The sequence below is a fragment of the Rhodococcus sp. FG69 genome, assembly GCF_057808915.1.
In genome coordinates this window covers 1-114616 of record NZ_JBMDIX010000020.1, presented here as the reverse complement: position 1 = coordinate 114616, position 114616 = coordinate 1, and the positions used below count along the sequence as shown (strand labels likewise).

Below are 114616 nucleotides of genomic sequence, written 5' to 3'. Positions count from 1 at the left end.
TGGCGAGTCGGGCAACCAGAACTCCGTCATCGACGCCATCCAGACCGACGCCGCGATCAACCCGGGCAACTCGGGTGGCGCGTTGGTCAACACCGATGGCCAGCTGATCGGGATCAACACTGCCATCGCCACACTCGGTGGTGGCCAGTCTTCGGGTTCACAGAGCGGTTCCATCGGCCTCGGATTCGCCATCCCTGTCGATCAGGCAAAACGCATTGCCGACGAGTTGATCGAGACCGGCAAAGCGACACAGGCGATGATCGGGGTGCAGGTCCCGTCGCAGGACGAGGCCAACGGTGCAACGGTCGTCGAGGTGACCGAGGGCGGACCGGCGGCGTCCGCAGGCATCCCCAAGGGCGCTGTCATCACGAAGGTCGATGACCGCGTGGTGTCGTCCGGTGACGCGCTGATCGCCGCGGTGCGTTCACACGCTCCCGGTGACTCGGTTCGAATCACCTACACAGACGGTGGAAGCGACAAGACCGTCGACGTCACGCTCGGCACCGCCGAACCGCAGACCGCCGCGGTACAGGCCCCGTCGCAGTCACAGTCGCCGCTGCAGATCCCCGGCTTCCCCGGTGGCCGCTGATGACCGTCGACACCGAGCGTCTTGCGACGGTTGCAACGATTTACGCACAGCGTGAATCCGAACTGGCCCGTACTACTACGGTGGGCAGTATGGAACTCGAGGCACCTCTGGCTGGGCGAGCGTTGGTAGTGATCGTCGACGATCGGACCGCGCACAGTAACGAAAAGGATTCGACCGGCCCGCTGGTGACGGAACTGCTGACCGAAGCGGGGTTCCTGGTCGACGGCGTGGTCGCGGTCACCTCGGACGAGGTCGACGTGCGCAACGCACTCAACACGGCCGTCATCGGGGGAGTCGACCTGGTCGTCTCCATCGGCGGCACCGGCGTTTCCCCGCGTGACGTGACTCCGGACGTGACCGCCGAGGTACTCGATCGCGAGATCCCGGGTATCAGTGAGGCACTGCGTTCGTCCGGGCTGGCTGCGGGCTCGCTGGACGCCGGGCTCTCGCGCGGGCTGGTCGGTGTCTCTGGCAGCACCTTGGTGGTCAATCTGGCCTCGTCACGCGCTGCGATTCGCGATGGGATGGCCACGCTGACGCCGCTGGCGAGCCAGGTCATTTCCGAGCTATCCGGTCTCGACGCCTAACCAGAGGTGATGTCCGACGACGAGACACCGCAGGACGCCGCATCCCAGCTGGACCAACGAGCGAGCCGAGCCCGAGCAGAACGGGCCCGGCTCGCTCGTATTTTCGGCGATGTTCTTCCCGAGGCGACGTCCGATGACCGCGTCGACGACAGCTCTCGTTCGACGGAATGGTTCGAACGCGAGCGCCCGCCGCATCACTTCTAGTGTGATCCACAACACATTTTTACCTGTGAATCACAGTATTGTTAGTAGTTTGTTTACTCGCCGTTAGCGAGCGCAGGTGCGCACTTCGAACCCCCGGGCATCGGATCACTGCGATTCGAAACTCGGTGGCGGGAATCGAGCCCCGGTCCGGGGCGGGCGTCGAAGCGGAGTCTGCGCATTTCAGGGCATGTTTACGTGACGGTGAGGTTTGTAACGGCTCGGACACGGCGGCTGAAAGTGTGATCGGGGTTACCGTTCAGTACTGTGTGAAAGTCGTTCACACGCACGAAACACATCACGATTCGGACATGTACGACGGCCGATCGTAGGGATTGTCACGATCCGGCAACTCCTCTAATGTTCCCCTCAGCTTCCGGCGGTGCGGGTGTGGGCAACACGCTCTAGCTCCTCCGTCGGGACTGACATTACGAACCTGATCCAACGATCTAGTTCTGCTCGGGGATTCTCGGCAAAGTTGCCAGGCGGAACCGAGGGTGTAAGCCACAAGCTTCCCGTGCACTTGCGCTGGGACTGAACATGATGAGGAATAAATGACGGAGATCCAGAAGTCACGGCGTAGCCGCGGACTCAAGTCCATGAGCGCCGCAGTTGTTGCCGGCGCTTCGGTTGTCGGCCTGGTGCTCGGTACGGGTACCGCATCCGCCGCAGTCGACAGCTCCAACTCGGTTGTGGATGCCAACGGCAACCTCATCACCGTGACGCTGTCCGACACGTTCGTCAACAGCGTTCCTCCGCTCGACGGCAACCCGCTCACCCGTGAGTGGTTCGCCAACGGCGTTGCAGGCTGGGAAGTTACCGGACCTGACGCTGACGACTTCGAAGGCACTGTCGCTGTCGGTTACCAGGTCGGCTACCCGGCCAGCCTCGGTGGCAAGATCACCTTCGCGTACCAGACCCCCCAGGCATACATCGAGATCGGCAGCGACGGAGCAGTCTCCGGCGGCGTCGACGACCTCCTGCCGCGCGCCGGCTTCGAGGCCGAAATCGCTCCCGGACCCGGCATCGTCGATGCCACCGCAGCTTCGGGTGAGATCCAGGGCACCAGCGGCGACGCTGAAGGCGCTTCGGGCACCATCCAGATCGCCAACGCTCACGGCACCGCGACCGGCATCCTCGGCAACGTCCGCGTTCGCCCGTACGTCTCGGTCACCAGCTCCACCGGTGATGTTGCAGTCACCTACGGTGTCCCGTGGGTCTTCAACTGATCTGAGATCAGCTGAAACCAGCTTCATCTCGGCGCTGACGCGCTGAACCCGATCGGGCCCGTCCGGATTACTCCGGGCGGGCCCGATCTGTGTTGTCTTAACTCCATCTTCGACAGCGCACAGCGGCCGGCTCATGCGGTCGACCGTGCGAGAAATGGTTGATACTCGATGCGCTTCACACTCATTTCGGCGGTCGCAGTCACCGCGCTGATCACGCTCGTCGGTTGTAGCAGCGACGACGGCGGCGATACTGCGTCCGGTGCCAATGCGGATGTCTGTACCCAGTTCGCGGCTGCTCACGACGAGTTGACCGCACTCACCGCCGCCGGACCCGTGGACGGTGATGTCGACGAGTGGACCGCGGCCAAGGATTCTGCGATTGCCAAGTTCGCGCCACTGGCCGATCAGGCAAGCGGCGACGTCCAGTCAGGCTTGCAGACACTGGTGACCGCGCTTCCTGTCGATTCGCTCGAGCTTGCCGAGCCGGGTAGCGAGAGTGGGCAGGCGTTCGTCGACAATTCGGCAGCGATCGCGTCTTCATGTGAGAGCGACGGCACAACGGTCACGCTCGCGGAGTTCCCGCTCCAGGACTTCTGAGTCGATTGGTCGAGGGACACCCAACCGTCATGTGATATGGGTTACACTTTGCTCGTTCTAGAGCTCTATCCATCTTGGGTCGGGTAGCAGGAGCGGCAATGTTGATCAGGGGTTTGGGCGTTGCATGTCTGACGTGCGGCGTGATTATCGGATTTTCTTCGGCAGCCACCGCGGCGGTGCCGAGGACCCCACCGGCGTCGGTGGTGGGGTTGGCCGAGGATGAGGCAATAGCCGAGTTGATCGACGGGGGATACACGCCCCGTGTGATTTCGCGTCACGGCGGCGGTCCGGAGTGCATCGTGTTCAACCAGGTGGCGGTTACGGATCCCAAGCAGATCATCAAGGATGCCGAAATCTACGAGGACGACGACGAGTACTCCGTATTGCTCGCAGTGAATTGCACATCCTGAATGGTTGTCGAAATCTCGCGCACAAACTCGCAGTATGTTTTAGCAACGAAAGAGCCCGCCATTTCCGGTTCTAGCGGAAGTGGCGGGCTTTTCCGTCGGGGAAGAACTCAGGGCTTGCTGTGCAGCCCGCCGCTGGGGGCGTCGGAATCCCCGATCGCTTCGCCGCTCCCGCCGGTGCTGTCGGACGGCGTCGAGAGTTTCTGGCCGACGTCGGTTCCGCCGGCCAGGATGTCTCGAATTTGTACCAGAACGTCCACGTCGCTCAGCTCTTTGTCGGGCTGACTGACGAAGCGCTTCTTGGCGGTGTTGACCGGCAGGATCAGCACGAAGTAGACCACCGCTGCGATGATGATGAAGTTGATGATTGCAGTGACGACGGCGCCGACATTGATGAAAGTCTCTGGGCTGGAGGTGACTTGGAAACCCCAGCCGTACTCGTTCGAGCCGCCGATTGCGGACACGAGCGGATTGACGACGTTGGTCGTGAAGGCGGTGACGATTGCGGTGAACGCTGCGCCGACCACCACGGCGACGGCGAGGTCGACGACGTTTCCGCGGAGAAGGAAGTCCTTGAATCCCTTGAGCATGTGCCCTCCCTGGTGAACTCGTAACTGATCGAACGGACTCTTCGTGTGGCGCTGAATGGTCAGGCTAGTCGAGATGCGTCCGCATCAGCGGGAGGTGCGAGACAGTTGAAAGTGAATGTATGTGACGGGTACACACAAAAATCATCTCGACTTGTTATAACGACGAAGCCTTTACCTGTGTATCCTTCCCGGAGAATGAGTCTCGGTGGCGATATCGAGGCAGCCTGAATTCAGTGCTTTACGAGGGGAATCATGAACAAGTCTCGCTATTCCGTGATGCGCAGAGTCGGCCGAGTCGCTGTGCTCGGTGCGGTGGCGTCGGTCGCCGTCGGGCTGATGTCCACCGGAGCGGCCAATGCCGAAACGTTCGTACCGCTCGCCAATGGAGAGAAGGTCGCCGGTCCGTACAAGATCGCGCACTTCGACGAGTCGGCCAAGGTCGCCCCTCAGATCGCATTCAATGGGCTCAATCGCAACGCCTGGGCCACCGGCACCGCGATGTCCGAAGTGCCCGAGGGTGCCACCGGAACGCTCAAGACCGGCTACCTCGTCGGATGCCAACTCGATATGGACGACCTGAGCTTCGGCCTCGACCTCGGCGCGGGAATCGAGGGCGGCAACACCAATATCATCACGTTGTTCCCCATCCCGTTCCTCATCGGCGGCGAGGGTGAGACCACCAACAAGATCGAGGGCGGCGTGTCGTTCGACGTCCCGCTGAAGGATCGTGAGGTCGCCGCCGTCGAGATCGATTCGAAGGACGTGAAGGGACCGGTCACGGCCATCCAGTACCAGGACGTCGCGATCTCGGTGACCAACTGCGGTGGATACGCGCAGGCTCGCTCGTACACGACGCTCGAGCTCACCGGTGACTACCGCTACAAGGGCACGTTGTACGGCCAGCCGTTCAGCCTCGGCTGAATCAGCGCCGACCTCACATGACTTCGCAGGACCTTACGAGGGGAACAAGTACGTTGACGAACAACACGACTGCTGCGGCTCGGATCGCCGCGCTCGGCGCGGTAGGTGCCATCGCAATCGGATTCTGGTCGGCAGGAGCGGCAAGCGCAGATACGTTCGTGCCGCTCGCGGACAACGAGATTTCCAAGACGCTCGTCGACGGAACGACCGTGACGGTCAAAGGGTTCGGTCAGAGTGGTCTGATCTCGCCGTCCATGGGCGCAACACCGACGCAGCGCAACGTCTGGGTCACCGGCAACTACACCGTCGAGACCTCCAATCCCGGTGGCGGTTCCATCGAACCTGGCTTCCTCGTCGGCTGCCAGGTCGATTTCTCGGCCGGCATCAGCGGTGGCGTCGAAGGGTCGTTCGGACAGGGCAACACCATCAGCCTTCCGCCCGGGACTCTGGACCTGGAAATCACCCGTACGCAGCCCAACGAATACAACATCGGCGCAGGGGTCAACCTCGATCTCGCGCCCGGGCAGCTGAACGACATCAAGCTCGTCGCCGACGAGACCGACGCAAAGATCGACGACGTCACGGTTGCCACCGAGATTTCGAACGACTTCGACTTCTCGGGCAATGGCGGCGGATTCACCTACGCCGACGAAACGATCGGTGTGTCGGGCTGCGCCGGATTCGCCGAAGCGCGCTCGTACGTGAACGTCACGATCGAGAACGATGCAGTCTCCTCGACCGTCACACTGTGGGGACAGCCCTTCAGTATCGGCTGATCTACCCGCGGGTACGAAAACTTGCTGTGATTCTTCACAGAGTTAGTACTGGGTGAGCTGGCGCGATACTATCGGCTCTATGGGCCGTCACAGAGCAGGGGATGCTGCACCGTCGCGCGACTGGATCGAGAACGCGCTGGGCAAGCGGCACCGCCTGTCGGTATTCCACGACCCGCTGGTCGAGCACGATCGGTCGGTACTCCTGATGCTGTTTCCCACCCAGGCCGACGTGGAGGATTACGCGCATCGCGACGAGGCCTACCGGAATCTCGGTACCTCGGCCGCGCTGCACGTAATCCGCGACGTGTTTGCGGATTACGACTCTTACGTACTCCGTCTGTCCGAACAACGAGTAGTCGAGCATCGTCCGATGCGATCCGACGACGTCTTGCACAGCGATGTGTTCATCGAGTCGCACGTCGACGACGATGACGCGGACATCTTCGGGCTGCGAGTGGTGTTCACCGATTCGATCGGCGCGCTGGTCTTCACCAACTTCGCGACGTTCGTCGGCCGACTGGAAACTCCGGTGATTCAGGTGGAAGACGAGACTCCCACCGAGCAGCACGACACAGGGCTTGCTGCCGGCATCTAGCGGAATGTCACGGTCAGCGCGCTGACCAGAGACGCGGCGGCAACGGCCGTCGCATCCTCGGCTGACATGGCCACCAGAACTACGCGATCGGCGTTCCGTTGCTGTGCACCTTCGGCAGAGACGAGAACCACCACAGCCTTCGTCGCCAGAACACGCGCAACCCGATCGTCGTCACCTTCTCCGACGGTCAGCACGTCGACGGTATCGCCCGACCGGAGGAGTTCCGTCACGCCTGCGTCGCTGAGTCGAACGGGAACGACACGAGCGTCGGGTTCGGAGATCATCGATTCCGCGAGCCGTGAGGACAGTAGCCGTACATCGGTGAGCGGTTCTCCGGCGCGCACCGGCCCAGCGACGGTGTGTGTCAGTACGTTCTCGAACTCGCTCAGCGTCCCGTCCGGAACCGTCGACGGGTCGTAGCTCCGGTACTCCACATCGGCGGTATCGAGTCGAACACCCGGCGTGAGGTCGCGGGCCGCGACGACAATTCGGATGTGGTCTTCGGCGACAGCGTCGCGGGCAAGGACGACGATCCCGACCGCAGCGAGGACACTCGCTCCGATGCGGCGGAGCAGCACTGTTCTGGCCCAACTCGGCCGAGACGTGAATCGATCCAGCAGGGTGGAGTCGAGTCGGGTGTGTCCCCGGCGATCGGATGTCTGCGGCATGGGAGACAAAGCTAGCGGTCCGCCGCCTCACCCAGAGACCGAAACAGGCCCAGGCTGTGGATAACGCCTGGGCCTGTGGACCAACGAAAAATCACTACGAGGATGCTGCGGCCTTCGCCGACGAAGTCGACGAGCTGGAAGAGGAAGACTCGCTGGTCGAGGACGTGGACGTCGTCGTCGACTCCTTCTTTGCCGGCGTCGACTCACTCTTGGAATCGCCCGAGCTCTCGCTGACCGTGCTCGATCCGCTGCGACTGTCGGTCCGGTAGAATCCGGTGCCCTTGAACACGATTCCGACGGAATTGAACAGCTTGCGAAGCTTGCCCGTGCATTGCGGGCACACGGTCAAGGAGTCGTCGCTGAACGACTGCACGATGTCGAACTTGTTGTCGCATTCAGTGCATGCGTACGAATATGTGGGCATCGATGTTCCTCCGCGCTGTTCCACTGTCTCTGACGAGAGAGAGCATTAGCACTCTACAGTCATGACTGCCAACGCAGCCATTCGGCAGGCTATTCCCTGTTCAGTGCGACCAGGCCCCGGTTCGGCGTCAGTGCATGCGAAGACCGTCGGTCGTGCGGTTCCTCGGGAAGTTTCTCGACGAGTTCCTCGTCGCGCACGATTGAAATGATCGGCACGCCCGAATCGACGAGGTCCAGCGTCATGTCGTAGAACCCGGCGCCCCGCCCCAGTCGAATTCCCCGTAAATCCACTGCGAGAGCGGGAACGAACACGAGGGAACACGACTTCACCGACGCGGGGTCCAGTACCGGCCCGGTGGGCTCCGACAATCCGTAGGGAGCGGCCCGCAGCGTCGTGCGGCCTGTGTACTCTGCCCAGTGCAAAGGTCCTGGTTCTCGAGCCACCGGCACCAGGACCACGGGGGATTCACGGCGGAGAGCGTCGAGCAGATCGAGTGAACCGGGCTCGCTCCCGACCGGCACGTATGCCGCCACCCCTGTCGCTCCGCGCGCCGATTCCGCTGCAGCATGACAGAGTTTCTTCGATTCCTCGGTCCGCTGCTCGGCGCCGATGGAACGCCGCCGAGTCAGCACGTGGCGACGCCACTCCTCCTTGGAGATCGGCGTCACGGAATCACTGGGCGTCACGCAAAAGAGCTTAAGCATCATAGGGAATCGTCACTACACGCGGAGTAGATCCGCAGCGAGCATGGATAGGGTGGGCAGCATGACACAAGCCGCGACAGAGCCGACAGACTCCCTGACTGGGCCGACAGAATCCCAGACCGGGCCGACTCGGCACTTTCGGACTGCCATCGTTCCTGCGGCAGGTATGGGAACTCGTTTCCTTCCGGCCACCAAGACTGTGCCGAAAGAACTGCTTCCGGTAGTCGACACGCCAGGGATCGAACTGGTTGCCGGAGAAGCGGCAGACTCCGGTGCGCAGCGTCTCGTTATCGTGACTTCGCCCGGCAAGGACGGCGTGGTCGCGCACTTCGTCGAGGACCTCGTCCTCGAGAGCAAGCTCGAAGCCAGTGGGAAGCTCAAGATGCTCGAGAAGGTCCGGGTCGCTCCCGCGCTTCTCGACGTCCAGTCCGTCGTCCAGCAGGAACCGCTCGGGTTGGGACACGCAGTCGCGTGCGCCGAAGAGGTTCTCGACGACGACGAGAGCTGTGTCGCCGTGCTGCTACCTGACGACCTCGTTCTGCCGCGCGGCGTACTCGATGTGATGTCGAGGGTCCGCGCCAAACGCGGGGGAACAGTGCTGTGCGCGTTCGAGGTTCCTGAGGAAAATGTCTCTGCGTACGGCGTCTTCGAGGTGGAGACGGTCCCCGACGCCGTCAACCCGAACGTCCTCAAGGTCACCGGCATGGTCGAGAAGCCGAAGCGTGAGGACGCGCCGTCATTGTTCGCCGCCGCTGGGCGATACCTCCTCGACCGGTCGATCTTCGATGCGCTGCGACGCACCAAGCCCGGCGCGGGCGGCGAGATTCAGCTCACCGACGCCATTGCCCTCCTCATCTCCGAGGGCCACCCTGTTCACGTCGTCGTACATCGCGGTCCCCGACACGACCTCGGAAATCCCGGGGGATACCTGCGCGCTGCGGTTGACTTTGCACTCGAACGTGATGATTACGGTCCGTCATTGCGTGAGTGGCTGACGGAGCGTCTGAGTGACGACTGGGCGCCGCAGCTCACCACGTACGAGTAGTGAAGATTTTCGAGGAAGGGCCAGATGCGCTCGGTTGAGGATCAGCAGAGCAGGGTGACTGCTGCTGCAGTCGCTCCACGGCCTGTTCGGGTTGCGATCTCGGAAGCGCAGGGTCTGTTGTGCGCCGAGGAGGTCGTCACCGAACGCCCCTTGCCCGGTTTCGACCAGGCGGCGATCGACGGCTACGCGGTACGCAGTGTCGATGTGGCCGATGCAGGCTCGGATCTGCGCAACGAGGACGACGAGCGCATCGAACTGACCTTGCCCGTCGTCGGCGAGGTCAGCGCGGGTTCGCGTCAACCCATTCGGTTGCAGCCGAGGCAGGCCGTGCGGGTGGACACCGGCGCGCCGCTGCCGACCCTCGCCGACGCTGTCCTACCGCTGGAGCGCACCGACGGCGGACGTGCCCGTGTCAAGGTCCACAGTCCGGTCCGGTCCGGCGACTACGTCCGCAAGATCGGTGACGACGTACAACCCGGCGATGTCGCCGTACGCGCAGGAACGATCATCGGAGCCGCTCAGGTGGGCCTACTGGCGGCGGTGGGACGCGACAAGGTGCTGGTGCATCCGCGACCACGGTTGTCGGTCATCTCCGTCGGCGGGGAACTGGTCGACACCGATCGCACACCCGGCCCAGGGCAGGTCTACGACGTCAACTCCTATTCGCTTGCCGCCGCGGCTCGCGACGCAGGTGCGGACGTCAACCGCGTGGGAATTGTCAGCACCGATCCCAAGCGTCTGCGCGAGGTCGTCGAAGGTCAGCTGATCCGTTCGGAGATCGTCGTCATCGCGGGCGCGGTCGGCGGCGGGGCGTCCGACAGTGTGCGCGAAGCACTCTCGGACCTCGGCGAACTCGAAGTCGAGCGCGTCGCCATGCACCCCGGTTCGGTTCAGGGGTTCGGTCAGCTCGGCCGAGACGAAGTGCCTACGTTTCTGCTGCCGGCCAATCCGGTCAGCGCGCTCGTCGTGTTCGAGGTCATGGTTCGTCCGTTGATCCGTATTGCGCTCGGGCGGCGCCAGCCCATGCGCCGAACCGTGACCGCACGAACCGTCGCGCCCATCACCTCGATCGAAGACCGCAAAGGGTTCCTTCGCGGTCAGCTGATGCGCGACGAGGAGACGGGGGAGTACCTCGTCCAAGCTCTCGGAGGAGCGCCTGGATCTTCCTCGCACCTGCTCGCCACGCTGGCCGAGGCCAACTGCCTGGTCGTGATCGATCCGGACGTCACCGAGATCCGTACCGGCGAAGAAGTGGGTGTCTCGTTCCTCGCACAGCGGGGCTGAGGCTGCTCGACTCCCAACGCCGCTGGGCCTCCGGCCCAGTGGCGCGGTCAAGTGCACCAGGGGACGCTTTTTCGTGCCACTGCGCCGGAGGCGCTAATGTCGACAGATGCCGAGTACGTGGTCGAGCCACCCTGGTTGGCCAGCGAAACTGGGACCTTTGACCGTCGCTGCGGGCCACGTGACCGTTCGTCCTGTCCGGCTGCGTGATGGAGCGGCGTGGAGCCGCATCAGGCTCGCTGATCGCGCGCACCTCGAACCGTGGGAACCCACCGGCGAGGGTTCCTGGGCGGCACGTCATCACATCTCCGCATGGCCGGGCCTTCTGTCGGGTCTGAAGTCGGAGGCGCGCAAAGGCCACATGCTGCCGATGGCAATCGAACTCGACGGGGACTTCTGCGGTCAGCTCACCGTCGGCAACATCGTCCGGGGTGCGTTGCGGTCCGCCTGGATCGGCTACTGGGTCGCCAAGGAGGTCAACGGCAGAGGTGTTGCGACGGCAGCGCTGGCGCTCGGGCTCGACCATTGCTTCGGAGGCGTTGGCCTTCACCGCGTCGAAGCGACGGTTCGGCCGGAGAACCTTCCCAGCAAGGCCGTGCTGCGCAATGTCGGATTCCGTGAAGAAGGCCTGCTGAAGAACTACCTCGACGTCGACGGTCGGTGGCGCGATCACGTTCTCGTCGCGATGACGTCGGGGGAAGTGCAGGGATCGGTCGCGGACCGGTTGGTGCGGACGGGCCGAGCCGCCTGGGCATGATGCCCACGTGTCTTGTCGTGCTCGAGACTCATGGGACTAAAGTGACGTGTGTGTAATTCAGGTCGGCGCGTCTACGCGGTTCGGCCGAAGCTTCCGCATAGCCTGATCACGTTACCGATGTAACCGGCCTGCTATTTGTCGAAAGAGAGCGCGAACGATGCCCAACTCGATCATCTGGATCGGTCTGGTCGTCATCTGGCTGTTCGTTCTGCTTCCGATGATGATGAGCAAGCGTCCGCGCATCATGCAGACCTCCGATGTAGCCCTGGCCACCCGCGTTCTACACCGCGGTGGGTCCAAGAGAACCGCTCGCGGTCCTGCCGCCGGACATGCGAGCGACCCAGATTGGCGTCCCGAGTACGACGAGCGTGTTTCGGCACCCGCCCGCGTTGTATTCGGGCGCACAGCACCGAGCACCGACGCGGAGGACCCGATGGACACTCACGCAAGCGCCGAGATCGACACCGATTCGAGGGACGCGGACGACGAACGCGATCGGGACTACGTTCCGAACCGTCGCGGCCGCGGAGGTTTCGACCCCGAGGCCGACGCCATCGCGCGTGCTGCACGGTATTCATTCCGTCAGCGGGCCGTACTCGGACTCGTGTTCGCTGCCATCACGTCGGCTGCGCTCGCGGTCATCGTCACAGGCGTGCTGTGGTGGGTCTGTGGCCTGTCCGTGGTGGCCATGGGTGCATATCTGTACTACCTCCGTCGACAGGTTCAGATCGAGGAGGAGATCCGTCGCCGGCGCATGACGCGGATGGGCCGATCGCGACTCGGCGTCGAATCGCGCACCGACGACGAACTGAAACTCGTCCCGCAACGCCTGCGCCGTCCGGGTGCTGTCGTGCTCGAAATCGACGACGAGGACCCGGAGTTCGATCACCTCGACCACTACGACGAGCCGTTCCAGCAACAGGCTCCCGTGAGCGAGAACATCCGACGAGCATCTGGGGCCTGACGTCCCAGGCGTCGTGCATCCTTTGATAAGGTTGCGCAGCGGTTGCAGCAAGGCCGCAAGAAGGGGCTGTGGCGCAGTTGGTAGCGCGTCTCGTTCGCATCGAGAAGGTCAGGGGTTCGATTCCCCTCAGCTCCACCACACGGGTTTGTTGAACCTGAATTGCGATAGTCAATTCCTCCCAATTGCGACATTCGATTAATTCATATCTATTGCCGATGCCTTGATGTCGAGTCCGTTCTTGCCAGACGCTGTGTCGGGTCGCTTTCCGGGCACGTTATGCCCATGCGGAATATGCGCGCTTTGTCTTGCATGGGAATTGTTTTTCGAGGTTATTGCAAACCGTTCGCCCGTTTAGCGGATTGGTGTTCTCGGCCCTTGCCGTCACGGCGCCGGGCAGTACGGCGTCCTCTGTGTTCGGCGTCACCGCGCCCTACTCGCTCGCAACTTCGGGCCCGCCCCCTGGGTGTGTACGCCGGGGCCGAAGTCGACCGGTAGTCTTGCCGAGCAGTTGCTGAGTCAGAGTTGATGGTCGACGTCTATTTGGGGAAGCGTCATCCCGGCCGCGGACTTCACGTCGCGCCCATGAGGTATGTGGAGTTCTGTATGGGTTTCGAGATTGTCGACCTCGACGAAACGTGGGTTGCTGGTTTGCCAGTCCGTAGCCCCAAGCGGGCGCTGGGACGGTTGAACGATCCGGCACTCGATCTGGCCTGGTCTTCCGTCCTCAAGCAGGACATCGGTGGTTCGTTGGCCTCGATCTACACTGACTTCGCGCCGGGTATCGGCTCGTACAACACGCAGATCGTCGGCTACCAGTGTTCGTCGTTGAGCCAGGTCACGCGGGGGCACCTGATCGCAAAGGTGCCGCGCGCTCGGTACGCGAAGTTTTCGGCGGTCGGCCACTTCCCGGACGTCATGGTGCGGTTGTGGCAGCAGATCGACCATGCAGAAGAGCAACGCGAGATCGCTCGGACGTTCACCGCGGACTACGAGTGCTATCCGCATGCCTACAAGATCGACCTGTACCTCTCGATCGAACAAACAGGGTCGGCGTCGTGACTCATCGTGTGACCGCGAGAAGCGCGGAACTGTTCGGTGGCCTGGTGGCGCCCCGGATCACGCCGGGCGTCGAGGCAAGCACCAGCGAGCTCTTCAGGTTCTTACGTGAACGAATGTGGGACCGTCACCCTGGCCAGGAGTTGGACGTCAGCACCGTGTTCGTGCCGGATGCGGCCGGTGACTACAACGCAGTGGTGGCGGTGCCGTACGTGTCGCCGAGCGAAGTCCCTGTCGGAGACGTCTTCGTGCAGGTACCGAGCGGGGTGTTCGCCGTGTTCGTGCCCGACGGGCTGCTCAAGGATCCTGTCGAGGATGTCTGGACGCAGGTCGACGACGCCACCTCGAATGGTGAGCTGTTTCGCGCATATAAAGAGGACATCGAAGTCGTTACAAATTCCGGCAAAGTGGAACTTTATATATCTATTGTTATCTGATCGAGCAATGTCTCACCCAGTTGTCACTCGAAAATCACAATCGAGACACGTTTGTGGTTAGTATTGTGCTGAACAGCGGACCGTCGACGGGGTTCGTGAATTCGAGACAACGGGTTCGAACAAGCCTTCTGCAGTCCCACGCAAGGCGGCGTCGGTGTCATCGTAGGCAACTGGTCAGGGGTGATCGTTCATGGTTAGGCAATTGAGAGCAGAAGCTACACGTGCAGCCGCGCTGCGCGCGGCAGCAGATCTTTTTCTCGAGGTGGGGCATGCGAATGCAACGCTGAGTCAGGTCTCCGCGCAGTCCGGCGTCACCAAGGGCGCACTGTATTTCCATTTCGCCTCCAAGGAGGAGCTGGCGCGGGCGATCGTCGACGAAGGTCACGAGCGTGTGTCCACCGCCTGCGCCGGTCTGGTCGACAGCAGGTCGCCGGCCCTCGAGTCGGTCATCGGTATCTCGTATTCGGTACTCGAACTGGCAGCATCCGACCCGCTCGTGCGGGTGATGTACCGCCTGCAGATGGAAATCGACGGGTCCGAGACTGCGCGCGGAAGCGTGTTCGGGACGTGGGGCAACATTTTCGAGCATCTGTTCGATCGAGCAATCGAGCACGGAGACGTCGCTGACCATTTGGACTCGGGCAACGCCGCTCTCCTCGTGTGCGAGATGCTTGCCGGAGTCCTGATGGTCTCCGAGGCGCAATCGACCCTCGACAGTGCACCTGCACGCATGGAGAAGGTGTGGAACACAGTCCTGCCGTCGCTGGTACCGCCGAGCAAACTCGGCTACTTCCGCGAATTTGCGGCTCGGAGCCTCTCGAGCTTCGTTCCGTCGGCCGATCTCGTCGCCGGGGCCGTACACGTCTGAGCGAAGGCTTGCGGAGTCTCGGCCCCGGGCGGACACTGTGTGATATGAACCACATCGTCACAGAACACAGGATGTCCGACGCCGAGCTCCGCAAGGCGATCAAGACGCTGCAGAGTCGTGCAGACGACGCGCGCCGTCGGGGTGCTGAGGGCGACGCCACACGGATCGAGCGCACGGTCGCGGACTACCGCGACGAAATGTCGCGGAGACACTAGATCACGCGGTATTGGTCGGTCCGAATCTCTCGGTCTTGATGCGCGGCGGCAGGTGCCCGTCGGCGACCAGCATGTCCGCGGCTGCCTCGACGAAACCGGTCGGCCCACACACGAAACACGCCGGTGCGAAGTCGGCCGGCCACCCGTCGGCGACGAGGTCCTGCGGAATGAGCCTGCCTATCCGTCCTCGGTAGTTGTCCGGTGCCCGACGAGTGAAGCGGTAGCTGACGTCGATCCCACCTGGGAGCTTTCTCAGCTCGGAGGCGTACATCAACTCCTCGGCTGAACGAACGGAGTAGATGAGCCGGAACGGAGTTCGGTGTTCGCTGCGCACGCGGGCGCGAACCATGGCCATCAACGGCACGATGCCCGATCCGCCCGCGAGCAGAAGTACGGGCGCGGGATTTGTGGCATCCCATACGAACCAGCCACCGATCGGTCCGCGGAGCTCGATCTGCTCACCCACCTCGAGAATTTCTGTGAGGTAGGGCGACACTTCACCGTCGTCCACGGTCTGAATCGTCAGGACGACTGTATTGCCGTCATCCGGAGTTGCCATCGAATAGCTACGCTGCGCGCTGTAGCCGTCCTCGGCCGTCAGACGCACGTCGACGTGTTGACCCGGCTTGTGACCGGGCCACCCGTCCACCTCGAAGGTCAGCGTCGACGCCGTCGATGTTTCGGCGCGCTTGTCGGTGAGGGTCGCAACACGCCACTTCAATCTCCCTGATACCTCTGTTCTTGCCATGGATCGCCGTAGTCGTGGTAGCCGTTGCGTTCCCAGAACCCCGGCTCGTCACGGACGAGGAGTGTCAGCCTCTCAACCCACTTGGCCGATTTCCAGAAGTACAGGTTCGGAACCAGCAACCTGGCAGGTCCACCGTGTTCGGGATGCAGTGGCTTTCCATCGAATTGGTATGCCAGCCAGGCTTTTCCGTGAAGCAGTTCGTCGAGTGGCAGATTGGTGGTGTACCCGTCGAAACCGTGTGCCATCACATGCGTGGCTGTCGTGTCGATGTCCCGCAACAACGTGTCGAGTGAGACGCCACGCCATCTCGTGTCCAGTTTGGACCACTTGGTGACGCAATGGATGTCGACCGTCGGATTCTCTGCTGGGAGCGCGAGCATCTCGCTCCAACTCCACCGATGCTTGTCGCCCATTTCAGTGACGATGCTGAATTGCCACCGCTCGGTATGCACCTGGGGAGTGGGACCTGCAGACAGTACCGGGAAGTCGTCGGTCAGATATTGGCCGGGCGGAGTGCGGGACTCGTTGCCGCGGCGCTTGCCGATGAACCCTTTCGACACGATCGCCATCGGTACAGTGTGCTCCGGCGAGACTGCCAGCGACAACTCGACCGACGCGTAAAGTGCGAGGAACGGAAGTTTCTTCGACTGTGGGGGACAACGACGCGAGATGGCTATCAAGGACCTGCGAGGGAAGAGGACGTTCATCACCGGCGCCGGGAGCGGTATCGGACGCGCAACTGCCCTCGCTGCGGCGCGTGCAGGCGCCGAGCTGTACCTGACGGACATCAACGAAGTGGGTCTGAAAGAGACAGTCGCCGCTGCGGGTTCGGCGGTGGTGAAGTCCGCTGCGTTCGATGTGTCCGACTACGACGCTGTCACTGCGTTCGCTGCCGAGGTACACGAATCGGTCGACAGCCTCGACGTCGTCATGAATGTAGCCGGTATCTCTGCGTGGGGCACCGTCGAGAATCTCGAGCATCGCCATTGGAAGTCGATGATCGACGTCAATCTCATGGGACCGATCCACGTGATCGAGAACTTCCTGCCCGCGATGGTGAAAGCCGGTCGCGGTGGCCATCTCGTCAATGTGTCCTCTGCAGCGGGTCTGATTCCACTGCCCTGGCATGCGGCGTACAGCGCGAGCAAGTACGGTCTTCGCGGCGCATCGGAAGTGCTGCGCTACGACCTGAAGCGGCACGGTATCGGCGTCAGCCTCGTCGTACCGGGGGGAGTGAAGACGGGATTGGTGAACACCCTCGAAATCGCGGGCGTCGATCGCGATGATCCGCGAGTGCAGAAGCTGCAGCACCGCTTCGAGCAACGCGCCGTCGAACCCGAGACCGTCGCCGACGCCATCCTCGTCGGGATACAGAAGAACCGCTACCTCGTGTATTCGTCCAACGACATTCGGTTCGCGTACTGGTGGGCACGAAAGTTCGCCCCGCCGTACGAGTTCGTCCTGCAGAAGGCCAACGACCAGTTCAGCAGGCTGTTGAAGAAGCCGTCATAGATCGACGTCCAGTCTGCGAGCGCCCGGGCCCGCGTCGGCGAGTTCGTCACCCGGATTGGCCAGTGCGCAACTGGACAGTGACAGGCACCCACAGCCGATGCACCCGGTCAGGTCGTCGCGGAGGCGGACAAGTTGGGCAATGCGATGGTCGAGGTCGGCGTGCCAGTGCTGAGACAGTTTGGCCCAGTCGCGTTTCGTCGGCGTTCGCTCTTCCGGCAAATCGGCCAAAGCGTCGCGGATTCGGGCAAGAGGTATGCCGACCTTCTGCGAGATGCGAATGAACGCGACTCGCCGCAGCGTGTCACGGTGATACCGACGTTGGTTCCCCGACGTGCGTCTACTCGTGATGAGGCCCTGCTTCTCGTAGAAGTGCAAAGCGGACACGGCAACTCCGCTGCGTTCGGAAAGCTGCGCGGGAGTGAGTTCGCGGACTTTCCAGTCGGGCATCGGCATAGCTCGACGTTACTCGAGCTTGTCCCGGTGAGTGAAGGGGTATGGCCCGCAGTAACCACGCGCACACCGGGCGCTGAGCGCCTACGGTTAGGCGATGACTGCAGAACTTGGTGCCGACTCGGAGGTCGGAACCCTGCGTACGGTGATGCTTCACCGGCCTGGCGACGAGCTGCGGCGCCTCACGCCGCGCAACAACGATCAGCTGCTGTTCGACGGCGTGCCGTGGGTCGACCGGGCGCAGCAGGAGCACGACGCGTTCGCCGAACTCCTGCGCAGCCGCGGCGTCGAGGTGCTTCTACTGGCCGACCTGCTCACCGAGGCGATGACGGTCAGCGGGGCGGCGCGTATGCAGGGTATCTCCGCGGCGGTGAACGAGCGACGCCTCGGCCGTGCGCTGGCCCGTGATCTGGCCGCGCACCTGCGCGGTGTGCCCGCGCCGGAGCTGGCATCGATACTGATGGCCGGAATGACCTTCGACGAGCTCCTCGCTGCGGAGTCCGGTGAGCCGGAACTACCTGGCGCGTCCCTGGTTCGGCGAATGCATCATGGTGGCGACTTCGTCATCGATCCCTTGCCGAATCTGCTGTTCACTCGCGACTCGTCGTTCTGGATCGGCAATCGCGTGGCGATCACGTCGCTGGCGTTGCCCGCGAGGCTGAGGGAGACGACGTTGACCGATCTGATCTATGCGTTTCATCCGCGTTTCCTCGGAGTTCGGCGTGCGTACGAATCGCGCACGGCGCCGGTCGAGGGCGGGGACGTGTTGTTGCTTGCTTCCGGTGTCGTGGCGGTCGGTGTCGGTGAACGTACGACGCCCGCAGGCGCGGAAGCTCTGGCTCGCAGCCTGTTCGAGGACGGACTCGCACACACCGTGCTGGTCGTTCCCATCGCGCAGGAGCGGGCGTCGATGCACCTGGACACCGTATGCACGATGGTCGACGTCGATGCGGTCGTGATGTATCCGGCAATTCAGGATACGTTGTCCGCGTTCACTATCCGCAAGGAAGAGGCCGGGGTGACCATCCGTGGCGCCGACCCGTTCCTCGAGGCGGCCGCGGACGCGATGGGCATCGGCAAGCTCCGCGTCATCGACACGGGTCTCGACACCGTCACCGCAGAACGCGAGCAATGGGACGACGGGAACAACACCCTCGCACTCGCCCCGGGTGTCGTCGTCGCCTATGAGCGCAACGTCGAGACGAACGCACGGCTCGAGGCGTCGGGAATCGAAGTGCTGCGGATCAGCGGATCGGAACTCGGCTCGGGGCGAGGTGGTCCCAGGTGCATGTCGTGTCCGGTGGCCCGGGACAGTGCGGGGGCGCCGCCTGTGCGTTCGTGATGGTGACCGCGCACCGGGTGTCAGAGGACCTCGCGCACCTTGTCAGCGGGCCGCGCGAGAACGGTTCCCTTGTCCGTCACCACGATCGGCCGCTCGATGAGGATTGGATTGTCGACCATTGCTGCGATCAGGTCGTCCTCGGAAGCGTCCTTCAGGCCCAGCTCCTTGTACACGGCCTCTCTCTTCCGAATGGCCTGCGACGCAGTCATACCCGCATCGTCGAGCAGTTTCCGAAGTCCGTCCTTGGTGGGCGGCGTCTCGAGATATTTGACGACCGTGGGCTCGATCCCGGCTTCCTGAATCAGTTTCAGCGCAGTTCGGGACGTGTTGCACCTCGGGTTGTGGTAGATCGTCGCAGTCGAAGTCATGGTCGTAGATAGTGCCATTGTTTGTGGACCGTGGGTGCCGGGTAGGCGAAAGCAATGACTGGTCGACGAGTAGTGATTGCCGGAGGGCACGGAAAGATTGCCCAGCACCTGATCCAGGTACTGACCGCGCAGGGAGATCGCGCCGTTGCGCTGATTCGAAACCCAGAGCACACCAACGCCGTTACCGCCCTCGGTGCGCTGCCGGAGGTCGTGGATCTGGAGAACGCGTCAGTGGACGAGGTCGCGGCGCTTCTGCACGACGCCGATGCCGCGGTCTTCGCGGCAGGCGCAGGTCCGTCCGGTGGAATCGAACGCAAGGACACCGTCGACCGCGCAGCTGCGGTGCTGCTGGCCGACGCGGCAGAGAAGGCGGGTGTGACCAGGTTCGTCCAGATCAGCTCGTTCGGTGCTGGTGAAGCTGTCGACGATGACGCCGAGGACACCTGGAAGGCGTATATCTCGGCGAAGACCGCAGCGGAGGAGGACCTGAAGAGCCGTCCCTCGCTCGCATGGACCATTCTGCGGCCCGGCGGTCTCACCGACGACGAACCGACCGGCCACGTCACGCTGTCCGCGCCGCCCCTCGACCGGGGTACGGTGCCTCGCGCCGACGTCGCTGCGGTGCTAGCTGCGTTGATCGAGACGCCGTCGACGGCTGGGAAGACGCTGATGCTGACGTCAGGCACGACACGTATCGAGGACGCTGTCACCGGCGTCTGATAGACACTGCGGATGCGTGTTCACATCGATGCAGCGTCGAAGGTTCCTTTGTTCGAGCAGGTACGTGTCGGGATCCTCGATCAGGTTCGCAGCGGTGAGCTGATTGCGGAAACGAAGATCCCGACCGTACGAGGGTTGGCGGCGGAGCTGGGTATCGCCCCGCACACGGTTGCAAAGGCGTACAAGGAACTCGAAACGCAGGGCGTCATCGAAGCTCGTGGACGGCTCGGCACGTTCATCGCCTCGGGTGGCGACCCTACGGAGGACAACGCCGCGCGTGCCGCGATGGCGTACGTCGCAGAGCTCCGGGCGCTCGGGCTCACGGACGACAAAGCTCGGGCCTTGCTGGAGACGGCGCTACGCAGCTAGGTTGACGCTTCAACCGAACTGTGTCAGGGTTGTGCCGTCCTGTTGCCGTGCCCGAAGGATCCCACATGAACTCGTCCATCTTCCGCGACATCGCAACCCTGGTGGCCCGTGTCGGCCTCGGGATCGTATTCATCGCCCATGGCTGGCAGAAGCTGAACACCAACGGACTCGACGCGACCAAGGCCGGCTTCGAAGGCATGGGCGTCCCGCTGCCGATGGTGTCCGCGTATTTCGCAACGTTCGTCGAACTGGTCGGTGGTGTGGCCCTCGTCGTGGGCATCTTCACCCCGATCGTCGGCATCCTACTGTTTCTGGACATGCTCGGCGCATTCTTGTTCGTGCACTACGACCTGGGCGTATTCGTCTCCGAAGGCGGCTACGAACTGGTTGTCGCACTGGGCGTCGGCGCACTTCTCCTCGCCGCGACCGGCGCGGGCCGATTCAGCCTGGACGGCGTGTTCGGCGGCAAGACCAGTTTCGTGAAGGCGCGCGCGTAAGAAGTTTGCGCAGGTAAACCCTGGGGTCCTCGCATTTCGCTGCCGTAAAGATCTACGCGTTACCAGGTGAACGCCCACCTGAAAGTGCTTAGGTGATTCAATGGCAACGAATACCGAGCGACCTCAGGGTTCAGCCGGGTCCGACCCGAACCTCCTCCCAGGCAGTCGACCTCGTACCGACTTCCTGGTCTTCGGTATCTCCGCAGTCATCACCGCCGCGATCCTGATCTGGGGGCTGGTGGCTGCCGATTCACTCGAATCGACCACGACGTCGATTCTCGGATGGCTCGTCACCAACATCGGCTGGCTCTTCATTCTCGCCGCGTCGGGATTCGTCGTGTTCTCGATCTACTTGGCGGTCAGCAAGTTCGGCAAGATCCCGCTCGGCAACGACGGTGAGAAACCGGAATTCAACACCGTCAGCTGGATTGCCATGATGTTCAGTGCAGGCATGGGCATCGGGTTGATGTTCTTCGGTGTCGCAGAACCGTTGGCGCACTTCGTCAGTCCACCTCCTGGATCCGACGGGACGATCGGAGCCGCGATGGCGACGACGATGTTCCACTGGAGTCTGCATCCGTGGTCGATCTACGCCGTCGTCGGTCTCGCTGTCGCGTACGGGACTTTTCGTCGCGGCAGGAAACAACTCATCAGCTCGGCGTTCATTCCGATTCTCGGGCGCCGCGCGGAAGGTCCTATCGGCAAGGTCATCGATATTCTGGCGATCTTCGCGACCATGTTCGGTACGGCGGCATCACTCGGTCTCGGCGCATTGCAGATCGGTTCGGGTTTCGAAGTTCTCGGATGGCTCGGTGAATCCGGAACGTTGCTTCTCGTCGCGATCGTCGCACTGCTGACGCTCGCGTTCGTTGCCTCGGCGGTCTCCGGCGTAGCCAAGGGAATTCAATGGCTGTCCAACATCAACATGGTCCTGGCGCTCGTGCTGGCCGTGTTCGTGTTCGTCCTCGGCCCGACGGTGTTGATTCTCAACCTGATTCCGACGACCATCGGCGACTACGCCAGCCAGCTCGTACACATGTCCGCGCGATCCGCCGCATCGGGCGACGGCGGCGAAACAGCGAGCTGGTTGTCGTCGTGGACCATCTTCTACTGGGCGTGGTGGGTGTCCTGGACCCCATTCGTCGGCATGTTCCTGGCACGGATCAGTCGCGGTCGAACTATTCGCGAGTTCGTCATCGGCGTCATTCTCGTCCCGAGCACGGTGAGCCTGGTGTGGTTCTCCGTCTTCGGCGGCGCAGGCATAGCCCAGCAACAGGACGGGATCGACCTGGCCGGTCGGGACAGCAGCGAGTCGCAGCTGTTCGGCATGCTCGAAAATCTGCCGATAGCAGGCATTTCCAGTGTCCTGGTCATGATCCTGGTAGCCATCTTCTTCGTCTCCGGTGCCGACGCGGCATCGATGGTGATGGGCACACTCAGCCAACACGGCAGCATGGAACCGAGCAAATGGGTGGTCGTCTTCTGGGGAGTTCTCACCGGCGGGATCGCCGCGCTGATGCTGTGGACCGGTGGCGCGGACGCGCTGAACGGTTTGCAGACCATGACGATCATCGCTGCTGCCCCGTTCGTGCTGGTCATGATCGGGTTGTGCATCTCGTTGTACAAGGATCTGTCGCAGGATCCGATGGTCAAGCGTGTCCCCAGTGGCACGGTTGAGCGCACGTGAGTGCACTCAACCGTGCCACTGCGGCGGAGCCGTTCGAGCTACTGCGGCGGAGCCGCTAGCGCCAGCTGGGTAGCCACAGCTGCTGCTGCCACAGCTCGGGCGTGATCGGCATGCCCGTCAGAATCGGCCACAGCCAGATGAAGTTTGCGATCACGAGGCCGAGGTAGAGGCACACGAGCATCAATCCGGTGCCCCTACGTTCGGCCGACGCTCGGGCTCGGCCGATGACTTGGCCGAGGACGAGCGCGATTCCCATGACCATGAACGGCGCGAGAGCGACGGCGTAGAAGTAGTACATCTGCCGGTCGAGCGTCGCGAACCAGGGGAGGTAGGCCGCGCCGTAGCCGGTCAGAACCACTGCGAATCGCCAGTCTCGGCGCACCAGCATCATCCACAGCGACCACAGCAGCATGGGGACCGCGAGCCACCACATCGCCGGCGTTCCGATGAGCATGATCGCCTTGACACACGAAGTCGCCGAGCAGCCCTGAACGGCGTCACCCTCGGCGAAGTAGTAGAGCATCGGCCGCAGGCCCATCGGCCAACTCCACGGCTTCGATTCCCACGGATGGATGTTGCCTGCCGAATTGGTCAGGCCCTCGTGGAAGGAGAGAACGTTGCCGCTGTAGTACCAGAGCGAACGCAACGCCCCCGGCACGAACGAGAACGGCCCGTCGGTGCCGATCTGATTGCCGACGGCGTGGCGGTCGACGCTGGTCTCGCTCGCGAACCACCCTGCGTACGTGCACAGGTAGACGATCACGGGGATGACGACCAGCGCGTAGAGCGCGGGCCCGATGTCCCGGACGGCGGTGCCGATCCACGGACGCTGCACGCCGTTCGCGCGGCGGGCTGCGACATCGAAGGCGACGGAAAGCAGGCCGAAGAACGCGATGAAGTAGAGGCCGGACCATTTGGTTCCGCACGCGAGGCCGAGCAAGATGCCAGCGCCGAACCGCCACCAGCGCACGCCCATTCGAGGTCCGAACCGGCTTGCGTGCATTCGGCCTTCGCTGCGGACCGTGGCCATTCGTCGGCGGACGTCGTCACGGTCGACCACGAGGCAACCGAGAGCGGCGGTGACGAAGAACGCGAGGAAGATGTCGAGCATCCCCATCCGCGACGAGACGAACGTGACTCCGTCGGCGATCAACAGGATTCCCGCGATGGCCCCGACGAGCGTCGATCTGGCCAAGCGCCTGACGATGCGAATCACGATCAGCACCAGCATGGTTCCGGCGAGCGCCGCGGAAAATCGCCAGCCCCACCCGTTGTAGCCGAAGATGGCTTCGCCGACTGCGATGAGTTGCTTGCCGACCGGCGGATGGACGACCAGACCGTAGCCCGGATTGTCCTCGATCCCGCCCCCGGTCCACACCTGCCATCCCTGCGGGGCGTAGTGCTTCTCGTCGAACACCGGGGTGCCCGCATCCGTCGGGTACCGCAGCATCGTGAACCGGGTGATCGCCGCGATCGTCGTGATGACGAGCGTCACGATCCAGCCCCGTCGACGATCGGTGTCGCGATAGAAGTCGGCCGCGGGTGCGCTCGGGCCGGGACTGACGACGAACCGCTCGGTCAACAAGGCCACGTACCGATCGTAGGGGGCGGCGGGATGTGCGAGAGACTGGGAGGATGCTGATCCTTGCCGCTACCCCGATGGGCGACGTGGGTGACGCGTCCCAGCGACTACGCGACGCGCTGGCCACAGCCGACGTCGTCGCAGCTGAAGACACCCGCCGGACCAAACACCTGGCGTCGGGACTCGGGGTGACGATCACCGGAAAGGTGGTCAGCTTCTACGACCAGGTCGAGACAGCGCGCCTTCCCGGTCTGGTCGACGCCGTTCGAGACGGCAAGTCGGTCCTGCTGGTCACGGATGCGGGCATGCCGTCGGTGAGTGATCCTGGATATCGCTTGGTCGCCGCCTGCGTCGACGCCGACCTCCCGGTGACGTGTCTGCCCGGTCCGTCGGCGGTGACGACGGCGCTGGCGTTGTCAGGCCTGCCTGTCGAGCGCTTCTGCTTCGACGGGTTCCCGCCGCGCAAACAGGGCCAGCGAAGCAAGTTCTTCGAGTCGCTGAAGTCCGAGAAGCGCGCATGCGTCTTCTTCGAAGCCCCCCATCGCCTCGCTGCGTGCCTCGCCGACGCCGTCGCGGTTCTCGGTCCGGATCGCCGGGCCGCTGTCTGCAGGGAGCTCACCAAGACCTACGAGGAGGTCAAGCGTGGAACCCTCGGCGAACTCGCCACGTGGGCCGAAGACGGCGTGCGCGGCGAGATCACCGTTGTTCTCGCCGGTGCCGTGGCGGTGGCGTCGGAACCGGAAGACCTCATCGACGACGTCGAACAGCTCGTGGCGTCGGGCATGCGGTTGAAGGATGCGTGCGCGCAGCTGGCTGTCGACGGCGTCAGCAAGAGGGAGTTGTACGAGGCGGTGCTCGCCTCCCGGGTGGCGGGAGTGTAGCGAGGTCTCAGCCGAGGACTTGCTGCCGAAGTCCTTCGGTTGCGGCCTCCAGAATCGTCTTGGTGCCCTTCTTCACGAGGAACCCTGGGAGGGGGATCTTCGGGTCGACGGTCAACGAAAACTTCACGTGCGTGCCTTTGGCAGACGGGGTGAGTGTGTACTCGCCGTGCTGAGCCTTCTGCTGGGTGCTCTCGACCAGATCCCAGATCACCTTGTTGTCCGACCACGTGTACTCGACGGTCTGCTCGTCGTTGATTCCGAGGATCGAGACCTCCATCTTCACATGATGGGGCTTACCGTCGTCGAACCGGTCGACGACCTCCACCTTCTTGTGGACGGGTGACCACGACGGAATCCCTTCCACATCTGCGAGTACTTCGAGCACTGCTGCCGCATCGGCTTCGATGTCGACCTCTTTGTCTGCTGTGACTGCCATGGGGACAACGTAACTCAGGCGGAGTCCTGCGCAAACCGAATCGCGCTACGCGAGCGAACGAACTGGCCGATCGTGCGTAGAGCGTGCTGCGCTTCGGGGAGAAAGTCGGCCGCCTGGAACACGTGAACCTGGTCTTGCCACACCTGCAGTTCGCAGTCGACGCCGGCGGCCACCAGACGGTCGGCCATGAGTTCGGCGTCGGCGAGCACGATTTCGGTCGACCCCGCCTGAATGAGAACCGGGGGAAGGCCCGTCAGATCGGCGTCGACCGGCGACACACGTGGGCCGCGGGTGCCCTCGACGACGATGCGGGCGTCGACGCGGTCGGCCAACACCGTGAGCGCGGGGACTGCACCTGCGGGGAACACCGCGCATCGAGATGCGTTGTCGTGCTCGAGCTTGCCCGTCGGATCCATGTCGGTCAGCGGGGACATCGTGACGATTCCCGCAGGCGTCGGAAGGTCGAGATCGCGCAGCATCAGAGCGACCATGAAGGCCAGGTAGCCGCCCGCTGAATCGCCTGCGATGAAGATCTGGTCCGGCCGGTACCCGGAATCGAGGAGGTAGCGGTAGCCGTCGACTCCGTCTTCCACCGCGTGCGAGATCGGGTTGCGCGGCATCATGCGGTAGTCGACCGACAGAACGGGCGCATCGACGCTCTGGGAGACGCGAGAGGTGAGCCGTCGGTGCGTGTTCAGGCCGCAGCAGACGAACGCGCCGCCGTGCAGGTACAACACGACCCGGTCGTTCCCGACGCCCTCGGCGCGGATCCATTCCGCCTCGCACTCGGCCAACATCACCGACCGATATTCCGTGCCCTTCAACGGCGGGACCAGCATTCCCGCGTAGTCGACCAGTCCCATCGGCCAGGGGAGGCCGGGCGCCTTCGACCAGACTGTCAGGAAGGGGCGGACCGTGAGCTGCAGGTAGACCGCGAGAGCACGTGAGCTCACGCTTCGGCCACGGACATCGACCCTGTTGGAGGTACCCTTCGGCGACGATTTAGGTTGTTTCAGTGCGGAGAGCACGGTGTTCATCGTCCTCGCCTCCTCTCGTACAACTTTCTTGGGACCCTCTGTAACAGACATTATCCTGTGATCTAGGTTGCATTAACGTGAGATCGTGTTCGATGTCACACCGTGATCGAAACTAGGCGCAAAGGTGATCGCACATGGCGCTCATGCCCGTAACCGAATCCGTGTTCCTGATCGCCGAGTCCAGAGAACACCCGATGCATGTCGGCGGGCTGCAGTTATTCGTACCTGCTGGGGAACCTCACGACCTTGCGGACTTGATCCACACACAGTTCACAAAGGGTGAGGTGCACGAGCTGTTTCGTAAGCGCCCCGGCAGGCCGGTCAACGTCATGGGCGCGCTCGCCTGGTCACGCGAGGACGATATAGATTTCGAATATCATGTTCGACGCGTGGTCCTGCCTGCGCCCGGACGCATCCGCGAGCTGTTTCAGTTCATCTCCCTCAATCACGGCACCCCGCTCGACCGCTATCGTCCGATGTGGGAACTGCACATCATCGAGGGACTCGCGGACGGGCGAATCGCTTTGTACACCAAAGTGCACCACTCGCTCGTCGACGGTGTCTCGGCATTGAAGCTCATGATGAACACGCTGACGACCGATCCCGACGACCGGAGCGGCGTCGCAACGTGGGATCCGTCGCTGTTCCACTCGAAGCCGGCACCCAAGCCGTCGACGGCACTCGAGACGGTAGCGGGCGGCCTGTCGTTGGGGCGCAAGATCGTCGGCGATTTGGCGGACTTCGTACCGGCCGCCGCGCGACTGGGTGTGCGCGCGTTGAAGAACGAGGGCGCCCAGCTGCCGCTTCGGGCGCCGCGAACGATGTTCAACGTGCCGATCGGCGGAGCCCGACGGTTCGCCGCCGAAAGTTGGTCGATCACGCGAATGACCAAGGTGGCCAGGGCATTGGACGTGACGTTGAACGACATCGTCCTCGCCATGTGCGCCGGTGCCCTGCGCGGCTATCTCATCGACGAGGAGGCGCTTCCCGATTCGCCTTTGATCGCAATGGTTCCCGTGTCTCTACGCAAGCCCGGAGAGGACCGCAGCCAGGGTAACTCGGTGTCGACCATCCTGTGCAATCTCGGTACGCACGAATCGGATCCGCTCGAACGGCTGGCGTGTATCACCGACTCCACCGTCAAGGGCAAGGACATGATGCGGGAGTTCAACACTCTCGAGTCCCTGGCGTTCGGGGCCGCGACGATGTTGCCGCTACTGTTCGGGGCGGTCCCGGGATTCGTCAACAACACTCCACCGCCGTTCAACGTCATCATCTCCAACGTGCCCGGTGCGAAGGACGAGTTGTATTGGAACGGAGCACGTCTCGACGGGGTCTACCCGGCCTCCATCGTGGCCGACGGCATGGCGCTCAACATCACCGTCGCCAGTAGCGCAGATTCGCTGAATTTCGGGCTCATCGGGTGTCGACGAAGCGTCCCGCACCTGCAGCGGATCCTGACGCACCTGGAGAATTCGCTCGTTGAGCTGGAAAAGGTGGTCACCACACCCGCTTGAATGGACCCTGCTAGCTATCTGATCGTATGGATGGTCCATTCAAGCGATGGTCCCGTTCGCTTGAATGGACCCTGCTAGCCATTTGATCGTATGGATGGACCATTCAAGCGGTCTTGACCTCGTACTTCGGAAACACCGGTGACGGCGCGGGCAGCGCCTCGCCCGGCACCATTCGTGTTGCGATGTCGACGAACTCGTGAGCTGGATCGCCGAGCAGCTCGAGGATCCGTGCCGCCGAACCGGGCATGACGGGCTGCACGAGAATGCCGACGATGCGCAGAACCTCGAGCGTCACGTAGAGCACCGTGGCCATCCGGTCCGGATCGGTCTTGCGCAGGACCCACGGCTCCTGCTGAGAGAAGTAGCGGTTCGTTTCGCCGAGCACCGACCAGATCGCTTCGAGCGCAGTGTGCAGAGCCTGCACGTCGAATTCCCTGCGGCAGATGTCGAGCAGCGCGTCGGCGCGCGCGAGCAGAGCCTCGTCGTCGGACGTGAACGGGCCTGGCGTCGGGACCTTCCCGTCGAGGTTCTTGGCAACCATCGTCAGTGAGCGTTGCGCGAGGTTGCCGAGCTCGTTGGACAGGTCGGCGTTCATGCGCGTCACGATTGCCTCGGCGCTGTAGCTGCCGTCCTGGCCGTAGGAGACCTCTCGCAGCAGGAAGAAGCGGAGCGGATCGAGACCGAACTCGTCGACGAGTGCGAAGGGGTCGACGACGTTGCCGAGCGACTTGGACATCTTCTCGCCCTTGTTGTTCAGGAATCCATGCACGAACACGCGCTTCGGCAGTTCGATGCCGGCCGACATCAGGAATGCCGGCCAGAAGACCGTGTGGAATCGGGTGATGTCCTTGCCGATGATGTGCAGGCTTGCAGGCCAGTACTTCTGGAACTTCTCCGAGTCGGTGTCCGGGTAGCCGACGCCGGTGAGGTAGTTGGTCAACGCGTCGACCCAGACGTACATGACGTGGTCGGCATCGTTCGGAACCTGGACACCCCAGTCGAATGTCGTCCGCGAGATCGACAGGTCCCGCAGACCGCTCTTGACGAAATTGACGATCTCGTTGCGACGGGTGTTCGGTGCGATGAAGTCTGGGTTGCTGTCGTACAGCTCCAGCAGCTTGTCCTGATAAGCGGACAACCTGAAGAAGTACGACGCCTCCTCGGTCCACTCGACGGGCGTACTGGTCTCGGTCGCGATGCGGGTGCCGTCCTCGGTCAGCGTCGTTTCTGCTTCGGTGTAGAACGCCTCGTCACGAACCGAGTACCAACCTGCGAACGCGTCGAGGTAGATGTCGCCGCGCTCGACCATCTTGGCCCAGATGGCCTTGCTGGCCTCGTGGTGATCGGCGTCGGTGGTGCGAATGAACCGGTCGTAGGAGATCCCGAGAGTCTCGTCGAGCTTCTTGAACACGTCCGAGTTGCGGGCGGCGAGGTCTCGGACGTCGATGTCTTCCTTGACGGCCGTCTGCTGCATCTTCAGTCCGTGCTCGTCGGTCCCGGTCAGGAACATGACGTCATAGCCGTCGAGTCGTTTGAATCGGGCGATCACATCCGTGGAGATGTACTCGTACGCGTGTCCGATGTGCGGCACGCCGTTCGGGTACGCGATCGCGGTCGTGACATAGAAAGGGGGCCGTGAGGCATCAGCTGGCGCAGTCATGGTGCGCCTACTCTAACGACGTGACCAAAGATCGTCCTGCACCACCGTTGCCCGAACCTCTCGACAGCCTCGTCGACGCCCACACCCATCTCGACGCTTGTGGTGCTTCCGACGCCGCGAGTGTCGCTGCAATCCTCGATCGAGCCGAGTCCGTCGGTGTCGGGAGAGTCGTCACCGTCGCCGACGACCTGGGGGCTGCACGTTTCGCCGTGGACGCCGCGCACTGGGACTCCCGCGTTTGGGCAGCCACCGCAATTCACCCGACGCGCGCCAACGTGCTCACCGACGAGGTCAAGGTCGAGATCGAGAAGCTGTCGTCGGATCCACGAGTGGTCGCAGTCGGGGAGACCGGGCTCGATTATTACTGGCCAGGGAAGCTCGACGGGTGCGCGAGCGTGCCCGAGCAGCACGACGGCTTTCGCTGGCACATCGACCTGGCCAAGCGGCTACAGAAGCCGCTGATGATCCACAACCGCGAGGCCGACGACGATCTGTTGACGGTGCTTCGTGCAGAAGGCGCGCCGGAGACCGTCATCTTCCATTGCTTTTCGTCCGGTCCGGAGATGGCGCGTGCGTGTATCGACGCCGGGTACGTGCTCAGCCTGTCGGGGACAGTCAGCTTCAAGAATGCTCATGCGCTCCGCGAAGCCGCCGCCTTGATTCCCGACGACCAGTTGCTGGTGGAGACCGATGCGCCGTTCCTGACGCCGCATCCTTTCCGTGGCGCGCCGAACGAGCCCTACTGCTTGCCGTACACCGCGCGTGCACTCGCGGCGATCCGTGATCAGGATCCGCACGAGTTGGCGGCGAAGGTAACGGCGAATGCGGAGAGGGTGTACGCGCTTACCGCTCGTGCGTGAATCGTTACTTTCGGCTGTTCACACAAGCACACGGCAGGTCACAGGCAGTCAGGGGAGGCCGTGATCGCTTGTATATCGGGCGCGGAGTTGCGGGATGTCCACCGATTCGTTACCGTATCGTGATCCAGCCGGCAGGCGTTCCTCGTAAAGGTAACGCCGACGATCTCAGGAATCACTTGTGTCTAGTATCGCCCGCCTCAACTCCACCAGGTCTCTCACGTTGTACCTGGTGGTGGCCGCGCTGCTGCTCACGCTGATTGTCGGGGGTGCCACCGCAGTCGCTCGTCACAAAACCGTGACGATCGACGTCGATGGCGAAATGATCACGCTCAGCACGATGACTTCGGACGTCGACGGCGCACTCGAAGCGGCCGGATACGAAGCAAGTGACAAGGATCTCGTAGCGCCCTCTGGCGAAGAGCCGCTGTCGGATGGTGAGACGGTCGTCTACCGTCGCGCTCGCGAGTTGAACGTGACGGTGGACGGCCAGCCTCAACAGATCTGGACGACGGCATTGACCGTCGACGAGGCACTGCAGCAGATGAACCTCGCCGAGGACGTACACGTGTCGGCCTCGCGTGGCGAGCGGCTTCCGCTCGAAGGCACCGAACTCGATGTCGCGCTCCCCAAGCAGGTCTCGCTGGTCGACGGTGCCGCTCCGGCAACCCCGGTGACGCTGGCTGCCCCAACCGTCCGGGAATTCCTCGAAGAAGCGGGCATGCCGCTCGAGCAGGCCGACACGGTCACGCCGGGCCCTGACGCGAAGGTTGCGGACGGCGTCGAAATCGTCGTCACCCGCGACCGCACCGAAACGAAGACCGAGACCACCGATGTCCTCCCGCCGGAGCAGCGCATCGAGGATCCGACGATGAACATGAGCCGAACCGTCGTCGAGAACCCCGGTGCCCCGGGCATCTCCGACATCACCTGGCAGATCAACACCGTCAACGGCGCCGAGGTCGGCCGCGAGAAGGTCGACGAGGACATCAAGGTTCCCGCGCAACCGAAGGTCGTCCGCGTCGGTGCGAAGCCGGGGACCGAGGTCCCGCCCGTCGAGAACAGTGCGACGTGGGATGCGCTCGCACAGTGCGAGGCAACTGGAAACTGGGCGATCAACACCGGAAACGGCTTCTACGGTGGCGTGCAGTTCGATCAGAACACCTGGGAGCGTCAAGGCGGTCTCAAGTACGCACCGCGTGCCGACCTTGCCACCCGCGAGGAGCAGATCGCCATCGCGTCGGTGACACAGAAGTCGCAGGGCTGGGGCGCATGGCCTGCATGCACCGCTCGCCTCGGCTACCGGTGACCAGTACCTCCGCAGGCCGCGCTCCTGCGGTAGGTGCGTAGAGTTTTCACAGTGCTTGAACATGTGAGGGAACCTGCGGCGCTGCTCGGACCTGCAGAAGTACGATCTCTCGCCGCCGAGTTGGATGTACGGCCCACCAAATCGCTCGGCCAGAACTTCGTACACGACGCCAACACCGTGCGCCGCATCGTCGCCTCGGCGGGCGTCGGGGGATCGGACACCGTACTCGAGGTCGGCCCGGGGCTCGGATCGCTGACGCTTGCGCTTCTCGACGTCGCCGACGCCGTCATCGCCGTCGAGATCGATCCCAAGCTCGCGGGGCGTCTCCCTCAGACCGTAGCCGAGCGTGCCCCGTCGCATACCGAGCAACTCACGGTCGTCGAGTTCGATGCGCTCCGAGTGACCGCGTCGGACATTCCGGGTGAGCCGACGGCGCTGGTGGCGAACCTGCCGTACAACGTTGCCGTCCCAGTTCTGCTTCACCTCTTCTCCGAACTGCCTTCCCTGCGCACAGCCATGGTGATGGTTCAGGCCGAGGTAGCCGACCGATTGGCCGCCGATCCGGGCAGCAAGATCTACGGCATCCCCAGCGTCAAGGCGAACTTCTTCGGAACCGTCAAACGCGCAGGTTCGGTCGGCCGTTCGGTGTTCTGGCCGGTGCCGAAGGTGGAGTCCGGGCTCGTACGGATCGATCGGTACGCCGAGCCACCGTGGTCGATGGACGACGCCCATCGCCGGAAGGTCTTCACCGTCATCGACGCTGCCTTCGCGCAGCGCCGCAAGACACTGCGTGCCGCGCTCGCAGGCTGGGCCGGATCGCCCGTCGAGGCGGAGCGGCGCCTGCGGGAGGCAGACATCGACCCCTCGGCACGCGGCGAGACAATCGACGCCGCAGCGTTCGTCAGGTTGGCGGGGACGAGGCCCTGATCGCTGGCGGCGCCCCTGATCGCTGGGCCGCCGCCGTGATCGCTTGGAAACTGCCCAAATAGCTTCTACGGTCCATTCAAGCGGGCAGCCGCGGGCAACTCGAGCGCGCGGCTGTACCGCTGGCTGAGCAGCGCGTGCCGTTCCGCCATCCGGGCGCATTCGTCACGCAACTCCGGCGGATCGATCACGGTGAAGTCGGTGTCGAATGCTGACAACCACCGCGCGATCGACGGCAGGGAATCCCCGGACAGGATGATGATGCATGCGTCGTCGCCGCTCGATTCGAGGGTTCCCCACTCCTCGTCGACCATCGGCGCGATGGTCTGGATCGAGGCGTGCAGCTTTATCCTCGCCTGCACCTGGCTGAATGCGCGGTCGATTCCGGCGGCGACGAATGCCGCGGCGCCGCCGGCCGGAAGCTCCCGCGGAGAAAAGCGTGGGCCCGTCGGGATCTTCGGTTGCAGTCGGTCGACGCGGAAGGATCGCCAGTCCTCTCGCATGAGATCCCACCCGAGCAGGTACCAGCGCGCACCCGCTCGGACGAGGCTGTACGGCTCCACCTCGCGGCGGGCCTCGGTCCCGTCGTGCGTTCGGTAGTCGAATCGCAGCCGTTCGCGGTTGTGGCACACACCGGCGACCACGGACAGGATCGACGCGTCGACCGCCGATCGTGGAGGGCGTTCGACGACATCGATACGTAGGGCGTCGAGCCGGTGCCGGATGCGCGACGGCATGACCTGACGAAGCTTCGTCAGCGCCCGCAAGGAGGCCTCGCCGATTCCTGCGACCGAGTCGGTTGCCGCGGACTGCAGCCCGAACGCCACCGCGAGGGCCTCGTCGTCGTCGAGCAGTAGCGGCGGCATCTCGGCGCCTGCACCGAGTTGATACCCGCCTCCGACGCCTGCGGTCGCGTTGACCGGATAGCCGATCTCGCGCAGCTTGTCCACGTCGCGTCGCACCGTCCGAGGCGTCACGGCCAGCCGCTCGGCCAGCTCAGCTCCTGCCCAGTCTCGACGTGTCTGGAGCAGAGACAGCAACTTGAGCAATCGTGCCGATGTTTCCCGCATGTGTAGATACTGGCATCTATTGCGGACCGTTACTGTCCTCGATGCTGGTTCTTGCCGACCCTGTTTCTCCGATACTGTTGACTACCGTGCTATCAGTCGTCCACAGCCCCGTCATCGTCCGGGCTCCATCGAAGGTGAACCTGCACCTGTCGGTAGGTGACCTGCGGGACGACGGCTACCACGAACTCACGACGGTGTTCCAGGCCCTGTCGCTGTCCGACGAGATCTCGGTGGTGCCGTCGCAGGGTCTGCGCGTGAACGTCAAGGGTGCCGACGCCAAGAAGGTCCCGACGGACGAGCGAAATCTCGTGTGGAAGGCCGCCGTGCTGTTGGCCGACGCGGTCGGCCGTGAACCGCTCGTCGAGATCACCATCGACAAGGGCATCCCGGTTGCGGGCGGTATGGCCGGCGGTAGCTCCGATGCGGCGGCGACGCTCGTCGCACTCGACGCGATGTGGAAGTTGGAGTTGTCCCGTGGCGAACTCACCGACCTTGCCGCGAAGCTGGGAAGCGACGTCCCATTCGTTCTGCACGGCGGCACCGCGGTCGGAACCGGACGCGGCGAGAAACTGCTCCCGGTGTTGTCCCGCAACACGTTCCACTGGGTTCTTGCGCTGGCCAAGGGTGGATTGCAGACTCCGGCGGTGTTCGCCGAGTTGGACGAACTCAGAGCCAAGGGGAGCCCGCCTCGCCTCGGCGCGCCCGACGCGCTGATGCAAGCACTCGCCAGCGGTGATGCGCATGCCCTTGCGCCATTGCTGGGCAACGATCTCCAGGCCGCGGCGACGTCGTTGCTTCCGCAACTACGCCGAACGCTGCGGGCGGGCGTGACCGCGGGGGCTCTGGCCGGAATCGTGTCCGGCTCCGGTCCCACCTGTGCATTCCTGTGCGCCGACGCCGACACCGCGGTGTCGGTCAGCGCTGAACTGTCCGGTGCGGGTGTCTGCCGCACGGTGCGTGTCGCGAGCGGTCCAGTTCCCGGTGCTCGCGTTGTTACTAGTGAATCGATTGGTTTCCCCTGATGGTCAATCTCGTCAATCTCGAAAACGTTTCCAAGTCCTTCGGTGTGAAGCCGCTGCTCGACGGCGTGTCCCTCGGCGTCCAGGAGGGCGAACGCATCGGCATGGTCGGCCTCAACGGCGGCGGCAAGACGACGACACTCGAGGTGCTCGCGGGCATCGAGCCACCCGATTCCGGTCGCGTCAGCCGCGTGGGCGGACTCCGCATGGCGGTCGTGACGCAGCGCGGGGTATTGCCGCCCGGATCGACCGTCGGGCAGGTAGTTCTCGACCCGCTCGGCATGGCCGAGCACGAGTGGGCCGGTGACTCACGGGTCCGAAACATCTTGACGGGCATCGGAATCGCTGACCTCGGACCGGCAGGCAGCTCGGGTCTCGACGCCCCGATCGACAACCTGTCCGGCGGCGAGCGTCGCCGTGTCGCGCTGGCGGCCGCGCTGGTTCAAGATCTCGATCTGCTCGTCCTCGACGAGCCGACCAACCACCTCGACGTGGAGGGTGTGCAATGGCTTGCCGCGCACCTGGTGTCGCGTCGCAGCGCGCTCGTCGTCGTCACTCACGATCGTTGGTTCCTCGATACCGTGGCCAACCAGACGTGGGAAGTCGTGGGCGGTGGCATCGAAACCTACGAGGGCGGATACAACGACTGGGTCTTCGCCCGCGCCGAGCGCTCACGTCAGGCCGATGCGTCCGAGGAGCGTCGCCGAAACCTCGCCCGCAAGGAACTCGCATGGTTGCGCCGAGGCGCACCGGCTCGGACGTCGAAGCCCAAGTACCGCATCGAGGCCGCAGAGGCATTGATCGCCGACGTGCCGGCCCCGCGTGACTCCGTGGCGCTCGCGTCGTTTGCGCAACGCAGGCTCGGACGCGTGGTCATCGAACTCGAGGACGCACGGCTCGAAACTCCCGACGGCCGTGAATTGGTCAAGGACTTCACATGGCGTCTGGCGCCCGGTGAGCGTGTCGGTCTGGTCGGTGTCAACGGATCCGGCAAGACGACGTTGCTCCGCACGCTCGCCGGGGAGCTGAAACCGGCTGCAGGCAAGCGCATCGAGGGGCAGACCGTCAAGATCGGTTGGCTGAAGCAGGAACTGGACGACCTGCCGAAGAAGCTCCGCGTTCTCGACGCCGTCAAAGAGGTCGCCGAGCGAATCACGCTGGGCGACAAGGAGGTGTCGGCAGGTCAGCTCGCTGAGCGGTTGGGCTTCACACCTGCTCGCCAGCGCACGCCTGTCGGAGATCTGTCCGGTGGCGAACGCCGCAGACTGCAGCTGACGCGGGTACTCATGGCCGAGCCGAACGTGCTGCTGCTCGACGAGCCCACCAACGACCTGGACATCGACACCCTGCAACAACTCGAAGACTTGCTGGACAGCTGGGCGGGAACACTCGTGGTCATCAGTCACGACCGGTACCTGATCGAGCGTATCTGCGACTCGACATGGGCCTTGTTCGGCGACGGCAAGCTGACCAACCTGCCCGGCGGCATCGAGGAGTATCTGCGTCGGCGTGCCGTCATCGCGGCCGATGCCACCCCCGATTCCCTCACCACGGGTGGGACCGCGAAAAAGGCCGTGCGAGACGCTGCGTCGGAGCGGGCGGCACGCAAGGAGCTGAGCAAGCTCGAGAAGCTCGTCGTCCGGCTGTCCGATCGCGAGATCGCGTTGCACGCCGAACTGGTGACGGCTGCGTCGGACTCGGGCAAGCTACTCGAACTCGATACCGAGCTCAAGAAGGTGCTCGCCGACAAGGACGTGGCGGAAGAACGCTGGATGGAATTGGCTGCTGAGCTGGACTAGCGCCGCCGACCGCGATCGATACGTACGGTGTGAGGATGGGAACTGGATCGCACACGAGCGCAAGCTCCGTCGTCAGGACAGCGCTCGGCTCCGATTTCGAGAAGTTGCACCCGAAGGTTCAGTGGCGCTTCGGTGTGTCCTCTGCGGACAACAGATGCCAGCTGGGCGTCGGGGTCATGGAAGAGATGCGGCATTCTGCGCTGGTCCCGCCCCCGGTTCTGTGGCTCGGTGGTCGGCGCGGCCTGTTCCCGGCAGGAAAAGCGAGCGACGTTCCATTCACGATCGCGAATTACGCCTACGTCGACGACATCGGCCGGGAGACGCTCGCGTTCGTACGCAGATTTGCCTTCGCCGGCAAGCCACAGGGAATGAACTCGATCATGGTGACGCCGGCGCGTACCGCGTCGCCTGACTTCGCGCTCGACTACCTCGGGTACTCCTCGGACATGATCGTCCACACCAGGTGCAGCGTCGACAGCGACGGCGGTCTGGTGCTCGACAGTGACGCGCCGCGAGTCCTCGGTGTTCGTATCCCGCAACTCGCTTCGGCGCTGACGTCGGCTCGCGAATGGTGGGACGAGGGCGAGCAGCGCCACCGCATCCAGATCGACGTGACGAGCCGAGTGCTCGGGACGTTGTTCCACTATCACGGGTGGTTCACTGCGGAAGAGCGCCCGTGCGCCGCGTCGGAGATCCCCGAAGATGCGGTGCCGTCCAGGCTCGTCGAACGAGAATGATTCGGGCACAGCAAGGAACCCTCTGGCACTGGAAATAGCCCAGCCAGAGGCGTTCCGACGCCAGGTCTTACAGGATCAGCGGTAGCCCTTGGCTGGGTTGAGCAGATCGAGGACGATGGTCTGACCGTTGGACCGGACGTGGATCTCCGGGTTCTGAAGTCCACCGGAGACGAGGTACTCACCCAGAAGCTGGAGCAGCTCGTCGGGTCCGACGGAGGTGTCGGGGGTGCGGATGTCGCCGGTGCGGCTACCCAGCTCGTTCTGCGTGAGGCGTCCGGCGATACGCACCGATGCAACGCCCATGGCGGTGCGGCGGTCCGGAGCGCCGCTACGGCCGACGCCCGTGGAGGTCGAGCCCGCGCCGGCGCTGGACGAATGAGTGGAGCGGCCGTTGGTGGGCAGGCCGTGCTCGGAGATCTGATCGCTAGTAGTCACTTCAACCTCGTTCGATTCCTTGGAGGGCTGCTTTGGCGTCGTACTGGGGTCGTGCTTCGTCACGGTCTTCGATGCGTTCTGCTCGTCGGTCTTGGCCTGAGCTTTGGGTGGGGTTGCGGTCGCCTCGTCGGTCGGTTCGGCGGCCTCCGCCTTCTCCTCAGGTGCGTCCGACGTGGACGGTGACACTCCGACGGCCAGCTTCGGCGTGGGCGTGCTCAGACGATGAGCCGGTGCCTGACCGATCTTGATTCCCGCCAGCGGATAGCTGGATCCCTGCGTCATAGCGAACCCTGTGTCATTGCCAACCCCACATCGGTAATTTGAAGCTCTTCGGATACGTGGAACTCCGCGACTGCCAAGAAACATACTCGAAGTCCGTTCGGACCACCGAAGAATAACACTTCACCGGTTTATGGGGCGATCTTGGGATTCATGTGTCCGTTCTGCACACGTAACCCAGGCCACGACCTGCGCGCTACTCGCCTGCGGCGACGAGCGGCTCCAACGTCAGCTCGGGCATCTCCTTCTCCAGGTATTGCAGTCGCCACTTGTCGCTGACGAGCGCGAGCAACGCCCCGTCGGTGCGCGTGAAGACTTCCACTCCGCGTTGACGGCCGAGCTCGACGGCCGAGTCTGCGTCGGTGCGCCTGGCCACCGAGTAGCCGAGGGGTTCGAGCCGGGCGTCGACGCCGAACTCGGTTTTCATTCTGGCTGTGACGACCTCGAACTGCATCGGTCCGACGGCGGCGAGCACAGGGGAGGCGTCGCCGCGAATGTCGTTGCGCAATACCTGGACTACGCCTTCGGAGTCCATCTGTTCCACTGCGCGTCGGAACTTCTTGTACTTGTCCGCGCTGTCGACGCGCAACGCGGCGAAGTGTTCGGGGGCGAAGGACGGAATCGGCGGGTACTCGACCTTCTTCTCGCTGAACAACGTATGTCCGGGAGCGAGTGCCGTCGCGTTGACGAGGCCGACGACATCTCCCGGGTATGCGTTCTCGACGGTGGTGCGCTCGCGGCCGAAGACCGTGAGTGCATATTTCGTCGTGAACGGCTTTCCGGTCTGGGCGTGGGTGACGACCATGCCGCGTTCGAACACGCCGGATACGACGCGCATGAAGGCCAGTCGGTCACGATGCGCGGTGTCCATACCGGCCTGGACCTTGAACACGACTGCACTGAACGGATCGGTGACCTCGCGGACGCCGCCCGTGACGTCCTCGCGAGGTCCCGGAGCGGGCGCCAATGCGACGAGGGTGTCGAGGATCTGTCTGACGCCGAAGTTCAGCATCGCGGACCCGAAGATAACCGGAGATGTCTGGCCTGCGAGGAACATTTCCTGGTCGTGTCCCTGACCGCTGGAGACGAGAAGCTCGCTCTCCTCGAGCGCCGTGTCCCAGTCCGAGCCCTCGCGCGCGGCAGCGGCGTCGGCGTCCATGAGTTCCTCGGGGGCGATGGTCGCGCCGCCTGCGGTACGGGTGAAGCGAATGTAGTTGCCTTCCCGAACGTCGAGCAGTCCACGGAAGTCACCCGCGATGCCGACCGGCCAGTACAGCGGCGTCGGCGTCAATCCGATGCGTGTCTCGATCTCGTCGAGAAGCTCCAGCGGCGACTGGCCCGGGCGATCCCACTTGTTGATGACAGTGATGACCGGAATGCCGAACTGGCGGCACACCTGGAACAGCTTGAGGGTTTGCGGTTCGAGGCCCTTGGCTGCGTCGATGAGCATCACCGCGGCGTCGACGGCCGTCAGTACTCGGTACGTGTCTTCCGAGAAGTCGGCGTGGCCAGGGGTGTCGACGAGGTTGATGACGTTGATGTCGTCGACCGTCGGGTCGACCTGGTAGTTGAACTGCAACGCCGTGGAGCTCACCGAGATGCCGCGAGCCTTTTCCATCTCCATCCAGTCCGAGACGGTGGAGCGTCGGCCGGCTTTGCCGTGGATGGCACCGGCCTCGGAAATGACGCGAGCGTGCAGCGCGAGCGCCTCGGTCAGCGTGGACTTACCGGCGTCGGGATGCGAGATGACGGCGAAGGTGCGGCGACGTTCGACCTCGCCCGCTAGCTCTTTGTGAACGCTTTTCGGGGCCGACTCGGTGGGGGTGGTGCCGGTGTCTACCGAATCGGGCGTGCTCAAGCGAACCTCTTCTACTTCAATGTGGGCGTGTTGCCGGTACCAGGGTACTCGGACGTATTCGTCGGTAACGGTTCCCGTCCGGGTGCGGATTCAATAGCGTGGAGGGGGTCGGGATTTTTCTCACAGGAGATGAGCATTGAGCAAGTTCACCGAAGAGATGTTCGCGACGGCTCGCACCAGCAAGCGTGGGCTGGTCACCGGCGAGCCCGATGAGGCGCTGCGCCAGTCCTGGGGAGAAATCCACCGGGTGGCCAGATCGATGGCCGGGGCGCTCGCAGACGCGGGAATCGATCGAGGCGATGCTATCGGCATCCTGGCGGGTCAGCCCGTCGACATCGCGCCGGCGTGCCAGGCGACCTGGATGCGCGGCGGTTCGGTGACGATGTTGCACCAGCCGACGCCGCGGACCGATCTGGCTGTGTGGGGCACCGACACCGAGACTGTCGTGCGGATGATCGAGGCCAAGGCCGTCATTCTGGGTGCACCGTTCGATATCGCCGCTCCGATTCTCGAAGAACGCGGCATCACTGTGCTGAAGATCGAGGACATGCGGGCCGGACGGGACCTCGATCCCGTCGACACCGACGAATCCGACATCGCGTTGCAGCAGTTGACGTCCGGTTCCACCGGGTCGCCGAAGGCCGTGCGGATCACGCACGAGAACTTCTACGTCAACGCCTACGCGATGATCGACCGAATCAAGTTCGACGTCGATTCGGACGTGATGGTGTCGTGGCTGCCGCTGTTCCACGACATGGGAATGGTGGGCTTCCTGACCGTTCCGATGCAGGTCGGCGCCGAGGTCGTCAGCATCACCCCGCTCGACTTCCTTCGGTCACCGTTGCTGTGGGCCAAGCTCATCCACAAGTATCGTGGAACCGTCACGGCAGCACCGAATTTCGCGTACTCACTGCTGGCGCGGCGGTTGTCGCAAGCCGAGGACGATCTCGATCTCGACTTGAGCTCGCTGCGGTACGCCTGGAACGGCGCCGAGCCGGTCGACCCCGACACGATGATGTCGCTTGCCGAGGCCGGGAAGCCGTACAAATTGGATCCGTTGGCGCTCGCCCCGGTGTACGGCATGGCGGAAACGACACTCGCCGTGTCCATTCCGGACCCGCTTCAAGGTCAGGTGCTCGATGTCGTCGACGCCGATCTGCTCGAAGCGATGGGACGCGCGGTGCCCGCGACGAAGGGCAATCTTCGCAGGCTCGCGACACTGGGCAAGATGGTGCCCAATCTCGAAGGGCGCGTCGTCGACAAGGAAGGCCAGGTCCTGACGGCCCGTGGCGTCGGGATCATCGAGGTGCGAGGTAGAGCGGTGACGCCGGGTTACATCACCGTCGAAGGACCGGTCGCCACACAGAACGCCGACGGCTGGCTCGACACCGGCGACGTCGGCTACTTCACCGAGGAAGGTCTCGTGGTCGTCTGCGGGCGCATCAAGGACGTCATCATCATGGGTGGCCGCAACATCTATCCAACGGATATCGAACGCGCCGCGGGATCGGTACGTGGAGTACGCCCGGGCAACGCCGTCGCCATCCGGCTCGATGCGGGCGACAAGCGCGAGAGCTTCGCAGTTGCCGTGGAGACCAACGACTTCCAGAATCCCGATGAGGTCAAACGCATCGAGCACGAGGTGGTGCATGCGGTGCACTCCGAGGTCGGCGTCCGACCGCGAACCGTCGCCGTCCTCGGGCCAGGCTCGATCCCCAAGACGTCGTCGGGGAAGCTGCGCCGGTCGAACTCGGCTTCGCTGCTGGGCTAGCGGGGGTGCACCTGATTCTGCGCGGCCTCCAGGCCGACACGCAGGACCAGCTCGGCGGCATCGGCAGCTTCCTCGCAGATCACTCCGAGGTCCTTGTGCTCAGCCGACGAAAACGGCTTGAGCACATACGAGGCCGGATCCATCCGCCCCGGCGGCCGTCCCACGCCGACCCGGACCCGCAGATAGTCCTTGGTTCCGAGATGCTGTGTGATGGAACGCAATCCGTTGTGTCCGCCCTCGCCGCCGCCGAGTTTCAGGCGGATCGCGCCGAAGTCGATGTCGAGTTCGTCGTGTACGACCACGATGTCCGCCGGTTCCACGGAGTAGAAGCGTGCCAGTGCTGCAACCGGTTGACCGGAGAGATTCATGAACGTGCGGGGCTTCGCGACGATCACCGATCGGTCGCCGAGCCGGGCGGTCACGATGTCGGAGTTCGACTTCTTGTGCGAGGAGAACTTCGCACCGATCCGATCTGCGAGCACGTCGGCGACCATGAATCCAGCGTTGTGGCGAGTGGTCTCGTACTGTGACCCCGGGTTACCGAGGCCGACGATCAGCGCTGTCTTCGCAGTCACAGTGTTCGTGCTCCCATTCGAGTGAGACGCCTTCGGCGCGCCGCTCCCTGGGAGGGGAACGGCGCGCCGAAGGGGAGTGATGAGGTGAGACTAGCTCTCGTCGGAGCTGCTCTCGTCCGACGCGGCCTCTTCCTGAGTTTCCGCTTCCCCGGTCTCGGAGACAGGCTCGGTGCCCTCGCCCTCGGCCTCGAGGTCTTCCTCGGACGGAGCCTCGACGACGTTGACGAGCAGCAGCTCGGGATCGGAGATCAGCGTGACGCCCTCCGGCAATGCCAGCGCGCCTGCCAGGATCTGGGTGCCGATCTCGGCGCCCTCGATCGAGACCTCGATCTGCTCCGGGATCGACAGTGCGTCGGCCTCGATCTCGACGGAGGTCGAGTCGGTGTAGACGAGCGATCCGGCGGCAGCGTCACCTTCGACGATGACGTTGACCTCGACGGTGACGCGCTCACCCTTCTTGAGGACGAGGAGGTCGGCATGCTCGATGCTGCGCTTGATCGGGTGAACGACGACGGACTTGGTCAGTGCGACCTGCTCCGAACCGTCGATGTCGAGCGTCAGAACGGCGTTGGTGCCGTGGTTACGCAGAACCGCCGCGAACGCGCGAGAATCGAGCGCGAGGTGCTGGGGATCGGTGCCGTGTCCGTAGAGAACGGCAGGAACCTGGCCGTCGCGACGTGTGCGGCGAGCAGCGCCCTTGCCGAATTCGGTGCGGACGATCGCCTTGAGATTGTTTACTTCGTTTGCCATGTGACTTTCAGCTCCTGGATCGATCGTGGACAAGACTCGTCGGGGCGGACACGTACGAGCAGGGCCAGGGGCCGAGCCGCGTCGATCACGGTAGATCCTGGTCGGATCTACCCTCGCCGAGACAACCTGCAGTATGCTACCGGACGGCTTCGATCGAGGGAAATCAGCGTCCAAAGAAGCGCAGGCAGGGCCGAAAGACCCTACGCGCTCGGTCCGGCACCGGAGCAGAGTTTTCGTCATGGGACGGCGAAGTTCGGGTAGTGCTGCGGCGGGAACGGCACGGGTGTTCCGGGACCGGAAAGAAGCCGGTCGAGTGTTGGCTGGGCTGCTCGAAGCGCATCGTGGCGACGCCGACGTGATCGTTCTCGGACTCGCCAGAGGCGGCATTCCGGTTGCCTGGGAGGTCGCGTCGGCGCTCGGTGCGCCTCTCGATGCGTTCGTGGTGCGCAAGATCGGTGCCCCACATCACGAGGAGTTCGCTGTCGGCGCGCTCGCGAGCGGCGGGCGCCTCGTGATCAACGACGACGTGGTCCGCGACCTGAGAATCTCGGCCGAGCAACTGCGTGCGGTGGTCGACCGCGAAGGTCGGGAGCTCATTCGGCGCGAGGCGGTGTACCGACAAGGAAGGCCGCCTGTGGATGTGAGCGGGCGAACGGTCATCGTCGTGGACGACGGTCTTGCGACGGGCTCGAGCATGTTCGCCGCGATCGACACGTTGCGGGCGCAGGATCCGGCGAAAATCATCGTCGCTGTTCCGGCAGCGCCGGAATCGACGTGTCGGGAGCTGGCCTCCATGGTGGACGAGATGGTGTGCGCGACCATGCCGTCCCCGTTTCTCTCTGTGGGAGAGTCGTTCTGGGACTTCACCCAAGTCACCGACCGTGAGGTTCGAGACCTCCTGTCGACGCCGACGACGACCCTGGGGGTAGTCGAGCGTGGTGCGGCGACGGGGAGCGGATCTGCCGTGGACGCGATTCGAGCAATCGCTGTCGAGGCTCCACGCGGTGTGCCGTCGACCGCGGCGATACTCGATCTGGTCGGTGACGCGAACGTGGTTCTCATCGGCGAGAGCTCGCACGGAACTCACGAGTTCTATTCTGCACGAGCTGAAATCACCAAGCGATTGATAGAGGAAGCCGGCTTCGATGCCGTGGCCGCCGAGGCGGACTGGCCCGACGCTTACCGCGTCGACCGGTATGTGCGCGGGGGCGGGACGGATACGTCGGCCGAGATGTCGCTGCGCGGATTCGAACGGTTTCCAGGGTGGATGTGGCGCAACACCGTCATGGAAGAATTCACGCAGTGGCTGCGCGATCGCAACGACGGGATCGCCGATCCGCGGTTGCATACCGGCTTCTACGGACTCGACCTGTACAGCTTGCATCGATCGATGAACCAGGTGATCGAGTACCTCGACGCCGTCGACCCAGATGCAGCCGCGCGAGCCCGGGAGCGGTACGGATGCTTCGACCTGGTCACGGGTGAAGATGGCCAATCGTACGGCTACGCCGCGGCATTCGGTGCAGGAGAGACGTGCGAAGCCCAAGTGGTCGACCAACTGGTCGAATTGAGGGCAAGCGCGGAGGCGTATGCGCACCGCGACGGGCAGATAGCCGCCGACGAGTTGTTCCACGCCGAACGCAATGCCGCGAGCGTGCGTGACGCGGAGGCGTACTACCGAACGATGTTCGGTGGACGGGTATCGTCGTGGAACCTGCGCGACCGGCACATGGCCGACACTCTCGATGCGTTGATCGTCCATCTCGGACACCGAACAGGTGATCCCGCAAAGGTTGTCGTCTGGGCGCACAATTCACACGTCGGAGATGCACGTGCTACCGAATTGGGTGTGCAGGGCGAACTGACCGTCGGACAGTTGGTGCGAGAACGCTACGGGGACAGCTGCAGGCTCATCGGTATGACGACGCACGAGGGAACGGTCACGGCGTCGAGTACTTGGGGCGGTGACGCGGAATGCAAGGTGGTGCGTCCTTCTCTGAGCACCAGTATCGAGGCGCTTCTGCACGAGTCCATCGGTGACACAGACGCATTCATGATTCCTACGACGGTTCACGGTCGAGCAGTCGAGGTTGCATCGTCGACGCGTCTCGAGCGGGCAATCGGAGTGATCTACCGGCCGGATACCGAAAGGCAGAGCCACTACTTCCACGCCCGAGCAGGAGATCAATTCGATGCGATCATCCATATCGATCGGACCACCGCGCTCGAACCCCTGGAGCGGACGAGTCTGTGGGTGACCGGACAGATTCCGGAGACCTACCCGTCCGCTCTGTAGGGCTTCGAACACAGTAGCGGACCCGGTCCTCGGCGTGATCGCGTGGCCTTCGTCGGGTCGACGTTCCGAATTACCGTGAAACGTCACCCATTCCGTCGAGAGATCGCGCGATCGACCTGGCCACGTCGATGGCGTCGTCGCGGGCTCCGGCCGTACTCATGACCACGGCGCCCTCGTGTACCAACGAGAGTTGAGTGCCGAGCGTTTCGGGGTTCGGAAAGCCGCCCTCGGTGGCGAGTCGAACGAACAGTGACCTGGTCCAGTCCTTCTCGGCTCGGATCACTTCGAGCGCCGGATGGTCGGTACCGCCGAACTCTGCGAACGCGTTGACGAATCCGCACCCGCGACGGTTCGCGCGCATCCAGGTCTCGAGGGCGTCGAAGACGCCGAGGATTCGTTCGGTCCCAGGCTCGAAGGCGCTGATGTGGTCGAGTACGAACTCGCACCACATCTGGTATCGACGTTGCAGATAGCGCAGTACGAGTCCGTCCTTGGATCCGAACCTGTCGTACAGCGTCTTCTTCGTCGTTCCGGCTTCATCGGCGATGAGGTCGACGCCGACGGCGCGGATTCCGCGGTCGTAGAACAGCGCGCTCGCCACGGTGAGTATGCGTTCGCCCGCGGGGGTCAGCGGTTTCGCGGTGATGCTCATATGTGTCTCCGATCACAGGTCCACTGCAAGTATACAGACCTGTATGGTTACCTCAATCGCATGACCCGAGTAGACAACCTTGCAGCTGTATCCCTGGTAATTCTGTGGAGCTCGGGATTCATCGGTGCGGACCTCGGCACCGCTCAGGCTCCCGCGCACACCCTGCTCGCCTGGCGATACGTCGTCGCGGTCGCGATTCTGGCCGCGTGGTGCTGGTATCGCGGACTGCGACCCACATGGCGCGGTGTCAGGCGTCAGACAGTGCTCGGGTTCTTCTGCCAGTTCCTCTACCTCGGCTGCCTCGTCACCGGCGTCGGTCTCGGAGTTCCGGCCGGAACAGCCGCACTGATCGCAGCCCTGCAGCCGCTCGTCGTCGCGGCCCTGTCGAGTCGATTCCTCGGCGAGGAGTTCCCGGCGAGTCGACGGATCGGGCTCGCGGTCGGCTTCACCGGAGTCGTGCTCGTCGTCGCAGGAGACCTCGGCGGTGGCGCGGCAGCGTGGCCGGTATATCTACTCCCGCTGGGCGGAACGCTGGCGCTGTCCGCAGGCACGGTCCTCGAACGCAGGCTCGGGACGACCGAACCCATTCCGCTGGCGCTGTGCATCCAAGCTGCCGTGTCCGCGGTGCTGTTCATGGCATGGAGCCTGATCGCGGGCGACGCGACACCTCCGCTCACGACGGGATTCTGGGCGGCGGTCGCATGGGTGGTGGTGTTCTCCACGTTCGGCGCATACGGGACCTACCTGTTCGTCCTGCGCCGCAGCGGCGCCACCCGGGTCAGCGCGCTGCTGTATCTGACCCCGGCGACCACGATGCTGTGGGCATGGATGATGTTCGACGACCGCATCACCTGGCTGGCGGTGGTGGGCCTCGCGGTCACCCTCGCCGGGGTGTGTGGCTCGGCCGCGGTCGGGTGGCTGGGCGGCTCCGCCGCAGTGGCATGGCTGGGCGGCTCCGCCGCAGTGGCATGGTCGAGTGCACTCTGGGACGCTTTTTCGTGCCACTGGCGCGGAGCGCCTACAGCGAACGAAGCGCCGCGACCATCTCGTCGAGCTGCCCGAACGTCACGAAGTAATGCGGAGACGCCCGGATCACCGCGTCCAGTCCCCGTTGGTTCATATCGACGAGAGTCGAGCGACGGTGACTCACGGTGACGGTGATGCCCCGCGCGGCCAAGGCGTCGCGCACGTCGGTGGGGATCTTGCCGTCCACGGTGAAGGACACGATGCCGCTCTTGCGCTCGCCCAGATCGTGCACGGTCACTCCGTCGACACCCCGCAGCTGCGCGCGCAGGTACGTCGCCCGTTCCCGGACCGCGTCCTCGGCGGTGTCGATTCCGATGTCCAGCAGGTAGTCGACAGCCGTGCCGAGCGCGAGACGAGCAGCGACGTCGCACTCCCAGAACTCGAACCGCGTGACGTCGGCAGCAAGTTGGAACTCCGTCTTGTTTACCCACTGCGCGCTGTGCAGATCGAGCGCGGGCGGTTCCAGCGACGCCGCCAATTCCGGACGCAGATAGAGGAAGCCGGTTCCACGTGGCCCGCGCAACCACTTGCGGCCCGTCGCGCTGAGAGCATCGACGCCGAGTTCGCCGACGTCCACGCGCACCTGTCCGATCGACTGGCAGGCGTCGAGCAGGACCAACGCGCCGTGGCGGTGCGCGAGTTCCGCGACCTCTCGTGCCGGATTGATCAGGCCACCGTTGGTGGGGGCGTGCACAAGTGAGACTATTCGGACACGATCGTCGAGCATTCGTTCCAACGCATTCAAGTCGATCTGCCCCGACGGATCACTCGGCACGAACTCCACGACGGCGCCGACCGTGGCAGCTCGCTGCAGCGCCGCGATCGCATTGGAGGCGTACTCGACCTCGCACAGCAGAATCCGATCGCCCTCGGCCAAGGGGATCGAGTAGAAGAAGTCGCTCCACGATCGAGTTGCGCTGTCGCTCAACGCGATGTCCGACGCCTGTGCACCGATCAACTTCGCGATCGAACTCTTGACGGCCGCGAGATCGGCCATTCGCTCGTTCGCGGCCCGGTAGCCACCGACAACCGCTTCCCGACGAAGATGCGCGATGGCGGTCTCGACGACGGGATCCGGTGGGAGCGAGGATCCGGCGCTGTCCAGAAATACCGCACTAGCGGCAGCGGGAGTATCACGACGGATCCGGTCGAGGTCGAACATGCGGGCGCCTTCCTGGACGAAGAATTGTCGGTGCGCTGTGGTGGACTCGTGGCTACTGTCGAAGCAAGGCTGTCACAAGCGCGGCGTTTCGGCGCGAATCGGTCAGGGTAGATGTGCTCGGAACATGAGGAGGCGGATGTGTCGTCCAACGAGAAGTCCCTGGGTCTGAGCTCGCGGCCAGCTGCCGAGGCATACGTGTCGAAGGTGTGTTTCAAGCTCGGACCACCGCAACTCATCGGCGCCGAACTCGAATGGTTGACCTACACCGAGAACGGCGACAGGCCTTCGCTCGACCAGATTGCCACTGCGCTGGGGGAGTACGCACCGCGCAGCATCGCACCGAATTCACCCGCCCTGACGTTGCCGGGCGGTAGTGCCGTCACCATCGAACCTGGTGGCCAGATCGAACTGTCAAGCTCACCGCACGCGTCCGTGCAGGAACTTCAGAGAGCACTGAACGCCGACGCCGACATTCTGGCGCAGCTGATGGACGCCGGCCACCTCTCTATGGTGTCGGCTCCCGCCGACCCCGACAGGGACCCCCATCGCCTGCTCGTTCTACCGCGATACTGCGCGATGGAGAACCGGTTCACCACCATCGGTCCGTTCGGCAAGCTCATGATGTGCAATACCGCGGCAGCGCAGGTCAGTGTCGACGCCGGGGCGGATCGCGCCGACATCGCACGGCGGTGGACCATGCTCGACACCATCGGACCGGCACTTATTGCTGCGTTCGCGTGCTCACCGACGCTTCGCGGTGCTCCCGCCGGACACTGGGCATCGCAACGCATGCGCACCTGGCTCGAATTGGACGACAGCAGAACCGAAGTCCCCGCCACCGATGATCCCGTGTCCGACTACGCGAGCTGGGCCTTGGACGTGCCGCTGCTGTGCATCCGCAGTGACGGCGAGAGCTGGGACGCTCCGGTGGGAACGACGTTCGCGCAGTGGCTCGAGGACGAGAAACTCGTCGGCCGTTCCCCGACCGTTGCCGATCTCGACTACCACTTGACGACCCTGTTTCCCCACGTGCGGGCCTGTGGTCATCTCGAGGTCAGATACCTCGACGCGCAACCCGACGGTCAGTGGGTCGTCCCCACCGCCGTTCTCGACGCGCTGCTGTCCGATCCGGCGATCACCACGCACGCCACCGACCTCGCGCGGAGATCCGCGGGCCGCTGGATCGACGCAGCCAGGGACGGACTGGCCGATCATGGCCTGCGGTCGACAGCCGAGGACCTGCTGCACCTGGCTGCAGCCAACTCCGCCGTGTACGGCGACGTCGTGGCACAGGCCGCCGAACGATGTCGCGCCGGTGAGCCGCCGACGCTCAGCAACGACACGGCGACGCGAAAGGAGTCGGTGTGACCAGCATCGAAGATCTCAGGAGCAAGGTCGAGACCGTTCTCACGCGCAGCCGGGCACGCAGCGCTGCGCTCACCGAGTGCGTCGACGACACCGACCTCACCGCGCAACATTCTCCGCTGATGAGCCCTCTCGTCTGGGATCTGGCGCACATCGGAAACCAAGAAGAACTCTGGCTCGTGCGTGACGTCGGCGGCCGAGAGCCAGTGCGCCAGGACATCGACGAGCTGTACGACGCGTTCAAACATTCCCGGTCCAGCAGGCGCGCGCTGCCCTTGCTGTCTCCCGACGAGGCACGCGCCTACGTGTCGACTGTTCGCGACAAGGTGTGGGACGTCCTCGGTGCGAGCCCGCTCGACGGCCGTAGGCTCGAACGGGACGGCTTCGCCTTCGGGATGGTCGCGCAGCACGAACAGCAGCACGACGAGACGATGCTCGCGACTCACCAACTCCGTACCGGCCCTGCTGTTCTCCATGCCCCGCAGCCGCCGAAGGCGCGTGTCAGCGCAGCCGGTGAAGCGATCATCGAGGGCGGTGTATTCACCATGGGCACCACCCTCGACCCGTGGGCGCTCGACAACGAGCGCCCCGCGCATGCAACGTACGTCCCGACGTTTGCGATCGACGTCGCACCCGTCACCAACGGTCAGTACGGGGAGTTCATCGCAGACGACGGGTACGGCCGGCCCGAACTGTGGAGCGAGCGAGGTTGGGCCCACCGCACCACCGAAGGTCTCCGCGCACCCCAGTTCTGGGAGCGCGATGCCGACGGCAGCTGGTGGCGTCGGGTATTCGGGGTGACGGAACCTGTGAAGCCGAACCAGCCCGTGGTGCACGTGTGTTTCTTCGAGGCCGAGGCATACGCCAACTGGGCAGGCAAACGTCTTCCGACGGAAGCGGAATGGGAGAAGGCGGCGCGGTTCGATCCGTCGACCGGGACTGTTCGCAGGTATCCGTGGGGCGACGCCGAGCCGACCGAGCTGCACGCCAACCTGGGCCAACGCCACCTCGAACCCGCCGAGGTCGGCGCGTACCCGGCAGGCGCGTCACCGCACGGCGTGCAGCACTTGATCGGCGACGTGTGGGAGTGGACGTCCTCGGAGTTCGGGCCGTACCCGGGTTTCGCTCCGTTCCCGTATGCGGAGTATTCCGAGGTTTTTCTGCGCGGTGACTACCGGGTGTTGCGCGGCGGATCCTTCGGCACCGATGAGGTTGCGTGCCGGGGGACCTTCCGTAACTGGGATCACCCGATTCGGAGGCAGATCTTCGCCGGCTTCAGGTGCGCACGAGATGTGTAGACATCTGGGTTATCTCGGTCCGGCACGCAGCGTGGGTGAGGTATTGACGCAGGGGGCCAACTCGCTTCGCGTGCAGTCCTGGGCGCCGAAGGACATGCGCGGCGGCGGGACCATCAATGCGGACGGCTTCGGTGCGGCGTGGTGGACCGGCGGAACGCACAAACTGTCGAGCTATCGCAATCCGATGCCGATATGGACGGACCCGGCCGTGGACGATGTACTCTCCGGACTCTCGTCGACTGCCGTCGTCGCCGCCGTCCGTTCGGCCACGGTCGGGATGCCGGTGGAGCGGAGTGCATGCGCGCCGTTCACCGACGACACCTGGGCCTTCAGTCACAACGGTGTCGTGTTCGGGTGGCCCGACGCCTTGGTGGATCTGATGTCGGAGGTGCCCACGAAAGACCTCCTGACCCTCCCGGCGCCGACGGATTCCGCGGCGCTATGGGTGGTGCTCCGGCACCTGTTGGTCGAACACGAGCCGGAGAAGGCGCTGCGGATGCTCGTCGCACGCGTCGAGCAGTCTTCTCCTGGGCCGCGTCTGAACCTACTTCTCGGTGACGGCTCCACGATGTACGCCACGACGCGGCACCATGCGTTGTCCGTTCTGCGGACCGAGGACTCGGTCACCGTCGCATCCGAACCTCTCGACGACAACCCCGGTTGGGAGGCGATCGGCGACCGCAAGTTCGTCGTCGCTCGCCCCGGACACGTCGACATCACCGACCTCGATTGAAGGAGACACCGTGTCGGACATCGCGCTCGATGTGCACATTTCACCGGAGAGGCTCCTGGAGGACCTCCGCACCGACGTGCGGCAAGGCTTGACGGCGTCACCGAAGTGGCTCTCGCCCAAATGGTTCTACGACGCAACCGGCAGCGCGCTGTTCGAACAGATCACCGAGCTGCCCGAGTACTACCCGACGCGGACCGAGCGGGCGCTGATCGAGGCTCATGCCTACGACATCGCCGAACGGACCGACGCCGCTATCCTCGTCGAACTCGGTTCGGGATCCTCGGAGAAGACACGGTTGTTGATCGCAGCCGGGACGAAGCACGGTGCGCTGCGCAAGTATGTGCCGCAGGATGTGTCACCGTCGGCATTGGAGGGGGCGATCAGCCAGCTCGCACAAGAGTTTCCGTCGCTCGAAGTGCAGGGAATCGTCAGCGATTTCACCGACACACTCCAGAACCTGCCCGCCGACGGGAGCCGTACCATCGCCTTTCTGGGTGGCACTCTCGGCAATCTCATTCCTGAAGAGCGAGCCACTTTTCTGGCCGACGTTGCCCAGGCTCTCGTTGCGGGGGAGTTCCTGCTGCTCGGTGTCGGACTCGTCATCGACGAGGATGTCGTGGTTCCCGCGTACGACGACGCCGCAGGGGTCACCGCGCAATTCAACGCGAACGTGCTGTCCGTGCTCAACGATCGACTCGGAGCCGACTTCGACACCGGGTGCTTCGAGCACGTCGTGTTGTGGAACGCCGAGGCGGAGTGGATCGAGATGCGGTTGCGCGCCACGCAGACTCAGCAGGTTCGTATCGAGGACCTCGATCTCGACGTCACCTTCGACGAGGGTGAAGAACTCCGCACCGAGATCTCGGCCAAGTTCCGGCGCGACGGGATCCAACGAGAACTCGTCGACGCGGGATTCCGCATCGACGAGTTCTGGACGGATCCGCAGGAACGGTTCGCCCTCATCCTGGCGCGGCGTGGCGACAGCCAGTGAGCGCCCTGAACGTCACCTCGCTCACGCGTCGGCGAGCGCAACCACCGGCGATATGGAATTCGCTCGACGCGACGGAATCAGCGACGCGCCGAGTGCCAGAAGCGCGGCGCACAGAACGGTTCCAGCGATGACGGCCCACGGTAGCGTCGGCAACTGGATGCCCGACTTGGCAATCGATCCCAGCAACGACTGGGCGGCAGCCCAGCCGTAGACGATGCCGAGGAACAGTCCGAATCCCATTGCCGCGATCACCATCTGAGCGCTCTCGGACACGATCATTCCTCGAATCTGTGTGCGGGTGAACCCGAGTGCGCGTAGCAATCCCAGCTCGCGGGTGCGCTGCATGATGCTCAGCGAGAGGTTGTTGACCATTCCGACCGCGGCGATGACGCCCGAGAAGCCGATGAGTCCGGTCATGATGCCGACGGTGACGGTCAATACCTGATCGACATGGTCCGCGTTGAACTCGTTTTGGATCATCGCACGGTAGGTGTACATCGCCACCGCGAAGGTCACGACGAGGGTGACGCCGATCAGCAGACCGAGCGCCGTCCTGGTGCTGCGTTCCGGGTACCTCGTTGCGTTGGCGGCGGCCAAGCGTGCGGCGGGTGCGTTGCCGAACAAGCGTCCGACATGGCGGAGGATCCACGGAACGATCCGGTGGGCGCCCACCATGATTCCGGTGAACGATGCTGCGCCGCCCACGAAAGCAACCAGCACACCTGCGGGCGTCATGGTTCCGACGATGACTCCGAGTCCGAGCAGCATCGCCCCGCCTGCGATCAGGATGATGGCGAACGTCGTTCGTGCTCTGCGCCGACGAGAACCGCCGTCGTGAGTTTCGACGATCGCGCCGGTGGCCTGAATGGGCGTCACGTCGAGTACTCGCTTGGCTCCCACGTACGACGCTGCCCACGTGGTCCCGACGACGATGACGACCGGCAACGTAACCAGCGGCTGAACCGTCGTGTAGGCCACGTCGGGGAGTTTGCCGGCGGAGACTGCGACAGCTCGCGCGAGGTGGCTCAGCGCGACGCCGACCACCAACCCGACCGTAGCGCCGAACAACCCCACCGACAGACCTTCGCGGGAGACCGAGCGTCGCAGTTCGCGACCGGAGGCACCGAGAAGTCGCAGCAGCGCAATCGTTTTCGTTCGGCCCGCGACGATGGTGGAGAACGTGTTGGCAGTGACGACCGACGCTACGTAGAGCGCCAGCAGAATGAATACCATCGCCACGCAGTACAGGGCGACGGCGACGGCGCCTTGACCGTCCTCGCCGAAGATGTCGAGCAGGAACGCAGTCGCCTGGATCAGCACCACACCGAAGAACGACGCCAATGCCGTCACCAGGATGCTCGAACCGTGGTCGTTGCGGGCGGTCGAACCGGTCGCGGCCCTCACGCGACCTTCTCCATCGCGAGCATGTAGCCGGAGATCTGCTCTGGAGTCGACCGGCGCCGCTCGTCGACGATACGTCCGTCGGCGAGGAAGACGATGCGATCGGCGTAGCTGGCGGCGATCGGGTCGTGGGTGACCATGACGATCGACTGCCCGTATTCCTCGGCTGCAGCGGCCAAGAGCGCGAGAACCTCACGGCCGGTGCGGGAATCGAGGTTGCCCGTCGGTTCGTCGGCGAAGATCAGGTGCGGTGTGGAACCGAGAGCTCGGGCGATGGCAACACGTTGCTGTTGCCCGCCGGACAGTTGGTGCGGTAGATGACCGGTCCGCTCACTCAGGCCGAGTGTCGTGATGAGCTGTGCCACCCATGCCGATTCCGATTCGGTAGGTGCATGTCCGTCGAGCTCGAACGGAAGCATGATGTTGGCGCGGACATCGAGCGTCGGAACCAGATTGAAGGCCTGGAAGATGAAGCCGATCTGGCGTCGTCGAAGTTCGGTGAGGGCGTCGTCGCCGAGGCGGGTGATGTCGGTGTCCGCGAGCACGACTTGGCCGGAGGTGACGGAATCCAGACCGGCCATGATGTGCATGAGCGTGGATTTGCCGGAGCCGGACGGGCCCATGATGGCGGTGAATTCGCCTCGATGCACGTCCAAGGACACGTCGTCGAGTGCGTGCACGATGTTCGTGGTGTCGCCGTAGCTCTTGCGTACCCGGTGCACGCGAGCGACGGGGGAAGTTGTGTTCGTCATGGTTACGAAGTTATGAGCGCTGGCTCGGCAAAGAATCAGGCTGGAGTATTCGGTTCGTACATCCCGAGGATGACCTGTCCGCGCGCGAAATGATGACATGAGGGCGTTGTCGTCACGCACGAGCAGGTCAGGGCCTCAGGCGACCGCAGTCCCCTCGAGTTCGACCATCTGACCGGCTAGTGCGAGCCGCGTCACTCCGAGCATCGTGGTCGCCGGTGCCGCGCCGGCAGCACCCAATCTCGCTGCGAGGACGCCGTAGTGCTGAAACAGCTGATCGACGTCTGTGGTGTAGACGTTCAGCCGGACCAGATGCGCGAGGGTCATTCCGGCTTCGGCGAGTACGGCTTCGACGTTGTCCAGAGTCAGCGCGAGCTGGGCCGCCATGTCCCCGTCGTGCTGGGGTGCGCCGTCGGTGTCGGTCGCGGTCTGACCGGAGCAGAACAGAGTTCTGGTGTGCCCGGATACCAACTCTGCTTGGTTGAATCCCATGTCCACCGACCACGTCACCGGGTTGATCGCTGTTCGTTCCATCGAAAGTGTGCTCCATTCTTCTCGCGTGCAATTCGAGTACGTACGACAGCCTCGCAACAATTCACGACATCCTTGGTCGTGTATTTCGGTATCGTTCGCGGTATGCGCGCCGACCGGTTGGTCTCGCTGGTACTGCTGTTGCGCCAGCGCGGGCGGATGACGGCGGATGCCCTTGCCCGCGAACTGGAAGTGTCGACCCGCACAGTTCTCCGGGACGTCGAGGCGCTCTCCGTGGCAGGTGTTCCGGTGTATGCCGAGCGCGGTCGCCACGGCGGGTTCGCGCTGTTGCCCGGTTTCCGCACCGAACTGACCGGCCTCAACCACGACGAGGCGCTTGCGCTGCTTGCGGCTGCAGGGTCGGGTAGCGGTCAGCAGGTCTTCGGCCTCGGATCGGCGCTCGCGTCGGCGTTGCGCAAGGTGATGGACGCGCTGCCCGACGGGAATCGAAACACCGCGAGCGATGCGGCTGATCGCTTCCTGATCGAGCCGGAGTTCGATCTACTGTCGCGTCGATCGGACATCGAGCTCGTACCTGCCGCCGTCATGGTGGAGGTTCGGCGAGCAGTGCTCGCCGGACACAAGTTGCGCATCCACTATGCGCCGGAGGGGAAAGACGCACAGTGGCGCACGGTGGATCCCATCGGGCTGGTCACTGTTCGCGACCGCGGCTACCTCCTGGCCACGAGAGATGGGGCGGACCGTACCTACCGGTTGTCGAGGCTGCTGGATGCCGAGGCGCTGTCCGAACCCGCACAGCGCCCGGATCGGATCCATCTCGAACGACTGTGGCGGGAACGCAGCACTCGGTTTCGGAGCGAGGGCACAGGAGTCAGCGCAGTCGTTCGAGTGAATCCGAGGCGACGGGACGAGTTGGTCAACACTGCGTTGGCTGTCCTCGCCGAGGAATTCGACGCAGACGGTTGGCTGCGGCTGGAAGTCACCTTCCAAGATGCACGCCATGCCGAATGGGCACTGTGGCAACTCGCCACCGATGCGCACGTACTCGAACCGCAGTCGCTTCGGGCTGCACTGTACGACCGTGCCGCCGCGATCACCGCATGCTACGAATCGAACCTCGTTCCCTGACCGACGTCAGCGAACCAGGCCGTGCTCGAAGGCGAACACCACCAACTGCACCCGGTCGCGGAGGTCGAGCTTGGTGAAGATCCGGCTCAGATGTGTCTTCACTGTTGCCTCGCTGAGGTATTCGCTCGCCGCGATCTCTGCGTTGCTCATACCGGTCGCGGCGAGCCGAAAGATCTCCTGCTCACGAACCGTCAGGCGAGTGAACCGCTCCGGGATCACCGGCTCGGCGGGAGCATCGGTGTAGTGACCGAGCAGCGCAGTCGTCGCCGACGCGGCGATGACCGAATTGCCCGCGTGGACGGTTCGGATCGCGGCCAACAGGAACTCGGGATCGGCGTCCTTGAGTACGAACCCGCTGGCGCCGGCCTTGATCGCGCGGGCCGCGCTCTCGTCGAGATCGAACGTCGTCAGCACGAGGATTCTGGGTGGGTTCGCCATGGTCGCCACGATTTCGGTCGTCGCCGAGATGCCGTCGAGCACCGGCATTCGAATGTCCATCAGCACGACGTCCGGCGACGTGGCCGCCGCCAACTCGACCCCGTCACGGCCGTTGCCTGCCTCGCCGACGAATTCGAGATCGGCCTGCGAGGACACCAACATTCTGATTCCGGCTCGGAACAGCTGCTGATCGTCGACGAGTGCCACCCGGATGGGGGAGTCGTTCACTCACGTTCCCTTCGTTGTGGGAATCCATGCCCGGACTGTCCATCGTCCATCGGCGCCGCCTGCGGTACACACTCCGCCGGACAGGGCTGCCCGCTCGCGCATCCCGACGACCCCATGGCCGTGGTGGCTCGCCGTCTGGCTCGACAAGGCAAGTGCGTTGGCTACGACGAGTTCCGCACCGGCCGCGTCACTGACGAGTGTGACGGTGACGGCCTGGGAGGTGTCGCCGTGGCGTAGTGCGTTGGTCAACGATTCCTGCGCGATGCGATACAGAGCAAGCCCGGCAGCGGCACCGACGGCCGCGGGTGGATCGGCGAGCGTGGCATCGATGCGCAGCCCTGCGGCCCGCATCCGTTCGATCAGGCGCCCGATGTCGGTGACTGCGGGGGTGGGTAGATCGTCCTCGCTGTGCCGCAGTTGAGCCAGGAGAACTCTGACGTCCCCGAGCGCGTCGCGGGCCGTCGCGGAAATTGTCGTCAACGCCGAGTCGACGGCGTCCGGGTCGACGGCGCGAACGTACCGCGCGCCATCGGCCTGCGCGATGACGACGGCCAACGAGTGCGCGACGATGTCGTGCATATCGCGGGCAATTCTGTTGCGCTCCTGCTCGATTGCGATGTCGTTCTGTGCGCGGGCCTGTTGGAGCTCGGCAAGTTCCTGAGCATGTGCGGCCTTGATCGCGCTGCGTCGGGCATAGGACAGTCGGCCGAGTGCCCACGACAATCCGAGTACTGCCCACATGGCCGCGAGAATGACGAAGAACTGCTGCGCACTGCGGACGGATTCGTTTCCGCTGGCAAACGGGTCTTCGCTGACGTAGGTGAGATACCACGCGGCGATGATGCCGCCCACGACTGCAGATCCGAGCCCGACCTGCCGAAGCAGCTTGCTCCCGTACGCCGCGGAGCAGTAGAGGATGCCGAAGATCGCGACGTTGCTGGCCAGAACGAGCACGGAACCGGCCATCTGCGCCAGCGCCAGAGCCCAGGCGAGCGCCAGCGACCATCGGGGTGATCGTCGACGGATGGCGAGGGCAACGCCGAATCCGAGGAGAACGAAGAGTCCCGCTGTGCCGGACACCCCTCGAACGGCGGCCTGGAACAGAACCAACACGAAGACGACCGCGTAGACGATGTCGACCGCCTGAGGTGAGGTCAGTCGCTTGCGCAGCACCCAATCAGAGTACGGACATACCGTGAATGTGGGCGTGAAGCCACAGTTGCGCGAAAATCAGGCGGGATCCCAGCTCCGTGGAGCGCAACTGTGGCTTCACGCCCACCGACCTTCGGTCAGGCCCGGCGACGCGCCTTCTCCAGAGCAGCCAGGGTGCTGAGCACGGTGGTGCGCTGCCTGTCCAGATCCTTCATGCGGGCGCGGGCGGGCAAGCCCTGCTGGCCGTCGAGAGCCGAAATCTGCTCGTCGACGCTCTGAAGCTGGTCGAGTAGTTTGCGGACCCGAGACTCCAGTTCGATCATGTCGATCCCGGTGACACCGGCTTGGGACTTCTTCGGCGCGGCCTTCGCTGGAGTCGCACCTGTTCCGGGACGGGCGGCCGGGGGAGCAGCTACAGCCGCAGCAGCCCTCGGGCGCAACGCTTTGCGGACGGCCGCCGGGTCGGGCAGCTTTTCGAGGCGGATGCGGTTGAGAACTTCACGTGCATCACGGGCGCTGACGCGGAACTCGCGCTCTTCCTCGTCCTCGGACGCGAGAGTGCCGCCAAGCGGACGTAGGCCGTACATTCCGATGAAGTGCTTCGCATCGTCGATGATGGATTCTTTTTCGCGGCAGAGGCCGCAGCGCGGTTCGTTGCGATAAGTCTCGATCGAGTCGGTGCTGCCGCACCAGACGCACCCACCCGGGGTCCAACGTGCGATACGGACGGTAGAAGTTGCTGCAGGACTGTCCAATGTTTGCGCGTCGATCACGACGAGTCATCTTAGGGTACAACGCAACCCGCTCCGCACACCCCCTCCCCGGCGAACTGCGGTTATCGGCCGTGGTAGTGACCAAGTTCATTGCAGCGGGGAGAAAGTGGCGGAGCGGGTGTAAAGAAACCGAACAGCCTGTTGGTGTTATGCAGAACCGTTGAACAGGCTTGTCACGGAGCCGTTTTCGAATACCTCGCGGATGGTGCGGGCGAGGAGCGGTGCGATGGACAGCTCTGTGAGCGTCTCGAAGCGCTTCTCGTCGGTGATGGGGAGGGTGTTGGTGACGACGACTTCCTTGGCTCCGCAGTTGGCGAGGCGATCGGCAGCGGGGTCGGACAGCACGCCGTGGGTGGCGGCGATGACGACGTCTCCTGCGCCTGCTTGCTTGAGGACCTTGACCGCTCCGGCGATGGTGCCGCCGGTGTCGATCATGTCGTCGATCAGGATGCAGGTGCGGCCTTCGACGTCACCGACGACGCGGTTCGACTTGACCTGGTTGGGCACCAGGGGATCACGTGTCTTGTGGATGAAGGCAAGCGGTGCGCCACCGAAGCTGTCGGCCCACTTCTCGGCGACGCGTACGCGGCCCGAGTCGGGGGAGACGACGGTGATGTGTTCGAGGCTGTACTTGCTGCGGATGTGATCGGCCAACTGGCTGTGCGCGTGCATGTGATCGACCGGTCCGTCGAAGAAGCCCTGGATCTGGTCGGTGTGCAGGTCGACGGTGATGATGCGGTCCGCGCCTGCAGTCTTGAGCAGGTCTGCGACGAGGCGAGCCGAGATCGGCTCACGGCCGCGGTGCTTCTTGTCCTGGCGGGCGTAGGGGTAGAACGGCAGGATCGCGGTGATCCGCTTGGCAGATCCGCGCTTGAGCGCGTCGATCATGATGAGCTGTTCCATCAGCCAGGTGTTCAGTGGGAACGGGTGGCTCTGCAGGACGAAGGCATCGGAGCCTCGAACCGATTCCTCGAAGCGAACGAAGATTTCTCCGTTGGCGAAGTCGCGCGCGGTCTGTGGGGTTACCTCGATTCCCAGTTCCTTCGCCACCTGCTTGGCGAGTTCGGGATGTGCTCGACCCGAGAAGAGCATGAGGTTCTTCTGGTTGTCGATCCAATTCGGGGTGCTCACTACTGTTCGCCGTCCTTTGATTCGTGCGCTTGTGCCGACTCGGCTGCCAGAGCACGCGCGGCAGCCTTCGCTGCTGCGGTGCCTGGACGCTTTTTCTCGACCCAGCCGTCGATGTTGCGCTGGGACCCAGCGGAGACTGCGAGCGTCCCCGGTGGTACGTCGTTGCGGAGCACGGTTCCGGCTCCGGTGTAGGCGCCGTCGCCCACTCGTACGGGGGCCACGAACATGTTGTCCGATCCCGTCCGTACGTGCGAGCCGACGACGGTCCGGCTCTTGTTCACGCCGTCGTAGTTGACGAAGACGCTGGAGGCTCCGATGTTCGAATGCTCGCCGATCGTCGCGTCGCCGACGTACGTCAGATGCGGGACCTTGGAGTGATCGCCGATCGTGGAGTTCTTCGTCTCCACGAACGTGCCGATCTTGGCGCTGACGCCGATCTGGGATCCGGGGCGCAGATATGCGAACGGTCCGACGGTAGCGCCGGGCCCGACGGTGGCTTTGTCTGCCTGGGTGCGCACGACGGACGCGCGATCACCGACGACGACGTCGCGCAGCGTCGTTTCCGGTCCGACGACGGCGTCCTCTCCGATGTGGGTGCTTCCGAGCAGCTGGACTCCGGGTTCGAGACGAACGTCGGATCCGAGGGTCACGTCGATGTCGATCCAGGTGGTCGCCGGGTCCACGACCGTCACGCCGGCCCGCATGTGCCTCTCGACGATGTGGCGGTTGAGCACCTTCGTCACGTGGGCGAGCTGCACACGGTCGTTGACGCCCATGACCAGGTCTGGGTCAGCGAGCTGTGTGCCATAGACGGGAAGACCGTCCACTCTGCTGATTTTGACCACATCGGTGAGGTAGAGCTCGTGCTGGGCGTTGGCAGTGCTCAGCTTGCCGAGCGCCGAGCGGAGTGCTGCGGCGTCGAAGGCGTAGACACCGGAGTTGACTTCGTCGATGAGAATCTGCGCCGGGGTGGCGTCAGCGTGCTCGACGATTTCGGCCACCTGATCGTCCGACGTCCGAACGATGCGGCCGTACCCGTTGGCGTCGCCGGGGACGAAGGTGAGGACCGTCGCGGCCGCAGGCAGTGGGGCGCTGAGGTGCTCGTCGAGCAGAGCTTTCAGGGTGTGTCCGTCGAGCAACGGGACGTCGGCCGCTGTGACGAGGATCGTGCCCTCGAAGTCGTCCGGCAACGCGCTGAGGCCGCACTGCACCGCGTGGCCGGTGCCGAGCTGTTGGTCCTGAACGGCGGTGGAGATCTCTCGACCGAGTTCGGCGCTCAGTTCGGCGACCGATTCGGTGACCCGCTCGCGATCATGGCCGACGACGGTGACGAGATGGTCGGGTCCCAGGTCGGCAGCGGCATGCAGGGCGTGAGCGAGCATCGTGCGTCCGGCCAGAGAATGCAGAACCTTCGGGGTCTTCGAGCGCATCCGGGTGCCTGCACCAGCTGCGAGAACGACCACGGCGGTGTGCAATGGCAACTGAGCTCCTCGGCGACATTTCGCTTGACTACTACGTGTAGGGCAGATGTTTCTCGCTCCGCCGCCAGGACTCGAACCTGAACTATCTGAACCAAAATCAGAGGTGCTGCCATTACACCACGGCGGATCATGGACCAGCGGTTTCGCCGATGGCCGGTGCCTGCAACGAACAGACTACGGCCACGGGTCTCCCGCCGAGCGCAACGAGTCTCGCATGAGATGTGGTCGCAGGTCGAACCGCTCCCTCCGATCGTGTCATTCGTCCCATTAGGCTCGGGTGGTGAGACCGTTCGTCTCCGGTCGGCTGAGGACCCGAGGAGAACGGCCCAGATAGTTGGAGGTAATCGATGTCCGAACCCGAGCGGGCGCCGCGCGTTCGCATGACGGGTACGCAGCGCCGTGAGCAATTGATCGAGATCGGCAGGTCTCTGTTCGCGGAACGGGGATACGAGGCGACGTCGGTGGAGGAGATCGCCGGCCGCGCGAATGTGTCGAAACCCGTCGTCTACGAGCACTTCGGCGGCAAGGAGGGCCTGTACGCGGTCATCGTCGACCGCGAGATGTCCACCCTGTTGCAGATGATCACGTCCTCGCTGTCGCAGAACAGATCCAGGATCCGGGTCGAACGCGTCGCCCTCGCGTTGCTGACCTATGTGGAAGACCGTACCGACGGGTTTCGAATCCTCGTGCGGGACTCGCCCGTCGCCGCGCCCGACGGCAAGTACTCGTCGCTGCTGAACGACGCGGTCGGTCAGGTCGGGCACATACTGGCGAGCGATTTCACTCGACGAGGTTTCGATGCCGGGTTCGCGCCGCTGTACGCGCAAGCGCTCGTCGGAATGGTGTCCATGACGGCGCAATGGTGGCTTGACGTGCGAGAGCCGTCGAAAGAGGTGGTAGCCGCTCATGTTGTCAACCTGTGCTGGAACGGATTGACCAATCTGGAGGCGGAGCCGCAATTAGGTCGCGAATGAGCCGACGATTTCCACACCTGTTGGGGAAAGAGCGGGTAGCGTTTGATTTGGACGTTGGGAGCAACTTCACAGGGTCCGCGTAGAACCAGTTCGGACCATAAGCACGTTGACCGAGGTAAGAATGCCACTGGGTGGTACCGTTCGCTCGTAATTTGCGCAGTGGCAGTCCAGTAGTGCGAAGGCGGATCCAATGGTCAGACAGGCACGCGCCGAAATCACGCGCGACACGGTGCTGTCGGGTGCCGCGAATGTTTTCCTGCGCCTTGGCTACGCGAACGCGAGCCTCAGTGAAATCATTTCCCAGTCACAGGTCACCAAGGGTGCTCTGTACTTCCACTTCGGCTCGAAGGAAGAGCTGGCGCGGGCGGTCATCGACGAGGGTAATGCCAGGCTCACGTCTGCGTGCCAGCAGTTCAACGACGGTCGTATTCCGGCCCTCGAAGCTGCTATAGGTATTTCGTACATCGTTGTCGACATGTCGGTCAGCGACCCCATGGTCTCGGCCATGCTGCGCTTGAGCCACCAGATCGGCGACTACCGCGGAACCCAGGGCAACGTCATGGCGGGGTGGAGCGATTCGTTCAACGCACTTGCGGCCAAGGCAATCAAGCAGGGTGACCTCGCCGCCGACGCAGATCCCAAGACCATCGGAGCGTTGGTCCTCGAAATCCTGACCGGCGTGCACATGGTGGCCGTCGCCACCGGCACCACCGAGGAGTTGCCGTCTCGGATGGAACGGCTCTGGTACTACCTGCTTCCTTCTCTCGTCACGGCGGGCAAGGTCGAGTACTTCCGTGAGTTCGCGGCCCGGCGCGTCATCCGGCACTAGCGTCGTCCGGCACCAGCCTGTAGGCGACGGCCCGATAGGATCGAGCCAACCGCCGGTTCTTGCCCAGCATGTCTTGGGTAGCCGGATATCAGTCGTGCCGATTTCTTTCAGGAGCCTCGCTGTTGACTTCCGATCCCACGCTTGCACTATCGGGCCTTGCGCGTGTTGCACTGTCGGACTCCGCGCTGACGGCCGTAAGCGAGGCTGTCGGTGCACCCGAGCGCATTCTGGTTGCACCGAACTCCTCGCGGCCGTTCGTTGCAGCCGCCATCGCGCAGCGCGCGCAGGTACTCGTCGTCACGGCCACCGGGCGTGAAGCCGACGACCTGACGACCGAGCTGCAACAGATCCTCGGAGACGCCGTCGTCCAGTTCCCATCATGGGAGACGCTGCCGCACGAGCGCCTCTCGCCCAGCGCGGACACGGTGGGCCGGCGGCTCGAGGTCTTACGCAGGCTGGCTCGCCCGGACGACAAGGACTACGGCCCGACGCTGCAGGTCATCGTCACCACCGTCCGTTCGTTGGTTCAGCCCATGGCGCCCGGCCTCGGGGAGATCGAACCGATCGGTTTGAAGGTGGGCGTCGAAATCGACTTCGACGGGTTGATCCACCGTCTGGTCGAACTCGCGTACACACGGGTCGACATGGTCGGCAAGCGCGGTGAGTTCGCGGTCCGGGGCGGCATCCTCGACATCTTCTCCCCGACGGCCGACCATCCGGTTCGCGTCGAATTCTGGGGCGACGAGGTCACCGAGCTGCGTGCGTTCTCGGTCTCCGATCAGCGTTCGATCCCCGACATCGAGATCGCGTCCGTCATCGCGCCGCCGTGCCGCGAGCTGATTCTCACGCAGACGGTCCGCGATCGTGCTGCTGTCCTCGCCGCCGACAATCAAGCCGACGCCGCTCTCGTCGAGATGCTGGACAAGCTGTCCGCGGGCATCCCGGTCGAGGGTATGGAGGCGTTGCTTCCCCTGCTGCAGCCGGGGGAGTTGCAGCTACTCGCCGATGTTCTCCCGGACGGATCACACGTCTTGCTGTGTGATCCGGAGCGAATCCGCACGCGCGCAACAGATTTGGTTCGAACTGGACAGGAGTTCCTGGAGGCGTCGTGGACGGCGGCGTCGGTCGGAGGCGCCGCACCGCTCGACACGTCGACGGTCAACACGGACAGTCTGGGCGGAGTGAGCCTCGACCTCGGTGCGTCGGCGTACCGGTCGTTGCGCCAGATCCGCGAATCGGCCCAATCGCTCGGGCGGCCGTGGTGGACCATCAGCCCGCTGTCGTCCGGCAGCGACGAGGAAGTGGAACTGGCCGTCGAGTCGGTTCCCGAAGTCCGCGGCTCCGAGGAACTTCTGACGGGCGTATTCGCGATGCTGCGGGCGCACGTCTCCACCGGCGGTCGCGCTGTGATCGCGGTGGCGGGTGCCGGCACGGCGACGAGGATCATCGAACGACTCGGCGAAGCCGAAGTGCCTGCAGTGCATATCGAATCGGGAGCAGAGCCGTCTCCCGACGTCGTCAGTGTTCTGTGCGGTTCGTTGCACGAAGGATTGATCCTTCCCGACGCCAAACTGGTGGTCGTCACCGAGAGCGACCTCACCGGCAACCGTGTCGCGGCGACCGAAGGCCGAAAGATGCCCGCCAAGAGGCGGAACCAGGTCGATCCGCTCGCTCTGGTCGCCGGCGACAGCGTCGTGCACGATCAACATGGCATCGGCAGGTTCGTCGAGATGATCGAACGGACGGTCGGAGGTGCTCGTCGTGAATACCTGGTCATCGAGTACGCGCCGAGCAAACGCGGACAACCGGGTGACCGATTGTTCGTACCGATGGACTCGCTCGACCAGCTGTCCCGTTACGTGGGAGGCGAGCTCCCCTCGCTCAGCAAGCTCGGGGGATCGGACTGGGCGAACACCAAACGTAAAGCACGCAAGGCAGTTCGAGAGATTGCCGGCGAGCTGGTGCAGCTGTATGCGGCCCGACAGGCAGCGCCTGGTCATGCTTTCGGCCCCGATACACCGTGGCAGCGCGAGATGGAAGACGCGTTCGGATTCACCGAGACGATGGACCAGATGACCGCGATCACCGAGGTCAAAGCTGACATGGAGAAGCCGGTCCCGATGGACCGCGTCATTCTCGGGGACGTCGGCTACGGCAAGACCGAGATCGCTGTTCGGGCAGCATTCAAAGCTGTCCAGGACGGAAAGCAGGTCGCCGTGTTGGTGCCGACAACCCTTCTGGCGCAGCAACATCTACAGACATTCACTGCACGGATGGCCGCGTTCCCGGTCACGGTGAGAGGGCTCTCGCGCTTCACGCACGGGGCCGACTCGAAGGCAGTCATGGCAGGCCTCGCCGACGGTACCGTCGACATCGTCATCGGTACTCACCGGTTGCTGCAGACGGGGGTCACCTGGAAGGACCTCGGGTTGGTCATCGTCGACGAGGAGCAGCGCTTCGGCGTCGAGCACAAGGAGCACATCAAGTCGCTTCGAACTCACGTCGATGTCCTGACGATGTCGGCGACGCCTATTCCTCGTACGTTGGAGATGAGCCTCGCCGGCATCCGTGAGTTGTCGACCATTCTCACTCCGCCGGAAGAGCGGCACCCGGTTCTGACCTATGTGGGTGCCTACAACGACAAGCAGGTCGCCGCTGCCATTCGTCGTGAGTTGCTTCGTGACGGTCAGGTCTTCTTCGTGCACAACCGAGTCAGCTCGATCGACAAGGCTGCCAAGAAGATTCGTGATCTGGTGCCCGAGGCGCGTGTCGCCACCGCGCACGGTCAGATGAACGAGGAAACGCTCGAGCGGACGGTGCAAGGATTCTGGCAGCGTGAGACCGACGTTCTGGTGTGTACGACCATCATCGAAACGGGCCTCGACATTTCGAATGCGAACACGTTGATCGTCGAGCGAAGTGATTCCCTCGGACTGTCGCAGCTGCATCAGTTGCGCGGCCGCGTCGGGCGTAGCCGCGAACGTGGGTACGCATACTTCCTGTATCCGACCGAGAAGCCGCTCACCGAAACGGCCTACGACAGGCTGGCGACCATCTCGCAGAACTCCGACCTCGGTGCGGGCATGGCCGTCGCGATGAAAGACCTCGAAATCCGCGGCGCTGGAAACGTTCTCGGTGCCGAGCAGTCCGGTCACGTCGCGGGCGTCGGATTCGATCTGTACGTCAGGCTCGTCGGCGAAGCAGTCGAGGCGTATCGGGCAGTAATGGATGGAAAGCCGATCACGACGGACGAGGCGCCGAAGGAAGTGCGCATCGATCTTCCGGTCGACGCCCACATCCCTCCCGACTACGTCACCAGTGATCGGCTTCGTCTCGAGGCATACCGGAAGCTAGCTGCTGCAGCCGATTCCGAGGGTATCGCTGCTGTCATCGACGAGATGGTGGATCGTTACGGCCCTCTGCCGGAAGAAGTGGGACGTCTCGTGTCGGTGGCGAAACTGCGGCTCATCGCCAAGGAGTACGGGCTCACCGACGTCAACGTCTCCGGTACTCAGATCAAGCTCGCGCCGATGGAGCTGCCGGATTCGAAGCAGATTCGTCTCAAGCGTCTGTACCCGAACGCCGCCTACCGTGCAACGACCGGCGTTGTGCAACTACCGCTTCCGCGTGTCGAAGGTGGGGGTGTCGGTGCGGCACGAGTTCGCGACGTCGAACTGATCCAGTACATCGCCGATCTCATGCTCTCGCTCGATGGTAAGCCGTCGCGTTCGGTGTTGCTGGAGCAGACTGTGGGGGTGTGATGACGGTCGTTCTGCTCGATCCCGTCCGGCCGACGATGGTCCCGGCCGAAGCGATCGAATTCCTCAGCGGTGTCGTGCAGTTCACCGAAGAAGTACCGGTGCGCACACGGTGGTTGTTCTCGGGGACCGCGCACGGGAACAGTTCGGCCGAGGTTCTGGTCAGTACCGATCCGTCCAATCCCGATGTGCAGGAACGTGTCCGGCGCGGAGAGCGCGTCATCGCGTCGCCGAAGTTGCCGGGCGACGATCTCATCGCGGCCGTTGTCCTGATGGATCGGCTGCGGACGATCGGCGGCTGGGAAGCGCAGCAGACGCACGCATCCTTGAGTGGCTATCTCTTGGAGGAGACGTACGAGCTCCTCGATGCCATTCACAGTGGCAACCTCGTCGACCTGAGGGAAGAGCTCGGCGACATCCTGTTGCAGGTGCTGTTCCACTCGCGGATCGCTCAGGATGCCGCGGAGAATTCGTTCGACGTCGACGACGTGGCAGCGGGCCTCGTCGCGAAGCTGACCCATCGTACCCCGCACCTGACGGACGGCTCCACCGGCCCGATCGACGTTGCAGCACAAGAGAAGGCATGGGAAGAGAAGAAGGCGTCGGAGAAGGCGCGAGGCTCCTGCCTCGACGGAATCGCGCTCGCCCAGCCCGCCCTCGCACTGACGCAGAAGGTCGTCTCCCGCGCGAAGAAGGCAGGTCTGCCCGACGAACTCGTCCCCGAAGAGTTGCGCGTCGTACACATCGGCGACGACCACAGTCACGGCGGCGAGAGTGCGGAAGACCTGCTGCGGCGCAACGTGTTGGACTTCGCCCAGCGCGTCCGTGGTGCCGAAACGTCCGCCCAGGTCCACGGCGCGCAGCCGGGCAAGCTCACGGCTATCGAGTGGATAGAGAACTGGGGTCGGCGGTAGTTTGCTGTTTGTCCGCCCCCCTTTCGCTTGAATGGACCTTCGGCGCTATCTGATCGTATGGATGGACCATCCGAGCGGTGTTGGGTCGCTCCCAGGGTGACTGAATGAGACATTCGGTGCCCGGTGGGTGACCGAATGAGACATTCGGTCACCCACACTTGGTACACGACTCCGAGGGGTTTGCTACTTCCGCCAGAAGAGGTGGTGCGAAATGCCGCTCGAGCTGGGGACGACCTCGTGTTCGAAACGGTCCTCGAGTTCGTCGGGAGATTCCCACAGCTTCAGACCGGATCCGACTTCGACGGGTGCGACCGCGATGTGCATGGTGTCGACGAGGTCGGCGTCGAGGAATTCCCGGATTGTGGTGACGCCGCCGCCGAGTCGGACGTCCTTCCCGAGTGCGGCTTGTTTCGCTTCGTTCAAGACCTCGGCGGGACTGCTGTCGATGAAGTGAAAGGTGGTGTCGCTGAGCGTGATCGATGGTCTCACGTGGTGGGTGAGCACGAAGACCGGCGTATGGAACGGTGGCTCGTCGCCCCACCAGCCTTGCCATTCGTGATCGGCCCAGGGTCCGCGCTGAAATCCGAATTTGTTTCGGCCCATGATCTCGGCGCCGATGTTGTGGGTGAAGTCGCGGGTGAAGTAGTCGTCCAGTCCACGGGTACCGCCGGGTTCGGTGCGGTTCGGCCAGCTTGCGGTGGCGCCAGCCCACGTGACCAGGTCACGATGGTCGAGCCCGAACGGATTCTCGAAGCTCTGGTCTACACCTGCCGCGACTCCGTCGCTGGCGATGCAGAAATTCTGAACTCGTAGTAGCTGTGCCATGTGTGCTCCCGCCGTCGTCGATATCGTACGGGGTGTAGACCTGGCCGAGCTCGGAAACTCATCGCGTGGTCAATACGGGCCCAGTTCACCGCTTGGATGTCGCACCCACGCTATCTGACCGTATGGATGGACCATTCAAGCGATGAGGGGCAGGGGAAACTCACGCTCAACCGAACAACGTCGAACCCCAATAGTCCGTCACACCCAACCCCGGGGGACAGGCGAAGACCGCCGACCCCACGTGCTGGATGTACTCGTTCAGCAGATCCTTGCGAGCGAGGGCGAGCTGCATGGGCACGAACTGTTTCAGCGGATCACGGCAGTACGCGATGAAGAACAGTCCGGCGTCGAGGTGGCCGAAGCCGTCGGAGCCGTCGGTGAAGTTGTACCCCCGCCGGAGGATTTGGATACCGCCGAGTTCTTCCTTGGACGCCAATCGCACGTGGGCTGCTTCGTCGATCAGCAATCCCTTGGGCCCCTTCGAGTCCAGGTCGAGTGGATCGAATTCGTCCTTCAGTCCCATCGGTGCGCCGGAGCCCTTGCTGCGCCCGATGACTCGTTCCTGTTCGTTGAGCACGGTGCGATCCCAGGACTCGATCAGCATACGGATTCGCCGGGCGACGAGGTAGGAGCCGCCGCCCATCCATTCCTGGTCGTCGGTCGATGAGACCCATACGTGCTCGTCGAGCATCGCCGGGTCCTCGGCCTTCAGGTTGGCCGTTCCGTCCTTGAATCCGAACAGGTTTCGCGGTGTCGCCTGGGTGGTCGACGTCGACGACGTACGTCCGAAGCCGAGCTGCGACCACTTGACGGACACTGTTCCGAAGCCGACGCGTGCCAGATTGCGGATCGCGTGGACAGCGACCTGAGGGTCGTTGGCGCACGCCTGGATGCACAGATCGCCGCCGGAGCGACGAGCGTCGAGGTTGTCTGCCGGGAAGTGCTGTAGATCGGCCAACGATGCCGGACGGAACTCCGACAGGCCGAAGCGGTCGAACAGGCCCGGCCCGAATCCGATCGTCAGCGTCAGCGACGATGCCGACAGGCCCAGTGCCTCACCGGTATCGGAGGGTGGCTTGTATTCACCAGCCCCGATGGCACCGTCGACGAACGTCTCTTCACCGCGGACCATGCGCTCCGCCATCTCGGTCCACTCCCGAAGCATCGCGACGAAGTCGTCCCGCGAATCCGTGGTGATGTCGAACGCGACGAAGTGCATGCGGTCCTGAGCAGGTGTGACGATGCCGGCTTGGTGGTCGCCGCGGAAGTCCACGACGTCCGATGCCGCATCGGAGGACGAAGAACCAGCGGCGTATCCACCGACGGCACCCGCGCCGACGAGGGCAGCTCCGGCCCCGACGGCACCGAAGAGGCGCCGTCGGGAAAAGCCCGACTTCTGTGGGAGATTACTGTCCTGCAACGACACCCTGCACCTGGCTCACTTCGGCAGACAGCGCGTCGATCTTGTTCGAAAGTTCCTGGCGCTGTTGTTCGGTCACGGTGTCGTAGAACACGAAGCCGTCGCCGCTACGGTACTTCGCCAGTTCGGCGTCGAGCTCGGCGAACCGGGCGTCGATCGCGGTGCCGAGTTCGGCGTCGTTCTGATCGATGATCGGACGGACTGCTGCGACGGCAGCTTGAGAGCCGTCGACGTTGGCCTGGAAGTCCCACAGGTCGGTGTGCGAGAAGAAGTCTTCCTCACCACTGATCTTGGTCTTCGCGACCTCGTCGAGCAGTCCCTGGGCGCCGCCGGCGACCTGGATCGGGTCGATGGTGAAGTCGTCGGCCTTGACCTTCTCGGCCAGTTCGGCGATGTCGGCCTGCAGCTGATCAGCCATTGCATTGGTGTCGGGCTGAAGTCCCTGTGTCCACAGGTCCTTCTCGATGCGGTGGAAACCGGTCCACTCGGCGCCGGGCTCGACGTCGGGCTCACGCAGGTCGATGCGCGGGTCGAGATCGTCGGGGAAGCTTTCGGCGACGGGCTCGATGCGCTCGTAGTAGCTACGGGTGATGGGGAATTGGGCCTTGGCGGATTCGATGTCGCCGCTCTTGACGGCGGCGACGAACGACGCGGTGGTCTCCTGCAGCGCGTCGACCTGGCTGACGACGTAGCGCTTGTAGCCCGTCGCGGCTTCAGCGAGCAGTCCGTCCTCGTCGGCCTGACGTACCGCGTCGCCGGTGACGACGAAGTCCGCGCGGATACCGTCGCCGACCATTCCTGCTTTGCAGGCGGTTTGGTAGGTGCCGGGGTCGGGGAGCGCGACGATGAGCTGACGCGTCAGGCCGGGGCCGATGTTCTCGACCTCGCCCATGACGCGGTCTCCTTCGCCATAGACGTAGAACTCGGTGACCTTGCTGCCGTTGTTGGTGATCTGGAACGTGGAGTTTCCGGTGGTTCCCTCGGCGCTCCCGACCTCACACGTGGTGTCGGTGGCCGTCACGGCGATGTCTTCGGAGCCGGCCTCGGACGAGGACTTCTCCGTGCAGCCGGCCAGAGCCAAGGGTAGAACCGCGACTGCGGCCAAAGCGAAAGTGGTACGACGCATCGAGACGACGCCTTTCATGAGGTGAGTGCAGGCTCGGGAACGCGAACCGGCCGGAGAAACAGGAACAGAACGATGACGAGGTAGAGCAGCCAACCGACGGCCTGAAGGACGGTCGGTTCGGGTCGGAAGTTGAAGATGCCGGCGAGTACGGTCCCGTACCAGCTCGAGGCGTCGTAATGGGCGGTGATGTCGAACGCGATGGAGCTGCCGCCTGGAAGTAGCCCGCCGATCTGGAGCGCCCGAATTCCGTACGCCAGAATTCCTGCGGCGACGACGATGAGAAAGATGCCCGTGTATCTGAAGAACACGGCGAAGTCGATCCGAATGGCGCCGAAGTACAGAAACACGGTGAGCACAGCGGCGACGACGATGCCGAAGAGCAATCCGAGCAGCGGCCAGAGACTTCCGTTCGTGTTCTCCGCGTAGCCGACCATCAGCAGCGCGGTTTCGACGCCTTCGCGACCCACGGCGAAGAAGGACAACGACAGAACAGCGATCGGCCCGACGGTGAGTGCCCGCTCCATCCCGGAGCGCAGCTCACCTGACATGTCCTTGGCGGCAGTGCGCATCCACAGCACCATCGCCGTGACGATGGCCACGGCCACGAGGGATGCGAGCCCGGCGATGATCTCGGCGGTGAGGCCGGTGACCGTCGAGGTGCCGTAGTGGATGACGAAGAAGATCAGGGCAACCATCGCGACGGCGATTCCGACGCCCAACCACACCCACTTCAGGGCGTCGCGGCGGTCGGATTTCACGAGAAACGCCACCAGGATCATCACGACGATGCCTGTCTCGAGGCCTTCGCGAAGCCCGATCAAACCACTGCCGAACATCTGCGTGGCGATCGAAGGTGCCGAACCGGCGGCGAGTACGGACACGAGAAATGCTCCTGTGCGATGGAAACAAGGGTAGGCGACCCTCATGTGGATGACAGAAACATACACCCTTCGCGAAGGGGCGCTACCGCGTTGACCTGCGCATATGTCGCGCTTTAGGTTTTTATTACTTTTGATGTGCAGGATGGGAGGAGTGAAGAGTCGTCTGGGCTGGGTGCTCACCGTGCTGTCCGCGGTTCTGGTTGTGGCGGCCTGCGGCTCGACGGAACCGCCGCGCGACATTCCCGAGGGCATTCCACCCGGGGTAGGCACACCCGTCCCGGAAATCGACTTCAACGCCCAAGGCCGAACTGCCGATCTGCTGCTCGCCTGGGCAGATCCGCAGGCAGACGCGTTGAACATCTCGGCACCGGCACTTGCCGCGTACGCCCACGCGGCGGCGATCATGTCCGATACCTCGCCAGGATGCGGCATCGCCTGGACAACTCTCGCCGGCATCGGCTACATCGAGAGCCGACACGGCACCTATCAGGGTTCGACCGTCGCGCCCGACGGCACCGTGTTCCCCGTGATCCGCGGAATCCCACTCGACGGCGGTCCGGGAATCGCCGAAATTCCGGACACGGACGGTGGGGTGCTCGACGGCGACACCGTCCACGACCGCGCGATGGGACCGATGCAGTTCATCCCCGAGACCTGGAAGAAGTGGGGCGTCGACGCCAACGGTGACGCAATTGCCGACCCGGACAACCTCGACGACGCCGCCCTCACCGCCGCTCGATACCTGTGCGCTCGCGGCGGCGATCTGCGCACCGCCGAGGGCTGGGAACGAGCGCTGATGGCCTACAACCAATCCGGCGTCTACCTCCGGGATGTTCGCGACGCTGCCTCCGCCTACTCCGTCGGAACCAGCGCCTAACGTCGGTGAAGTATGCGGAGACATCCTCGGAGCGGCTAGTCTGACACCCGGCACAATCCGCCCGTCCCCGTTACTAGGAGAAGCATTCGTGGCCATCATTGAGCAGGTCGGAGCTCGCGAGATCCTCGACTCCCGTGGCAACCCCACGGTCGAGGTCGAGGTCGCATTGGACGACGGAACCCTGACCCGTGCGGCAGTCCCCTCCGGCGCATCCACCGGAGAGCACGAGGCCGTCGAGCTTCGTGACGGCGGCGAGCGCTACGGCGGCAAGGGCGTCGAGAAGGCAGTCAACGCAGTTCTCGACGAGATCGCACCGGCCGTCATCGGCCTCGACGCCATCGAGCAGCGCGCTGTCGACCAGGTTCTGCTCGATCTCGACGGCACCCCGAGCAAGTCCCGCCTCGGCGCGAACTCCCTGTTGGGCGTGTCGCTCGCTGTCGCCAAGGCTGCAGCCGAGTCCGCAGGCCTCGAGCTCTTCCGCTACCTCGGTGGCCCGAACGCACACATCCTGCCGGTCCCGATGATGAACATCATCAACGGTGGCGCGCACGCAGACAGTGGCGTCGACGTGCAGGAATTCATGATCGCGCCCATCGGTGCGCCGACCTTCAAGGAGTCCCTGCGCTGGGGCGCCGAGGTGTACCACTCGCTGAAGGGCGTCCTCAAGGCGAAGGGCCTGTCGACGGGTCTCGGCGACGAGGGCGGCTTCGCACCCGACCTGGCAGGCACCAAGGCTGCGCTCGACCTCATCCTCGAAGCGATCGAGAAGACCGGTCTCAAGCCCGGTCAGGACATCGCGCTTGCGCTCGACGTCGCGGCCACCGAGTTCTACACCGCAGGTACCGGCTACGCCTTCGAGCGTGAGACCAAGTCGGCCGAGGAGATGTCGGCGTTCTACGGCGAACTCGTCGACGCCTACCCGCTTGTCTCCATCGAGGATCCGCTCGACGAGAACGACTGGGACGGCTGGGTCGCACTGACCGAGGCAATCGGTGACAAGGTGCAGCTCGTCGGCGACGACCTCTTCGTCACCAACCCGGAGCGCCTCGAAGACGGCATCGTCAAGGGTGCGGCCAACGCGCTGCTGGTGAAGGTCAACCAGATCGGCACGCTCACCGAGACCCTCGACGCGGTCGAGCTCGCGCATCGCAACGGCTACAAGACGATGATGAGCCACCGTTCCGGCGAGACCGAGGACACGACCATCGCTGACCTGGCAGTTGCCGTCGGCAGCGGCCAGATCAAGACCGGTGCCCCGGCTCGTAGCGAGCGCGTCGCCAAGTACAACCAGTTGCTGAGAATCGAAGAAGCTCTCGGCGACGCGGCGCGTTACTCGGGCGAGCTGGCTTTCCCCCGGTTCAATTACGAGGGATAGTTTCGAGCTCTTTCTGTGAAGGTGGGACATGGCGGCACGACGAGGACGACCTGGGACAAGTCCGAACGGACGTGATCCCGGGCCTCGTGGCCGCAAGTCATCTCGCAGTCGGTCGACGGGAGCTGCGTCGGGAGACCAACGCAGCTCCGGTCAGCCGGCGCCGGAACCGTCGGACCAGGCGCGCGACGCGGTCGTAGCAGGACGCGCCGCGCCCCGGCGGATCGGCGCTCGCGCCTCCTCGGGCGGCGGCGAGCGGACGTTCTTCGGATTGTCGACGGCACGAGCCGTCATCCTCGCTGTCGTGGTGTGCGCGCTGGCGTTGACGCTTGCGATGCCGCTGCGGACGTATTTCTCGCAGCGTGCCGAGCTCGAACAGGTGGCCGCGGAGCATGACGACCTCCAAGAAGAGGTCGCCGCTCTCGAACTCGAGAAGACCCAACTCAACGATCCGACGCGCATCGCAGCCGAGGCGCGTACTCGTCTGCGATGGGTTATGCCAGGTGAGACGCCGTACACGGTGCAACTCCCCGGAGACGTCGGGCCCACAGACGAGGAAATAGAAGCAGCCAAGAAGTCAGAGGGTCCCTGGTATCGGGATCTCTGGGAATCAGCAGTACAACCGCAGGAGAGTGCTACGGAGGAGGCGGTACCCCCGCCTGCCATCGTTCCGGCTCCTGCGCCAGCAATAGAAGGAGGACCGGTCGGGTGAGCTCGCCTGTCTCGCAAGAAGACCTCGATGCAGTGGCGGCCCAGCTCGGACGGGAACCCCGTGGCGTGCTCGAGATTGCATATCGATCCCCGGACGGTCGCCCCGGCGTCGTGAAAACCGCCCCCAAGCTGCCGGACGGCACTCCGTTCCCGACACTGTTCTATCTGACGGATCCCCGGCTGACGGCCGAGGCGAGCCGTCAGGAATCCGCCGGTGTCATGCGTGAGATGACCGAGCGTCTTGGTACCGATTCGGAGTTGGCTGCCGGCTATCGCCGCGCCCACGAGTCCTACCTCGCCGAACGCAACGAAATCGAGTCCCTCGACACCGATTTCACCGGTGGCGGGATGCCTGATCGCGTCAAGTGCCTGCATGTTCTCATCGCGCATTCACTCGCCAAGGGACCTGGTCTCAACCCGCTCGGTGACGAGTCGGTGGCGCTCGCCGCTGAAACATCGTTGCGCGGCACTGCAATTCCGGCCGACTGGCCCACCATTGCTGAACTACGCGGAGAGACTTCATGACTCGGGTAGCTGCCATCGATTGCGGTACCAACTCGATCAGGCTGTTGATCGCCGATATCAAGGACGGTGTGCTCACCGACGTCGTTCGCGAGATGCGGGTGGTACGTCTCGGACAGGGTGTGGATGCGACGGGTTCCTTTGCGCCCGAGGCGATCGAGCGCACGCGCGTGGCACTCGACGAATACGCCGGCATGATCCGCGAGAGTGGTGCATCGGCGCTGCGGATGGTCGCGACGTCCGCCACGCGGGATGCGTCGAACCGTGAGGATTTCTTCGCGATGACGCGCGCCATCCTCGATCCCATCGTGCCCGGTTCGGTGGCTGAGGTCATCACCGGCGACGAGGAAGCACGGTTGTCGTTCGCGGGTGCCGTCGGCGAACTCGATGCTGCTGGTGCGCCTTTCGTGGTCGTCGACCTCGGTGGCGGTTCTACCGAGCTGGTGCTCGGTGATGCGAAGGGTGTTCGTGCCGCATTCTCGGCGAACATCGGCTGCGTCCGGTTGACCGAACGATTCCTGCACAGTGATCCGCCCACCGCCGACGAGATCGCCGGAGCGAGAGCGTACGCGCGGGAAAAGCTGTACGAGGCGTTCGAGGATGTGCCGATCGGCGATGCGTCGAGCTGGGTCGGGGTTGCCGGAACCATGACGACGATTGCCGCGATCGCGTCGGGTCTGCAGGAGTACGACGCCGAGAAAGTGCACCTGACGCGTGTGCCGTTCAGTGAGCTGTTCGAGGTCTGCGACAGGCTCGTCCATATGACGCGCGAACAACGAGCGGCGTTGGGCCCCATGCATCCTGGACGGGTCGACGTCATCGGTGGCGGATCGATCGTGTGCAGTGTGCTCGCAGAGGAGTTCGAGCGTCGCGGTGCTGTGAGCACGCTGGTGGTCAGCGAGCACGACATTCTCGACGGGATTGCCCTGTCGGTGAAGTAGCCGTATCCGAATGGCCTGCAGATCTGCAGGCCGTGCCTGCGGTGATGCGCCTTGCATCACGGCGTCTATCGGTGAAGCCTTGACGATTGTGGCTGGCATCACAGCACTCTCGCCGAGGTAAGGATCTCCGATGACGACACGTGATACGCAGGCACCACCGGAAAAGGGACTCGCGCGTGCTGCGCAAGCCCTGGCCCGAGCGACCGAGAAGTGGTTTCCCGACGCCTATATCTTCGCGCTGGTAGGCGTCATCGTCGTGGCGGTCGCCGCGTTCGCGAACGGATCGTCGCCGCAGAACGTGGTGGACGCCTTCGGCAACGGCTTCTGGGATCTGACGGCGTTCACGCTGCAGATGGCGATGGTGGTGTTGACCGGGTACGTGGTCGCGACGTCGCCGCCCGTCGCTCGGCTGATCACCCGCTTGGCTCTGATACCCAAGAACCCCAGCAGTGCCGTGAGTTTCGTAGCGCTGCTGTCGTGTTCGGTGTCCTTTCTCAACTGGGGACTGAGCCTCGTCTTCAGCGGTCTGCTCGCTCGTGCGATTGCGCGTCGCGACGATCTTCGGGTCGACTACCGCGCGCTGGGTGCGGCCGCGTTCATGGGTCTCGGTGCGGTGTGGGCGCTCGGAATGTCCTCGTCCGCAGCGCAGTTGCAGGCGACTGCCGCGTCGTTGCCTCCGACCTTGCTGTCGGTCACCGGGGTACTCGATTTCGGCAAGACCATCTTTACGTGGCAGTCGTTGGTGACGTGCCTGATCATCACCGTGATCACCGTCGTCATCGCGCACCTGTCGGCGCCCAAGGGTGCAGCGATCAAGACCGCGGAAAGTATGGAGGTCGATCTCGACGACACCATCAAGGCGCCGGCTCCTCGTACGAGGCCAGGCGAGTGGTTGGAGTACAGCCGAATCCTGCCGCTGATCGTCGGTGCGATGACGCTGGGTTGGCTTGTCTCGCAACTGTTGACGCTGCCGGTACTGTCCGTGGTCAGTTCCTTGAACGGCTACCTGTTGGTGTTCCTCATGCTCGGTCTGGTGCTGCACGGTACGCCGAGGCGATTCCTGGATGCGGTTGCCAGGGCTGTTCCGGCGACCGCGGGCATTCTGGTGCAGTTTCCGTTGTATGCGTCGATGGCCGCCATCCTGACCAAGGCGGAAGGTAGGGGAGGCGTCACGATCTCCGAGCATCTGGCGAACTTCTTCACCGACATCGGCAGCGGCGGGGGATTCGCCGTGGTCATCGCCGTCTACACCGTGATTCTGGGGCTGTTCGTGCCCTCCGGTGGCGGCAAATGGCTGGTCGAGGCGCCGTACGTCATGCAGTCGGCGACGGATGTGCAGATGAACCTCGGCTGGACCGTCCAGATCTACAACGTCGCCGAGGCCCTGCCGAACCTGATCAACCCGTTCTTCATGCTTCCCCTGCTGGCGGTGCTGGGTCTGCGAGCCCGTGATCTCATCGGATTCACGTTCCTGCAGTTCATCTTCCACTTCCCGGTGGTTCTGCTGCTCGTCTGGCTGCTCGGCATGACCTTCGAGTTCGTGCCGCCGGTGATCCCGGGGCAGTAGGAGACCGATATGATCGTCACCGCCGGAGCCCAGCTCCAGCGGTGGCCCCTATAGCCCAATTGGCAGAGGCAGCGGACTTAAAATCCGCACAGTGTCGGTTCGAGTCCGACTGGGGGCACTGCAGTTCTACGGAGTCGATGAACCAGTGCGGTGACAGTCGGTAGGTGTCGTGGACTTACGCGAACCGTGGGGGTCTCGAATGGACCTGTGGCTCAGCGGATTCGATATGGCCTGTGCCGCCCGCGTCATCGGATCAGTGCAACCTGCGCAATTCGGGACCATAACTGTCCGCAATAGGCCGCAGGATCACCCTATGACAATCACCGCGCCTCCCATCCCGTTCGTAGTCGACGTCCCGCAGTCCGAGCTCGACGACCTGACCCGTCGTGTTCGCGATGCGCGTCTGCCCGAACCCATCGGTGTCGACGACTGGACTACCGGAGTCCCGATCTCCGTCCTGCGGTCGATGGCGACCACCTGGGTCGACGACTTCAGCTGGCGGGAGGTGGAGAAGCGGCTCGCGTCGTTCCCTCAATACACGGTGGAAATCGACGGGCAGCGCATCCACTACCTGCACGTGCGGTCGTCGCGCGCTGACTCGACTCCCGTGCTCCTGTGCCACGGGTGGCCGGGGTCGTTCCTCGAGTTCCTCGACCTCATTCCACTGCTCACCGAGCCGAACGACGCCGACGTCCAGGCCTTCGACGTGATCGTGCCATCCGTCCCCGGATTCGCATTCTCCACACCGTTGTCCGGCGACGGGTGGAGTACCGATCGCGTCGCGCAGGCGTTCGTCGAGTTGATGAGTGTTCTCGGGTATGGCTCCTATGTGGTGCAGGGCGGTGATTACGGTGCCGGACTTGCACCGGCGATGGGTCGTCTCGATCCGGAGCACTGCATGGCCATTCATGTCAACGGGTCCATCGGTGCGCCGTTCCGGGAACCCGACGAGGCGGAGCAAAAGCGTTGCACCGAAACCGAATTGGACCGCTACCGGCGGGTGGGCGAGTTCCTGGAGTCGGAGTTCGGGTACATCTCCATCCAGTCGACGCGTCCGCAGTTGATCGGTGCTGCCCTGACCGACAGTCCGATCGGTCAGTTGTCATGGATGCTGGACAAATTTCGCGCGTGGACCTACCCGTTCGACGAGGAACCGGATGGCACCCTCGGCCGTAATCGGATACTCGCCCACGTCACCCTGTACTGGTTGACGCGGAGCGCCGGGAGTGCCGCCTACACCGTGTACGCGGCGGAGGGTGGGGCGTGGGCCGGTCCGCAGGCAAAGCCGTCGCAACCGGTCGGTGCCATCATGTTCGCGCACGACATCGGCATCAGGCACCTTGCGGAACAGCAGTTCGACATCGTGCACTGGACCGAGGTTCCGGATCACGGTGGTCACTTTGCGGCGATGGAGGAGCCGGTGCATCTTGCCGCGGATCTGCGCTCGTTTCTGTCCGCGTTACCGTCGGCTGGTTGACCGACCTCTCGGGCCGCTGGAGGTGGGGCTCACTCGCTGTGGCTTCTGCCGTCGGGTATCAATCGATCCGGCCTGCGAACGCGCGTCCGGTGGAAGCAGCGAGTCCGAGCAATCCGCGCAACCCCGGCAATGATCCCGCCAGTGACCACACGGTGTTCGTCGAAGATTCGTCGGTCGGCTTGCCCGCGAAGCGATCGGAGAGCCAATCCAGAGTGACGGGGGCTGCGATCGGGTGCAGCGACAGGTGTTCGCTGAGACGATCACGGATGTACGTGACGTTCGCTCCCGCAGCGCGATACCGGCGTACTTGCCCGTCCACGTCGTCCACGTCGATCATCGGATCATGCACCGCCTGCACCACGAGAAGCGGAAACTTGGGTGCCGACTTGCCGGGCTGAATATCCTGAAAAATCTGCGCTATCTCGGGTGTCGCCAGGAGGTCTGCCATCGGGATGTCGAGGTGCCGCTCCAGATCGTGCATCATCATGGACACGACTGCGTGCACTGTCGTCTTGCGGTGCAGGGATGAGAGGTTCTCGAGCCCCGCAGCAGCAACGTGTTCGCGAACGAGGCGGTCGAGCACGGGGTAGGTGCGACGTAAGCCCTCCACCACCATCGCGGGCAGCGCCGCGAAGATCGTGCCGTTGAGGCGGGAAAATGCGGACCCGGGATCGCCGACGGGCGATCCGAGTGCAGCACCGACGATGTCGAGTTCAGGAGCGTAGTCGGCCGCAGCCTCGGCGGCCCATGACGTCGCCAACCCGCCGCCCGAGTACCCCCACAACGCGACAGGGGTGGTAGCGGCGAGGTCGAGCGGCTCGAAAGACAGTGCCGCACGGGCGCCGTCGAGTATGCAGTAGCCAGGTTCGATGGGTGCTCCCCACTGCCCGTTCATGCCCTCGTGATCGGGAAGGGACAGAACCCATCCGCGGCGCAGTGCGTACAGGATGATCATGAACTCGAACTGCGGCACGGAGCCGACGGCTCGAGCGCCCGCACGCAGGACATAAGACGGGAAGCACCGATCCGACACGGCGTCGATCGCGCACTGATAGGACAGCAGAGCGCGATGCGGTCGCTGTCGGCCCCCGGCCGGAAGAATCACCGTCGTGACCGCGACACGCGCTGCCCCGTCGAGGCCGGTGGTCCGGTACAGAAGTTGCCACGCAGACACCTTCTGTCGAATGACGCCGAACAACGCGAGGGTCACCTCGCGGGACCGCAACACGGTCCCCGGCTCCGCGCTCTCGAAATCGGCCGGGGCCCGATAGAACGGGTCCATGCTCGGAATCGTGATGCTCGACTCCGAGTCGGCGTGGTCGGCCGTGACTCGCGGACGACCGGTCGACGCGGCAACGGGTTCGATACTCATGGTGAATCTCTTCCTGGTGCGGGTGCGATGGCTTCGACGAGTTGCTCGATTACTGCTCGGGAGACTGCATGTGACGCCGCGTGAGTCAGCAATCCCTCGACGACGAACGTACCGATGCGGAGCATGGCATCGGCCGCCTCCCCGGACAGGCCTGCAGCTTCGATATCGGCGGCGAACAGCGATTCCGCGAAGGCATGAAACCCGTTGTGCCATTGATCGATGGCCTCGGACTCGGTCACCCGATCGTGAACGGTGGAGACCAATGGACCGACTCTTCGTAGCCGCTCTACCAGCCAGAACAGCCGGTCGGCCAGTGGTAGATCGACGACGTCGAGGTAGTCCGTTGCGTCCTCGGCGGCGATGGCCGTCAGAACAGCGACCAGGATGTCGTCTTTGTCGCCGAAGTACCAGTACAGCGTGTTCGCGGTGACGCCTGCTGCTTTCGCAAGACGGCTGATCGAGGTGCGATCGAAGCCGTCGGACACGAACATCTCGCGCGCGGCGACCACGATGTCCTCTCGCTTGCTCTCCCGGTCGTGGAGTCCGCGATTCCTGGGCATACGACGAACTATATCTTGAATGGTCTTCAAGAGCCTGATACCGTCCTTGGATACCGTTCAAGAGGGGGGCCCGTCGATGTCGAAGACTGAAAGAACTGCGCTGATCACCGGAGCATCAGCGGGCATAGGGGCGGCATTTGCTCGACACCTCGCGGCCGAGGGGCACAACCTCGTTCTCGTCGCGCGGCGCGAGGACCGACTCACCGCACTGGCGGACGAGTTGTCGTCCCAGCACGATGTGCGATGCGACGTCTTGCCTGCGGATCTCTCCGATCGCTCAGCGCCCCGGGCCATCGTCGAAGAAACGAAATCCCGCGGCGTCGACGTCGATATCCTGGTCAACAACGCGGGCATGTCGGGGAACTCCACGTTCGCAGATGCGCCGTTCGACGCACTCGCCGCGGAGATACAGGTGATGGTCACTGCCGTCACCGAACTCACTCATCTCACGGTGCCCGGCATGAAAGAACGCGGATACGGCCGGGTCGTGAATCTGTCGTCGTTGGCGGCGTTGCTTCCACCTGGTGCAAGTCTGCTGTACACCGGAATCAAGTCCTATGTGCTCGACATGTCGCAAGCACTCGACATGGAGTTGCGGCCGCACGGCGTCCACGTGACTGCGCTTTGCCCTGGGTTCACCCACAGTGAGTTCCACGACGTCATGGGAACCCGAGATGCAGCGACCTCCAAACTGCCCTCTCTCCTGTGGCAGACCCCCGAGGACGTCGTCCGAGAAGGATGGCGGGCAGTGAACAACGGCACGCCGGTGTGCGTGCCCGGGATGGTCAACAAAGTAACTGCTGCTGCAGCGAAGCCGATTCCGACTCGCATCGGCTACTACCTCGGCAAGACCCTCAACCCTTTCAAACTGTGAGATCCGATCGCCACCTGCTGCAGAACAGAGAGACAAACGCATGACCACCGACGACCACACCGGCTTCACCCGAACCGAAACATCGTTCATGTCGGACGGAGTTCGTTGCGCGGCTACGGTCTTTCGTCCTGGTATGTCCGCAGCCAGTGCGCAACCGGCAATCGTGATGGCGCACGGATTCGGCTCTCCTCGGGCGATGCGCCTGTACGCGTACGCCGAGCGTTTCGTCGAGGCCGGTTACGTGGTCTGCGTCTTCGACTATCGGTTCTTCGGGGACAGTGACGGCGAACCGCGCCAGCTGTTGGACGTGAGTTCGCAGCTTGCCGATTGGCGCAACGCAGTCGACTTCGCTCGCTCGCTCGACGGCGTCAACGAGAACCGAATCGTCGGGTGGGGCACGTCCTTCGCCGGCGGGCACGTACTCACGTTGGCGGGCAACGGCGTTCGATTTGCAGCGGTCATAGCCCAGGTGCCCCACATCGACGGCATTGCCGCCGTTCGCGCGACCGGGTTCAGACAGGCGTTGCGGCTGGCACCGGCCGCCATCACCGACAGCGTCCGCGCCGTCCTCGGGCGATCGCCGCACTACGTCGACAGTGTCGGGCTGCCTGGCGCACGCGCTGTGATGGTCTCACCCGACGCGATGAAAGGGCGTGACCGCTTGGTCCTCGAGTCGGGCCTGACCGACGGCGACTACCCCGAGACTGTGGCGGCGCGGATACTGCTGAAGATCTGGCGGTACTCTCCGGGCCGTACGATGTCCGCGATCGACTGCCCCACGCTGGTGCAGATCGCGTCCGACGATTCCGTCACCCCGGCGTCCGTCGCGCAACGCGCCGCGGCAAAAGTTCGCAAAGCCACGGTACGTACCTACTCAGGCGGTCATTTCGACCCGTACATCGAGCCACTGTTCTCCTCGGTGATACGAGATCAACTGATGTTTCTGGCCGACAACGTGCCCTTGAAACTACGGACGGTTCCCTCCGCCTGATCGTGCGGTTCGCTGCACCCTATCGTTCTCGGATTGGATCATCATGCCCAACGGCTCGAGCAGTTCCGAACTCTGGTTGCTGCGAACGTACTTCGGCGGTGGCGACGCCGTGTGGAATGCCCTGACGGAGCAAGCCCGCAGCGCACGATCCGCAGTATCGGGCGCGGCACTGGTTCTGTCTTCGGACCAGACGCAGTGTCATCAGCGCATCCAGCGGGTCCTCACCCGACTGGCCACACGCGCGGAGGCGAACGACGGACTGTACGTGGCGATCGCAGACAAGCAGACGTTCGTACGCCACGATCGAATGCTGCTCACCATCGACTGTTCAGCAGTTCCACGTGACGCCGAGCGGATACCGATGACCCGCATGGCCCCATCCCGAGCTTTCCGTTTGGGCCTCGATCGACAGACGGACACCGGGCACGTGGGCGAACCGAATCGGTTGTCGATGCTGCACACTGCACCCGCACTTCGCAATTTCGAGCGGACCGACCTCGACGAGGCCGGCGATCTCGCAACAAACGTAAGCGACGCGATTCGAGCTAGCCTGGGTTGGAGGACGGCGATGACGCGAGACGGAACCTATGGGTAGACACCGGGAGTCCTCGGCGACCTCCGGGTCCGCCCACAGACCCGGCGACCCTCGCTCGCCCACCGACACACCCGACCACCAGCTGCGCATCGGAGTCGTCGTACTGACTCTGTTGTTCGGCCTCGTCGGTATCGGTACCACATTCACACAGGACGGCCCCACCGATGGTCTCGGCGCAGCGTTGACCTACACCGTCTGCATCAGCACGATCCCCGTTGCACTAGCAATGAGCAAGGCCGAGTTCAGTATCGACTGGTGGTCCCGCCGAGCAGCCGTCAACAACTGGTTCGTTGTCTACTGTGAACTCGGAGTCACCTCCGTCACAGCGACTTTCGCAGATCCCACAACGTCGATGCAGGGTGCGATGCTGCTCGCGTTGGTCGGTGCATATGCCGCCCACTTCGCTCGAGCGAAGGTCATCTGGTTCCACGTCGTGTGGAGCACCGCTTACGTGCTTGCGCTCGGAGCCATGGCGCTGGCAACGGACACTGCCGACACCGTATCGATCGTGCTGCGAGTGGTGGTGGCCGTCATCGTGATCAACGGCTCTGTCACGCTTCTGTCGGCGTTTTCGAGTGCGGTGTTGACGTCTTCTCGGGTACACCTGTCCGATGCGATGACGGACCCGTTGACCGGAGTGCTGAACCGGCGGGGCCTCGAGGCCAGAGCAATCGGCACCAGAGACGGCGCTGTCTACCCCGCAATCCTGCTGATCGACATCGACCACTTCAAAGCAATCAACGACCACCACGGCCATTCAGCGGGTGATGTGGCACTGAGACTGACAGCGATGCGCCTGACCATGTCTGCCGGCCGGCACGCCGTCGTCGCGAGACTGGGTGGCGACGAATTCGTCGTACTTGTTCCGGATCCGACGCCGACCCTCGGCGAGTTCGCAGACAGGTTGCGTCGTGCTGTACACAACGTCGACGACGACATCGCGATCACGGTCAGCATCGGCGCTTCGTTGCCTCAAATGGAACGCAGCACCTCCCGGGAAGTATTCGACGGGACACTGGCCGCCGCCGACGATGCTCTCTTCACTGCAAAACGTAACGGTCGCAACCGTATTGCTCTGGCTCGCCCACGCATCGCGGAGAGTCCGAATTGAGAGTATTGCTGCCAGGAATGTGCGATGAGGCATCCGCGGCACACTGTCGACATATGGACGTCGGTGGTCTCCCACGGATCTGAGTGGACCACCGAGACAGCGGATTCGAGATCCGCGTCGGACGGTATGTTCTCCGACGGCGTATGTTCACATTTGTGCAGCTCAGGTCGGTTTTCGTGTTGAATGGTCGACTCCGAGCGTGGCTCGGTGCCACGAGGCTGTCACAACTCGGTCTGGGTGAGCTGTCTGACCTCGTCGATAGCCGTGACCTTTCGTGTCCACTCATGGAAGAGTTTTTGTATAACAGGTTTCCTGCGTAGGCTTTCGATACGGACTTTCGACCAGGCCGAGCACAGCAGATTGGCGGCGCGAGCGACGCGGCGGCGGCCGCGGTCGTCCCCGACATCCCTCCGGCGGTTTCCGCTAGCATCGCCGGGCACGGTCGAATCATCCCGCTCGGAGGGGGCCGGCGCACCTACGCGACCGCGGTCGCTTCACTGCCTGGCGCGACCGCAACGGGCATGCCGCGTTGATGCGTCGCCGCAACCATTAGCACGCGAATCGCCGCGATCAACCACAAGCACCGCACCACCGGCATGTCTCCGTCCGCCCACGATCTCGTCGCTGCAACTCTGCCCGCGAACCTGCGAGTACGCCGTGGCGGAGAACCGACCCGGAACCGCCGACGTCTGACGGGCCAAGAAATCAGTTGAACGCGGGCATCTCCGCGTTCTAGGACTTCGCTCCGGACGGCCGACTCGTGCCGAGATCAAGGTTGCGCACCGAATTCCTGCACGCGACCGCCGGTGCGTGACTTCGCAAGTCCGCGTGCGACGGCGTCGTCGAGTACGAGTTGAACCGTATCGGTTGAGTACCCGATACCTTCGGCAACCCCTTCGGCTTGTGCGATCCCTTGGATCCGAACGGCGTGCAGCGTCTCGAAATCTTGAGACTTGACGGACAACGAGATGAACAGAGCCGACGCGATCAAGATATCGCCGAACACCGTGAAGACGGCCTTGTCGGGCACTGTGCGTGTGGACCAAGTCGACCATGCCACCGACACTCCGCCGAACGCGAGGCCCCAGAGAATGACCAGAGATATGTACAAGCCGTGGATTCGGGTAGTAGGGCAAGACCGAGGGCCGCTATCCGCGTGATCCGCGATTGGAGGGGGCTATCTCAGCGATCCACCGGCGTACACCTCCGGAGCTGCATTCAGACGGGCTTACAAGCGAATTACCGGACAATCGCCGGGTCGACGCAGAACCATCGCGCAAGCGCAGTCCGTTGTGGGCAGACTTGCTTGACGTTTCGATGCGATCGTCACGACCAGCCCACGACAAGCCGCGCCGATTGCTCGGGAATCGTTGGATCCACACCGGTGATCTTGGCGAACCGATGGAGGCGATTCGACACAGTGTTGCGATGGCAGAACAGTTCGTCCGCGGTCCGCCCGATGCTTCCTGTCTTCAGATAACTGCGAACACATTCCTCGAGTCGGATGCGCTCCGAATCGCCGCAGGACGCCAGAGCATCCTCGACATCGATGAGTAGTCCTTTTCTGCGCTCCTCCAAACCGGCCCTCGCAAGCCGCGCCCACCCGCGACTCCAGGTGACGGCGGCAGTGTCCGCGCGTGTGATCGTTCTGGCGAGGTCGCGCGCGATGTTGGCGGCCGCTCGAAGACCGCGCAGGCCATCGTCGGACGCGACCAGCCCGACGCGAAGTGCAAGGATGCCGGGGTCGAGCTCGGTGGCATGAGACCCCTCGAGATCCGCTCTGCGCATGAAGGCAATCAATGCATCGCCGAGGTAGTGCGTGTACACGGGTGTTCCGGAGCGTTCTGTTTCGGATATGTACACCCGCAACGGCGGAATATCGTCGCCGGCTGCTCCGATGACCAGAAGGGGCGCACGCGGAGGGATTCCGAGCTCGGCCGCAATCGCATCCACCCGATCCGTGTCCGTGGATCGGGGATCCTGAAACAAATTTGCGATACGGCCTTGCAGCGCGGAGGATTCCTCTCTCAGCATCCGGTCTCGCTCGGCCATATATGCCCGTTGGGTCTGGGCGGCGTATTCGTCGACGGTTCGAAGCACAATCCACGTGTGCCGGACCAATAGTTCGGCGTCGCTCGGGAAAGACGCCGAGGTGAGTGCCTCCCACAACACGTTGTAATCCAACCGAATTGCACTCATCAACGAGGTGATCGGTATTCCCGCTCGAGCCCGCGAGGTGCCGACGTCGTTTGCAACGGGGACGAAATTGGGTAGACCGCCTGCGCGGAGCCCCTGGAGCATGGCGGTGAAGGCCATCCGGCCAGTGCGTTCGATCTCGGAAGTCGGCAGAGGTGACGAGTCGTACCCGGCGATGGAGGCGACACGCTCGATGAAGGTATCAGTCAGCTCGATGACGTCGAGACCGTCGAGCAACTCCTGCCATCTACGCGAGTCGCGAGGGTTGGGTTCGTCACCGAGCCGTTGAGGTTCCACGCGATTCACCGGTCCAGGATAGTGCAAATGCACAAGAATAGGCACTCATTCGGCGGGGAATGCCTAGGGACAGTGAGGAAATTACCTGCAATGCTTGCACCAGGCCGAAATCCCCCGGGGATGAAAGCAGACCGAATCCCTCCTCCCTGATGGAGAGTTATGACGTACACACAATCGACGTCGATCGAGTTCGGCGCCGTACATGAACTCGACAGGAAGAGCGCGAACAAAGTCGCCTTCGGCGCTCTGGTCGGCTCTGTTCTGGAGTACTACGACTTCTTTCTGTTCAGCGCCGCAGCCGCTCTGGTCTTCAACGTCCAGTACTTCACCACCGGCAATGCGACGGTGGCTGCTCTGGCCTCGTTCGCGACCTTCGGCGTGGGCGTAGCCGCCAGGCCGATCGGCGGCATCGTTTTCGGCGCGATGGGCGATCGGATCGGTCGCCGAAAGACACTGATGATCACGATCGTCGGTATCGGATTCATCACGGCCCTGATCGGGATCCTGCCCACCTACGCGGCGATAGGAATCACCGCGCCCGTCCTGCTCGTGTTGCTGAGAATTGTGCAGGGATTGTTCGTCGGAGGTGAATGGTCCGGCGCCTTGACCTTGGTCGTGGAGAATGCTCCACTGCATCTTCGAGCGCGATACGCCGTCATTCCTCTCATCGGATCCCCAATCGGGACGATTCTGTCGTCTGGAGGGTTCTTCCTTGTCACCATTTCGATTTCGCAGCAGAACTTCGATTCCTGGGGTTGGCGCATTCCATTCCTCCTGTCGTTGCCGCTGCTTCTTCTCGCCGTCTACATTCGACGCAAGCTCGAAGAATCTCCAGTCTTCCGTCAGCTCGAGGAAGCTGGAGAGCTATCGAGCAATCCAGTGAGCACGGCGTTCAGACAGAGCTGGCGTCAAATTGTGATCGGTATGGCCGCGTCACTGCTCGGAATGGGCGGCTTTTACCTCGTCACCACTTTCTGTGTGTGGTACGGAGTGAACGTACTCGGATACAGCCGAACATTGATGCTTCTCGGGACCATTGTCGCGGCTGTAGTCGAAGTCTTCGTCATCCTTCTCAGTGGTCGGTTGGGCGCGCGATACGGTTCGAGCCGGGTTATTTTCTGGGGTGGGATCGCCTCTGCTGTAGTGGCTTTGCCCGCATTTCTACTGCTGAACTCCGGCGTTCCCGTCCTTGTCGTGTTGTCGATGACACTGGCTGTGGCGACGTTGTCGTTTCCCTACGCCGGTACCGGTGCCGTCCTGACTGGACTGTTCCCCGCGGCCACTCGCTTCACAGGTGTGGCCGTCGCGAACAACACGGCCGCCATGGTTGCGGGGTTCGTTCCACTTCTGGTAACCAGTCTCGTCGCTGCCGCACAGGATCACTGTGGCCGGCCGCCCTTGTCCTTGCATTGATATCGCTGATCACCGCATCGGCAGGTGCGATCGCGCCAAGGTTCAGTGTGGACCTTCCGGGCTTCAAGCACTGATCACGGACGGGACATACTCATGAAACTCGACCTCTGCGTGCGGGCGCGAGAAATCATCACCATGGATCGCGCCCGGCCAGCCGCCACGGCTGTCGGGGTGATCGGTGGCCGAATCGTCGGATTCGACGACGAAATTGCCGGTATCGAGGCGACCCGAACACTGGACTTCGGAGACGCGTGTATGACACCTGGTCTGATCGACGCCCACTGTCACACTGTCTGGTGGGGCCTTGGACTGTCGGCTGTCGATCTGAGCCGCGCCACCTGTTTGAACGATCTCTACGGACTGATCGAGTCGGAGGTCGAGCGCATCGGTGACGATACCGGTGCCTGGGTGCACGGCACCGGCTTCAACCAGGGCCACTACAATGGCCAGCTTCCTGAGATAGATCGACTCGACAACCTGACCGGCGATCGACCGTTGTACTTGCGGCACACCTCGGGCCACGCCGCAATCGCGAACACCGCCACCTTACGGCTCATCGGTGCTTTCGACGACGGCTTCGAAGTGCCCGCCGGCGGCATGATGGGTAGGGATGGCGACGGGCATTTCACCGGTCTGGTCGAAGAGTCGGCGCAGGGTTTGGTCCAATCGTTGCTCCTGCCCTACTCCACCGAGCAACTTGTGGAGGCGATCGACGAAGCAACCACAAGGTTTGCTGCACAAGGCATAACAAGCTTCACCGAAGCCGGTGTCGGTGGGGGATGGATAGGACACAGCTCCATCGAGATTGCGGCTTACCAACTGGCATCGGAGCGCAATCATCTCCACGCCCGCGCCCAGCTGATGCCCACGATCGACGCGCTTCGGCCACTTGCCGCACACTCTGCGGACTTTCACGGCGAGGCGACCGGTTTTGGGCTGGATCTCGGGATTCGGTATGGCTTCGGTGACGACCACCTTCGATTGGGCCACGTCAAAGTTTTCCTCGACGGCTCGTTGCTGGGGGCGACGGCGGCAGTGACCGAAGACTTTTGCGGACACGATCACAACCGAGGCTATCTCCTGGACACGCCCGAAGAGTATCGAAAGCGAGTACTCGCTGCGTATCGGTCCGGCTGGCCACTTGCACTGCACGCCATCGGGGACGCGGCGATAGACCTAGCACTCGATCTGATCGAAGAAGCCCAGAAGAGTTATGGCCGACATGCGGCGCCGTGCCGAATCGAGCATTTCGGTATTGCCAGACCGGATCAGGTTCTCCGTGCCGGCGAGCTCGCGATTGCAGTGACTCCACAAGCCGGCTTCATCGGGCCCCTAGGTGATCAGATCGCCGACCTGGTGGGGAGCAACCGGGAGTCCTGGCTTTACCGAGGAAGGACCGTCATCGACGCGGGTGTTGTCCTCGCAGGTTCCTCCGACCTTCCGGTCGCCGACAACAACCTACGCAGGGGCATGCAGGCTGCAATAGACCGTCGTACCGAGTCCGGATACGAGTTGGCGCCTAAAGAAGCGATCACGCCGGAGGAGGCGCTTCGCACGCACACTGAATGGGCGGCGCGTGCAACCGGTCAGATCGATGACAAGGGGACGCTCGAACGAGGCAAGCTTGCCGACTTCGCTGTGTTCACGGAGTCACCGCTCACTGCCTCCAAAGTGACCGACATCGACGTCGTCGCAACGATTGTCGGGGGAAAACTCACGTACGACAGCCGACCAGGTTCGGCGAAACCTCAGGTGATCGTGTGAAGGAGAATGTTATGAAGGCGGTACGAAAGCCGGCCGACAGCCTCGCGATAGATCTCGACTACGCCGAAGCCGGCCAAGTCCACTTCGACCGAACTGTCTGCGAGCTCGGAGATGACCGACTGCGGGGATCCTCGCTGCTTCCTGGCTGGACTCGCGCTCACGTGATCGCGCATGTCGGGTTCAACGCCCGAGCGCTCACCCGTCTTGTCGATTGGGCGAGAACGGATATCGAGCATGCGATGTACGAATCCGCCGATGCACGAAACCGGGAAATAGACTGTGGAGCGCCGATGTCGTCTGCCGAACTTCGGCGGCTGAACCACGTTGAGGCGCACGCGCTCACGGCGGCCTGGAGGGCGATGCCCGACGATCGCTGGGCATACGAGGTGAGCAACGCGCAGGGTGCACGCATACCAGTTCGCGACACAGTGTGGATGCGAGCTCGCGAACTGTGGTTACATGCTGTGGACCTCGATCATGTCTCGAGTGATTCGGACGTCCCGGCCGCAGTGCAGCGACGGATAGTCCAGAACGTCTTGGACACCTGGGCGACCCGGGATGGTCATCGCGTACATGCCTCGGTCTCAGGCACTGGTGAGCTGCTCGAGCCGCTGCCGAGCCCCACGGCCGAGCCCGCCACCGCCGATCCGCGAGCGACAGTGTCCGGATCGTTGCCGAACTTGATGCTGTGGGCGACCGGCCGCAGGCACGCAGGAGTGTCCGCGCTCGATTCGTCGGGCCGTGAGATCGGCGAAGCTCCGACAGCACTCCGCTGGCTTTGAACTCCACTATCGGACCCTGAACGACAAGGGAAAAATTGTCAGTCTCCTCCATTCTCGGTGGCCCATTGGTTCCACAGCGTCGAGAACTCGTAACCGAAATTCCCGGGCCGGAATCACAGAAACTCATGCAGCGGAGAGCATCTGCTGTTGCTGCGGGCGTCGGCTATGTCGTGCCCGTGTCGATCGTCGCGGCCGGCGGCGGAATCTTGATCGATGCCGACGGTAATTCGCTGATCGATCTTGGGTCCGGCATCGCTGTGACCGGCGTCGGCAACTCTGCTCCTGCTGTGGTCGAGGCTGTGATCCACCAGGTGCAGCTGTTCACCCATGCGTGCTTCACAGTGACCCCGTACGACGGCTATGTCGCTGTCGCCGAGAAGCTCAACTCGATCACCCCGGGCGACCACGAGAAACGCACAGCACTGTTCAACACGGGTTCGGAAGCCGTCGAGAACGCAATCAAGATCGCTCGGTCCTTCACAGGCAAACACGCGGTGGTGGTCTTCGATCACGCGTTCCACGGCAGGACCAACCTCACGATGAGCATGACGGCGAAGAGCATGCCGTACAAAGACGGTTTCGGACCGTTCGCGCCCGAGATCTACCGCGTCCCGACCTCGTATCCGTTCCGCGACGGTTTGACTGGCGAAGAGGCCGCACGATATTCGCTCTTGCAGATAGACAAACAAGTCGGCGCATCCAACCTTGCGGCGATAGTGATCGAGCCAATTCAGGGTGAGGGCGGATTCATCGAACCGGCTCCAGGTTTTCTTCCTGCGTTACAGGATTGGGCAACCGCGAACGGTGTGGTGTTCATTCTCGACGAAGTCCAGACGGGGTTTTCTCGCACAGGCGATCTGTTCGCGTCGAATCACGAAACCCTTGTACCGGATATCATCACGACCGGAAAAGGCATTGCGGGCGGGCTTCCTTTGGCCGCGGTGACGGGTCGAGCGGAGATCATGGATTCGCCCCAGCCCGGCGGTCTTGGGGGTACCTATGCCGGGAATCCGATTGCCTGTGCCGCAGCACTCGCCACTATCGAAACGTACGAGAAGCACAACCTTGCCGTCCGTGCGCGCCAGATCGGGGCAGTCATCGACGAGGTCTTCTTCGAACTGGCCAACTCGGACGACCGCATCGGAGACGTTCGAGGCCGCGGAGCGATGAAGGCCGTCGAGGTAGTGCTCCCCGGTAGCGGTGACCCGGACCCGTCACTTACGGCATCCGTCGCGCGCTTCGCCGCGGACCACGGCGTAGTCGTACTCACCTGCGGCACCTATGGAAACGTCATCAGATTTCTCCCACCACTCACTATTTCGGACGAGTTGCTGCGCGACGGTCTCCGCGTCGTCGTCGACGGATTCCGCGCGCATGCACCGACTACACACGTAAAGGAAAACAGGCCATGACCCTCGAAATGCATGAACAGGACCTACTCCACAAGGTCCAGGCCGGGATCGGCATCGGTGGAACATGGGGACCATCGAGTTCTGGCGCCACTTTTACCGTCGAAGACCCCGCAACCGGAGACGTCATCAAGTCCGTCGCCGACGCAACTGTCGAGGATGCTGTTCGCGCGCTCGACTCAGCCGTTGCAGCACAACAGGAGTGGGCGGAAACCCCGAGCCGCCTACGCTCGGACATCCTGCGTCGAGCCTTCGACCTCCTGATAGAGCGTAAGGAAGAGTTCGCACTCTTGATCGCCGTGGAAATGGGCAAACCCATTTCCGAGGCTCGCGGGGAGGTCGTCTACGGAGGCGAGTTTCTACGGTGGTTCTCCGAGGAAGCTGTGCGCGTTCAGGGGGACTATCGACGGAACCCGGAGGGAACCGGCAGCATCACCGTGTCACATCTGCCCGTCGGACCGTGCTATTTCATCACGCCATGGAACTTTCCACTCGCGATGGCGACCAGAAAGATAGCCCCGGCACTCGCCGCGGGATGTACGGCTGTCATCAAGCCGGCGGAACTGACGCCCCTCACCACGATTTACCTTGTGCAGCTGCTGGAAGAGGCAGGGCTTCCGCCGGGGGTGGTAAACGTCGTGCCCACCTCGAACCCGGGCGCGCAATCCAGTGTGCTGCTGGCAGATCCGCGACTCCGTAAACTGAGCTTCACGGGCTCGACGGCCGTCGGTGTCAAGCTTCTCGAGGCTGCCGCACCGAACGTCTTGCGGACGTCGATGGAACTCGGCGGCAACGCGCCCTTCCTGGTGTTCGACGACGCAGATCTCGACCGAGCGGTGGAGGGCGTTCTGCTCGCCAAGTTCCGTAACATCGGCCAGGCTTGCACAGCCGCGAACCGTATATTGGTACACGATTCTATCGCCGACGAGTTCGTCGGTCGTGTGAGTGAACAAGTTGCGGCGATGAAGATCGGTCGTGGTGCCGACGAAGGCAGCGATATCGGTGCACTGGTCGACAGAAGAGCGGTCGCAAAAACGGTGGCTCTGGTCGCCGACGCAGTGGAAACGGGCGCGGAGATAGTCACCGGCGGCGACACCGTCGCAGGACCGGGTAACTTCTTTCAGCCCACTGTGATCGACAAGGTCGGTCCCGACGCTCGGTTGGTCAACGAAGAGATCTTCGGTCCCGTGTTGGCCATCATCCGTTTCGCATCGGAAGTCGAAGCCGTGCAGATCGCCAACGACACGGAGTACGGCCTGGTCAGCTACGTGTACACCGAGAACCTCGGCCGAAGTCAGAGGATGATAGAAAAACTTCAGACCGGCATGATGGGACTCAACACCGGTCTCGTCTCGAATGCAGCAGCACCGTTCGGCGGAATCAAGCACTCGGGGATCGGGCGTGAAGGGGGCTTCGAGGGAATCCGAGAGTTTCTGTCCACCAAATACACGCTGACACCGCGATAGCAACAAAGACGAACACAAAAGAGGGTGGGTACGTGCCGCGAGACAGACAGGGCGATTCTGTCAACTTTCACGTCGTCGCCGAGTACTGGCTGCGCACTGAAACTTCAGACGAAGTTCTCGGGCATCTCGCTCGACTCGCCGCAGCAAGCCGGAATGAGCCAGCGAATCTCGGCTACGAGTACTTCCGCAACGTCCGAAATAGCCTGCATGTAACGATACTCGAGACGTACCTCGACGAAGCGGGCTTCGACGCGCACCGGGTGTCGTCCCATTTCGAGGAGATCGGGAAAGGCAAAATTCTCCCCCTTCTTACGGAACGTGTCGTACGCACGTACACCCACGAAGCCACGACCTAGTGGGTGAGCCACTTTCGCTGAAGGCCCATGGACCATGACGAACCAAGAGACGACTGGCAGCGCTTCTCCTGTCGCGATCGGCCACTCGATTCGTTGACAGACGACCATTCCCGGGGCGCCTGCCGGCGGCTGACCATTGTGGGGTGAATCTCATTGCGGACGCCATCATCGTCGGGGCCGGTGTCATCGGCTCGTCGACGGCACTAGAGCTCGCTCGCGCCGGCCTGCGGGTCGTCGTCGTCGACCGTTTACACGGACCCGGCCAGGGCTCGACCAGCGCTTCGAGCGCCGTGGTCCGGTTCAACTACTCGATCTTCCCCAGCGTCGCTGCGGCGTGGGAGTCCAAGCATTGCTGGGTGGACTGGGCTGACCACCTCGGCATGGTCGACCCCGCGGGAATGGCCGGCTTCCGCCGCACCGGAATGGTGTTCCTCGATGTCGATGTGGCCCCGACCGAAAAGGTGATGCCCCTGTTCGACCGGGCCGGCGTGCCATACGAGCTGTGGGACGCAGCCACGCTCGCCGCCAGCGTTCCCGGCATCGACCCGGGCCGTTTCTGGCCTCCCAAGCGGCTTGACGACGAGGCATTCTGGGGCGACCCAGTGGGCCGACTCGGTGCCCTGTGGACTCCCGACGGTGGCTACGTGGACGACCCGATGCTGGCCGCCGTCAACCTGGCCACCGCAGCGCGGAAGGCTGGCGCACAGTTTCTGTTCCGAAGCCAGGTCACGGCCGTGAGACGGTCCGACAGCCGCGTCGCCGGTGTCGACCTCACGGACGGGACACGTGTGAGCGCACCCGTCGTCGTCAACGTTGCCGGCCCCTGGTCGCCGATGTTGAACGACATGGCCGGTGTGGGGGAAGACTTCACGATCGAGACCCGTCCGATGCGACAGGAGGTGCACCACGTAACGGCGCCTCCGGGCTTCAACGACGGGGACCGCATCGGCCCGGTCATCGCGGACCTCGACCTTGGTACATACATGCGTGGCACACCCGGCGACGGGTTCTACATCGGCGGCACTGAGCCCGAGTGCGATCCGCTGCCGTGGATCAACGACCCGGATGCCGCTGACCTCGACCCGACCCCCACCGCGTTCGAGGCACAGGTGATCCGCGCAGCGCGTCGCTTCAGTGAGCTGGGCGTACCCTCGCGGCCGCGGGGCATCGCCGGGGTCTACGACGTGTCCTCGGACTGGACGCCCATCTATGACCGCACGGGCCTCGACGGCTTCTACGTCGCGATCGGCACGAGCGGCAACCAATTCAAGAACGCTCCGGTCGCTGGCCAATTCATGCGGGACATCATCCTCGCCGTCGAGGCCGGGCACGACCACGACGGCGACCCGGTCCAGTACCGCGGGGAACGGACCGGGCTCACAGTCGACCTCGGGTCCTACTCCCGCCGGCGCCCGGTCAACACCGAGTCCAGCGGAACGGTGATGGGGTAACGGACCGGCCGGACAGAAAGTGACAGCGCTTCCACGACATTCCCGGCCTGCTCATGCTCGATTCGTCACGGCGGCCGGGATCGTGGTTGCGCTGCGGTGGCTGCATCGTCTGGGACCACGGTCATATTCCGGATTTCGTGCTGCGGGTGTGGAGGGCTGACGCATCGTCAGTTGTGGGAGTGCAGCGGTCTGTTGGCCAGTGCGAGTGCGGCCTCGCCGAGGGACTCGTTCTGCGTGGGATGCGCGTGGATGAAGGCAGCGACGTCCTCGGGGTAGGCCTCCCAGTTGACGATCAGCGAAGCCTCGCCAACCTGCTCACCGAATCGGCTGCCAATCATATGGACCCCGACGATCGGGCCGTCCTTCTCACGAACGAGCTTGACGATGCCCGCGGTCTGGAGGATTTGTGACTTGCCATTGCCCCCGAGGTTGTACTCGACGATGTCGACGTTGTCCTCGCCGTACCTCTCCACGGCCTGGGGTTCGGTGATGCCTACGCTGGCAAGCTCGGGCTCGCAGTACGTAACGCGCGGGACGTTGACGTCGATGATCGGCTGCGGGTCGAGGCCGGCAATCTCCTCGGCCACGAAAATTCCGTGCGCGAAGCTGCGGTGGGCCAGCTGTAGGCCGGGCACCAGGTCGCCGACCGCGAAGACACCCTCGACGTTGGTACGCAAACGCTCGTCGGTGGGCACCCAACCACGGTCCACCGTGACCCCAGCTTCCTCGAACCCGAAGCCCTCGCTACGTGGGCCGCGGCCCACGGCGACGAGCACCACATCGGTGTCGATCGTGTCGCCGTTCTCCAGCGAGACAATGGCACCGCTGTCGGTCTGTTCGACGCTCGTGAACTTGACGCCGGTCCTGAAGGCGATCTTGCGCTTGCGAAACGCGCGCTCGAGCTGCTTGCTCAGCGATGGGTCCTCCAGTGGGACAAGCGTCTTCATTGCCTCGATGATTGTGACGTCGGCGCCGAACGACTTCCAGATGCTCGCGAACTCGACACCGATCACGGAGCCGCCGATGATAACGACGCGCTCGGGGACCTCGCTCATCTCCAGGGCCTCGTCGGAGGTGACGATGCGTCCGCCGATGTCGAGCCCCAGGGTTCGGGGGGCCGAGCCGGTCGCAAGGATCACGTTCCTGCCGGTGTACTTCTCACCGTTCACTTCGACGGTGCCGCCACCGTTCTCGTCGGTGGAGACGAGTTTGCCCTCCCCCTCGATGATCGTGAGGCTCTCGGAGGACGCGAGTAGTCCTTGCAGGCCCTTGTAGAGGCGCTCGACGACGCCGGCTTTGAAGGCGTTGACGCCCTTCATGTCGATGCCCTCGAACGAGGCCTTCACGCCGAAGGACTCGGACTCGCGAGCCGCGTCGGCGACCTCGGCGGAGTGGAGCAGCGCCTTGGTGGGGATACAACCGTTGTGCAGGCACGTGCCACCGAGCTTGCCCTTCTCGACAATGGCCACCGAAAGGCCCAGTTGGTCGGCGCGGAGTGCCGCGGCGTAACCGCCGCTCCCGCCGCCGAGGATCACGATGTCGTACACATTCGGCATGTCAGTGGTTCTCTCTGCTCGTTCGGGCTTCGGTGGCCTGCTGGTAGAGGCAGCCGGCGCGGTGCGGTGAGGAGCGGACGGAGGGGTAGGACATGACGCCGACCAAGCCGATGGCGGTGGTCTCGACCAGCTCGACGAAACTCCTCTAGCTCGGCTTGATGCTCCACGGGGTGATGAGACCTGCTCACCGCGGCGTACCGGGCCCGGCCATTCACGACAGCACGAAGGCCTCGCTGGGGTCCCCCAGCAGGCGCCCCAGCGTCGCCAGCACATTCGACCCAAGTTCGCCGTCGACCAGTCTGTGATCGAACGACAACGCAAGCTGCGTGACTTTGCGGATACGGATCTCCCCGTCGACGATCCACGGGGTGTCCCGCACGTTGCCGAAGGCCAAGATTGCCGCTTCACCGGGGTTCAAGATGGGCGTGCCGGCATCAACGCCGAGCGCACCGATGTTGGTGATGGTGATGGTCCCCTGCGTCATTTCCGCGGGCGAAGTCTTGCCAGCACGCGCAGTGGCCACCAGCTCGGCCATGGCATCCGCGAGGCCGCGCAGGTCGAGATCCTGCGCCTCCTTGATGTTCGGGACGATCAGACCCCGCGGGGTCGCCGCCGCCACCCCGAGATTGACGAAGTGCGGTTCCACGATCTCCTGTGCGGCCTCGTCCCAGCGTGCATTGATGCCGGGGTGGCGACGGATGGCCATGAGAAGGGCACGAGCCACGAGGACCAGCGGAGTGAGACGTACGCCCGACCAGTGCCGGTCGGCCTTGAGCCTGGCGAGCAGTTCCATCGTCCGCGTCACATCCACCGTGAGGAAGAGCGTCACGTGCGGCGCGGAGAAGGCCGAGCTCGTCATGGCCGCGGCGATCGCCTTGCGCACCCCCTTGATGGGCGTCCTCGTTTCGCGGTCTCCAGACTCCGCAGCCATCCGTGGTGGCGACTGGATGAATCGGGCCCCCGCGCCGGCCGCGGCCTCGACATCCCGACGGGAGATGACCTCACCATTCGACGCGACGACCGAAGTCAGGTCCACGCCGAGCTGCTTGGCCAGGAGACGGACCGGAGGCTTGGCGCGGGTCGCGCCCCGGCTCGGCTTGGCGACGGCCTCACCGCGTAGGGGCGCCACGGCATTCTGCTCTGGAACGGCGACGCTCCTGCGTGCCAGTCGGCGGGTCCGAGGAACAGCGGCGGTCGGGCCGGGTCCGACGAGCACCGATGGCTTCTCCTCGACCACCTCCTCCGTCGCGGGCCCACCGACGGAGGAGGCCGCGATTACACCGGTCCCAGCCGAGGACTCGATCCCGTCCTCGATCGAGACGATGACGGCTCCGACCGGGACGGTCTGCCCGGGCTCGACGTGCAGGACCGTGACGGTGCCGGCGACTGGAGACGGGAGCTCGACGGCGGATTTGGCCGTCTCGATCTCGAGGAGGATCTGGTTGACCTCCACGGTGTCGCCCGCGGCAACCTGCCACTCGAGGATGTCGGCCTCGGTGAGACCTTCGCCAACGTCGGGAAGCTTGAACTCGAACACAGGGTCTCCTAGAAGTTCAGGCTGGCGTCGACGGTCGCGAGGATCCGGTCGACGTCGGGAAGAAAGCGGTCCTCCATATGAGCGGGCGGGTAGGGAAGGTTGTAGGCACCGACTCGCAGGACGGGCGCCTCCAGGTCGTAGAAGCATTCCTGCGTGATGGTGGCGGCAACCTCCGCGCCGATGCCGAGGAAGGTCGAAGCTTCATGGACCACCACGACGCGATGGGACTCGGCCGTCACTTTGCGCAGTGTCGGAACGTCGAGCGGGGAGATCGTGCGCAGGTCGACCACGCCGACCGAGAAACCGTCCTCCTGCGCAGCGGCTGCCGCCGCCAGAGCTGTGGCCACAGTCGGCCCGTGAGCGACCAGGGTGCAATCGGCGCCTTCGCGCAGGATTGCCGCCTCGTGCAGGGATCGGGTGGGTTCTACCGACACCTCCGCCTTGTCCCAGTAGCGCCGCTTGGGTTCGTAGAATATGACCGGATCGTCGGATTCGATGGCCTGCTGGATCATGTGAAACGCGTCGTCGGGGGTGGAGCACGACACGACCCGCAGCCCGGCCGTGTGGGCGAAGTAAGCCTCGTTGGACTCCGAATGGTGTTCGACCGCACCGATGCCGCCGCCGACGGGGATGCGGATGACAATCGGCAGGGAGAGGTGTCCCCGCGAGCGGGCTCGCATCTTGGCGAGCTGGCTGACGATCTGGTCGAAGGCGGGGTAGACGAAGCCGTCGAACTGGATCTCACAGACGGGCCGGTACCCGCGCAACGCCAAACCGATTGCGCTGCCGACGATGCCGGACTCGGCAAGCGGGGTGTCGACGACGCGCTCGGCGCCGAACTCCGCTGCCAGTCCGTCGGTCACGCGGAAGACGCCACCGAGGGTGGCGATGTCCTCACCCATCATGAGGACCTTCTCGTCACGAGCCATCGCGGCGCGCAGGCCCGCGTTGATCGCGGCGCCGAGGGCGTATCGGGTGCTCACGTCAGGCCACCGTCCGGCCGTGGTGGGCGAGGTGCTGCGCGAGTTCGGACTGCATGACCGGGTGCGGTTCGGAGTAGGTGTGCTCGAAGACGACGGCGAGGTCGTCGCCGTGCACAGACTTGCACTGCTCGCGGACCTCGGCCGCGAAGACATCGGCGCGGACTTCCAGGTCACTGAAGTGGCGCTCGCTGACGCCGACGTTGCGTAGGAGTCGCTCAAGCCGGGCGACGGGGTCTTTCGCCTTCCAACCGGCGAGCTCATCGTCGGTGCGGTAGCGCGTGGGGTCGTCCGAGCTCGAGTGTCCGGCGAGGCGGTAGGTCTGGGCCTCGATCAGTGCCGGTCCCTCCCCGGCTCGGACCCGCGCGGCCGCGTGCTGGGTGACGGCGTGTACGGCGAGCGCGTCGTTGCCGTCCACGTGGTAGCCCGCGACCCCGAATCCGGCGGCGCGGACGTGGAGTGGAGTACGCATCTGCGTGACCGTGGGGGTCGAGATCGCCCACTGATTGTTCTGGCAGAAGAACACGACCGGGAGGGTGCCCGCGGCCGCCCAGTTCAGCGCCTCGTTGACGTCACCTTGGCTGGCCGCGCCATCCCCGAAGTAGGTCATGACGACCTCGTCGGAACGGTCGAGCCGGACACCTGCGGCGTAACCCGTGGCGTGGAGGGTCTGGGTACCGAGGACGAGCGAGTTGATGTGCACGTGCGACACCGCAGGGTTCCAGCCCGAGTGGGCTGCCCCACGCCATTGCCGCAGGAGGTCGGCAGGCGAGATGCCCCGGCACAGCAGCGCCGCGTGCTCGCGGTAGCTAGGGAAGACGTGGTCGGTGTCCCGGAGTGCGCGTATCGACCCGACCTGGGCTGCCTCCTGTCCCCAGGCCATGAGCCACAGGTGCAGCTCCCCCTGCCGCTGGAGGGCCAGCGCCTCGTGGTCCAGTCGACGGGCCAGCACCATGTCAGTGTGGAGGTTCTTCGCCAGCTCGAGGTCCACACCGAGGCATTGACCGGCGGGAGTGAGCTCACCCCTCTCGTCGACGAGCTGAAACGGAGCCGTCGATGCCGGATCGTCCTGACGGGCGGCGACGAGAAGCGCCCCGACCACGTCGGGCGTGGTCGCGATCGTGGTCGTGCTCACGGGCAGAGTCCTTTCGGAAGTGACAGCGAGGGTCGTCGGGTGCGTGGACACGTCAGCTCTCCCGTCCGGCGGTAAGCCGCTGTTGCACGATGCTGCGCGCGGCCTGCGACGTCGTGACGTCGGTGTCGAGCGCCGAACGGATCACCTCGCCTACCGTGTGCTCGATACGCCTCACGCGAGCAAGAACGTCGGCCCGGCGCTCGTTCGTGAGCTCGCCGCTGACCTGGATCAGCCCGCCGGCATTGGCTAGATAGTCCGGGACCCAGAGGATCGACCTGTCCGTGAGCGCCCGGGCCACACTCCCGTCGGCGAGTTGGTTGTTTGCCGCGCCACAAACGACTCTTGCGCTCAGCCGAGCCACACTGGCCGCCGTCAGGCTCGCGCCGAATGCACACGGTGCGTAGACGTCCAGCTCCTCGGTCAGCACCGAATCCGCGACCTGGACCTGCGAATCGTGCCCGTCGAGCTCGCTCAGCGCGGCGGGTAACGGGTCGGAGACCACGACGCGGGCTCCTACGGACTGGAGGAAGGTCACGAGGTGCCGCCCGACCTTTCCAATTCCCTCGACCCCGACGACCTTGTCCGCCAGACCGTTCCCGCCCCAGGTCGCCGTTGCCGCGGCGTGCATCGCCGAGAAGACACCGAGGGCCGTTGCGTAACCGCTGTCGCCGGAGCCGCCGGCGGCCGTGGTCCGTCCTACGACGTGGGTGCTGGTCCGCCCGATGACGTCGAGGTCCTCGGACGTGGTGCCCACGTCTGCGGCCGTGTAGTACCGGCCGCCAAGTGACTCGACGAATCTGCCGTAGGACTCGAGAAGCCTCTCGGTCCGCTGGGCTACCGGGTCGCCGATGATGACGGCCTTCGCGCCGCCGAGGGGCACGCCGGCGCCGGCCGCCTTGTACGTCATTCCCTCGGACAGCCGCAGCACATCGGTCAGCGCGAGCGACTCGTTCGCGTAGGGGTGGAACCGCGTACCGCCGAGGCCTGGACCGAGCGTGGTGTCGTGGATCGCAATGATCGCCCGGAGACCCGTCCGATCGTCTCGGCAGAACACGACCTGCTCGTGATTGGCGTCCCGCAGTTCGTCGGCTCGGTCGAAGACGGCGAGGGGGATGGAGGGTTGGTCGAGGACGCTCGTGCTCATGGCGGCGCAACTTTCGTCGACTGACCTTCCGGGCGCGTTGCTCGTCCGGTCAGGGGATGACTGTCCCGTGGATCACACCGGACATTTCGTTGACTCAATAATGAGAAACTCGGATCTCAGCGTCTACAGACGACTGTCGCGGTCGTCGGCGACTTTCCGCGACACGTTGCCCCGTCGCGGACTGCCCGCATGCATCGCGGCGGCGTGGGAGTCCAAGCACAGCTGGGGGGACTGGGACGGACACCTCGGGGGCCTACGTCCGCCGACGCGAGGTCAACGCCACGTCCAGCGGAACGGTGATGTGGTAGCGGATCGGCCGGACTCGTCCTGAGTGCCTGACGCGTACACACTCACACGGAGGCGGGCGGTGAATCAGCCTTCGGCGAGGACCGGTGCAGGGTGGCTGATCCACGATCGGTTCCGCTTTCGAACTGCCGACGCCCGGCAGCGGCAATGACCTTGCCGGGGTTGAGGATATCGTGCGGGTCCAGCGCGGTCTTGATCGCGCGGTGCAGGTTCATGACCGCCGGCGGCAGCTCCCGGACGAGGCCGTCCATCTTGAGCAGACCGACACCGTGCTCTCCAGTGACAGTGCCACCGAGGGCGAGCGCTTCCTCGATGATCTCGTGGAAGGCGTGCTGCGCCCGTTCCCTGGCCGCGTCGTTGCCACGAGGCGTCACCAGCAGGGGGTGCAGGTTTCCGTCTCCGGCGTGGGCGATGTTGGCGATCAGGGTGTCGTGCTTCTTGCCGATCGCCTCGATACGGGCGAGCATCTCCGGTACCGCTGCCTTCGGCACACAGACGTCTTCGGTGAGCACGGGGCCGAGACGCTCGAGGGCCGGGTAGGCCAGGCGTCGTGCCTCGAACAGGGCGTCCGCTTCGAGCTGGTCGGTCGAACGGGCCGCCCAGGTAGCGCCCGCGCGCTCGAAGCAGTCACGGATCGCGTCCGCTTCTGCATCGCCTGCTGCGCCAGGTACGTCGCAGCGCGCCAGCAGAACGGCGTCGGCCGCTACGGCGAGGTCCATCTTCTTCCACCGGTCGACGGCCTCGAGACAGTGCCGGTCGATGAGCTCGAGAGCGGAGGGGACGATGCCCGCCGCTCCAACGGCTGTGACTGCGCGCCCGGCATCGACGATCGACGAGAAGAACCCGGCGACGGTACGCTCCGGCTCTCGTTGCGGACGGAGCCTGACCGTGACTTCGGTGATGACACCCAGTGTTCCTTCGGAGCCGACGAGCAGGCGCGCGAGGTCGTACCCCGCAACGCCCTTCGCCGTGCGTCGACCGAGCCGGACCAACTCGCCCGTGCCGGTGACAACCTGCAGCTCGAGCACGTAGTCGGCGGTGACGCCATACTTCACGCAACAGAGGCCGCCCGCGTTCGTCGCGACGTTGCCGCCGATGGTCGACCACGGCGACGAGGCGGGGTCCGGGGGGTACCAGAGACCATGCTCGGCGACCGCGGCGCGCAGGTGATCATTGACGACGCCCGGTTGCACGACGGCCAACCGCTCGACGGTATTGATCTCGGTGACGGCTGTCATCGCCTCAGTCGATAGGAGGACGCACCCGTCGACAGCGTTCGCCCCGCCAGACAGGCCGGTGCCCGCCCCACGGGGCACCACGGGAACGCCGAACTCGATGCAGGCGCGCACGACCTCCTGGACCTCCTCGGCAGTGTGCGGCCTGACGAGGACGAGCGGCGCCCCGTGGGGTGCCCACTCGGCCTCGTCGTGCGCGTAACCCGCCATCACCTCGGGACCTAGCTGCAGACGGTCAGCGTGGAGGCGCTCTTGAAGGCGTTCGATCAGCATTGGCAAGCTCCGCGGTGAGTGGTGACCGAACTCATGCAGGACTCGACCAGCAGGTGCGCATGAAGCTCAGGAACGAGGGTTGCAGACCGGTGAGGTGAGTCTCACCCAGCACTCGTGTAGTCAGCGCGAGTCCTGAGTCGGTCGTGCGCAGGGACTCGACGAGCAGAGTGAATCCGCGTCCGAGCATGCGATAGATCGGTAGCTCTCCCGTCATCTCCGGCCCGTTGATCGTGAGGTGGAGCCGCTTGCCTGTGAGGTCGGGCAGCTTCTCGGCGAGCGTGAGAGGCTTGCTCTCCAACGAGGCGAGGCCTGGACTGCCCGAGCCGTAGGCGGCGAACAAGGGACAGCCCGTGAACAGGGCGTATAGCGTGAAGAGTCCGCCGTATGAGTAGCCGAACAACCCGTGACCCTCCGGGGCGACCCGATAGCGACGGGTGATCTCCGGGTGGAGCTCGTCGGTGATGAAGGAGAGGAATGCGTCGGCACGCGTGTTCGCGAGCTGGTGGAGATAGGCGTCGGCTTCCTCCTGCGTCATCAGCTGGTGCTCGATCGCCGTCTCCAGCGAGGACAGCATCGCCGGTGGGATCGGTTCGCCAGGTGGCACGAGATCCCGGTTGCGCACGCGGGTCCAGTCCTGAGCGTCGACTCCGGCGTAGCCCACGGTCACCTGAATGTAAGGCGCAATGGGAAGTGCCAGGTCGCTCTGCATTACGGCGAGCGGGGCCGTCTGACCCAGACTGTAGTTGCCGTCCGTGACATAGAGGACGGGGTAATCCTGCTCATCCTGGCCGTACGTGGGGGAGACGGTCACCCACACCGCGAACCGGGCGCCGACCGACGGCGACTCCATCTCGAAGTACTCTGTCGAGCCGAACACCTGGTCCACCGTCATTGCGGGCGCGGTCACGCCGTCGTTCTGACTGCGTTTCGTTGCTTCGTCACTCATGTGGGCTCCTTCAGTTGAGGCGGTTCTTGACGACCTCACCGCTACGCATGATGAGGTCCAGGTGGCGGCCCTCCGCGGCGAGGAGGCCGATGTCGGTGAGTGGGTCGCCGTCGACGACGATGAGGTCGGCGTGGGCGTCCGGCTGGATGCAGCCCAGCTTTTCCGTCTGCATCAGGATCTCCGCGCCCACCGAGGTGGCCTGGCGAAGGAGCTCGAGAGGGGTGAAGACCTCGCGACGGAGCTCGAACTCGCGCGTCTGCTGGGGGTAGAAACCGGCGAGCAGGTCGGTGCCGAAGGCGAGCTTGACGCCGGCGCTGCGCATCACGTCCAGCCCGGCCATCGAGTCCTCGTAGATGGTGCGAAGCTTGTCCATGCGGTCGCCTGGCAACCCCATCTCCAGGCCCTGTTCGACGAGCGAGTAGAGACAGACCATCGTGGGTACGACGTACGCGCCCTGCTCCGCGACGAATCCCGCCGTCTCGGCGTCGATCAGGGCCGCGTGTTCGATACAGCGGACGCCGAAGTCGACCGCTCTGCGCGTCGACTCGCTCGTCAGGCAGTGCGCGGCGACGTAGGTGCGGCGCTCGGCGCACTCCTGGACGATCGCGCGAATCTCGTCCTCGCGGAACTGGTTCATCCAAATCGGGTCGCTCGGGGACATCACGCCACCGGACGCGACGATCTTGATGCAGTGGGCGCCGCGGCGCAGCTCCTCGCGGGTGGCCTTGATGCACTCGTCGACACCGTCGGCGATCACGCCGGCCCAGTTCATCGCCTCGCACGAGCAGTACCCATGCGTGTGGTGTTTCTCGTTGGGTGTGCGGTAGTCGACGTGGCCGCCGGTCATCGACAAAATCTTGCCCGCGTAGTAGAAGCGCGGCGCCCGGATCAGTCCGTCGGTAATGGCGGCGGACAGGGGGTAGTCGCCCCCGCCGATGTCACGCACCGTTGTGAACCCACTGTCAAGCGCATGGCCGAGCTTTTTTATCGCATACGCAGTCCGGTAGGGCGCGTCGCGGTCGTTGAGAACGCGCGGATCGAGGTCCGAGAAGTACGAGTGCACGTGCATGTCGATCAGACCCGGCATGAGGGTCTTGCCCGCGACGTCGATCCGAAGCGCATCGTCCGAGCGGATCGGACGGTCCGAGACATCGCAGATGCGACCGTCCGCAACGAGCACCGCCATCCCGTCGGCGCACTCCTCGGACACACCGTCGAAGATCCGGGCGTTCTCCAAGATGATCTGTGTCATCGTCGAGCCTCCTCCACTCCTGGGGTTGAGACTCGATCATCCTTCGGCTCGCGGTACCAGACCAGCACCACGGTGATGGCCAGGACCGCCGTCGATGCGACGAAGAGCGGGAAGGCCAAGGTGGAGCCCGTAGCCTGGGTGAGCCACACCGCGATGAAGGGCATGAACCCGCCGACGATGACCGTCAGGTTGTAGGCGACAGCGCCGGCGGTGACACGGACCTTGGTTGGGAACAACTCAACGACGTTGATGACGGCCGGAGTGATGAACACAGACAGTGGGATGACAAAGATCAGGGCGCCCAGCAGTCCGAGCGCGAACGTTCCGGTGGAGCCGAGCAGGAAGGTCGGCACGACGGCCACGGCCATGGCACTGGCGCCACTGATCAGGATTGGCTTGCGTCCGATCCGGTCGGCCAGACCGCCCGAGAGCAGGATGCCCACGATGATCACGAGGCCGGAAAGGGTGTTGATCGTCAGCGCCGACCTCTCGGAGAAGCCGTTGGCGAGCATAAACGCCAGGTAGGCGGCAACGCTGACGTAGATGGCGATCGAGTAGAACGAACCGAATCCCAGGTACAGGAAGATGGCACGCCTGTTCTCCCTCATGGTCAGCCAGAAGCCCTCCGGGCTCGGGCTGGGCTCGGTCACATCGGCGGCGCGCTTCTCGTGCAGCTGCCTGAACTCGGGCGTCTCCTCCAGGGAACGCCGGATGTAGAGACCGACGAATCCGAGAGGAAGAGCCGTGGCGAAGACCACGCGCCAGCCCCACGACTGCATCGCGTCGGCCGGCAACGCCACGGTGAGTACCGTTCCCAGCGAAGAACCCAGGACCATGGCGCAGAACGTGCTCACGCCGAGGAAGCTGATCGTGCGCGCCCGACGGTCCGCCGGCGAATGCTCGTACAGGAAGGCCGCAGCACCGGCCAGCTCACCGCCGGCGGCGATGCCCTGGCAAATGCGGGCGCAGATCAGCAGGATCGGAGCGGCAATCCCGATGGTCGCGTACGTCGGAATCAGCGCTATGGAGAACGTCGCGACCGACATCATCGTGATCGTCACGTAGAGGATGTGTCGTCGCCCGTAGCGGTCACCGACGCGCGCCAGGATCACCCCGCCGACCGGGCGCACGAGGAACGCGATTCCATAGGCCGCCCACGTATTCAGCATGGCTGCCGTGGGGTCGTCGGCCGGGAACATGGCGACGGAGATGAACGCGGCAACCACGCCATAAACCGCGAACTCGTACCACTCGACGAAGTTGCCGATCGATGCCGCAACCACGGTGCGTCGCAAGCTGGGTTCTTTCGCCGTTCTCCGAGGCGCGTCCATGTTCTCATTACTCACGAGGCATCCCTTCGCTACGCCACCCGCTGTGGCCCGTCTGATGTCACCGGTTCTGCTTGTTGCAGTGGTCGAACTAGCATCACCTGAGGCGATAGTCGAGGCAGTAGTCATTTGTCGTGACTTCAGCCGGGACCGCTTGACCGATGTCGCGGGCCACCGCAGGAGGTGACAGTTCAGGAAGCTGCGGCAGTGCTGGTCTCGAACCTCGTGCCCACCACCACTGCGGCGACTACACAGGGTTTACTGCTCCGGTTGACCCACCGGTGCACGTTGCCGACCTGCACGATCACGTCGCCCGTGTGGAGGTCTTTGACCTGCGAGTCGCTGAGCTCCAGAGTGATGGGACCGTCCACGACCACGACCAGGTCGACTGTCTCCGAGGTATGCATGCCCTCCGTGCCGGGTTCGACAGTTGTCAGGAGGCCGGGGAAGGCCTCTTCCAGCTCCTCCAGCTGGCTCTCTGTCGGGGCGTCGATCGGGGCAGCGGCCTGCCCTGGTTGCAGAGTGAGGAGCACAAAACGCCAGCCGTCGGCCGGCGGGAAGTGGCTGTGCCACGACGGCTGCGAGCCATCTCGTGGCAGAACGCGTCCGTCGGCACCCCAGATGTGGTGCATGGCCACACCGGGCAGCGCCTCGGCCGATCGAGCCTCGATCATGGAATCCTCGGTGAAGACCGGATTGCCGTTTTCGTCGTTCGCTGAGATCACTCGTCGGAGCATGGTCGTTCCTTTCGTCTGTTCATGGATCGGCGGCCAGTCTCGGGCAACGAGAGCCACTATTTCTGATCGGTTCTCGTCCACCGCCTCCCTGCATCCTGATCAAGACAACGGCGCCCGGCCACGGAGGACTGTCACCACATTGGCCAAGATTCCTCGACAGGTGTCGGGATCAGTGGAGGAGACCTCGCACCGCCACGTAGCGCACCACCGCGAGGCGGTGGGGTTCACAAGCTGCCGCTGTCCTCCCGAAGCATCGCCCCGGCGTGGTGGACCAAGCGCCGTCCGTCGCGACTTCGGGCCCATCGACGCGACACCTGTCGGATGCCGGGACTGTCCGAGTTCGGTAGCGTAGGTCAACCCGCCCAGGTCGCCTGCCGAGGGGCGCACGACGGCGTGACGGGTACTCGAGTCAAGGAGCGGTACGGTGAGACCTCGCACCGAAGAGGACCTCTTCAGGCCCGATCGACGTCATGGGTCGGCGGCGGTGACGACCACGGACTTCGACACCGTGCAGGCCATCGTGGACGACCTTGCCGACCGTCTCCAAAGATCGGTCGCTGTGGACGACACATCCATTCGGCTCATGGCGTCGAGTCGGCACTTCGGCGAGGAGGACGAGCTGCGATCCAGCTCGATCCTCAATCGTGAGGTGCCTGGTTCGATCGTCGACCGCATCTTGGACATGGGCATCGCGGACTGGACGGAGCCCGGATGGGTCGAGGACGCCGAGCTGGGCCTGAGGCGCAGGTTATGTGTGCCGGTCCGCTATCACGGCTTGCCGCTGGGGTTCATGTGGCTCATCGAATGGCCGGCCCATCCCATCGGGCCCGCGGACGTCGAACGGGCCGTTGCCGCAGCTGCCCAGGCCGGCGTACTCCTCTTCCGCGGCCGGCTCACGCGCGAACGGTTGAGGAACCGTCACGAGGCCGTGTTGCGCGAGCTGGTCTCTTCGGACGAAGCAGCACGGGCGCAGGCGGTCGAGGACCTACGGGCCGAGCAGGTCTTTCCCGAACACGCCCAGCCATATCAGGTGCTCGCAGTGCGGACGACGACTCTGGCCAACACCACGACAGGCGACCCCGAGTTGCAGCAGGTGGTCCAAGAGGCTGCGGGACGACTGCTGTCCGGCACCGCCATGGCGGTCGCAGGTCCGGCGCGAGCCTGGCTGATGCTCGCTGGGGCGGAGCCGTGGTCTGACCGTCGCGTCGAGTCGTTGCGCAGCCAGATCACCGACCGACTGGCCACAGGAACATCGGGTGAGCCTGAGGTGACCTTCGGCCTGGGCGGAGTGGTCACGGAGTTGGACGACCTACATCTCTCCTACCGTCAGGCTCTGATGGCGGCGCGTGCCGCGGATCTCGTGGCGTCGTTCTCGCCATTCGCGAGGTGGGCCGACCTCGGCCCGTATCAGCTGCTGCTGCGGATGAACAGCAGCGACATCGCGTCAGTGTCCTCCCTCCAGGCCCTCCAGGCCCTCGCAACCGCCGACCATCACGGGATCCTGCTCGAGTCCCTCGAGTGCTTCCTCGACCACGCCGGCGACGTCCGTCGCTCCGCGAGCGTCGCCTGCGTGCACCGTGCCACGTTCTACCAACGACTCAGGCGCATCGAGGACATCACCGGGTGTGACCTCGGGTCCGGGACGGACCGGCTGATGCTGCACCTTGCACTCAAGATCCGCGCCCTGACACCCAAGGCCGGGACGCTCGGCCGATGACTCCAGGAACGGCTCGGGATCGACAGCCAGGGTCACGCCGCAGGCGTCCAAGGGTGGGGACCTCGACCTGGCCACCAGTGGGTACTTCTTCAAGTAAGTCCACCCCTCACTCGCGAATGAGGGCAGGCTAAGCTCGGATTGTAAAGATTGCTTGTGTCGAGAAAGTAGCTGCATTCGTGTCGATGACTGATTCCGTAGTGCCACGAACGTTCGACGCGGTGACGGTGTCCACGGTGTTCGTGACTCCCGCAATGATCAGGGTTCGGTTCGGGGGTGCCGGACTCGAGAAGTTCGAGAGCACGGGGGTGCCCGACGAGAGGTTGCGGCTGCTCTTCGGTGATGGTGCCGAACAGGTCGCACGCAGTTACACGGTGCGCGCATTCGATCCGCGGGGACCGTTCCTCGACGTCGACTTCGTAGTACATGACGGCGGAATCGCGGCCGACTGGGCACTGCGCGCAAAGCCTGGTGATCGGCTCGAGCTCTCCGAAGCTCGCGGATGGTACGGACCTCCCTCCGACAGTGGCTGGCAATTGCTCGTCGCCGATATGACCGGCCTTCCGGCTTTGACCCGCGTGATCGAGCAGCTCCCCGCGGATTCTCGCGCATTCGTGATCGCTACAGTGCCCGATGGCGGTGACGAACAGACCGTTGCGACACAAGGCGAGGTGTCCTACCAGTGGTTGCACACATGTCTTCCCGAGCGCGGGAAGACAAGCAGCACCGCCACACCGTCACTACCCCAAGCGGTGCGATCGTTCAGCCTTCCCGACGGCCCAGGATATGTGTGGGTGGCCACCGAGGCCTCCGAAGCCCGATCCATCCGCAAGTACTTCCATCGCGAACTGTCTTGGGACCCCACCAGATTTCAAATCAAAGGGTACTGGCGTCGGGACAAAGAACGATGGCAGCAGCGCTACGCGCAAGTGCACGACCGCATCGACGCGGTTCGCGAGCAGGCCATTGCCGACGGCAAATTCGGTGACGAACTCGCCCGAATCGTCGACAACGCACTCGAACAAGCCGGATTGTAAGTCCCCGAACTCACCCACTCCTCTGTAAGGAACCTCATGGCTTCCCCGAGCATCCTCGATCACCCAGTCACCGATAACAGTGTCGTCACTGATGATCTCTCACGCCGGCACTTCGGCGCCGCCGCAGGTCTATCCCTCGCCGCGCTGGTCGGTGCGGCATGTTCTTCCGCAAACGACGACACCGGCAACAGCACTGCGGGCGGCTCGACTCGCACGATCGAGACACCGATGGGCCCAGTCACAGTCCCGGTGAATCCACAACGAGTCGTGAGCCTGGACGCATACGTCGGATTGCAAACCCTCGACGAACTCGGTGCCCCGGTCGTCGCGACCGGAACCCTCGGCGGTGGACTGCGCACCCTCGTCAGCGCCGCCTCGAAAGAGTTGCCCTCGATCGGTGTCACTGCACTCGGGGACATGCAACTCGAAGCGATCGCTGCAGCGGCACCCGACCTGATCGTCGGACGCCAACCGATCGGCGAGGAGTACTACACCGAATTGTCCGGTATCGCTCCCACCGTGTTGATCCCTTTCACGTACTGGCGGGACCAGTACATCGATGTTGCCGATTCTGTCGGACTCGGCGCTCAGGCCACGCAGAACTTCACAGGTCTCGACGAGCGGATCGTCGCCCTCCGCTCCGAGATCGAGCTGGCGTGGCCCGATGGAGTTCGACTGTCGGTGGTCCGGGTGTCGGACACCTCCGGTGATGTGCGCTCGTACAACACTCTCGCCGCATCGACAACGTTCTTGTACGCCGATATTCTTTCGGGAGCAGGGATCGTCCCTACCGCCAATTCCTTGACCGGAGCTGATCCGAGCAAGGTCAACACCGCTGTCAGCGCAGAGAATCTTCCGCTCATCGACGGTGACGTGATCATCTACTACGTCGGAGCCGGCGGCCAAGCCGACGCAGGAATTGCGGTCGAGCAGTCTCTCGTCTCGAGCCCGTTATGGTCGAAACTGTCAGCAGTACAAGCTGACCGAGCTTTCAAAGTCGACTCGGCACCATGGTTCGACGGCTACAACCTGACCGGGGCAAACGCTGTCATCGACGATCTGCGAAGAATCCTTCTCTGACGCGAGGAACTGTGCGATCGCCGCATCGTTCGCGCGTCCAGTCGTGTACTTCAGAAAGCACCTCGCATTCATGGCCCGACGGCCTGACGACGAGGCGCTCGGCGTTAACGTCTTCGTCACCGCTTCGTCGGACGCCAAACTCGTGAGTGTTCGGAAAGCCGTTGCATCGACGGAGTATTGCAACGGGACGACTCGTGGCCGGAGGCCCATGTCGCCGCTGCCCGGTGGAAAAGGGTTGCGACGTCGCACTTGACCCAGCGGGCCTATGGCCGCTCTCCACAGAGCGCTGTGGCAGGGAGGGCGGGTCGCTGCAGACGACATCGTGCGGCCGGTCCAGGATCGGCCGGTCCAGGTCGGCCGGGAGACCTTGACCCTGGGATACGCGGGCGTGTACTCGAGCTTCCTGCGCCACGCCGAAGCTGCGGCGAGGCAGTACGGACTCGACACTCGTGCAATTCTTCTCGCGGCCGGCGAACTGGGACTCGTCGACGATCTTCGGACCCTCAGCTGAAATCATCGATACTGCTGCAGGTAAAGACTGCGTCCGTCCCTCTCTCTGTCTGGGCGAAACGGGTCATTGTTGAGAGTCCACCCCCTCCCGCCGACGCGTGTCGAGATCTGCCAAGCCCGCACGTAGAAGCAGCCCACGCAGCTTGCGAACGCTGCGACTGTGAGAGCGCACAGCGTGAGTGTCCATCCGCTTCTGATTGCCAGGGCGAAGACGAACGACCCTAGGCCCAAGAACCCGAGAAGCATGAACACGTAGCCCAAAAAGGGAAACGGAATCTTGCGCAAATTGTTTTTCAGCACTTCCGACACCACCTTGTTTTTCTGTACTCGAATGCAGCTTCCTCGGAGGCCTCGGCGAACGACTACCTACGGGACCCGGCGATGCAACTAACAATACGCTACGCGTAGCGTAGCGCGCAAATGCGAGGCCTTGGCAAGTAGATGCCAGCTGACTGGATAATGTTCAGGACAACCGGACGGAGAACATGGCACCGACATCGAGTGATGACAGAATCCACGCTGCCGCACTGCAGCTACTGCGCAGCGGCGGCCCCCGTTCGGCAACGATCGAAGGTGTGGCGGCGTTGTCCGGGGTGGCGAAGACCACGATCTACAGGCGCTACCGGAACCGCCGAGAGATGCTCAGTGCGGTTCTGGCGCCCATCTCAGATCCACCACGGGGCGACATACAGATGGAACCAGTCGAGCAACTACGGTCGTTCGTTCACTACGCTGCGGGCGCCGTTCATGCCGGGATCGGGTTCGGTGGCTTGGCGGCGTTGTTGGTAGGTGATGATCCAGAATTCTGCGAATTGTTTCGTGACGTTCTCGTCGAGCATCGTTCGCACCTGTCGGCGGCCGTCCGCGCCGCGGTCGAGGCCAAGTTGATCCGGCCCGACGTTCCGATCGACACTCTCGTCGATTCGATCGTGGGCACGTACGCGATGGAACAGGCGCGCACGGGCAAGATCGAAGAGGGGTGGGAGGATCGAATAATTGCTCTACTGTTCCCCGGATCGGACCGCGTCGGATCCTCACGGAGTTGAGATGCTTGATCGGTCTCGGACCCATCGTCCGGAGCTGATGCAGTGGATGTGAGGGGTGGCATTTGCCCAGCCCTCCGTTTTGGCGATTCTTATCGGGGTTCAGAACGACCGCGGATGGCGCACGTTGGTCGACGATGTCCTCGACATTCCGGAGATGGCCGACGATGACCGGAACGCGACCAATGTTCTGCGCGTACAGAACCGAGCAGAATGCGACGCGCTCGTCGTCGAACGCACATCGTTGTTCACGACGGCGGATCTCAGCGCGAACTTGGCTGCCGCGGGAATCCTTGCATCCCAGGTCAACCACGCGCCACCTGGTTGGGCCCCCGATAGCAGTCCAGCGTCTATGCGATAGCTAATTGGTTTTCTT

110 protein-coding genes, 3 tRNA genes and 2 pseudogenes (1 of these 115 cut by a window edge) are annotated in these 114616 nt (G+C 63.9%); 69 read left to right on the top strand and 46 right to left on the bottom strand.

What is annotated here, in order from left to right:
* From ACODSO_RS17160 to ACODSO_RS17135, 6 genes are all read left to right on the top strand, one after another.
* Window positions 1–589, top strand: partial view of a S1C family serine protease gene (locus ACODSO_RS17160; RefSeq protein WP_489037975.1) — the 3' end only. The gene continues 824 nt to the left of window position 1, outside the view; only the last 589 of its 1413 coding nucleotides appear in the window; its start codon lies beyond the left edge, outside the window; the stop codon is at window positions 587–589.
* 89 nt (window positions 590–678) lie between these two features.
* Window positions 679–1176 carry a MogA/MoaB family molybdenum cofactor biosynthesis protein gene (locus ACODSO_RS17155; protein WP_197480869.1) on the top strand — a complete coding sequence of 166 codons (498 nt, stop codon included), beginning with the start codon at window positions 679–681 and terminating at the stop codon, window positions 1174–1176.
* 9 nt (window positions 1177–1185) lie between these two features.
* Window positions 1186–1380, top strand: a complete 195-nt coding sequence (locus tag ACODSO_RS17150; protein WP_489037974.1) for a hypothetical protein — start codon at window positions 1186–1188, stop codon at window positions 1378–1380.
* Window positions 1381–1931: 551 nt separating this feature from the next.
* Window positions 1932–2606 (top strand): MspA family porin, encoded by a 675-nt coding sequence (locus tag ACODSO_RS17145; RefSeq protein ID WP_068377346.1) that lies wholly within the window; start codon window positions 1932–1934, stop codon window positions 2604–2606.
* Between the two features lie 168 nt (window positions 2607–2774).
* Window positions 2775–3203, top strand: coding sequence for a hypothetical protein (locus ACODSO_RS17140; protein ID WP_489037973.1), 429 nt, complete (start codon window positions 2775–2777; stop codon window positions 3201–3203).
* 98 nt (window positions 3204–3301) lie between these two features.
* Window positions 3302–3613, top strand: coding sequence for a hypothetical protein (locus ACODSO_RS17135; protein WP_489037972.1), 312 nt, complete (start codon window positions 3302–3304; stop codon window positions 3611–3613).
* Between the two features lie 107 nt (window positions 3614–3720).
* On the opposite strand, the gene mscL is transcribed toward ACODSO_RS17135, so the two are convergent.
* Window positions 3721–4200, bottom strand: coding sequence for a large conductance mechanosensitive channel protein MscL (gene mscL / locus ACODSO_RS17130; RefSeq protein WP_489037971.1), 480 nt, complete (start codon window positions 4198–4200; stop codon window positions 3721–3723).
* Window positions 4201–4452: 252 nt separating this feature from the next.
* Between mscL and ACODSO_RS17125 the strand changes: the two genes are divergently transcribed.
* The 3 genes from ACODSO_RS17125 to ACODSO_RS17115 all read left to right on the top strand — a co-directional run bounded on the left by ACODSO_RS17125 (window position 4453) and on the right by ACODSO_RS17115 (window position 6492).
* The gene (locus ACODSO_RS17125) at window positions 4453–5121 is read left to right on the top strand and encodes an MspA family porin (RefSeq protein WP_489037969.1); all 669 of its coding nucleotides are present in this window, start codon (window positions 4453–4455) and stop codon (window positions 5119–5121) included.
* Window positions 5122–5174: 53 nt separating this feature from the next.
* Window positions 5175–5897: an MspA family porin gene (locus ACODSO_RS17120; protein WP_489037968.1), complete on the top strand. Its 723-nt coding sequence runs from the start codon at window positions 5175–5177 to the stop codon at window positions 5895–5897.
* Window positions 5898–5976: 79 nt separating this feature from the next.
* Window positions 5977–6492, top strand: a complete 516-nt coding sequence (locus ACODSO_RS17115; protein WP_068377325.1) for a hotdog family protein — start codon at window positions 5977–5979, stop codon at window positions 6490–6492.
* Here ACODSO_RS17115 and ACODSO_RS17110 read toward each other — a convergent pair.
* The 3 genes from ACODSO_RS17110 to ACODSO_RS17100 all read right to left on the bottom strand — a co-directional run bounded on the left by ACODSO_RS17110 (window position 6489) and on the right by ACODSO_RS17100 (window position 8243).
* Complete coding sequence (locus tag ACODSO_RS17110; protein ID WP_489037967.1) at window positions 6489–7160, bottom strand: SAF domain-containing protein; 672 nt, start codon at window positions 7158–7160, stop codon at window positions 6489–6491. The genes ACODSO_RS17115 and ACODSO_RS17110 overlap by 4 nt on opposite strands.
* A 94-nt stretch (window positions 7161–7254) precedes the next feature.
* Window positions 7255–7584, bottom strand: coding sequence for an FmdB family zinc ribbon protein (locus ACODSO_RS17105; RefSeq protein ID WP_489037966.1), 330 nt, complete (start codon window positions 7582–7584; stop codon window positions 7255–7257).
* An 89-nt stretch (window positions 7585–7673) separates the two neighbouring features.
* Window positions 7674–8243, bottom strand: coding sequence for a 5-formyltetrahydrofolate cyclo-ligase (locus ACODSO_RS17100; RefSeq protein ID WP_489037982.1), 570 nt, complete (start codon window positions 8241–8243; stop codon window positions 7674–7676).
* 106 nt (window positions 8244–8349) lie between these two features.
* On the opposite strand from ACODSO_RS17100, the gene ACODSO_RS17095 reads away from it, so the two are divergent.
* The 9 genes from ACODSO_RS17095 to ACODSO_RS17055 all read left to right on the top strand — a co-directional run bounded on the left by ACODSO_RS17095 (window position 8350) and on the right by ACODSO_RS17055 (window position 14911).
* The gene (locus ACODSO_RS17095; protein WP_489037965.1) at window positions 8350–9333 is read left to right on the top strand and encodes a UTP--glucose-1-phosphate uridylyltransferase; all 984 of its coding nucleotides are present in this window, start codon (window positions 8350–8352) and stop codon (window positions 9331–9333) included.
* A 24-nt stretch (window positions 9334–9357) separates the two neighbouring features.
* Window positions 9358–10617, top strand: coding sequence for a molybdotransferase-like divisome protein Glp (gene glp, locus ACODSO_RS17090; RefSeq protein ID WP_489037964.1), 1260 nt, complete (start codon window positions 9358–9360; stop codon window positions 10615–10617).
* Window positions 10618–10723: 106 nt separating this feature from the next.
* The gene (locus ACODSO_RS17085) at window positions 10724–11371 is read left to right on the top strand and encodes a GNAT family N-acetyltransferase (protein WP_068377976.1); all 648 of its coding nucleotides are present in this window, start codon (window positions 10724–10726) and stop codon (window positions 11369–11371) included.
* 157 nt (window positions 11372–11528) lie between these two features.
* Window positions 11529–12335, top strand: a complete 807-nt coding sequence (gene sepX / locus ACODSO_RS17080) for a divisome protein SepX/GlpR (protein ID WP_489037963.1) — start codon at window positions 11529–11531, stop codon at window positions 12333–12335.
* Between the two features lie 62 nt (window positions 12336–12397).
* Window positions 12398–12473 (top strand) — tRNA-Ala (locus ACODSO_RS17075).
* A 465-nt stretch (window positions 12474–12938) separates the two neighbouring features.
* Entirely contained in the window at window positions 12939–13394 is a 456-nt protein-coding gene (locus tag ACODSO_RS17070; protein ID WP_489037962.1) for a GyrI-like domain-containing protein, read from the top strand.
* Window positions 13391–13828: an effector binding domain-containing protein gene (locus ACODSO_RS17065; RefSeq protein WP_489037961.1), complete on the top strand. Its 438-nt coding sequence runs from the start codon at window positions 13391–13393 to the stop codon at window positions 13826–13828. The genes ACODSO_RS17070 and ACODSO_RS17065 overlap by 4 nt, the downstream gene beginning before the upstream one ends.
* 202 nt (window positions 13829–14030) lie before the next feature.
* Window positions 14031–14696, top strand: coding sequence for a ScbR family autoregulator-binding transcription factor (locus ACODSO_RS17060; RefSeq protein ID WP_489037960.1), 666 nt, complete (start codon window positions 14031–14033; stop codon window positions 14694–14696).
* A gap of 44 nt (window positions 14697–14740) precedes the next feature.
* Window positions 14741–14911 carry a hypothetical protein gene (locus tag ACODSO_RS17055; RefSeq protein WP_489037959.1) on the top strand — a complete coding sequence of 57 codons (171 nt, stop codon included), beginning with the start codon at window positions 14741–14743 and terminating at the stop codon, window positions 14909–14911.
* A gap of 1 nt (window position 14912) precedes the next feature.
* Here ACODSO_RS17055 and ACODSO_RS17050 read toward each other — a convergent pair whose 3' ends face one another.
* A complete protein-coding gene (locus ACODSO_RS17050; RefSeq protein WP_489037958.1) occupies window positions 14913–15659 on the bottom strand; it encodes a ferredoxin reductase in 747 nt (248 codons plus the stop codon).
* A complete protein-coding gene (locus ACODSO_RS17045; protein WP_489037957.1) occupies window positions 15629–16228 on the bottom strand; it encodes a sulfite oxidase-like oxidoreductase in 600 nt (199 codons plus the stop codon). The genes ACODSO_RS17050 and ACODSO_RS17045 overlap by 31 nt, the downstream gene beginning before the upstream one ends.
* 100 nt (window positions 16229–16328) lie before the next feature.
* Between ACODSO_RS17045 and ACODSO_RS17040 the strand changes: the two genes are divergently transcribed.
* The gene (locus tag ACODSO_RS17040) at window positions 16329–17171 is read left to right on the top strand and encodes an SDR family oxidoreductase (RefSeq protein WP_489037956.1); all 843 of its coding nucleotides are present in this window, start codon (window positions 16329–16331) and stop codon (window positions 17169–17171) included.
* On the opposite strand, the gene soxR is transcribed toward ACODSO_RS17040, so the two are convergent.
* Window positions 17166–17624 (bottom strand): redox-sensitive transcriptional activator SoxR, encoded by a 459-nt coding sequence (gene soxR, locus ACODSO_RS17035; RefSeq protein WP_489037955.1) that lies wholly within the window; start codon window positions 17622–17624, stop codon window positions 17166–17168. The genes ACODSO_RS17040 and soxR overlap by 6 nt on opposite strands.
* 94 nt (window positions 17625–17718) lie before the next feature.
* Between soxR and arcA the strand changes: the two genes are divergently transcribed.
* A complete protein-coding gene (arcA, locus tag ACODSO_RS17030) occupies window positions 17719–18963 on the top strand; it encodes an arginine deiminase (RefSeq protein ID WP_489037954.1) in 1245 nt (414 codons plus the stop codon).
* Window positions 18964–18983: 20 nt separating this feature from the next.
* Here the strand turns inward: arcA and arsC are convergent, their stop codons facing one another.
* Window positions 18984–19331 (bottom strand): arsenate reductase (glutaredoxin), encoded by a 348-nt coding sequence (gene arsC / locus ACODSO_RS17025; protein ID WP_068377962.1) that lies wholly within the window; start codon window positions 19329–19331, stop codon window positions 18984–18986.
* Window positions 19332–19385: 54 nt separating this feature from the next.
* Here arsC and ACODSO_RS17020 point away from each other — a divergent pair, with 54 nt between their 5' ends.
* The 4 genes from ACODSO_RS17020 (at window position 19386) to ACODSO_RS17005 (ending at window position 22604) form a co-directional block, all read left to right on the top strand.
* Window positions 19386–20051, top strand: coding sequence for an SDR family oxidoreductase (locus ACODSO_RS17020; RefSeq protein ID WP_489037953.1), 666 nt, complete (start codon window positions 19386–19388; stop codon window positions 20049–20051).
* A gap of 12 nt (window positions 20052–20063) precedes the next feature.
* Window positions 20064–20420: a GntR family transcriptional regulator gene (locus ACODSO_RS17015; RefSeq protein WP_489037952.1), complete on the top strand. Its 357-nt coding sequence runs from the start codon at window positions 20064–20066 to the stop codon at window positions 20418–20420.
* Between the two features lie 65 nt (window positions 20421–20485).
* Window positions 20486–20917 carry a DoxX family protein gene (locus tag ACODSO_RS17010; protein ID WP_068377956.1) on the top strand — a complete coding sequence of 144 codons (432 nt, stop codon included), beginning with the start codon at window positions 20486–20488 and terminating at the stop codon, window positions 20915–20917.
* Window positions 20918–21017: 100 nt separating this feature from the next.
* Entirely contained in the window at window positions 21018–22604 is a 1587-nt protein-coding gene (locus ACODSO_RS17005; RefSeq protein WP_489037951.1) for a BCCT family transporter, read from the top strand.
* Window positions 22605–22659: 55 nt separating this feature from the next.
* On the opposite strand, the gene ACODSO_RS17000 is transcribed toward ACODSO_RS17005, so the two are convergent.
* The gene (locus ACODSO_RS17000) at window positions 22660–24195 is read right to left on the bottom strand and encodes a dolichyl-phosphate-mannose--protein mannosyltransferase (RefSeq protein ID WP_489037950.1); all 1536 of its coding nucleotides are present in this window, start codon (window positions 24193–24195) and stop codon (window positions 22660–22662) included.
* A 44-nt stretch (window positions 24196–24239) separates the two neighbouring features.
* Between ACODSO_RS17000 and rsmI the strand changes: the two genes are divergently transcribed.
* Window positions 24240–25067, top strand: coding sequence for a 16S rRNA (cytidine(1402)-2'-O)-methyltransferase (gene rsmI / locus ACODSO_RS16995; protein WP_489037949.1), 828 nt, complete (start codon window positions 24240–24242; stop codon window positions 25065–25067).
* 7 nt (window positions 25068–25074) lie between these two features.
* On the opposite strand, the gene ACODSO_RS16990 is transcribed toward rsmI, so the two are convergent.
* The gene (locus tag ACODSO_RS16990; protein WP_489037948.1) at window positions 25075–25503 is read right to left on the bottom strand and encodes an SRPBCC family protein; all 429 of its coding nucleotides are present in this window, start codon (window positions 25501–25503) and stop codon (window positions 25075–25077) included.
* A gap of 14 nt (window positions 25504–25517) precedes the next feature.
* On the bottom strand, window positions 25518–26540 hold the full coding sequence (locus ACODSO_RS16985) for an alpha/beta hydrolase (RefSeq protein WP_489037947.1): 1023 nt from the start codon (window positions 26538–26540) through the stop codon (window positions 25518–25520).
* Between the two features lie 134 nt (window positions 26541–26674).
* On the opposite strand from ACODSO_RS16985, the gene ACODSO_RS16980 reads away from it, so the two are divergent.
* Entirely contained in the window at window positions 26675–28057 is a 1383-nt protein-coding gene (locus tag ACODSO_RS16980; RefSeq protein ID WP_489037945.1) for a WS/DGAT/MGAT family O-acyltransferase, read from the top strand.
* A 103-nt stretch (window positions 28058–28160) separates the two neighbouring features.
* Here ACODSO_RS16980 and metG read toward each other — a convergent pair whose 3' ends face one another.
* The gene (gene metG / locus ACODSO_RS16975; protein ID WP_489037944.1) at window positions 28161–29717 is read right to left on the bottom strand and encodes a methionine--tRNA ligase; all 1557 of its coding nucleotides are present in this window, start codon (window positions 29715–29717) and stop codon (window positions 28161–28163) included.
* Window positions 29718–29737: 20 nt separating this feature from the next.
* On the opposite strand from metG, the gene ACODSO_RS16970 reads away from it, so the two are divergent.
* From ACODSO_RS16970 to rsmA, 3 genes are all read left to right on the top strand, one after another.
* Window positions 29738–30577, top strand: a complete 840-nt coding sequence (locus ACODSO_RS16970) for a TatD family hydrolase (RefSeq protein ID WP_489037942.1) — start codon at window positions 29738–29740, stop codon at window positions 30575–30577.
* Window positions 30578–30755: 178 nt separating this feature from the next.
* Window positions 30756–31883: a resuscitation-promoting factor gene (locus ACODSO_RS16965; RefSeq protein ID WP_489037941.1), complete on the top strand. Its 1128-nt coding sequence runs from the start codon at window positions 30756–30758 to the stop codon at window positions 31881–31883.
* Window positions 31884–31934: 51 nt separating this feature from the next.
* On the top strand, window positions 31935–32810 hold the full coding sequence (rsmA, locus tag ACODSO_RS16960) for a 16S rRNA (adenine(1518)-N(6)/adenine(1519)-N(6))-dimethyltransferase RsmA (RefSeq protein ID WP_489037939.1): 876 nt from the start codon (window positions 31935–31937) through the stop codon (window positions 32808–32810).
* A 65-nt stretch (window positions 32811–32875) separates the two neighbouring features.
* Here the strand turns inward: rsmA and ACODSO_RS16955 are convergent, their stop codons facing one another.
* Entirely contained in the window at window positions 32876–33877 is a 1002-nt protein-coding gene (locus tag ACODSO_RS16955; protein WP_489037938.1) for a helix-turn-helix transcriptional regulator, read from the bottom strand.
* Window positions 33878–33963: 86 nt separating this feature from the next.
* Here ACODSO_RS16955 and ACODSO_RS16950 point away from each other — a divergent pair, with 86 nt between their 5' ends.
* From ACODSO_RS16950 to ACODSO_RS16940, 3 genes are read left to right on the top strand one after another with little or no spacing between them, the layout of a single operon-like run.
* Entirely contained in the window at window positions 33964–34899 is a 936-nt protein-coding gene (locus ACODSO_RS16950) for a 4-(cytidine 5'-diphospho)-2-C-methyl-D-erythritol kinase (RefSeq protein ID WP_489037937.1), read from the top strand.
* A complete protein-coding gene (locus ACODSO_RS16945; RefSeq protein WP_068377921.1) occupies window positions 34899–36695 on the top strand; it encodes an ABC-F family ATP-binding cassette domain-containing protein in 1797 nt (598 codons plus the stop codon). Before ACODSO_RS16950 ends, ACODSO_RS16945 begins: the two co-directional genes overlap by 1 nt.
* Window positions 36696–36730: 35 nt before the next feature.
* Entirely contained in the window at window positions 36731–37432 is a 702-nt protein-coding gene (locus tag ACODSO_RS16940; RefSeq protein ID WP_489037936.1) for a DUF4166 domain-containing protein, read from the top strand.
* Window positions 37433–37507: 75 nt separating this feature from the next.
* Here ACODSO_RS16940 and ACODSO_RS16935 read toward each other — a convergent pair whose 3' ends face one another.
* Both ACODSO_RS16935 and ACODSO_RS16930 read right to left on the bottom strand, forming a co-directional pair.
* Complete coding sequence (locus ACODSO_RS16935) at window positions 37508–38149, bottom strand: hypothetical protein (protein WP_489037935.1); 642 nt, start codon at window positions 38147–38149, stop codon at window positions 37508–37510.
* A 193-nt stretch (window positions 38150–38342) separates the two neighbouring features.
* The gene (locus ACODSO_RS16930; protein WP_068377915.1) at window positions 38343–40004 is read right to left on the bottom strand and encodes a peptide chain release factor 3; all 1662 of its coding nucleotides are present in this window, start codon (window positions 40002–40004) and stop codon (window positions 38343–38345) included.
* Window positions 40005–40140: 136 nt separating this feature from the next.
* Between ACODSO_RS16930 and ACODSO_RS16925 the strand changes: the two genes are divergently transcribed.
* Window positions 40141–41775 (top strand): fatty acyl-AMP ligase, encoded by a 1635-nt coding sequence (locus ACODSO_RS16925; RefSeq protein WP_489037934.1) that lies wholly within the window; start codon window positions 40141–40143, stop codon window positions 41773–41775.
* On the opposite strand, the gene pth is transcribed toward ACODSO_RS16925, so the two are convergent.
* Window positions 41772–42350 (bottom strand): aminoacyl-tRNA hydrolase, encoded by a 579-nt coding sequence (gene pth / locus ACODSO_RS16920; protein ID WP_489037932.1) that lies wholly within the window; start codon window positions 42348–42350, stop codon window positions 41772–41774. The two genes, ACODSO_RS16925 and pth, sit on opposite strands and share 4 nt — an antisense overlap.
* A gap of 90 nt (window positions 42351–42440) precedes the next feature.
* On the bottom strand, window positions 42441–43100 hold the full coding sequence (locus tag ACODSO_RS16915; RefSeq protein ID WP_068377908.1) for a 50S ribosomal protein L25/general stress protein Ctc: 660 nt from the start codon (window positions 43098–43100) through the stop codon (window positions 42441–42443).
* Between the two features lie 238 nt (window positions 43101–43338).
* Here ACODSO_RS16915 and ACODSO_RS16910 point away from each other — a divergent pair, with 238 nt between their 5' ends.
* The gene (locus tag ACODSO_RS16910; protein ID WP_489037931.1) at window positions 43339–45396 is read left to right on the top strand and encodes an erythromycin esterase family protein; all 2058 of its coding nucleotides are present in this window, start codon (window positions 43339–43341) and stop codon (window positions 45394–45396) included.
* Between the two features lie 70 nt (window positions 45397–45466).
* On the opposite strand, the gene ACODSO_RS16905 is transcribed toward ACODSO_RS16910, so the two are convergent.
* Entirely contained in the window at window positions 45467–46048 is a 582-nt protein-coding gene (locus ACODSO_RS16905; RefSeq protein ID WP_489037930.1) for a TetR/AcrR family transcriptional regulator, read from the bottom strand.
* Between ACODSO_RS16905 and ACODSO_RS16900 the strand changes: the two are divergent.
* Window positions 46049–46936 (top strand): annotated as a pseudogene (locus ACODSO_RS16900) (DMT family transporter); the annotation flags it as partial. It abuts the gene before it with no gap.
* Window positions 46937–47066: 130 nt separating this feature from the next.
* Here ACODSO_RS16900 and ACODSO_RS16895 read toward each other — a convergent pair.
* Window positions 47067–48236, bottom strand: coding sequence for an aminotransferase class V-fold PLP-dependent enzyme (locus ACODSO_RS16895; RefSeq protein ID WP_489037928.1), 1170 nt, complete (start codon window positions 48234–48236; stop codon window positions 47067–47069).
* Between the two features lie 111 nt (window positions 48237–48347).
* Between ACODSO_RS16895 and egtA the strand changes: the two genes are divergently transcribed.
* From egtA to egtD, 4 genes are read left to right on the top strand one after another with little or no spacing between them, the layout of a single operon-like run.
* A complete protein-coding gene (gene egtA / locus ACODSO_RS16890; protein WP_489037927.1) occupies window positions 48348–49604 on the top strand; it encodes an ergothioneine biosynthesis glutamate--cysteine ligase EgtA in 1257 nt (418 codons plus the stop codon).
* Complete coding sequence (gene egtB / locus ACODSO_RS16885) at window positions 49601–50899, top strand: ergothioneine biosynthesis protein EgtB (RefSeq protein WP_489037926.1); 1299 nt, start codon at window positions 49601–49603, stop codon at window positions 50897–50899. The genes egtA and egtB overlap by 4 nt, the downstream gene beginning before the upstream one ends.
* Entirely contained in the window at window positions 50892–51632 is a 741-nt protein-coding gene (gene egtC / locus ACODSO_RS16880) for an ergothioneine biosynthesis protein EgtC (protein ID WP_489037925.1), read from the top strand. The genes egtB and egtC overlap by 8 nt, the downstream gene beginning before the upstream one ends.
* 10 nt (window positions 51633–51642) lie before the next feature.
* Window positions 51643–52623, top strand: a complete 981-nt coding sequence (gene egtD, locus ACODSO_RS16875) for an L-histidine N(alpha)-methyltransferase (protein WP_489037924.1) — start codon at window positions 51643–51645, stop codon at window positions 52621–52623.
* Window positions 52624–52644: 21 nt separating this feature from the next.
* Here the strand turns inward: egtD and ACODSO_RS16870 are convergent, their stop codons facing one another.
* The 3 genes from ACODSO_RS16870 to ACODSO_RS16860 all read right to left on the bottom strand — a co-directional run bounded on the left by ACODSO_RS16870 (window position 52645) and on the right by ACODSO_RS16860 (window position 55307).
* On the bottom strand, window positions 52645–54027 hold the full coding sequence (locus ACODSO_RS16870; protein WP_489037923.1) for an ABC transporter permease: 1383 nt from the start codon (window positions 54025–54027) through the stop codon (window positions 52645–52647).
* Window positions 54024–54776 (bottom strand): ABC transporter ATP-binding protein, encoded by a 753-nt coding sequence (locus ACODSO_RS16865; RefSeq protein ID WP_489037922.1) that lies wholly within the window; start codon window positions 54774–54776, stop codon window positions 54024–54026. Before ACODSO_RS16865 ends, ACODSO_RS16870 begins: the two co-directional genes overlap by 4 nt.
* Before the next feature lie 135 nt (window positions 54777–54911).
* Complete coding sequence (locus ACODSO_RS16860) at window positions 54912–55307, bottom strand: RidA family protein (RefSeq protein WP_489037921.1); 396 nt, start codon at window positions 55305–55307, stop codon at window positions 54912–54914.
* A 102-nt stretch (window positions 55308–55409) separates the two neighbouring features.
* Between ACODSO_RS16860 and ACODSO_RS16855 the strand changes: the two genes are divergently transcribed.
* A complete protein-coding gene (locus ACODSO_RS16855; protein WP_489037920.1) occupies window positions 55410–56393 on the top strand; it encodes a helix-turn-helix transcriptional regulator in 984 nt (327 codons plus the stop codon).
* Between the two features lie 6 nt (window positions 56394–56399).
* Here the strand turns inward: ACODSO_RS16855 and ACODSO_RS16850 are convergent, their stop codons facing one another.
* The 6 genes from ACODSO_RS16850 to ACODSO_RS16825 all read right to left on the bottom strand — a co-directional run bounded on the left by ACODSO_RS16850 (window position 56400) and on the right by ACODSO_RS16825 (window position 61723).
* Window positions 56400–57059 carry a response regulator gene (locus ACODSO_RS16850; protein WP_489037919.1) on the bottom strand — a complete coding sequence of 220 codons (660 nt, stop codon included), beginning with the start codon at window positions 57057–57059 and terminating at the stop codon, window positions 56400–56402.
* Window positions 57060–58232, bottom strand: a complete 1173-nt coding sequence (locus tag ACODSO_RS16845) for a sensor histidine kinase (RefSeq protein WP_489037918.1) — start codon at window positions 58230–58232, stop codon at window positions 57060–57062.
* Between the two features lie 116 nt (window positions 58233–58348).
* A complete protein-coding gene (locus tag ACODSO_RS16840) occupies window positions 58349–58984 on the bottom strand; it encodes a hypothetical protein (RefSeq protein ID WP_489037917.1) in 636 nt (211 codons plus the stop codon).
* A gap of 147 nt (window positions 58985–59131) precedes the next feature.
* On the bottom strand, window positions 59132–60115 hold the full coding sequence (locus ACODSO_RS16835; RefSeq protein ID WP_489037916.1) for a ribose-phosphate diphosphokinase: 984 nt from the start codon (window positions 60113–60115) through the stop codon (window positions 59132–59134).
* The gene (gene glmU, locus ACODSO_RS16830; protein WP_489037915.1) at window positions 60115–61596 is read right to left on the bottom strand and encodes a bifunctional UDP-N-acetylglucosamine diphosphorylase/glucosamine-1-phosphate N-acetyltransferase GlmU; all 1482 of its coding nucleotides are present in this window, start codon (window positions 61594–61596) and stop codon (window positions 60115–60117) included. The genes ACODSO_RS16835 and glmU overlap by 1 nt, the downstream gene beginning before the upstream one ends.
* A 56-nt stretch (window positions 61597–61652) precedes the next feature.
* Window positions 61653–61723: transfer RNA gene (locus ACODSO_RS16825), tRNA-Gln, on the bottom strand.
* 220 nt (window positions 61724–61943) lie between these two features.
* Between ACODSO_RS16825 and ACODSO_RS16820 the strand changes: the two genes are divergently transcribed.
* From ACODSO_RS16820 to ACODSO_RS16805, 4 genes are all read left to right on the top strand, one after another.
* Window positions 61944–62570: a TetR/AcrR family transcriptional regulator gene (locus tag ACODSO_RS16820; RefSeq protein ID WP_068377716.1), complete on the top strand. Its 627-nt coding sequence runs from the start codon at window positions 61944–61946 to the stop codon at window positions 62568–62570.
* 190 nt (window positions 62571–62760) lie between these two features.
* Window positions 62761–63399 (top strand): ScbR family autoregulator-binding transcription factor, encoded by a 639-nt coding sequence (locus ACODSO_RS16815; protein ID WP_068377713.1) that lies wholly within the window; start codon window positions 62761–62763, stop codon window positions 63397–63399.
* Window positions 63400–63521: 122 nt separating this feature from the next.
* Window positions 63522–67160 carry a transcription-repair coupling factor gene (gene mfd / locus ACODSO_RS16810; RefSeq protein ID WP_489037914.1) on the top strand — a complete coding sequence of 1213 codons (3639 nt, stop codon included), beginning with the start codon at window positions 63522–63524 and terminating at the stop codon, window positions 67158–67160.
* Window positions 67160–68071 (top strand): nucleoside triphosphate pyrophosphohydrolase, encoded by a 912-nt coding sequence (locus ACODSO_RS16805; RefSeq protein WP_489037913.1) that lies wholly within the window; start codon window positions 67160–67162, stop codon window positions 68069–68071. The genes mfd and ACODSO_RS16805 overlap by 1 nt, the downstream gene beginning before the upstream one ends.
* 183 nt (window positions 68072–68254) lie before the next feature.
* Here ACODSO_RS16805 and ACODSO_RS16800 read toward each other — a convergent pair whose 3' ends face one another.
* The 4 genes from ACODSO_RS16800 to efeU form a co-directional block, all read right to left on the bottom strand.
* The gene (locus tag ACODSO_RS16800) at window positions 68255–68896 is read right to left on the bottom strand and encodes a dihydrofolate reductase family protein (RefSeq protein ID WP_068377539.1); all 642 of its coding nucleotides are present in this window, start codon (window positions 68894–68896) and stop codon (window positions 68255–68257) included.
* A gap of 166 nt (window positions 68897–69062) precedes the next feature.
* Window positions 69063–70322: an iron uptake transporter deferrochelatase/peroxidase subunit gene (gene efeB / locus ACODSO_RS16795; protein WP_489037912.1), complete on the bottom strand. Its 1260-nt coding sequence runs from the start codon at window positions 70320–70322 to the stop codon at window positions 69063–69065.
* Entirely contained in the window at window positions 70303–71442 is a 1140-nt protein-coding gene (gene efeO / locus ACODSO_RS16790; RefSeq protein WP_489037980.1) for an iron uptake system protein EfeO, read from the bottom strand. Before efeO ends, efeB begins: the two co-directional genes overlap by 20 nt.
* A 14-nt stretch (window positions 71443–71456) precedes the next feature.
* Window positions 71457–72323 (bottom strand): iron uptake transporter permease EfeU, encoded by an 867-nt coding sequence (gene efeU / locus ACODSO_RS16785; protein WP_068377533.1) that lies wholly within the window; start codon window positions 72321–72323, stop codon window positions 71457–71459.
* 142 nt (window positions 72324–72465) lie between these two features.
* On the opposite strand from efeU, the gene ACODSO_RS16780 reads away from it, so the two are divergent.
* The 8 genes from ACODSO_RS16780 to ACODSO_RS16745 all read left to right on the top strand — a co-directional run bounded on the left by ACODSO_RS16780 (window position 72466) and on the right by ACODSO_RS16745 (window position 79790).
* Window positions 72466–73200, top strand: coding sequence for a lytic transglycosylase domain-containing protein (locus ACODSO_RS16780; RefSeq protein WP_068377531.1), 735 nt, complete (start codon window positions 72466–72468; stop codon window positions 73198–73200).
* Window positions 73201–73288: 88 nt separating this feature from the next.
* The gene (eno, locus tag ACODSO_RS16775) at window positions 73289–74575 is read left to right on the top strand and encodes a phosphopyruvate hydratase (protein WP_489037911.1); all 1287 of its coding nucleotides are present in this window, start codon (window positions 73289–73291) and stop codon (window positions 74573–74575) included.
* A 28-nt stretch (window positions 74576–74603) separates the two neighbouring features.
* Window positions 74604–75284, top strand: coding sequence for an FtsB family cell division protein (locus ACODSO_RS16770; protein WP_489037910.1), 681 nt, complete (start codon window positions 74604–74606; stop codon window positions 75282–75284).
* Window positions 75281–75808: a DUF501 domain-containing protein gene (locus tag ACODSO_RS16765; RefSeq protein ID WP_068377307.1), complete on the top strand. Its 528-nt coding sequence runs from the start codon at window positions 75281–75283 to the stop codon at window positions 75806–75808. The genes ACODSO_RS16770 and ACODSO_RS16765 overlap by 4 nt, the downstream gene beginning before the upstream one ends.
* On the top strand, window positions 75805–76746 hold the full coding sequence (locus ACODSO_RS16760) for a Ppx/GppA phosphatase family protein (protein ID WP_068377306.1): 942 nt from the start codon (window positions 75805–75807) through the stop codon (window positions 76744–76746). Before ACODSO_RS16765 ends, ACODSO_RS16760 begins: the two co-directional genes overlap by 4 nt.
* Before the next feature lie 130 nt (window positions 76747–76876).
* Complete coding sequence (locus ACODSO_RS16755; protein WP_489037909.1) at window positions 76877–78313, top strand: short-chain fatty acid transporter; 1437 nt, start codon at window positions 76877–76879, stop codon at window positions 78311–78313.
* Window positions 78314–78357: 44 nt separating this feature from the next.
* Window positions 78358–78431, top strand: a tRNA-Leu gene (locus tag ACODSO_RS16750).
* Between the two features lie 195 nt (window positions 78432–78626).
* Window positions 78627–79790 carry an epoxide hydrolase family protein gene (locus tag ACODSO_RS16745; RefSeq protein ID WP_489037908.1) on the top strand — a complete coding sequence of 388 codons (1164 nt, stop codon included), beginning with the start codon at window positions 78627–78629 and terminating at the stop codon, window positions 79788–79790.
* A gap of 58 nt (window positions 79791–79848) precedes the next feature.
* On the opposite strand, the gene ACODSO_RS16740 is transcribed toward ACODSO_RS16745, so the two are convergent.
* Together ACODSO_RS16740 and ACODSO_RS16735 are read right to left on the bottom strand one after the other, a co-directional pair.
* Complete coding sequence (locus ACODSO_RS16740) at window positions 79849–81162, bottom strand: lipase family protein (RefSeq protein WP_068378373.1); 1314 nt, start codon at window positions 81160–81162, stop codon at window positions 79849–79851.
* A complete protein-coding gene (locus tag ACODSO_RS16735; protein ID WP_489037907.1) occupies window positions 81159–81722 on the bottom strand; it encodes a TetR/AcrR family transcriptional regulator in 564 nt (187 codons plus the stop codon). The genes ACODSO_RS16740 and ACODSO_RS16735 overlap by 4 nt, the downstream gene beginning before the upstream one ends.
* 76 nt (window positions 81723–81798) lie before the next feature.
* Between ACODSO_RS16735 and ACODSO_RS16730 the strand changes: the two genes are divergently transcribed.
* From ACODSO_RS16730 to ACODSO_RS16715, 4 genes are read left to right on the top strand one after another with little or no spacing between them, the layout of a single operon-like run.
* Complete coding sequence (locus tag ACODSO_RS16730; protein ID WP_489037906.1) at window positions 81799–82596, top strand: SDR family NAD(P)-dependent oxidoreductase; 798 nt, start codon at window positions 81799–81801, stop codon at window positions 82594–82596.
* A gap of 40 nt (window positions 82597–82636) precedes the next feature.
* The gene (locus ACODSO_RS16725; protein ID WP_489037905.1) at window positions 82637–83587 is read left to right on the top strand and encodes an alpha/beta hydrolase; all 951 of its coding nucleotides are present in this window, start codon (window positions 82637–82639) and stop codon (window positions 83585–83587) included.
* 43 nt (window positions 83588–83630) lie between these two features.
* A complete protein-coding gene (locus ACODSO_RS16720) occupies window positions 83631–84182 on the top strand; it encodes a DUF6924 domain-containing protein (RefSeq protein ID WP_068378378.1) in 552 nt (183 codons plus the stop codon).
* Window positions 84175–85293, top strand: coding sequence for a GGDEF domain-containing protein (locus ACODSO_RS16715; protein WP_489037904.1), 1119 nt, complete (start codon window positions 84175–84177; stop codon window positions 85291–85293). Before ACODSO_RS16720 ends, ACODSO_RS16715 begins: the two co-directional genes overlap by 8 nt.
* A gap of 769 nt (window positions 85294–86062) precedes the next feature.
* Here ACODSO_RS16715 and ACODSO_RS16710 read toward each other — a convergent pair.
* Both ACODSO_RS16710 and ACODSO_RS16705 read right to left on the bottom strand, forming a co-directional pair.
* Window positions 86063–86353, bottom strand: a complete 291-nt coding sequence (locus ACODSO_RS16710; protein WP_489037903.1) for a hypothetical protein — start codon at window positions 86351–86353, stop codon at window positions 86063–86065.
* A gap of 266 nt (window positions 86354–86619) precedes the next feature.
* Entirely contained in the window at window positions 86620–87795 is a 1176-nt protein-coding gene (locus ACODSO_RS16705) for an RsbRD N-terminal domain-containing protein (protein WP_489037902.1), read from the bottom strand.
* Between the two features lie 150 nt (window positions 87796–87945).
* On the opposite strand from ACODSO_RS16705, the gene ACODSO_RS16700 reads away from it, so the two are divergent.
* The 7 genes from ACODSO_RS16700 to ACODSO_RS16670 all read left to right on the top strand — a co-directional run bounded on the left by ACODSO_RS16700 (window position 87946) and on the right by ACODSO_RS16670 (window position 96427).
* Window positions 87946–89199 carry an MFS transporter gene (locus ACODSO_RS16700; RefSeq protein WP_489037901.1) on the top strand — a complete coding sequence of 418 codons (1254 nt, stop codon included), beginning with the start codon at window positions 87946–87948 and terminating at the stop codon, window positions 89197–89199.
* Window positions 89200–89292: 93 nt separating this feature from the next.
* Complete coding sequence (locus ACODSO_RS16695) at window positions 89293–90963, top strand: amidohydrolase (protein WP_489037900.1); 1671 nt, start codon at window positions 89293–89295, stop codon at window positions 90961–90963.
* Window positions 90964–90974: 11 nt separating this feature from the next.
* A complete protein-coding gene (locus tag ACODSO_RS16690; protein WP_489037899.1) occupies window positions 90975–91745 on the top strand; it encodes a maleylpyruvate isomerase family mycothiol-dependent enzyme in 771 nt (256 codons plus the stop codon).
* 125 nt (window positions 91746–91870) lie between these two features.
* Window positions 91871–93157 (top strand): 4-aminobutyrate--2-oxoglutarate transaminase, encoded by a 1287-nt coding sequence (gene gabT, locus ACODSO_RS16685; protein ID WP_489037898.1) that lies wholly within the window; start codon window positions 91871–91873, stop codon window positions 93155–93157.
* A complete protein-coding gene (locus ACODSO_RS16680) occupies window positions 93154–94620 on the top strand; it encodes an NAD-dependent succinate-semialdehyde dehydrogenase (RefSeq protein WP_489037897.1) in 1467 nt (488 codons plus the stop codon). The genes gabT and ACODSO_RS16680 overlap by 4 nt, the downstream gene beginning before the upstream one ends.
* Window positions 94621–94652: 32 nt before the next feature.
* Window positions 94653–94976, top strand: coding sequence for a putative quinol monooxygenase (locus ACODSO_RS16675; protein WP_068377119.1), 324 nt, complete (start codon window positions 94653–94655; stop codon window positions 94974–94976).
* A gap of 143 nt (window positions 94977–95119) precedes the next feature.
* Window positions 95120–96427, top strand: a complete 1308-nt coding sequence (locus tag ACODSO_RS16670) for an NAD(P)/FAD-dependent oxidoreductase (RefSeq protein ID WP_068377122.1) — start codon at window positions 95120–95122, stop codon at window positions 96425–96427.
* Between the two features lie 167 nt (window positions 96428–96594).
* Here ACODSO_RS16670 and lpdA read toward each other — a convergent pair whose 3' ends face one another.
* From lpdA to ACODSO_RS16620, 10 genes are all read right to left on the bottom strand, one after another.
* A complete protein-coding gene (gene lpdA, locus ACODSO_RS16665; RefSeq protein WP_068377124.1) occupies window positions 96595–97983 on the bottom strand; it encodes a dihydrolipoyl dehydrogenase in 1389 nt (462 codons plus the stop codon).
* Between the two features lie 211 nt (window positions 97984–98194).
* Window positions 98195–99520: a dihydrolipoamide acetyltransferase family protein gene (locus ACODSO_RS16660; protein ID WP_068377126.1), complete on the bottom strand. Its 1326-nt coding sequence runs from the start codon at window positions 99518–99520 to the stop codon at window positions 98195–98197.
* Window positions 99521–99528: 8 nt separating this feature from the next.
* On the bottom strand, window positions 99529–100503 hold the full coding sequence (locus tag ACODSO_RS16655) for an alpha-ketoacid dehydrogenase subunit beta (RefSeq protein ID WP_197480858.1): 975 nt from the start codon (window positions 100501–100503) through the stop codon (window positions 99529–99531).
* A 1-nt stretch (window position 100504) separates the two neighbouring features.
* On the bottom strand, window positions 100505–101635 hold the full coding sequence (locus ACODSO_RS16650; RefSeq protein ID WP_156520465.1) for a thiamine pyrophosphate-dependent enzyme: 1131 nt from the start codon (window positions 101633–101635) through the stop codon (window positions 100505–100507).
* 52 nt (window positions 101636–101687) lie between these two features.
* On the bottom strand, window positions 101688–102779 hold the full coding sequence (locus tag ACODSO_RS16645; RefSeq protein ID WP_068377127.1) for a Glu/Leu/Phe/Val family dehydrogenase: 1092 nt from the start codon (window positions 102777–102779) through the stop codon (window positions 101688–101690).
* A 350-nt stretch (window positions 102780–103129) separates the two neighbouring features.
* Entirely contained in the window at window positions 103130–104593 is a 1464-nt protein-coding gene (locus tag ACODSO_RS16640) for an FAD-binding oxidoreductase (protein WP_489037896.1), read from the bottom strand.
* Window positions 104594–104624: 31 nt separating this feature from the next.
* Window positions 104625–105539 carry an alpha/beta hydrolase gene (locus ACODSO_RS16635; protein WP_231912617.1) on the bottom strand — a complete coding sequence of 305 codons (915 nt, stop codon included), beginning with the start codon at window positions 105537–105539 and terminating at the stop codon, window positions 104625–104627.
* Window positions 105540–105549: 10 nt separating this feature from the next.
* Window positions 105550–106791: a metal-dependent hydrolase family protein gene (locus ACODSO_RS16630; protein ID WP_068377128.1), complete on the bottom strand. Its 1242-nt coding sequence runs from the start codon at window positions 106789–106791 to the stop codon at window positions 105550–105552.
* Entirely contained in the window at window positions 106788–108137 is a 1350-nt protein-coding gene (locus tag ACODSO_RS16625) for an MFS transporter (protein ID WP_489037895.1), read from the bottom strand. The genes ACODSO_RS16630 and ACODSO_RS16625 overlap by 4 nt, the downstream gene beginning before the upstream one ends.
* Window positions 108138–108310: 173 nt before the next feature.
* Complete coding sequence (locus tag ACODSO_RS16620; RefSeq protein ID WP_197480860.1) at window positions 108311–108844, bottom strand: cupin domain-containing protein; 534 nt, start codon at window positions 108842–108844, stop codon at window positions 108311–108313.
* Between the two features lie 436 nt (window positions 108845–109280).
* Here ACODSO_RS16620 and ACODSO_RS16615 point away from each other — a divergent pair, with 436 nt between their 5' ends.
* From ACODSO_RS16615 to ACODSO_RS16590, 6 genes and pseudogenes are all read left to right on the top strand, one after another.
* A complete protein-coding gene (locus ACODSO_RS16615) occupies window positions 109281–110573 on the top strand; it encodes a PucR family transcriptional regulator (protein ID WP_489037894.1) in 1293 nt (430 codons plus the stop codon).
* Window positions 110574–110755: 182 nt separating this feature from the next.
* A complete protein-coding gene (locus ACODSO_RS16610; RefSeq protein WP_489037893.1) occupies window positions 110756–111607 on the top strand; it encodes a siderophore-interacting protein in 852 nt (283 codons plus the stop codon).
* A gap of 36 nt (window positions 111608–111643) precedes the next feature.
* Window positions 111644–112687: an ABC transporter substrate-binding protein gene (locus ACODSO_RS16605; RefSeq protein ID WP_489037892.1), complete on the top strand. Its 1044-nt coding sequence runs from the start codon at window positions 111644–111646 to the stop codon at window positions 112685–112687.
* Between the two features lie 307 nt (window positions 112688–112994).
* A pseudogene (locus ACODSO_RS16600) lies at window positions 112995–113198 on the top strand (hypothetical protein); the annotation flags it as partial.
* 484 nt (window positions 113199–113682) lie between these two features.
* Entirely contained in the window at window positions 113683–114243 is a 561-nt protein-coding gene (locus ACODSO_RS16595) for a TetR/AcrR family transcriptional regulator (protein ID WP_068377139.1), read from the top strand.
* Between the two features lie 55 nt (window positions 114244–114298).
* The gene (locus ACODSO_RS16590) at window positions 114299–114601 is read left to right on the top strand and encodes a CoA transferase (protein WP_489037891.1); all 303 of its coding nucleotides are present in this window, start codon (window positions 114299–114301) and stop codon (window positions 114599–114601) included.
* The last annotated feature ends 15 nt before the right edge of the window (window positions 114602–114616 follow it).

What these genes read in the sequence shown, in the direction of transcription:
- ACODSO_RS17050 (WP_489037958.1), bottom strand. Translation starts at nt 15,659, where the DNA reads ATGGCAAGAACAGAGGTATCAGGGAGATTGAAGTGGCGTGTTGCGACC.
- ACODSO_RS16695 (WP_489037900.1), top strand. Translation starts at nt 89,293, where the DNA reads ATGAAACTCGACCTCTGCGTGCGGGCGCGAGAAATCATCACCATGGAT.
- ACODSO_RS17085 (WP_068377976.1), top strand. Translation starts at nt 10,724, where the DNA reads ATGCCGAGTACGTGGTCGAGCCACCCTGGTTGGCCAGCGAAACTGGGA.
- ACODSO_RS16855 (WP_489037920.1), top strand. Translation starts at nt 55,410, where the DNA reads ATGCGCGCCGACCGGTTGGTCTCGCTGGTACTGCTGTTGCGCCAGCGC.
- ACODSO_RS17110 (WP_489037967.1), bottom strand. Translation starts at nt 7,160, where the DNA reads ATGCCGCAGACATCCGATCGCCGGGGACACACCCGACTCGACTCCACC.
- ACODSO_RS17020 (WP_489037953.1), top strand. Translation starts at nt 19,386, where the DNA reads ATGACTGGTCGACGAGTAGTGATTGCCGGAGGGCACGGAAAGATTGCC.
- ACODSO_RS17155 (WP_197480869.1), top strand. Translation starts at nt 679, where the DNA reads ATGGAACTCGAGGCACCTCTGGCTGGGCGAGCGTTGGTAGTGATCGTC.
- ACODSO_RS16780 (WP_068377531.1), top strand. Translation starts at nt 72,466, where the DNA reads ATGGGAGGAGTGAAGAGTCGTCTGGGCTGGGTGCTCACCGTGCTGTCC.
- ACODSO_RS16645 (WP_068377127.1), bottom strand. Translation starts at nt 102,779, where the DNA reads ATGAGCACGAGCGTCCTCGACCAACCCTCCATCCCCCTCGCCGTCTTC.
- ACODSO_RS16980 (WP_489037945.1), top strand. Translation starts at nt 26,675, where the DNA reads ATGGCGCTCATGCCCGTAACCGAATCCGTGTTCCTGATCGCCGAGTCC.
- ACODSO_RS17150 (WP_489037974.1), top strand. Translation starts at nt 1,186, where the DNA reads ATGTCCGACGACGAGACACCGCAGGACGCCGCATCCCAGCTGGACCAA.
- ACODSO_RS17070 (WP_489037962.1), top strand. Translation starts at nt 12,939, where the DNA reads ATGGGTTTCGAGATTGTCGACCTCGACGAAACGTGGGTTGCTGGTTTG.
- ACODSO_RS17045 (WP_489037957.1), bottom strand. Translation starts at nt 16,228, where the DNA reads ATGGCGATCGTGTCGAAAGGGTTCATCGGCAAGCGCCGCGGCAACGAG.
- ACODSO_RS16635 (WP_231912617.1), bottom strand. Translation starts at nt 105,539, where the DNA reads ATGAGTGACGAAGCAACGAAACGCAGTCAGAACGACGGCGTGACCGCG.
- ACODSO_RS17015 (WP_489037952.1), top strand. Translation starts at nt 20,064, where the DNA reads ATGCGTGTTCACATCGATGCAGCGTCGAAGGTTCCTTTGTTCGAGCAG.
- ACODSO_RS16740 (WP_068378373.1), bottom strand. Translation starts at nt 81,162, where the DNA reads ATGAGTATCGAACCCGTTGCCGCGTCGACCGGTCGTCCGCGAGTCACG.
- rsmI (WP_489037949.1), top strand. Translation starts at nt 24,240, where the DNA reads ATGCTGATCCTTGCCGCTACCCCGATGGGCGACGTGGGTGACGCGTCC.
- sepX (WP_489037963.1), top strand. Translation starts at nt 11,529, where the DNA reads ATGCCCAACTCGATCATCTGGATCGGTCTGGTCGTCATCTGGCTGTTC.
- ACODSO_RS16895 (WP_489037928.1), bottom strand. Translation starts at nt 48,236, where the DNA reads ATGTTCGACCTCGACCGGATCCGTCGTGATACTCCCGCTGCCGCTAGT.
- ACODSO_RS17105 (WP_489037966.1), bottom strand. Translation starts at nt 7,584, where the DNA reads ATGCCCACATATTCGTACGCATGCACTGAATGCGACAACAAGTTCGAC.
- ACODSO_RS17135 (WP_489037972.1), top strand. Translation starts at nt 3,302, where the DNA reads ATGTTGATCAGGGGTTTGGGCGTTGCATGTCTGACGTGCGGCGTGATT.
- ACODSO_RS16955 (WP_489037938.1), bottom strand. Translation starts at nt 33,877, where the DNA reads ATGCGGGAAACATCGGCACGATTGCTCAAGTTGCTGTCTCTGCTCCAG.
- lpdA (WP_068377124.1), bottom strand. Translation starts at nt 97,983, where the DNA reads ATGCCGAATGTGTACGACATCGTGATCCTCGGCGGCGGGAGCGGCGGT.
- ACODSO_RS17005 (WP_489037951.1), top strand. Translation starts at nt 21,018, where the DNA reads ATGGCAACGAATACCGAGCGACCTCAGGGTTCAGCCGGGTCCGACCCG.
- ACODSO_RS16865 (WP_489037922.1), bottom strand. Translation starts at nt 54,776, where the DNA reads ATGACGAACACAACTTCCCCCGTCGCTCGCGTGCACCGGGTACGCAAG.
- ACODSO_RS17055 (WP_489037959.1), top strand. Translation starts at nt 14,741, where the DNA reads ATGAACCACATCGTCACAGAACACAGGATGTCCGACGCCGAGCTCCGC.
- soxR (WP_489037955.1), bottom strand. Translation starts at nt 17,624, where the DNA reads ATGCCGATGCCCGACTGGAAAGTCCGCGAACTCACTCCCGCGCAGCTT.
- ACODSO_RS17140 (WP_489037973.1), top strand. Translation starts at nt 2,775, where the DNA reads ATGCGCTTCACACTCATTTCGGCGGTCGCAGTCACCGCGCTGATCACG.
- egtC (WP_489037925.1), top strand. Translation starts at nt 50,892, where the DNA reads ATGTGTAGACATCTGGGTTATCTCGGTCCGGCACGCAGCGTGGGTGAG.
- ACODSO_RS16800 (WP_068377539.1), bottom strand. Translation starts at nt 68,896, where the DNA reads ATGGCACAGCTACTACGAGTTCAGAATTTCTGCATCGCCAGCGACGGA.
- ACODSO_RS16605 (WP_489037892.1), top strand. Translation starts at nt 111,644, where the DNA reads ATGGCTTCCCCGAGCATCCTCGATCACCCAGTCACCGATAACAGTGTC.
- arsC (WP_068377962.1), bottom strand. Translation starts at nt 19,331, where the DNA reads ATGACTTCGACTGCGACGATCTACCACAACCCGAGGTGCAACACGTCC.
- arcA (WP_489037954.1), top strand. Translation starts at nt 17,719, where the DNA reads ATGACTGCAGAACTTGGTGCCGACTCGGAGGTCGGAACCCTGCGTACG.
- ACODSO_RS16690 (WP_489037899.1), top strand. Translation starts at nt 90,975, where the DNA reads ATGAAGGCGGTACGAAAGCCGGCCGACAGCCTCGCGATAGATCTCGAC.
- ACODSO_RS16905 (WP_489037930.1), bottom strand. Translation starts at nt 46,048, where the DNA reads ATGAGCATCACCGCGAAACCGCTGACCCCCGCGGGCGAACGCATACTC.
- glp (WP_489037964.1), top strand. Translation starts at nt 9,358, where the DNA reads ATGCGCTCGGTTGAGGATCAGCAGAGCAGGGTGACTGCTGCTGCAGTC.
- ACODSO_RS16610 (WP_489037893.1), top strand. Translation starts at nt 110,756, where the DNA reads ATGACTGATTCCGTAGTGCCACGAACGTTCGACGCGGTGACGGTGTCC.
- ACODSO_RS16735 (WP_489037907.1), bottom strand. Translation starts at nt 81,722, where the DNA reads ATGCCCAGGAATCGCGGACTCCACGACCGGGAGAGCAAGCGAGAGGAC.
- gabT (WP_489037898.1), top strand. Translation starts at nt 91,871, where the DNA reads ATGCAGCGGAGAGCATCTGCTGTTGCTGCGGGCGTCGGCTATGTCGTG.
- ACODSO_RS16700 (WP_489037901.1), top strand. Translation starts at nt 87,946, where the DNA reads ATGACGTACACACAATCGACGTCGATCGAGTTCGGCGCCGTACATGAA.
- ACODSO_RS16725 (WP_489037905.1), top strand. Translation starts at nt 82,637, where the DNA reads ATGACCACCGACGACCACACCGGCTTCACCCGAACCGAAACATCGTTC.
- efeO (WP_489037980.1), bottom strand. Translation starts at nt 71,442, where the DNA reads ATGCGTCGTACCACTTTCGCTTTGGCCGCAGTCGCGGTTCTACCCTTG.
- ACODSO_RS16755 (WP_489037909.1), top strand. Translation starts at nt 76,877, where the DNA reads ATGACGACACGTGATACGCAGGCACCACCGGAAAAGGGACTCGCGCGT.
- metG (WP_489037944.1), bottom strand. Translation starts at nt 29,717, where the DNA reads ATGACTGCGCCAGCTGATGCCTCACGGCCCCCTTTCTATGTCACGACC.
- ACODSO_RS16640 (WP_489037896.1), bottom strand. Translation starts at nt 104,593, where the DNA reads ATGCTGATCGAACGCCTTCAAGAGCGCCTCCACGCTGACCGTCTGCAG.
- ACODSO_RS16715 (WP_489037904.1), top strand. Translation starts at nt 84,175, where the DNA reads ATGGGTAGACACCGGGAGTCCTCGGCGACCTCCGGGTCCGCCCACAGA.
- ACODSO_RS16910 (WP_489037931.1), top strand. Translation starts at nt 43,339, where the DNA reads ATGGGACGGCGAAGTTCGGGTAGTGCTGCGGCGGGAACGGCACGGGTG.
- ACODSO_RS16745 (WP_489037908.1), top strand. Translation starts at nt 78,627, where the DNA reads ATGACAATCACCGCGCCTCCCATCCCGTTCGTAGTCGACGTCCCGCAG.
- ACODSO_RS16815 (WP_068377713.1), top strand. Translation starts at nt 62,761, where the DNA reads ATGGTCAGACAGGCACGCGCCGAAATCACGCGCGACACGGTGCTGTCG.
- ACODSO_RS16730 (WP_489037906.1), top strand. Translation starts at nt 81,799, where the DNA reads ATGTCGAAGACTGAAAGAACTGCGCTGATCACCGGAGCATCAGCGGGC.
- ACODSO_RS16935 (WP_489037935.1), bottom strand. Translation starts at nt 38,149, where the DNA reads ATGACGCAGGGATCCAGCTATCCGCTGGCGGGAATCAAGATCGGTCAG.
- ACODSO_RS16760 (WP_068377306.1), top strand. Translation starts at nt 75,805, where the DNA reads ATGACTCGGGTAGCTGCCATCGATTGCGGTACCAACTCGATCAGGCTG.
- ACODSO_RS17145 (WP_068377346.1), top strand. Translation starts at nt 1,932, where the DNA reads ATGACGGAGATCCAGAAGTCACGGCGTAGCCGCGGACTCAAGTCCATG.
- ACODSO_RS16820 (WP_068377716.1), top strand. Translation starts at nt 61,944, where the DNA reads ATGTCCGAACCCGAGCGGGCGCCGCGCGTTCGCATGACGGGTACGCAG.
- ACODSO_RS17125 (WP_489037969.1), top strand. Translation starts at nt 4,453, where the DNA reads ATGAACAAGTCTCGCTATTCCGTGATGCGCAGAGTCGGCCGAGTCGCT.
- ACODSO_RS17115 (WP_068377325.1), top strand. Translation starts at nt 5,977, where the DNA reads ATGGGCCGTCACAGAGCAGGGGATGCTGCACCGTCGCGCGACTGGATC.
- ACODSO_RS16595 (WP_068377139.1), top strand. Translation starts at nt 113,683, where the DNA reads ATGGCACCGACATCGAGTGATGACAGAATCCACGCTGCCGCACTGCAG.
- egtA (WP_489037927.1), top strand. Translation starts at nt 48,348, where the DNA reads ATGTGCTCGGAACATGAGGAGGCGGATGTGTCGTCCAACGAGAAGTCC.
- ACODSO_RS16990 (WP_489037948.1), bottom strand. Translation starts at nt 25,503, where the DNA reads ATGGCAGTCACAGCAGACAAAGAGGTCGACATCGAAGCCGATGCGGCA.
- ACODSO_RS17010 (WP_068377956.1), top strand. Translation starts at nt 20,486, where the DNA reads ATGAACTCGTCCATCTTCCGCGACATCGCAACCCTGGTGGCCCGTGTC.
- ACODSO_RS16940 (WP_489037936.1), top strand. Translation starts at nt 36,731, where the DNA reads ATGGGAACTGGATCGCACACGAGCGCAAGCTCCGTCGTCAGGACAGCG.
- ACODSO_RS16805 (WP_489037913.1), top strand. Translation starts at nt 67,160, where the DNA reads ATGACGGTCGTTCTGCTCGATCCCGTCCGGCCGACGATGGTCCCGGCC.
- ACODSO_RS16630 (WP_068377128.1), bottom strand. Translation starts at nt 106,791, where the DNA reads ATGACACAGATCATCTTGGAGAACGCCCGGATCTTCGACGGTGTGTCC.
- ACODSO_RS17040 (WP_489037956.1), top strand. Translation starts at nt 16,329, where the DNA reads ATGGCTATCAAGGACCTGCGAGGGAAGAGGACGTTCATCACCGGCGCC.
- mscL (WP_489037971.1), bottom strand. Translation starts at nt 4,200, where the DNA reads ATGCTCAAGGGATTCAAGGACTTCCTTCTCCGCGGAAACGTCGTCGAC.
- ACODSO_RS17095 (WP_489037965.1), top strand. Translation starts at nt 8,350, where the DNA reads ATGACACAAGCCGCGACAGAGCCGACAGACTCCCTGACTGGGCCGACA.
- ACODSO_RS16985 (WP_489037947.1), bottom strand. Translation starts at nt 26,540, where the DNA reads ATGAACACCGTGCTCTCCGCACTGAAACAACCTAAATCGTCGCCGAAG.
- ACODSO_RS16860 (WP_489037921.1), bottom strand. Translation starts at nt 55,307, where the DNA reads ATGGAACGAACAGCGATCAACCCGGTGACGTGGTCGGTGGACATGGGA.
- ACODSO_RS16770 (WP_489037910.1), top strand. Translation starts at nt 74,604, where the DNA reads ATGGCGGCACGACGAGGACGACCTGGGACAAGTCCGAACGGACGTGAT.
- ACODSO_RS16945 (WP_068377921.1), top strand. Translation starts at nt 34,899, where the DNA reads ATGGTCAATCTCGTCAATCTCGAAAACGTTTCCAAGTCCTTCGGTGTG.
- ACODSO_RS16720 (WP_068378378.1), top strand. Translation starts at nt 83,631, where the DNA reads ATGCCCAACGGCTCGAGCAGTTCCGAACTCTGGTTGCTGCGAACGTAC.
- ACODSO_RS16680 (WP_489037897.1), top strand. Translation starts at nt 93,154, where the DNA reads ATGACCCTCGAAATGCATGAACAGGACCTACTCCACAAGGTCCAGGCC.
- ACODSO_RS16915 (WP_068377908.1), bottom strand. Translation starts at nt 43,100, where the DNA reads ATGGCAAACGAAGTAAACAATCTCAAGGCGATCGTCCGCACCGAATTC.